This is a genomic window from Pseudomonas sp. NBRC 111138 (assembly GCF_001320835.1).
Taxonomy (GTDB): domain Bacteria; phylum Pseudomonadota; class Gammaproteobacteria; order Pseudomonadales; family Pseudomonadaceae; genus Aquipseudomonas; species Aquipseudomonas paracarnis.
The window spans coordinates 1-92,968 of the sequence record NZ_BCBO01000098.1 but is presented as its reverse complement, the minus strand read 5'-3'; the positions used below and the strand labels follow the sequence as shown (position 1 = coordinate 92,968).

Here is a 92,968-nt window from a genome sequence, read left to right as displayed (position 1 = left end):
GGGCAACCACGGCAAGCTGTACAACGCCCTGCGCAACGCGGGCTTGAGCCAGGATGACGCGGAGTACTACGAAGTGCATATCAGCCTGGTGCCGCCGCGGGCCAAGCGTGAATGGGCGCTGATCTCACGGCGTATTCCGGACCTCGGGTTTCAGAATGCGTTCCTGACGTCTTTGGCCGAGCACTTCCGGCTGGAGCGGGCTTATTACGATGCAGTCTGGGAAGAAGTACAACGCGTGAAGTAGCCCTCCCTGGACAACCCGAGTAACCCGACATGCCAAGTCATATCACTGAATCCCGTATCCACGGGGGCGCTTACTCGTCCCCGGAATTTGCTGCGATCTTCTCTGATGCCAATCAGGTGCAGAAGTGGCTCGATGTTGAAACAGCGCTGGCGGCGACCCAGGCGCAGATGGGCCTCATCCCCCACGAGGCCGCCCGGGAGATTGCCCGGGTAGCCAGCGTGGAACTGCTGGACCTCGACGCGTTGGGGCGCGAAGGCCTGGAAACCGGGCACATCCTGGTGCCGACCCTGCGCGCATTGCAGGGGTTATGCGCCGATGGGCTGGGCGAATACGTGCATTACGGCGTGACCACCCAGGACATCCTCGACACCGGGCTGATCCTGCAAATCCGCGATGCCTGGGGCCTGGTGGTGCAGCGTTTGCGCGGGATCCGTGGGCATCTGCTCACGCTCGCCCTGCGCCATAAGCACACGCCGATGGTCGCCAGGACCCATGGTCAACACGCTTTGCCCACCACGTTTGGCTACAAGGTGGCGGTGTGGGTCGATGAGATTGATCGACACCTTGAACGCTTTGAAGAAGCCTACGCCCGGGTGATGGTCGGCAACCTGACCGGCGCCGTGGGCACCCTGGCCGGGCTTGGCCCGCAGGGTTTGGAAGTGCAGCGCCGTACCCTGGAAAGCCTCGGCCTGTCGGCACCGTTGAGCAGTTGGCACAGCGCCCGCGACCGCATCCTGGAAGCCGCGTGGTTGCTGGTGCAGGCGTCGGCGACGTTGGGCCGTGTCGCCAATGAGATCTACCACCTGCAGCGCACCGAGATCGACGAAGTGCGCGAGGGGCGGCGAGCCGGGCAAGTGGGAAGTAGCACCATGCCCCACAAGCAAAACCCATCGACGGTGGACCTGATCAGCGCGCTGTCGCGGCTGGTGCGCGCGCAGATGGTTGCGCTGACCGACGCCGCTTTCCAGATGCACGAGCGTGACGGCACCACTTGGCGCATCGAATGGGCGGCCTTACCCGAGCTGTTCATTTACGCCGGTGCGTTGCTCGCTCGTATGGAAGGCTTGCTGCAGGCTGGGCTGCAGGTGCGTGAAGCGCGCATGCGCAGCAACCTGGACTTGCTGGGCGGGCTGATCCTGTCGGAGCGCGTGATGCTTGCGCTGGCGCCTCGGTGTGGCAAGCAGACGGCCCATCATCTGGTGCACGACATCGCCCTGCAGGCCCAGGACGCGGGCGTTTGCTTTCGCGATGCGCTGCTTGGCGACCCTCGGCTGCGCGGTTGTTTCAGCGCGCAAACGCTCGACGACTTGCTTGACCCGACAGCCTACACAGGGCTGGCGGCCGAGATGGTCGATCTGGTGGCAACTAAAGCAAGACCTCGCGCTTCAGGCGATGGCGCTGAGGCGGTGATGGCAACCCAAGGCAATACCAGTCAGTCCCTGTACGCTACGGAGGGTATGTGATGGATGCGCAAACATTGGAAGTGACAGCCCGTGCGTCTTGCACCGCACGTTCGGACCACCCGGGCTTTGATCATGACGGCGAGCAATGCCGCCACGAACACAGCCACATCCTCGATTCGAAAACCCACGGTTCGGGTTATGCCGGCCCGCAGAGCCGCAAGATCTTCTGCAGTCATTGTCGCCTGCAACGTTGGCTGGACGTGGAAGCTGCGCTGGCCATGGCCCAGGCCGATGTCAACATCATCCCGCGCGAGGCGGCCCTGGAGATCGAAAAGGCCGCGTTGCTATCGGGCATCAATGTGCGCCAACTGGCCGAGGGCGTGGCTGCCACTGGGCATTCGCTGATGCCATTGCTGAGCGCCCTGCAAAAAAATTGTAGCCCCAGTGCCCGTGAATACGTGCATTACGGCGCTACCACCCAAGACATCCAGGACACCGCCCAATCCCTGGAGATGCGCGATGTGCTTGATGCGATGGATCAGGCCCTGGAGACTTTGCTGGGCAAGTTGTCGACCCTGGCCGATGCGCACCGTGACTCGCTGATGGTCGCCAGGACCCACTCGATTCCCGCTTTGCCGACCACCTTCGGGCTGAAGGTCGCCGGCTGGATCGATGAGCTGTTGCGCCACCGGCAGCGCTTGGCCGAAGCCCGCCAGCGTGTACTGGTGGTGCAACTGTTCGGCGGGGTCGGCACCATGGCGGCGTTCGGCCCGGACGCCATGCCGATGCTGGATCGTTTTGCCCAGCGCTTGTCGCTGCAAGTGCCCCTGACGGGCTGGCATGTGTCCCGTGACCGCGTTGCGGAGTTCGTCAGCACCCTGGCCATGGTCACCGCCTCGTTGGCCCGCGTAGCCGATGAAATCCGTACGCTCAATCGTTGGGAAATCGCTGAAGTGGAAGTGGGCTGGAGCGACCAGCAGATCGGCAGCAGCACCATGCCGCACAAACGCAACCCCGAAGGCTGCGAGCAGGTGGTGGTGTTGGCACGGCTGGCCAAGGCCCAGGTCATGCTCGCGCTGGACGCGATGATTCTTGAGCATGAGCGCGATTACCGCGGTACGCGGTTGGAGTGGTGCGCGGTCGCGGACGTTTCCCACTATGCACTGATGGCGCTCTCGATTCTGACCGAGACCATCGATGGGCTCACCGTGAATGTGCAGAAAATGGAATGCACCGCCCAGGCCTATGGCGATGCCATCTGCACCGAAGCGGTGGTGTTCGAAATGGCGCGCAAGCTGGGCAAGAGCAGCGCCTACCAGATCATCTTCGAAGTGTCCCAGGCCAGCCAGCGCAATCACGTGTCGATCCGCGAGGCAATCGAGGCCGATGCGCGGGTGCTTGCTGTCATGAATGATGGCGCCCTGGCCCGGCTGTTCGAGCCCCGTACTCACTTGGGCATGTCCGAACGCATCGTTGACAACGTGCTGGCCAAACTCGCCGGCCACTGATCCCTTAACAGATTTGCATATTCATCAAGGAGCGACAGATGTCCAACGTTATGGAAGTTGATAAAGCCAAGGTCCAGCAATTTTCGGCGCGCATCATGGAGGATTACGGCAACACGCTGCGCGGCGCCATGCTCTACATCGGCGACCAGCTCGGTTTGTTCAAGGCTTTGGCCGACGGCCAGGCGGTGACCCTGGAAGAGTTGGCGCACAAGACCGGCTACAACGCACGTTACTTGCGCGAATGGCTGGGCAGCATGGCCACCGGCAATTATGTGACCTACGACGCGCAAACCCGCCGTTACCAAATGCCCGCCGAGTTTGTGCCGGTGCTGGCCGATGAAGATTCGCCGTATTTTGCCGGTGGCATTATCCAGCTGAGCGTGCCGTTCGTGAGCATGGCGCCCAAGGTCATCGAGGCCTTCCGCCATGGTGGTGGTTGCGCTGAAGAGGCGTTCCCGCTGGAAACCTGGAAAGGCATGGAGCGCATGACCATGCCCTGGTACAAGCACTACCTGGTCCAGCACTGGATTCCATCCCTGGACGGCGTCGAAGAGAAGCTCAAGACCGGCGGCAGTGTGCTGGATTTCGGCTGTGGTGCGGGCCTGGCGGCGATCACCATGGCCAAGGCCTATCCTGAGGCGCGCATTGTCGGCTGCGACTTCCACCTGCCTTCCATCGAGTTGGCGCGGGCCAACGCCGAGGCGGCTGGTGTGGGTGACCGGGTGCAATTCGAGGTGAACGACTCCGATGCGTTGCGCGGCCAGCAATTCGACTTCGTGACCACCTTTGTGGTGATCCACGATGCCACCGACCCTCAGCAGATGCTCAAGGATTTGCGCGCCGCCACGGCCGAAGACGGTATTTACCTGATGGTGGAGCTCAACCTGTCCGAGGAACTGCACGAGAACATGAACCTGTTCGGGCGCGTCATGTACCCGCAGAGCACCCTCTATTGCATGACCTGTTCGCTGTCCCACGGTGGGGCAGGGCTGGGGGCGTTCATGGGCGAGAAGCGTGCCCGCCAGATGGCTGAGGCAGCCGGGTTCAGCCGCTTTCGTAAAGTGCCTTCGCAGTGGCCACCGATGCCGGCGCTGTTCGAACTCAAGCCTTGATAGGAAGCATCCGCGAGTCGCTTTGCGCAGTAAGGCAATTTAATGGCCCCTTTGTAACAAAATCCTCGCCAAAATCACTTTTATTTTCAGGTGGTTAGGTGAGGATGCAAATGCGCTCTGTGGGAATGATGCTGATTGCCTGCTCCCTGGCCGGCGGCGCGACTGTCGCGCAGGCCAGGGAATTGCGCGAGGGTGACAAGTACATGTGCAGTTGGGGCGCAGGCACGGCCGCCAGGGCCCAGGAGCTAAAGTTATCCGGCGTTTCGCTATACGCGGCCCGGCAGAAGATCCAGACCCTCAAGTTCAGCAAATCGTGGATGCGCATGATGGCCATGGGCATCACCGAGCAGACCTATGACAGCCGCTCAAGGCTCAAGCCCGAGGCGATTCGTCAAAGCTTTTACCAGGATTGCCTGCGCTACAAGGTCGCACGCAAGTAATCCGTAGCCCGCACCAGCCGTGGGGCCTTTACAAATCCACGACAAACCCCATGTGAGTATTTGCATACAATTGCGCACTTCTTGATGGAGGCGGGTATGCAAGTGCTGATTCGAACGGCGACACCTGATGACGTCGACACGCTGTGCGCGATTCGCACCTCGGTGGTGCAAAACCACCTGAGCCTTGAACAGATGGCTGGCCTGGGGATTACCCCGCAGGTATTGAGCGATACGTTGCGCGCAGCACCTTGCGGCTGGATCGCGGAAGTGGACGGCCAGGCGGCGGGGTTTTCCATGGTCGACCTGGATGAAGGTGAAGTGTTCGCAATGTTCGTGCTGCCCTCGCACGAGAAGCTTGGGCTGGGCCGTCAACTGATGGCGGTGGCCGAGGCGGCTCTGTTTGAGCACCACGACACGCTCTACCTGGTGACTGATGGGCGTGATGAAATCCGGGCCAATGGGTTCTATCAGCGCCTGGGCTGGTCCGTCGTGGGCCCGGTCGATGGTGATGACGTTCGTTATGAAAAGAGCAGGGCGCCATAAGGCCATGAATGCCCCAGAGCCTCCATCGTCCAACGGCTTGCGCTACCTCGCGGTGGGTGTGCTGGGCATCGCCGTGCTGCTGGGGTTCTATTTCATTCAACTCAACGCCAAGGTCGACCGCCAGCGCGAAGAGGCGGCTGAACGCCTGACGCTGTGTCGTCATCTGGAGGCCGTGGTGGGCGCCACTGCTTCCAGTCGTGAGGCCCTTCAAGAAACATGCAAGCAGTTAAGTGAACAGTTACTTGAAAGCGCTACGCCCGATTAATAACCATTTTTTATACAGGGATTTACTGTCGTTACTTGCACCAAAAAGTAGCACGACTACTGCCTTCTACCTTAAAAAATATGTGGTTATTGAATGACTTACGACGCTTTCAATCCGACGAAAGGATTAAAATAATCTTGTTACATGTTTTTACAATCGCTACTATAGCCGAGCGTTCACCTCCCACGGTTTATGCATTTTTAAATCCCAAGTTTCCATCAGCTACTTGGGATTTTTTTTGCCCGCGATTTAATCTCGGCCTGTCGTTCATGGCCGGTGACGACCTACTAAAGTGAGGGCTGGCTAACACTTTTGCATTAATTGTCCGGCGGCCGGCAAAACCTTATCTATGCTGCTTGCATCACCTCAATCGGGTAGAACCCAGGGACGGGGGGCTGATCATGATTTCCATCACCGAATTCAACCGCATCATGGCCTCAGGCTTCCTGCCGCTTGCGTGTGAGTGCTGCCTCAATAGTGACGGCTCGCTGCGCATCAGCGTGTTCGAGCCTGCGTCCGGTCGTGTCGACTTGCTGCTGACCCGCGTATCACCCGAAGGCCTGGACAGCATCCGTGCCATCTCCAACCTGATTGGTGAGTTGCGTACCGAGATAAAGGCCGGGCGCCGTGGGTTTGCGGCGGTAGGTTAACGGCCGTCCAGCGCGTCAGAGGCGCCGCAGGAAGGATTTGACGATGTGGCGGGTAGCGTCTGTGGTGTCCAGCTCGTCCACGGCGCTGTAGGCGTACCACTGGCAATCCACAATCTCATTGCACGGCCGTGCCTCGTCGATATTGATCACCGAGGCCTCGAACACATGGTGGACGGTGTCGCGGGCCTTGAGCTCCTGCAGGTACAGCAAGCCGTCCACGTTTAAACCGGTTTCTTCTTCCAGCTCGCGTTCCGCCGCGCCTACCGGACGCTCGTGCGCTTCTACTTTCCCGCCGGGCAATGCCCATTTTGATCTGGCCTTGCGTACGAAGAGGATGTGCCCCTCATGTTCGCAAATGACGGTCGCCCTAATTTTCATCGAGTGTGCCCCCGCGCCGGATGAATGTCATAAAAGTGTAATGCAATTGTCATGCTAAGTGGTTATGGCGCGCCAGGGCCTGTATGTGGATACTGCCCGATTGACGAATACGACCGAGGACATTAGATGAAGACCATACGCTGGGGCATGATCGGCTGTGGCAGTGTCACTGAATTGAAGAGTGGACCGGCTTTCTATAAAGCGCCAGGTTCGGCATTGGTCGCCGTGATGGGGCGGCGTGCCGAGGCGGTGCGCGATTATGCGGCGCGCCATGGCATTGCCCGTTGCTATACCGATGCCCAGGCCTTGATCGATGACCCCGAGGTGGATGCGGTCTACATTGCCACTCCGCCCGACAGTCACCTTGAGTACGCCCTGAGAGTGGCCGCGGCGGGTAAACATTGTTGCGTCGAAAAGCCGATGTCGCTGAATGCTGAACAGAGCGCGTTGATGCAGCGCACATTCGAGCGCGCCGGGCTGCATCTGTTTGTCTCCTACTACCGGCGTTCATTGCCACGCTTTCAGCAAGTGCGCACCTGGCTGCAGGAAGGCCGTATCGGTGAGTTGCGCCACCTGACCTGGACCTTGTGCAAACCCGCTGCTGTAACAGACTCCGACGCCACCAATTGGCGCACCGATCCGGCCATTGCCGGTGGCGGTTACTTTGCCGACCTGGCGAGCCATGGGTTCGACCTGTTCCAGTACCTGGCCGGGGACATCGTCGAGGTCTCAGGCTTTTCGGCGCGACAGGCTGGGCGCTACGCGGCAGAAGATGCCGTGACGGCCTGCTGGACATTTGCCAGCGGTGCATTGGGCATGGGCTGCTGGAATTTTGTGGCGGACCGACGCGAAGACCGGGTCGAACTGATCGGCAGTCGCGGTCGTATTCAGTTTTCGGTGTTCGAGGACCAGCCGCTGCGTCTTGAAGGCGAGACCACCGAGGTGTTGGACGTGCCGTGTCACACCCATATTCAATGGCACCACGTCCTGAACATGAACGCGCATATTCGTGGCGAGGCCGAGCATCCGTCGCTGGGCATCGAAGCGCTGAAGACCGATATCATCTTGGACAAGGTGTTACACCGTTACTCCCAGCATCCCTAGGCGTGGCAATAGCGTAAGGCTTTACTCTTTTAAAGGAATACCGGGATGAAATACTGGATGGTGATGTGGCTGCTGATGGCCACCGCGGCAACGGCGGCGCCACGCAGCCAAGGGCAGGCGGGTGAGTTTGATTTCTATGTGCTATCGCTCTCGTGGTCACCCACGTTTTGCCTCACGCACTCAGGCAACGAGCAATGCTCAGGTAAAGGCTACGGCTTTGTGCTGCATGGTTTGTGGCCGCAATACGCACGGGGAGGGTGGCCGGCGTCCTGTACACCGCAGACGCGCTTGAGCGCGGCAGAAATGGACAAGGGCGCGGCGCTGTTTCCCACCCGCACGCTGCTCAAGCATGAGTGGGCCAAGCATGGTACCTGCAGTGGGCTGGAGCCGTTGGAGTATCTGGAGAAGACCGATGTGGCGCTCGGTGCGGTTGCCATTCCGCAGCAACTGCAGCCGTTCAATACGCCGCCGTCATTGCGGGCCAACGAGATCGAGGCGCTGTTTCGCGAGAGCAACCCACGCATGGGCAACCACGGTATGGCGGTGATCTGCAAGGGCAAGGTGCTGTCGGAAGTGCGGGTGTGCCTGACCAAGGATCTCGCGTTTGCCGGTTGCCCGCGCAGTGTGAAGAGCCAGTGTCGGGGGGGCGATATTCGTATTCCCACCCAGCGCTGAGAGGTGCCCTGGATCCCACTATGAAAGCTGGCTTGTTGGGTCGCCGTATCGCTGCGATCGCGGCGTGCCAGCCGATGGCTATCTACCTGACGCCCCCGCGATCCAACTGTGGGAGCTGGCTTGCCTGCGAAGACGACCTCACAGTCGACACCGTAATACCGAGTACCTATCCATTCCTGCGGTAACGGCTACTTAGGGTTCCGCCCTGACGGCGTCTCACTTTTGAAAAGCCGGAATGCCGGCCCAGACAAAAGTAAGCAAAACGCTCTTGCCCCACCACGTTACCCACGAATTCAAGCCTGCGTTCGGCCAGCGTGGTTTAACGGGGCGCCTGAGATCAAGATCACAAGCAGATCAAGATCAAGAGCGGCTCGCTTCGCATCGTGGTTACCTGTGGGCGGCACATTTGACATCTCTGTCGATTGAACGGCCGCCATCGCAGGCAAGCCAGCTCCCACAGTTTATCGCGGGGGCACTAATCAGATCAGCGTCCGTTTCTGAAGTACCCAGGGGCATTTTCTTCAATACCCTCGTGTCCCTGCGCGGTACCGTGATCTAAACCTCGTTTGGGATCACAAAAGGAACTGCAATGAGCTTGATTCTCTCCATGGCCGCCTTTGCCCTGGCCACGTCCATCACGCCGGGACCGGTGAATGTGGTCGCTTTAAGTTCTGGCGCACGTTTTGGTTTCGTCGCCAGCCAGAAACATGTCTTCGGCGCCGCCGTGGGTTTTACCTTGTTGTTGGTGTTGATCGGCCTGGGGTTGCATGAAGTATTGGTGCGCTGGCCGATCCTGATTCAATTGATCCGCTGGGGCGGCGTGGCGTTCTTGTTGTATATGGCTTGGAAGCTGGCGGTGGATGATGGCCGTCTGGACGCTGACGGTGCGCACTCCGCGCCGTCGATGTTGTATGGCGCGATCATGCAGTGGCTCAACCCGAAAGCCTGGCTGGCGTGTGTGGCAGGCATGGGGTTGTTCGTGGCCGATGGCGATGCGGCGCAGGTATGGTTGTTTGCCGTGCTTTACCTGGTGATCTGCTACCTGTCGGTGGCGTGCTGGGCGTATGCGGGGACGTTTTTGCGCCGCTACTTGAACAACCCCAAAGGTGTGCGCCTGTTCAACCGCTCAATGGCCGCGTTGCTGGTGGCCAGTGTGGGTTATTTGCTGATGGCTTGAGGTTCTCGCGGTATTGCCCCGGCGTGGCCGCGAAGTGTTGTTTGAAGGTGCGCTGGAAGTGCGCCTGGTCGGCAAAGCCCGCGGCCAGGGCGACGTCGGCAATCAGTGCGCCATTGCGCAGTTGGCTGCGGGCGAACTGGATGCGGCGGTTGACCATGAAGGCGTGGGGCGTCAAGCCGTAATACTGCTTGAATGCGCGGATCAGATAAGACGGCGACAGTTCAGCGGCCTGGCAAATGTCTTCGAGTTTCAAGGCCTGTGTGCAGTGGGCGCGGATGTAGTCGGCGGCGCGTTCCAGTTTGTGGTTGACCTCGCGTACCGGCGTCAGTGAAGGATTCAGGCGCTGTTGCACCTCGGTGAAGTAACTCACTAGCGCACTCTGTTTTTGCAGCAGTTCGGCCTGCTCATCCACTAGCGTGCGGTACAGGTCAAGCAAGCCGTGGTACAGCCCGGTGTCGCGAGTATGGGGTGTGTCGAATGGCCGGTAGCCCTGGTCGGTACTGAATCCCAGCTGGTATTGCAGGTCGGTCAGCCACGGCGTGTCCAGGTACAGCATGTGGTAGGACCAGGGCTGGTCATGGATGGGGTTGCACGCATGCACATCGCCTGGGTTCATCAGCACCACGGTGCCGGCGCTGATTTCGAAGGTGCGCGCGCCGTAGTGGTAATAGCTGCAGCCGGTGGTGATCGCACCGATGGAAAAATGCTCATGGGCGTGCCGGGTGTAAGTGACCTTGCGCCCGTCGGCGATGGTGCGCGCTTCGATGAACGGCAGGCGTTCGTCGCGCCAGAAGCGCGGCGTGTCTGCGGGACGGGCGATTGGGCTGAGCGACATGGCGTTATTTCTCCTGCATTTGCACCCGCGTGCCGTCAGGCCGGCACCAAAAAAGCCGCCTTGAGCAACTGCCGGGTATAGGCATGTTGCGGGTCAGCAAAAATAGCCTGGGCATCGCCTTGCTCCACCACCTGGCCTTGCTTGACCACCATCAACTGGTGACTCAGCGCCTTCACCACTGCCAGGTCATGGCTGATAAACAGGTAGGTCAGGTTGTACTTGGCCTGCAAACCACGCAGCAACTCTACCACCTGGCGCTGTACCGTGCGGTCCAGGGCCGAGGTGGGTTCGTCCAGCAGGATCAGGCGCGGCTTGAGCACCAGCGCTCGGGCGATAGCGATGCGTTGGCGCTGGCCGCCGGAAAATTCATGGGGGTAGCGATGCCGGGATTCGGGGTCCAGGCCCACTTCCTTGAGCGCCGCGATAATCGCCGCTTCCTGTTCGGCGGGCGTGCCCATCTTGTGGATACGCAGGCCTTCGCCAACGATCTCGCTGACGCACATGCGCGGGCTCAGGCTGCCGAACGGGTCCTGGAACACGACCTGCATTTCCCGGCGCAACGGGCGCACCTGCTGTTGGCTGAGGCGGTCCAGTTGCTGGCCTTCGAAGCGAATCCCGCCCTGGCTGCCGATCAGGCGCAAAATTGCCAGGCCCAAGGTGGACTTGCCCGAGCCACTTTCGCCAACGATGCCCAGGGTTTGGCCCTGGGGCAGGCTGAAGTTGATGCCGTCCACAGCCTTGACGTAATCGACGGTATTGCGCAAAAAGCCTTTCTTGATCGGAAACCAGACTTTCAGGTCGTCCACTTCCAGCAGCGGAGGGCCGACATCATTGTTGGCTGGCCCACCACTGGGCTCCGCCGCGAGCAATTCCTGGGTGTAGGGATGCTGGGGCGACTGGAACAGTGTCTCGCAATCGGCCTGTTCAACGATGCAACCTTGCTGCATCACACACACACGATGGGCGATGCGCCGTACCAGGTTGAGGTCGTGGCTGATCAGCAGCAGCGCCATGCCCAGCCGCGCCTGCAGCTCCTTGAGCAATTCCAGGATCTTCAACTGCACGGTGACATCCAGCGCCGTGGTCGGCTCGTCGGCAATCAACAACTCCGGCTCGTTGGCCAGAGCCATGGCGATCATCACTCGCTGGCGCTGGCCGCCGGACAGCTCGTGAGGCAACGCCTTGAGGCGTTTGTGTGGCTCGGGGATACCCACCAGCTCCAGCAATTCCAACGTGCGCTGGGTGGCGACCTTGCCGGTCAGGCCCTTGTGCAGGCCGAGCACTTCGTTGATCTGCTTTTCGATGGAATGCAGCGGGTTCAACGAGGTCATCGGCTCCTGGAAGATCATCGCAATGCGGTTGCCGCGTATATGCCGCAGGGTTTTCTCTTTGAGCGTCAGCAGGTCTTGCCCTGAATACTCGATAGTGCCAGACGGATGCCTGGCCAACGGGTAGGGCAGCAGGCGCAGGATCGAATGGGCGGTGACCGATTTGCCTGAACCGCTTTCGCCCACCAGCGCCAGGGTTTCGCCGCGCTTGATGTCGAAACTGACGTGGTTGACCACGCGGTGATGATGCTCGCCGGTGACGAACTCGACACTGAGGTCGCGGATTTCGATCAGATTGTCCGGATTCATCTCATTTCCTCGGGTCGAACGCATCGCGAGCGGACTCGCCGATAAACACCAACAAGCTCAACATGATCGCCAGCACCGCAAAGGCACTCATGCCCAGCCACGGCGCTTGCAAGTTGGATTTGCCCTGCGCCACCAGCTCACCCAGCGACGGCGAACCTGCCGGCAGCCCGAAGCCTAGAAAGTCCAGGGCGGTGAGGGTGCCAATGGCACCGGTGAGAATGAAGGGCAGGAAGGTCATGGTCGAGACCATCGCATTGGGCAGGATGTGACGGAACATGATCGCACCGTTCTGCATGCCCAGCGCCCGCGCCGCGCGCACGTATTCCAGGTTGCGCCCGCGCAGGAACTCGGCGCGCACCACATCCACCAGGCTCATCCAGGAAAACAGCAGCATGATCCCCAGCAGCCACCAGAAGTTGGGTTGCACGAAGCTGGCCAGGATGATCAGCAGGTAAAGCACCGGCAAGCCGGACCAGATCTCCAGGAAACGTTGCCCGGCCAGGTCGACCCAGCCGCCATAAAAGCCCTGCAAGGCGCCGGCAATCACGCCGATGATCGAGCTGAGTATGGTCAGGGTCAGGGCGAAGAGCACCGATACACGAAAGCCGTAGATCACCCGCGCGAGCACATCGCGCCCCTGGTCATCGGTGCCCAGCAGGTTGACCGAGGACGGCGGCGCCGGGGCCGGGACTTTCAGGTCGTAATTGATGCTCTGGTAGCTGAACGGAATCGGCGCCCACAAGGTCCAGGCGTCCTTGGCCTTGAGCAGTTCCTGGATGTACGGGCTCTTGTAGTTGGCTTCCAGCGGGAATTCACCGCCGAAGGTAGTCTCCGGGTAGCGCTTGAGCGCCGGGAAGTACCAGCCGCCGTCGAAGTGCACCGCCAGGGGCTTGTCGTTGGCGATCAACTCGGCGCCCAGGCTCAGCACGAACAGCACCAGGAACAGCCACAGCGACCACCAGCCACGCTTGTTGGCCTTGAACCGCTCGAACCGGCGGCGATTGAGGGGGGACAGGTTCATCTCAATGCTCCCGGCTGGCAAAGTCGATACGTGGATCGACCAGGGTGTAGGTGAGGTCGCCGATCAGTTTCACGATCAGCCCCAGCAGGGTGAAGATAAACAGCGTGCCGAACACCACCGGGTAGTCACGGTTGATCGCCGCTTCAAAGCTCATCAGGCCCAGGCCGTCGAGGGAGAAGATCACCTCCACCAGCAACGAGCCGGTAAAGAAGATGCCAATGAAGGCCGAAGGGAAACCGGCGATCACCAGCAGCATGGCGTTGCGGAACACGTGGCCATACAGCACGCGGCGATTGGTCAGGCCCTTGGCCTTGGCGGTGACCACGTACTGCTTGTTGATCTCGTCGAGAAAGCTGTTCTTGGTCAGCAGGGTCATGGTCGCGAAGTTGCCGATCACCAGGGCGGTGACGGGCAGCGCCAGGTGCCAGAAGTAATCGAGGATCTTGCCGCCCCAACTCAACTCCTCGAAGTTGTTGGAGGTGAGCCCGCGCAAGGGGAACCAGTCGAAATAACTGCCACCGGCAAACACCACGATCAGCAGAATCGCAAACAGGAACGCCGGTATCGCGTAGCCGACGATGATCGCCGAGCTGGTCCACACATCGAAATGGCTGCCGTGGCGCGTGGCCTTGGCGATCCCCAGGGGGATGGACACCAGGTACATGATCAAGGTGCTCCACAACCCGAGGGAAATGGACACCGGCATCTTCTCCTTGATCAGGTCGATGACCTTGGCGTCTCGGAAAAAGCTGTCACCGAAGTCCAGCTGGGCGTAGTTCTTGACCATGATCCACAAGCGTTCCGGCGCCGACTTGTCGAAGCCGTACATCTTTTCGATTTCCTTGATCAGCGCCGGGTCCAGGCCCTGGGCGCCACGGTAGCTGGAACCGGCCACCGCGACTTCGGCGCCGCCGCCAGCAATGCGGCTGGTGGCGCCGTCGAAGCCTTCGAGCTTGGCGATCATCTGCTCCACCGGGCCGCCGGGAGCGGCCTGGATGATGACAAAGTTGATCAACAAGATCCCGAACAGCGTGGGAATGATCAGCAACAGGCGGCGAACAATATAGGCCAGCATTTAATCGCCTCCGCTCGCCGCATCGGCGCGTGTGTCCAGGGGGACGGCAGGTGTGACGTCGGGTTTGCTCCACCAGGTCGCGGTGCCGACGTCGTAGCGTGGCGAGACCTTGGGGTGGCCCAGGTGGTCCCAGTACGCGACGCGAAAGGTCTTGATGTGCCAGTTGGGAATCACGTAGTAACCAAACTGCAGCACACGATCCAGCGCCCTGGCGTGGGCGATCAGGCTTTGCCGCGAACCGGCGTCGATCAGCTCTTCCACCAACTGGTCGACCGCGGGGTCCTTGAGGCCCATGTAGTTGCGGCTGCCGGGCTTGTCGGCGCTGGAGGATTTCCAGAACTCGCGCTGCTCGTTACCCGGCGAGGTGGATTGCGGGAAGCTGCCCACCAGCATGTCGAAGTCGCGCGAGCGCAGGCGGTTGACGAACTGTGAGACGTCCACGCGACGAATCACCAGGTCGATGCCCAGGTCTGCCAGGTTGCGCTTGAACGGAAGCAGGATGCGCTCGAACTCGGTCTGGGCCAGCAAAAACTCTATGGTCACTGGCTTGCCGGTGCTGTCGACCATTTTGTCGTCAACAATCTTCCAGCCCGCTTCCTGCAGCAGTTGGTAGGCCTCGCGTTGCTGGGTGCGGATCATGCCGCTGCCGTCGGTGTGGGACGGTTCGAATGCCTGGGTGAAGACTTCGCCAGGGATCTTGTCGCGCAGCGGCTCGAGAATCGCCAGCTCGTCCGGACCGGGTAGGCCGGTGGCGGCCATTTCCGAGTTTTCGAAATAGCTGCGGGTACGGGTGTAGGCACCGTTGAACAGTTGCTTGTTGCTCCACTCGAAATCCAGCAGAAGGCTGATGGCCTTGCGCACCCGCACGTCCTGGAACATCGGCTTGCGCATGTTGAACACAAAACCCTGCATGCCGGTGGGGTTGCCGTTGGGAATTTCTTCCTTGATCAATCGGCCTTCTTTCACCGCTGGAATGTTGTAGGCATTGGCCCAGTTCTTGGCGCTGAACTCCAGCCAGTAGTCGAACTGCCCGGCCTTCAAGGCTTCCAGGGAGACAGTGCTGTCGCGGTAGTAATCGGTGATGCGGGTATCGAAGTTGTAGAAGCCCTTATTGACCGGCAGGTCCTTGGCCCAATAATCCTTGACCCGCTCGTAGCGAATCATGCGGCCCGGCTTGACCTCGGCCACCTGGTAAGGCCCGCTGCCCAAGGGGATTTCCAGGTTGCCCTTGGAAAAATCCCGGCTGGCCCACCAGTGTTTGGGCAGTACTGGCAACTGCCCAAGGATCAAGGGCAACTCGCGGTTGTTGGTGCGCTTGAACTTGAACAGCACGCGCAACGGGTCTTCGGCCACCACCTCATCGACGTCGGCGTAGTAGTTGCGGTACAGCGGGTTGCCTTCCTTGATCAGGGTCTGGAAGGTAAACACTACGTCTTCGGCGCGTATCGGGTGGCCGTCATGGAAGCGCGCTTCGGGGCGCAGATAGAAGCGCACCCAGCTGTTGTCCGGGGCTTTTTCGATCTTGCCGGCCACCAGGCCGTATTCGGTGATGGGTTCGTCCAGGCTTTGCATGGCCAGGGTGTCGTAGATCAGTGGCAGGTTGTCTGCCGGTACGCCCTTGCTGATATAGGGGTTGAGGCTGTCGAAGCCGCCCATGGCCGATTCGCGGAAGGTGCCGCCCTTGGGGGCGTCGGGGTTTACATAGTCAAAATGCTTGAAGTCGGCGGGGTACTTGGGGGGCTCGTTGTAGAGAGTCAGCGCATGTTGTGGCGCGGCGTGCGCCGCGGTGCACAGCAACAGGCTGGCGAGCAGGGTAGTACGCAAGGACATCATTGGGCTTTCTCCGAAGCTTTCAGCCACCATGCGCTCAGGCCCAGGCTGTAGGGCGGCGTGGTGACGAAGGCGAACCGGTTGCGGTACGCCAGGCGATGATAGTTGAGGTACCAGTTGGGAATGCTGTAGTGCTGCCACAGCAGCACCCGGTCCAGGGCGCGGCCGGCAGCCAGTTGTTCTTCGCGGGTCTGCGCCGCCAGCAGTTGGTCCAGCAGGTGGTCGACCACCGGGTTGGCGATACCGGCGTAATTCTTGCTGCCTTTGATTGCGGCCTGGCTGGAGTGGAAGTACTGCCACTGCTCAAGGCCGGGGCTCAAGGTCTGGTTGAGAGTCATCAGAATCATGTCGAAATCGAATTGATCGAGGCGCTGTTTGTATTGTGCGCGGTCAACGGTACGCAAGCGGGCGTCGATGCCGATGCGGGTCAGATTTTCGACATAGGGTTGCAGGATGCGCTCGAGGTTTGGGTTGACCAGCAGGATTTCCAGGCGCAGCGGTTGCCCGTCCTTATCCAGCAGGCGCTGCCCCGACAGTTTCCAGCCGGCCTCGCTGAGCAGGGCCAGGGCCTGGCGCAGGGTTTCGCGAGGGATGCCGCGACCATCGGTGTGCGGCAGGCTGAACGGTTGGGTAAACAGCGCGGCCGGCAGTTGGTCGCGGTAGGGCGAGAGCATTAACCACTCATGGCCCACGGGCAGGCCGGTGGCCGAGAATTCACTGTTGGGGTAATAGCTCACCGAACGCTTGTAGGCGCTGCTGAACAGCGTGCGGTTGGTCCATTCAAAATCGAACATCAACCCCAGGGCTTCACGCACCTTGGCCTGGCTGAACGCCGGTCGCCGGGTATTCATGAACAGGCCCTGGCTCTGGGTGGGGATCTGATGGGCGATCTGCGCCTTGATCACATCGCCGCGGTTGACCGCCGGGAAGTTGTAACCGGTGGCCCAGTTCTTGGCCTGATGCTCGATATAAATGTCGAATTCACCGGCCTTGAAGGCTTCAAAGGCCACGTCGCTGTCGCGATAGAACTCCACTTCGACCTTGTCGTAGTTATAGAAACCCTGGTTGACCGGCAGGTCTTTGCCCCAGTAATCCTTGACCCGTTCAAACACCAGTTGCCGCCCAGGCGCAACCTTGGTGATGCGGTAGGGCCCACTGCCCAGGGGCGGCTCGAAGGTGGTGGCCTTGAAGTCACGGTTTTTCCAATAGTGCTGGGGCAGCACCGGCAACTCGCCCAGGCGCAGGATCAGCAAGGGGTTGCCGGCGCGCTTGAACACAAAGCGGATACGGTGAGGGTTGAGGATATCGACCCGGGCCACTTCCTGCAGGTTGGTGCGGTACTGCGGGTGGCCTTCGGTCAGCAGGGTGCGATAGGAAAACGCCACGTCATCGGCGGTGATCGGCTTGCCGTCGTGAAAGCGTGCTTCGGGGCGCAGGTTGAACACCACCCAACTGCGGTCTTCGCTGTATTCCACCGATTGGGCAATCAGGCCATAGCTTGAGGTGGGTTCATCGCCCGACGGCGCGTATTGCCCGGTGCCCACCATCAAGGGCTCATTGAGCTCGTTGACGCCGTACTGCAGGAAGTTGGCGGTGGAAACCGGGCTTGAACCTTTGAAGGTGTAGGGGTTGAGCGTATCGAAGGTGCCAAATGCCATCACCCGCAATGTCCCGCCTTTGGGCGCTGCAGGGTTTACCCAATCGTAATGGGTGAATTTGGCCGGGTACTTGAGTGTGCCGAACTGCGCATAACCGTGGCTTTCGGTGATCGTCGCGTTCGCCGCAAAGCTCAAGGCCAGACTTATTAGTAGAAGGAGGGGACGCTTCAAGTCAGAGATCCGATCCAGGCGGCTTGGGCTTTATGATCGGTACAGTAACAGCTTGTTCCGGTTGGAAAAAGGCTGTCGGGAAGGCCATTTTGCGGACTGCAAGCTATTGGACGGTGTGAAGGTCAAATGTGGGAGCTGGCTTGCCTGCGATAGCATCACTGCGGTCTGACTGATAGACCGAGGTGCCTGCATCGCAGGCAAGCCAGCTCCCACACAAGCCAGCTCTCCCCGAGGTATTAGCGCGGCCCGGAAACCACCAGCATCTGCCCTGGTTTCAATGCCTGGCCGGTGCGCGGGTTCCAACGCTTGAGATGTTGCATCTCGACGTTGAAGCGCTTGGCCACCATGTACAGCGAGTCACCTTTCTTGACCTTGTACTGCACCGGTTTTTTCGCCGCGACTTTACGCGTGTCCTGCATCACCAGGGTCTGGCCGACCTTGAGGGCCTGGCCGTTGAGCTTGTTCCAGCGCTGCAGGTCATGCACATCGACCTTGTTGGCCTTGGCGATCAGCGTGAGGTTGTCGCCACTGCGTACCTTGTAGCTGCGGGTACGCCCTGCGACCGCCTTGGTCTCGACTTCGTCGAATACCGGCTTCTTGGGGCGCATGCTCAGCAATTCTTCCGGCTTCATCGTCGAAAGGGTGCTGGTCAGCAGTTGGGCCTTGGAGGTCGGCACCAGCAGATGCTGGGGGCCATCCAGGGTGGTGCGTTGTTTCAAGGCCGGGTTGAGCTGAAACAGTTCGTCTTCGTCGATCTCGGCCAGCGCGGCAACCCGTGACAGGTCCATGCTTTGCTTGACTTCAACGACCTCGAAGTACGGCGTGTTGGCAATCGGGTTCAGGTTGACGCCGTAGGCTTCGGGCGCCAGTACTACCTGGGACAAGGCCAGGAACTTGGGCACATAGTCCTTGGTTTCCTGAGGCAGGGGCAGGTTCCAGTAGTCAGTGGGCAGGCCGAGCTTTTCGTTGCGCTCGATTGCCCGGCTGACCGTGCCTTCGCCGGCGTTATAGGCCGCCAGGGCCAGCAGCCAGTCGCCGTTGAACATGTCATGCAGACGCGTCAGATAGTCCAGGGCGGCGGTGGTGGAGGCCGTGATGTCGCGGCGGCCATCGTAGGCGCGGGTCTGGCGCAGGTTGAAGTAGCGCCCGGTGGAGGGAATGAACTGCCACAAGCCCACCGCATCGCTGCGCGAATAGGCCATTGGGTTGTAGGCACTTTCAATCACTGGCAGCAGCGCCAGCTCCAGGGGCATGTTGCGTTCTTCAAGGCGCTCGACGATGTAATGAATGTAGAGGCTGCCGCGTTCGCCGGCATTCTCCAGAAAGGAGGGGTTACTGGCGAACCACAGGCGCTGTTGCTCGATGCGCGGGTTGACGCCGACACCGTCCTGCAATTGAAAGCCCCGACGCATGCGTTCCCAGACGTCCTGGGGTACTTCGGGGCTGGGCTTCTCTGATAGCCAAATAGGTTTTTGCTTGATCTTGGCAGCAAGATTCGGTTTGGGTTGCACGGTGGATTGTGCAGCGTAATTGGTCGATTGGCAGCCCGCCAGAGTCGCGGAAACGGCCACCGCCACGGCTTGAGCCAGGCGGGTCAATGCGTCTGAAGAAATGGATTTACGAATAGATGACGACATTGGCTGGAAGTAAGTTCCGGGCAAAAATGTCGGGCGATTCTAGAAAGCGCTTTGGTTCCGGTCAACCATTCAGAAATTACGTATCAGATTGCATCTGGTTAGAACTTATCTTTCCAAGCCCTCAAGCTAGCAAACACCTCGGCCCCAGAGCGGTTGTCGCGGCCGTTCCGTTCGTCCGCTTTTTGTTTAACGGATGTTTCAGCGGTGCGCAGAAAAGGGTTAGTACGTTTTTCCAGGGCCAGGTTGGAGGGCAGCGTCATCTGGCCACGGGCGCGAAGTTGGGCGACATTTTCCACCCGTTCGGCGATGTCGGCATTGTGCGGTTCCACGGCTTGGGCAAATTTCAAGTTACTTTGCGTGTATTCGTGGGTGCAGTACACCTGCGTATCGGCGGGCAGGGCGGCCAGGCGTTCCAGAGAGTTGTACATCTGTTCGGGTGTACCTTCGAACAGGCGACCGCAACCGGCGGCGAACAAGGTATCGCCGCACAGCAATACGCCTTGGTGATAAAAGGCGATGTGGCCGAGGGTGTGGCCTGGCACGGCGTACACGTCGAAGTCCCAGCCCAGCACGCGGATATGGTCGTTATCGTGCAAGGCCACATCCCGCGCCGGGATCTTTTCGTTGGCAGGGCCATAAACCTTGGCGCCGGTGGCATTTTTCAGTTGCTCGACACCGCCTACATGATCATGGTGATGATGGGTAACCAGTATGTCGCTGAGGCGCCACTCGGCATTCTGCTTGAGCCAGGCCAGCACTGGCGTGGCATCGCCGGGGTCGACCACGGCGCAGCGCTGGGTCGTAGGGTCTTGTAACAACCAGATGTAGTTGTCGGTAAAGGCGGGTAGGGCACTGATCTGTATCATTCTTCGATTCGCCAAGCTGAACACATTGGTGCATCTTAGAACGTCTAGGCGAGTTGGAGAATGCAATGACTGATAAAGCGTTCGCCCAGGCCGATCCTGAGTGGCTGGCCCTGATCAGCGCGGCCCGCGAATGGTTGTCCGGGCCGATTGGGCAGTTTTTGCTGGAAGAAGAGCGGCGCATGCTCGAAGACGAGCTGGGCCGGTTCTTTGGTGGCTACCTGGTGCATTACGGACCGTCGGCCGACACGCCTCCATCGGCGCCGCAGGTGCAACGCAATGTGCGCCTGGGTGCACCGTTGCCGGGCGTGGAGATCGTCTGCGAGGAACAGGCCTGGCCCTTGAGCGAACACGCCGCCGATGTGGTGGTGTTGCAGCACGGCCTGGATTTCTGCTTGTCACCCCACGGTTTGTTGCGCGAAGCGGCGAGCAGCGTGCGCCCTGGTGGCCATTTGCTGATTGTCGGCATCAACCCCTGGAGCAGTTGGGGCCTGCGCCGTGTGTTCGCCCATGACGGACTGCGCCAGGCGCGTTGCATCGCGCCATCACGGGTGGGCGACTGGCTCAACCTGCTGGGCTTCGCGCTGGAGAAACGCCGCTTCGGGTGCTATCGTCCGCCGCTTGCGACTGCCAAGTGGCAGGGCCGTCTGGCCGGTTGGGAACGCCGGGCAGGAGCCTGGCAGCTGTCGGGTGGCGGCTTCTATTTATTGGTCGCACGCAAGATCGTGGTCGGGCTGCGACCGTTGCAGCAAGTGCGCCGCGAGCCGATCGGCAAGCTCGTGCCGATGCCGTTGGCCAAGGTCAACCGCGAACAAGGCGAACCGTAAAACCTCTTTTTGATTTCAGGCCGAATAACCGATGACCGATAGCGTAGAACTCTTCACCGATGGCGCCTGCAAAGGCAACCCGGGCCCAGGCGGCTGGGGCGCCTTGCTGGTGTGCAAGGGCGTGGAGAAGGAACTGTGGGGCGGCGAAGCCAATACCACCAATAACCGTATGGAATTGATGGGCGCCATTCGCGGCCTCGAAGAACTCAAGCGGCGTTGCAACGTACTGCTGGTGACCGACTCGCAATATGTGATGAAGGGCATCAACGAGTGGATGGTCAACTGGAAAAAACGCGGCTGGAAAACGGCGGCCAAGGAGCCGGTCAAGAACGCCGACCTGTGGCAATTGCTCGATGAACAGTGCAATCGTCACGACATCACCTGGAAATGGGTACGCGGGCACATCGGCCATCCTGGCAACGAGCGCGCCGACCAGTTGGCCAACCGTGGCGTGGATGAAGTGCGCGGCTACAAGCAGAGCTGAATCAGCGACACCGCGGCGGCCGTTCGAGCCGCTGCTTCACCGCCGCCATTGCGTGTGGCGAATCTACCAGCACGGCATTGAGCTTCAGGCAGGCATACTTTGGCCTGATCACAAAGATGCCGTGAGTGTTGTCGCTTATAGAGCCAGGATTGCACGGGCGAGTTGTTCGTCCGTGCATCGCAGGTCCACTCTTGTCTGGCGAATATGCCGCAAGGCTGACTCCAACTGGACACCGCGTATTGCACCTTCGCTTGCGACAAACGATGCGGCATCGGCCTTGGCCGCCAGCACAATCTTGTCGTCCTTGAAGCTGCTGCTGGTGCCGCCCGTGGCACTCATCGACAGGCTCACCAAGGCGTCAGTGGTCATCACGAAACTGGTGGCTTGCGCACCGGCAGCGCTGAACAGGCAGGGGATGAACAGCCATTTCAGGTTGAACATGAGTCAGTGAATTCCGTATCTGGAGGAGGCGCGCAGGTTAGCGACGAGGGACGTAGAAAACCGCAGCAAGTTTGCGAAACCTTGTAAATAACTGTTGGGTGTCCACCGGTGATTGGGTGCCATGGGCGCTTCGTTTACAGAGCGTGCTAATATCCCGCCCCTTGAACTGTACCGAACCGTTGAGAGCTGAACCCTGATGGCCATCCGATCTGTTGTACTCGATACCGAAACCACCGGCATGCCGGTGACCGATGGTCACCGGATCATCGAAATCGGCTGTGTCGAACTGATGGGGCGCCGCCTGACCGGCCGCCACTTCCACGTCTACCTGCAACCGGACCGCGACAGTGACGAGGGCGCGATTGGCGTCCACGGCATCACTGACGAATTCCTCAAGGGCAAGCCGCGCTTCGCCGAAGTGGCCGATGAGTTCTTCGAATTCATCAATGGCGCCCAGTTGATCATCCATAACGCGGCGTTCGACATCGGCTTCATCAACAACGAATTTGCCCTGATGGGGCAGACTGACCGTGCGGACATCTCCCAGCACTGTACGATCCTCGATACCTTGATGATGGCCCGCGAGCGTCACCCGGGCCAGCGCAACAGCCTCGATGCCTTGTGCAAGCGCTATGGCGTCGACAACTCCGGCCGTGAACTCCACGGCGCCTTGCTTGACTCCGAGATCCTGGCCGACGTTTACCTGACCATGACCGGCGGGCAGACCAGCCTGTCCCTGGCCGGTAATGCATCCGATGGCAGCGGTTCGGCGGAAGGGTCGGGCAACCGCCCTTCGGAAATCCGCCGCTTGCCAGCTGATCGCAAGCCGACGCCGATCATCCGTGCCAGCGAGCAGGACCTGGCCGAGCATGCGGCAAGGCTGGAGGCGATTGCCAAGGCAGCCGGTGCGCCGGCGTTGTGGACTCAACTCACTCAGCAATAACCGCTCATGTAGGAGCAGGCTTGCAGCCATGGGTACTTACACAGTTGCATCTGTGGCGAGGGAGCTTGCTCCCGTGACGGCCTGCCAGCCAACACCTATCTACCTGACGCTGCGCGATCAAACTGTGGGAGCTGGCTTGCCTGCGATAGCGGCCTGCCAGCCAACGCCTATCGACCTGACGCCCCGCGATCAAACTGTGGGAGCGGGCTTGCTCGCGAATGCGGCCTGACAGTCAACACGGTTGGATTGGGTGCATCTCCATTCCTGCGGTAACGGCCCCTTAGCGTTCCGCTCTGACAGCGGGTCACTTTGGAAAAACCGGAGTGCCGGCCCAGCCCACCCACAGTTTGATCGCGGGGTGTCAGGTAGGTATGGCCCAGCTGGCAGGCCGTCACGGGAGCAAGCTCCCTCGCCACAGGTTCAACGCCGTACCGACGGTTATGCAGGTACCTCTCGACCACCTGTGAAATCTTCATTCGCCACTTTTGCTTCCAGCTTCTACCCTTGTGCAAAGCCTCCGGAGTAAGAGTGCTCATGTACAAAGACCTGAAGTTCCCTGTTCTGATCGTGCACCGTGACATCAAGGCCGACACCGTTGCCGGTGACCGGGTTCGAGGCATCGCCAGGGAGTTGGAACAAGAGGGCTTCAGTATTTTTTCTGCGGTGGACTACGCCGAGGGGCGGCTGGTGGCCGCTACCCATCACGGTCTGGCCTGCATGCTGATTGCCGCCGAAGGCGCCGGGGAAAACACTCATCTGTTGCAGAACATGGTGGAGTTGATTCGCTTGGCGCGCCTGCGCGCACCCAACCTGCCGATCTTTGCGCTGGGCGAGCAAGTCACCCTGGAAAACGCGCCCGCCGATGCCATGAGCGAGCTCAACCAGCTGCGCGGCATTCTTTATCTGTTCGAAGACACCGTGCCGTTTCTGGCGCGCCAGGTCGCCCGCGCCGCACGCACGTACCTGGATGGCCTGTTGCCGCCGTTCTTCAAGGCGTTGGTGCAACACACCGCCGATTCCAATTATTCCTGGCACACCCCCGGTCATGGCGGTGGCGTGGCCTATCGCAAAAGCCCGGTGGGGCAGGCGTTTCATCAGTTCTTCGGGGAAAACACCCTGCGCTCTGACTTGTCGGTGTCGGTGCCCGAACTGGGCTCGCTGCTCGATCACACCGGGCCTTTGGCCGAAGCCGAGGCACGCGCCGCGCGCAACTTTGGCGCCGACCATACGTTCTTCGTGATCAACGGCACGTCCACCGCCAACAAGATCGTCTGGCATTCCATGGTGGGGCGCGATGACCTGGTGCTGGTAGACCGCAATTGCCACAAGTCGGTGTTGCATTCGATCATCATGACCGGCGCGATCCCGCTGTACCTGTGCCCGGAGCGCAACGAGCTGGGGATCATCGGCCCGATCCCCCTGGGCGAATTCAGCCCTGAGTCGATCCGCGCCAAGATCGACGCCAGCCCCTTGACCCGTGGGCGACCACCGAAAGTGAAATTGGCGGTGGTGACCAACTCCACCTATGACGGCCTGTGTTACAACGCCGAACTGATCAAGCAGCAACTGGGCAACAGTGTCGAGGTGCTGCATTTTGATGAGGCCTGGTATGCCTACGCCGCCTTTCACGAGTTCTTCGCCGGGCGTTATGGCATGGGTACCTCGCGCACGCCGGACAGCCCCTTGGTGTTCACCACCCACAGTACGCATAAGTTGCTGGCGGCATTCAGCCAGGCGTCGATGATCCACGTACAGGACGGCGGCGCACGGCAACTGGACCGTGACCGCTTCAATGAAGCCTTCATGATGCATATCTCCACCTCGCCGCAATACAGCATCATCGCGTCGCTGGATGTGGCCTCGGCAATGATGGAAGGCCCGGCCGGGCGCTCGCTGCTTCAGGAAATGTTCGACGAGGCCTTGAGTTTTCGTCGCGCCCTGGCCAACTTGCGCCAGCATATCGCGGCGGAAGACTGGTGGTTTTCCATCTGGCAGCCACCCTCGGTCGCGGGTATCGACCGGGTCGCCACTGCGGATTGGCTATTGCACCCTGGGGATGAGTGGCATGGCTTTGGCGACGTTGTTGAAGACTACGTGCTGCTGGACCCGATCAAAGTCACACTGGTGATGCCTGGCCTCAACGCCGGTGGGGCATTGAGCGAGTGTGGGATTCCCGCTGCAGTGGTCAGCAAGTTCCTCTGGGAGCGCGGGCTGGTGGTGGAGAAGACTGGGCTGTATTCGTTTCTCGTGCTGTTTTCCATGGGCATTACCAAAGGTAAATGGAGCACCTTGCTCACCGAGCTGCTGGAGTTCAAGCGTAGCTACGATGCCAATGTCAGCCTGGCCACTTGCTTGCCGTCGGTGTATGCCCAAGGCCCGGCACGTTATCAAGGCCTGGGGCTGCGCGACCTTTGCGACCAGTTGCACAGCTGTTACCGTAGCAATGCCACGGCCAGGCACCTCAAGCGTATGTATACGGTATTGCCGCAAATCGCGATGAAACCCGCCGATGCCTACGACCAGTTGGTCAGGGGCGAGGTGGAGGCGGTCTGCATCGATGCCTTGGCAGGACGCATCGCCGCTGTAATGCTTGTGCCTTACCCGCCGGGCATACCACTGATCATGCCCGGCGAACGCTTCACCGAGTCAACACGTTCAATCATCGATTACCTGGCATTTGCCCGCACGTTCGATAGCAGTTTCCCCGGTTTTGTCGCGGATGTGCATGGGCTGCAACACGAAGATGACGGCAGTGGCCGTCGTTATACCGTCGACTGCATCAAGGGTTAAGGAAGTCTATGCAAGCTGTAATGAACCCGAAGTATCCAGGGCTCAGTGTGCGAGTCGCCGACGAAGGTTTTGACGCCTATGTGTGGGGCAATGATTTCAGCTTTGAAGTCAGTGCCTATGGGGTGCCGCAAATGGGCCAGCGCGTCGAACAATGGCCGGTGGAAAAAGTGCTGCCGTACCGCAAGTGCTATGGCATCGACCCGGAAGAATTCGCCAGTTTTCGTGATGCCGCCGACAGCTCGATCTTCATGGCGTACCTGGATGACCGCGCAGTGGGGCATATCGTGGTCAGCACCAACTGGAACGGTTTCGCCCATGTTGACGAGTTGGCCGTGGCGTTACCGGCGCGCCGACATGGCGTGGCCAAGTCGTTGTTGGACGTGGCGCAGTTCTGGGCCCGCAAGAAGAACCTGCCGGGCATGATGCTTGAGACCCAGAACAACAACCTCGGCGCCTGTCGCCTGTATGAGCGTTGTGGCTATGTAATGGGCGGCATCGATCAACTGCGTTATCGCGGGATTGACCCGCAAACCCGCGAGGTCGCGATTTTCTGGTATCGGTTGTTCAAGGCGCAAGTGGAGGCTGTCTGACCCCTGTAGGCGCGAGCTTGCTCGCGAAAAACGCCAAGGCGCCGCGTTGCATAAGGATGAGCGTGTGATCGTTCACGTTCTTCGCGAGCAAGCCCGCTCCTACGGGGACTTGGTGTCGTTGCCAAGCAGGCTTTCGGCTTTCTGGATGACGATTTCCAGCAGCGCATTCAATGCCGGGGAGGGCGCAGCGTCTTTCAAGGTCAACGCATACAGGCTGACCACTATCGGTGGTGACACCGGGCACGCATCAAGCCCGGACTCTCGTGCACCCAAGGCAGTGAACGGGTCGACAATCGCCAGGCCTTCTCCGGCCTCCACCAAGCCGCGCATCATCGGGTAGGTTTGCACCCGCGTCTGCACCACGGGCAGCGGCCGCAGGGCGTGCAGCTTGGCATCCAGCAAGCGGCTGAGCGGGTCATGGCCTTCAAGGCCGATCAACGACTGGCCGGCCAACTCCTGCAGCGCAATGTATTTTTGCTTGGGCTTGAGCCAGCCATGGGGGGCCAGCAACTGCAATTTGCCTTGGGCCAGCACCGTGCTCTGGATCTGTGGATGTTCTGGGTCATGCAGGCTCAGGCCCACATCGGCTTCATGCAACAGCAGGCTGTTGATGATCTCGCCAACTGGCTGGCTCGACAGGTTGCACGGCATGTCCTGGAAGCGTCGACGCAGTGCAGCAATGCTCTGGGGCAACAGTTGGTTGGCCAACGGCGGCGTGCAGAGCGCGCGCAGGGGCGGCGCATGATGGTGTTTCAAGCGGCTGGCAAGGCGTTGCAACGGCTCCAGGGCTTCATACAGAGCAGTGATTTGTGCCTGCAATTCCAGGGTTTCCCGGGTGGGCTGCAAACGCCCGCGCACGCTGGCGAACAGCATGAAGCCCAATTGCTGCTCAGCGTCCTTGAGAGTGGAGTCTACTTCGCCCACGGGGAGTTGCAACCACTCGGCGGCGGTGCCGAGGTGGCCGGTCTGCAAGATGGCCTGAATCACTTCGATATGACGTAAACGCATGGCCGGAGTCTATGTGCAGTGCGCAGGGGATTCAATGGCGCAGGCCTTCGTGCGCAAAAAAGACTGCCGGGGTCGTCCCGGCCTATGGCGCTCAGCCAGGACCCCATTAGAATGGCGGGTCTGATCAGCAACGACCCCTGCCGGTTTCCCGGTACTTAAAATAAAAAACAGGTCTGGTCTCATATGCCTCTACCCTCGACTTTCTTCGGGGTAACGGCCAAGCAACTCGTGGTCCTAGTGACCGTGGGAGGCCTGGCGGCTTACTTCTTCAATCATCAGGATGAACCGACGCCGGACAATCTCGCACTGGAGGCCTTTATTCGCTCCCAGCAACAGGTGGGCGAGCAGGTGGGCGCAGTCGTGGGGATCACCCTGGTCAGGGAGGTGGAGGCTTACCCCGCGTACAATGCGGCAGGTTACAAGCGCTCGATGTTTACCGTGCAAGGGGAGCACGGCCAGGTGCTGGTGACGCTCAAGCAAGACGAGCAGGGCATAGAGGTGACGCAGATCCGCCGCCTATGAACGTCCCCAGCCCAGTCCCCAGGACTGAGCAGGTGAACAAGGCAAGCGCTTACGATGCCAGAGTGGTTTCGGACTCGCGCACGAGAATAGTGCCCGACTGGATCAGTTTGAATTCATCACCTTCCAGCTTTTCTACACGGTCGCCAATGGCCAGCTTGTAGGTCGTGGTGGGCGTCGATCCGGCCAGGTCGCCTTGCGCCGGGTTGGATTCCTGAAACTCATGCACCGAATAAACGCGGCCTTCCGCGTCTCTGGCATGAAACTGTCCAACAAGTACTGCAGCCATCTGTTTAGAACCTCTGGAGATAAACACTCGATTTGCGGTTCTGTAGACCGTCAGGGAGCGGGGTAGTTTACCTATAAGAAAAAAATACTATTCGCTGATATTTTCAGACGCTTCCTACGCAAGTGCTTGCAAGGAAAACGGCGAGGGAATCCGCACAACCCTCTGGTGAACGCGTCGCGAAGCCTCTATAACTACAGGCTCCTTTATTCAGAAGTCGGGAAACCTCAATGAGCAAGGTCTACACGATTGCCGTCCTGGTGGGCAGCTTGAGAAAAGAGTCGATCAACCGCAAGGTCGCCCTGGCCCTGGCCGAACTGGCCCCTGCCAATCTCAAGTTGAACATTGTTGAAATCGGCGACTTGCCGCTCTACAACGAGGACATCGACGGTGCAACACCGCCCGCAGCCTACAGTACTTTCCGCAAACAAGTGAGTTCATCCGACGCGGTGCTGTTCGTCACCCCCGAATACAACCGCTCCGTGCCGGCGGCCTTGAAAAATGCCATTGACGTGGGCTCGCGCCCATACGGGCAGAGCGCCTGGAGTGGCAAGCCGGGGGCGATCATCAGCGTGTCGCCGGGTGCCATTGGCGGCTTTGGCGCCAACCACCATTTGCGCCAGTCCCTGGTGTTCCTGGATGTGTGGTGCATGCAACAGCCGGAAGCCTATCTGGGCGGGGCAGGCAGTGTGTTCGATGAGGCGGGGAAGGTGTCGGACAAGACCAAGCCGTTCCTGCAGGCATTCATCGATGCCTACGGCAAGTGGGTAGAAAAGCAGAAAGGCTGAAATTAGCCCGGCACCTGTAGGAGCGAGCTTGCTCGCGAAAAACTCGACGACAACGCGTTCATTCAGGATGTCAGCGTTACCGTTAGCGATCTTCGCGAGCAAGCTCGCTCCTACAGTAGGGGGTTATCGCAACCAGTTGGTGCGTGCCAGTTCGATAACCTCATCGCCACGCCCGCTCATCACCGCCTTGAGCATGTACAGGCTGAACCCCTTGGCCTGTTCCAGCTTGATGCTCGGCGGCATCACCAGTTCCTGAGTCGCGGTCACCACATCCACCAACACCGGGCCATCGTGGGCCAGGGCTCGGCGCAGTGCCGGCTCCAAGTCTTCGGATTGCTCCACACGTATGCCCAAAATGCCCATGGCATTGGACATGGCCGCGAAGTCCGGGTTTTTCAGCTCGGTGCCGGTGTCCAGGTAACCCGCAGCCTTCATCTCCATCGCGACAAAGCCCAGGGACGAATTGTTGAACACCACGAGTTTGACCGGCAATTGCAGTTGCGCCAGGGAAATGAAATCCCCCATCAACATGGTGAAACCACCGTCCCCGGACATCGAGATCACCTGTCGTCCAGGGAACGCCGCCTGAGCGCCGATAGCCTGAGGCATGGCGTTGGCCATCGAGCCATGGTTGAACGAGCCGATCAGCCGGCGCTTGCCGTTCATCTTCAGATAACGCGCCGCCCACACGGTGGGTGAGCCGACATCGGCGGTAAAGATCGCATCATCATCGGCCAGTTCGCTGAGCAAGCGCGCCACATACTGGGGATGGATTGGCCGGCCGGCCTTGGACGGTTGCGCCAGGTCATCCAGGCCTTGGCGGGCTTTTTCGTAGTGCTTGAGGGAGGTTTCGAGGAAGCTGCGATCGGTCTTGCGGGTCAGGCGCGGCAACAGCGCGTCGATGGTTTCACTGACGTCGGCGGCGATGCCCAGGTCCAGGGTCGCACGGCGCCCCAGGGCTTGGGGGTTGCGGTCCACCTGGATGATCCTGGCGTCGGTCGGGTAGAACTGGCGATAAGGGAAGTCGGTGCCGAGCATGACCAAGGTGTCGCAATCGAGCATGGCGTGGTAGCCGGAGCTGAAACCGATCAGGCCGGTCATGCCGACGTCGAACGGGTTATCCCACTCCACGTGCTCCTTGCCCCGCAATGCGTGCACCACCGGCGCGCCGAGGGCGTCGGCCAGCGCCACCACTTGATCGTGGGCACCGGCACAGCCGCTGCCACACAGCAGGGTGACTTTCTCGCTGCTCTGGAGCATGTCGGTGAGGCGCTGCAAGTCCTGCTCAATCGGCACGGTGCGCGGTGCGTGCAAGGCCGGCCACGGCTTGAGCTTATCTTCCACCTCCAACAGCGACACATCCCCCGGAATCACCACCACCGCCACGCCTCGGTTGAGGATCGCCGAACGCATGGCACGGTGCAGCACCTGAGGCATCTGCTCGGGGTTGCTCACCAGCTCGATAAAGTGGCTGCATTCCTTGAACAGCTCCTGGGGATGGGTTTCCTGAAAGTAATTCAGGCCAACCTCCGAGGACGGAATTTGCGCGGCAATCGCCAGCACCGGCACATGGTTGCGATGGCAATCGAACAAACCATTGATCAAATGCAGGTTACCCGGCCCGCAACTGCCGGCGCACACCGTCAACTCGCCGGTGGCCGCCGCTTCGGCACCGGCAGCGAAGGCGGCGACCTCCTCGTGGCGCACATGCATCCACTCGATGCTGTCCATGCTGCGCAGGGCGTCGGTCAGGCCATTGAGGCTGTCGCCGGTGAGCCCCCAGATACGCTTGATACCCGCTTGTTCCAGGGTGGTCGCCAACTGCTGGGCCAGGTTGATTTTCGCCATGAGGAACTCCAATCGTCAGTGAGGTTGAAAAACTGCTGATCAGTAGGGGACAGTTCAATCACGGCGAATGCTCCGCCATTAATGTGAAGATTGCGTCATGCTCGCGCGATACTGCCGCGTACGCCGCGCGATAAACCACTGGTCACAGGCCAATGCCAGCCAGGGCGCAACGTTGGGGTTGGGCAGACGGCCGCGGCTCAGGCGACGCATCTGGTCGCGCACCACGGCGAGGGTGGCGAGGGCGGCCAGCGGTTTGCGCTTCCATTCCATGGGCCGCAGTTGTGGGTTGAGGTCGCGACCTTCACGCCACTGTTTGATCAGTTGCGGCTCCAGGGTCAGGGCGGTGGCGATGCCGGCCATGGCGATGCCGCTGTCCAATACTTGCTGGACCACCGGCAAGCGGCGAATACCTCCGGTCACCATCAGTGGCATGGTGGCGATGCTCGCCATTTGCGTGGCGAAATCCAAAAAGTAGGCTTCACGGGCCAAGGTGCGGCCGTCCCGCGCTTCACCTTGCATGGCCGGCGCTTCATAGCTGCCGCCGGACAACTCAAGCAAATCGATCGGCAGTGTATTGAGCATTTCCACTACAGCGCGTGCATCGGTCTCATCGAAGCCGCCGCGCTGGAAGTCTGCGGAATTGAGCTTTACCGACACACAAAATGAAGGGCTGACATTGGCCCGCACGGCACGGATGACTTCTAGCAGCAGGCGTGCCCGGTTTTCCAGGGAGCCGCCCCAACGGTCGGTGCGATGGTTGCTCAAGGGCGAGAGGAACTGACTCAACAAATAGCCATGGGCGCCGTGGACCTGCACCCCGGTGAACCCGGCTTGCTCGGCCAGGCGGGCGCTGGTGGCGAAGCGCTTGATGACGTCCTGGATGTCGTCTTCGGTCATGGCCTTGGGTTTGGCGAACATCTTGGAAAAACTGCCCACATCCAGCGCAATAGCCGAGGGTGCCAACGCTTGTTGACCGAGGTTGGCCATGGTCTGGCGGCCCGGATGGCTGAGCTGTACCCAGAAGTGCACACCTTTGGCCCGGGCTACGTCGGCCCATTCACGAAAACTGGCCAGGTGTTGCTCGTTTTCCAGCGCGACACCGCCAGGGCCGGTCATGGCGCGGCGGTCGATCATCACGTTACCGGTCAACAGTAAGCCGGGCTCGCCGTCGGCCCAGGTCTTGTATAGCTGCTTCAATGCTTTGGACGGTGCCTGATGCAGGTCCGCCATATTCTCTTCCATCGCGGCCTTGGCGATGCGGTTGGCGATGACTTGGCCGTTGGGCAGTTGCAGCGATTCGAACGGTGACATGGGTTAACTCCTGAGCAGGGGAGGTCTCAGGCTAAGCTTAAAGTTAACTTTAATGTCAAGCGGCAGTCGATCACACAGGATTGACGGGCGATGGAACTGTAGGAGCGAGCTTGCTCGCGAAGAACGCGAGGGCGCCACTACAGCCAGGCGACCTGCGTTATCGTTCAGGTTTTTCGCGAGCAAGCTCGCTCCTACAGGGACAAGGTGTCAGCGGCGGCGGAACAGTGGCAGGGGTTCATCGGTGGCCGCTTGATAGGTCACCGAGAAATCCTTGAGACTTTCCAGCGCTTCGTACGGGTCTTTGTCCGCGCGCAAGGCGAAGGCATCGAACCCGCAGCGGTGCAGGTAGAACAACTGGTCACGCAGCACGTCGCCAATGGCCCGCAGTTCACCCTTGTAGCCATAACGGTCACGCAGCAGGCGGGCGTTGGAGTAGTTGCGCCCGTCGGTGAAGGCCGGGAAGTTCAGGGCGATGACCTGAAAATGCTGCACGTCATCACCGATTTCTTCGGCTTCCTCATCGGCGTCCAGCCACACGCCCAGGCCGCCATCGCGGGCCTTGAGGGCATGGCCGTGCTCACGCCACAGGGCCAGCGGCACGATCAGGTCGTCGCAGTTGGAGATGCCGTCGAAGCTCGCGTCCTTGGGCAGCAGGTGCCAGGTTTCGTCGACGACTGCGTTGTTCTTAATGATTCGCTGCATAGACACGCTCCTTGAACAGGTCGATGCCGATGCGCTGGTAGGTGTCGATGAAGCGCTCATCTTCGGTACGCTGTTCGATATACACGTCGATCAGCTTGCCGATCACCTCTGGCATGGCTTCCTGGGCGAAGGATGGGCCGAGGATCTTGCCCAGGCTCGCATCGCGGCTGGCGCTGCCACCCAGGGACACTTGGTAGAATTCTTCGCCTTTCTTGTCCACGCCCAGGATGCCGATGTGGCCGACGTGGTGGTGACCACAAGCGTTCATGCAACCGGAGATGTTCAGGTCCAGCTCGCCGATATCGAACAGGTAATCCAGGTCGTCGAAACGGCGTTGGATCGACTCCGCAATCGGGATCGACTTGGCGTTGGCCAGGGAGCAGAAGTCGCCGCCCGGGCAGCAGATGATATCGGTCAGCAGGCCTATGTTCGGCGTAGCAAAGCCGCCTTCGCGCAGTTCGCCCCACAGGGTGAACAGTTGGCTCTGTTCAACGTCCGCGAGAATGATGTTCTGCTCGTGGGAGGTGCGCAGTTGGCCAAAGCTGTAGCGCTCGGCCAGGTCGGCGACCGCGTCCAGTTGCTTGTCGGTGATATCGCCAGGTGCAACGCCGGTGGGCTTGAGCGACAGGGTCACTGCCACGTAGCCCGGCTTCTTGTGCGCCAGGGTATTGCGCGTGCGCCAGCGGGCGAAGCCTGGGTGTTGCTGGTCGAGTGCAGCCAACTCGGCGTCCTGATTGCTCAGGGCCTTGTACTCAGGGTCGACGAAGTGCTTGGCGACGCGGTGCACTTCGGCTTCGGTCAGGGTGGTCTGGCCGCCGCGCAGGTGTTCCATCTCAGCATCGACTTTCTGGGCAAACACCTCAGGGGTCAGCGCCTTGACCAGGATCTTGATCCGGGCCTTGTACTTGTTGTCGCGACGGCCATAGCGGTTGTAGACCCGCAGGATGGCGTCGAGGTAGCTCAACAGGTCCTGCCATGGCAGGAACTCGTTGATGAACGCACCGACCACCGGCGTACGACCAAGGCCGCCACCCACCAGCACACGGAAGCCCAGCTCGCCTGCAGCGTTGTACACCGGCTCCAGGCCGATATCGTGGACTTCGATGGCGGCGCGGTCCGAGGTCGAGCCATTGATGGCGATCTTGAACTTGCGTGGCAGGTAGGCGAACTCAGGGTGGAAGGTAGTCCACTGGCGCACGATTTCGCACCACGGCCGTGGGTCGATCAACTCGTCGGCAGCGACGCCGGCAAATTGGTCGGTGGTCACGTTGCGCAGGCAGTTACCGCTGGTCTGAATGGCGTGCATCTGCACGGTAGCCAGTTCAGCCAGGATATCCGGCACATCTTCCAGGGCCGGCCAGTTGAACTGCACGTTCTGGCGGGTGCTGATATGGGCATAGCCTTTGTCGAAGTCGCGGGCGATCTTGGCCATCATTCGCGTCTGGCGCGACGTCAGTTGGCCATAGGGCACGGCCACCCTCAGCATCGGCGCAAAGCGCTGAACGTAAAGGCCATTTTGCAGGCGCAGAGGGCGGAACTCTTCTTCGCTCAGTTCACCTGCTAAGTAGCGTCGGGTCTGATCACGGAACTGCTTGACGCGGTCCTCGATGATGCGCTGATCGTATTCGTCGTATACGTACATATAGGTCCTGTTCTCGGCAAATCTGCGCGCACGGCCGCGCACTCCCAACGGAGCCGGCGCACGATACCAGTTTGCGTATATGCGCAAAAGTGATGTTTGGGTATATGCACATAACCAAACTGACTAATGAGAACAGTTATCGCGATACCCACATTTGTCATGGGGGCAAGACTGGTCTTTACTGTGGACGAGTCTTAGTGCAGTCACCTATAAAACCGACAAGAGGCGATGCGATGAGTAATTCCACCAAAGCCCGTAAACCTGACAGTACCGTTGATGCCTGGGCCATTTTGTTTCTGATTATTCTCGTGGTCGGCACCGCTGTATTTTGGGTCAGCCACCAGTAATAAAAACGTTGATTGAGCAGCGATTGGTTGTCGAGTAGCCAAGATGATGGCGGTCGATATTCAAGGTTTATCTGAGCGCCTGCATTTGTCAGCGCCGCCAGCGCCGGTGGATTCCGTGCGCTGGCGGTCGTTGGCAAACCGGCGTCCTGTTTATGCGTTCAGTCTGCATCGGCGGCGTTAAACACCGGCCAGGTACAGCACCAGCTTGACGATGCCAAACAGCGTCAACGCAAACACCACCGTGAACGCAACGCCCAGGATCACAAAGTGGCTGGGTTTGCCATGGGTGAAATCGCGGGCGCGATTCTTGCCGCTTTGCACACCGAACGCGGCGGCCGTCACGCTGTGCAGCATCTGCCGGAAGGTCGGTGGTTTGTCATCGATTGGATCGTCCATAAACCCCTCGTCAACAAGGTTCTCATGCAGAGTATAGACAGTCTGTCGAGGCTCATTTGGAAGCCAGTACCTCCAACCCCAGGAATAGCCGCTGATCAAGCGGTGGCTTGATCTCGGCTTTCTCCAGGTTGACCACGGCGCGGTTGTCGGCACGCGCCTGTTCAATCAGTTCCCGGCGCGTATATCGCTGTTCACTCGGGGTTTTAAGGTGACCGAAATCAGGTTGGGAGGGCGCTTGATCGACGGCCGAATAATGAAAATGCGCGTACCACAAAACATTGTCCTTTCCCTTTATACCCGCCCTGATTTTGCTTTTATCGCGTACTGCATACTCGGTGAGAAAGTCACCGGCCTTCAACGGCACGCGGCTCTTCACCAGGTTGATATCGACAAAACCGTGTTTCCACAAGTAATCGACGTGGGAGGCTTTGGGGCGTTGCAACTTGTACCCTTCGCTGCAACGCTCACGTGCCTGTTGCGTTGCCTCGGCCGCCAGGCTGCGGTACTGATCGATCAACGTGCGAGCGCCGGGATCGTTGGCGTGATCGCGCTGGAGTTCTTCGGCAAGGGTTGTGAACTTCGCTGCGTGCTGGGTCAGTATCACATCCCACTCAAGGGGATCGAGGCTTTCCAGTCGGCCCGGGTCGCGTAACTTTCGTTGTTGGAAGGCGATGCTGCTGTCAATGCCGGTGCGCTCGTCCCTGACGGTTTGCGCCTGTGCTTCTATGGTCTTCAGCGAACGCTTGATTGCCGTCGGCGCGGGCGCTGAGGGCCCGACCTCTTCAACCACGTTCCATACACCTTCGCCGGGGTGTTCAAGGTAGGTGGCGAGGGTTTTTCCGGTGAGCGGGTCCTTGATATCGACGAAGTTACCCGGTGTGTCGCGCTGGGCAGGGCGCACTTCACCCACCAGGGTCCTGCGGTCACGGGTCTTGATCACTCTTCGGTTCGGTGCTTTCTGCCGTGTGATGCGCTCGGGCGTTGGCAGTGGCGCGAAGCCTTCTTCCACCAGAATCAAATTGGCCAACTGCGCCTCAAGGCTGGTGCGGGCATAAGCCAGATAGTCCAGAAACGGTTGGCGATGCTCCTCGCGAATGAAGCCGGAATTCATTTCAGCCAGCGACGTGACAGCGTTTTCCAATTGCTCATATCGCTCCAGAACGTCCTTGAGGACGTCGATCTGCTCTCGGGCCGAATAGCCGGTAGTGGTGAGCATTTCCGTATGCGCCATCAAGCTGGTTGCGGTTCTCTTGTCGGTCAGCTCGCGTACGAATGGAAATTCCGTTGGGTTGCGCGAGTCATTCATGCGATTGAACACCAAGTCCATGAACACCAGCAGGGCGTGCTGTTTGATCGCGACCGAGCGGATGTTTTGATCAGAGGGCTTGCCTTGCAAGAGTATCTGGCGCAGGGCCGGGTCTGCCTCTTTGAGTAACGTCTCGATCTTTTCAGCGGGCTCGACCATTTCCGTAAGCGCGGCAAGCTGGCGTTTTTTGGTGATGATGTAGTCGTCGTAGGCGCCGCTGATGTTTTGCGGCAGCTCCCGTGATGCGCGGGCGCTGAGTTCAGCGTCGGTTTCGCCACGATCGGTTTCCAGGGCGTCTGCCATTTTTTGCGACACCGATTCGTAGATGCCTGCCCAGAAGTCAAAATTGCTTTTGCTTGCCCTGTTTCGCTCCCTTACATAAGTGGGGTCAGTCCTGTCGACAGCCATCAGTTCGCTGGTCTTGGCTTCGACTTTTTTCATCAGCGTCATTACCTCGCGGCCGTACTGCTGGAAGTTATCGAGGGCGATATTCCACTGCGTCCTGGCTTGGGCCGCCGCGACGCGCCGTTTCTCATGACGGATAAGAACTTCTGCGTGCAACTTCGGTATGTTCGCGGAACTAGCCAGCAATAACCAATCCTTGCGCAGGCTTTTGCTTTGTTCAACAAGTTGGGCACGGGCTGCGTTCAGAGTGCTTTGTAGCGAAAGCGAAGTGGGTATCAGCGAGAATATTTCGGCATTCAGTGCTTGCAATTCGGCCTTTAATACACCCAGTTTTTCGGCACGTTCCTTCTGCCATTTACTCAAGCGTTCCCGGGGCATTCCGCCCTCCAGCCTGGCGTGAGTGTCCAGGCGCCAGTGCCCCTGGTGGTCGCTTATCAGCTTGAAACCGGGGTGTTGCGGATATTGCGGGTGTACCAGATAGACCTCGTTGAATCCCGGCACCACATTGACCTGGAACAGCAACCCGCCGAGGCTGGCGTGCCAGGTGCCATTTATGCGGTAAAGGCCTTTGAGCGGGCCGCTGCCTTGCGCAGTCGGCAAGGGTTCAGGCCATGGCACATTGATGTCCAGCATCGCCCTCAGTCGTTCGCTTGCGTGTGGGCTTGCCAGCGAGCGAATGAAGTCCAGGGCGGTGTGGCCTGATGCCGGGGGTTCTCCCGGCAATGACACTGCGCCAGAACGTATCACTGGCGCATCCTGTGGTGGCGGCAGGCCTGGTGCACGGCGCCAGGTTTCAAGGCGCAACGCGCTGTCGGTTGCACTCGGTGGCGACAACGGTTTGGCAGAAGGCGATGCGCCATGCAGCAACACCATCGCAGTATTGAGCAGCAGATCAATCAGCGCCAACTCGCGGGTGGTGGGATCGTTGCTGTCCAGGCCCGCCAAGTCCTGCTCCAGGCTGGCAACCAGCACCAGGAACCAGCCGGCCAACATGGCTGGGCCCTGTACCAAGGGCAGCAGCAGTGTATTGAACAACAACCAGGCACCCTCCATCACAATGGCCCATCGGCTTTCGGTGTTGGAGATCGACTCGCGGTCCGCCAGGTCGACCAGTGCCCGTGCGGTGCTGCCAAACAGATGGTTGGGCAGTTGGCCGTTGAGCTGGGACTGGAGCCATTCACCGGCGCCGTCATCGACGGCCAGGGTCGCGGGCGCTGGTTTCTCGGGTCGGTTGAACTCGTCGCCGGGCAAGAAACGGATGATGTGCGGCTCTTTGATGCCGCCGTGTGCATAGATGGGGCGCGCCTTGTCCGACAGCCAGGTCAGCACGCTGTCCTGCAACGCACCCGGTTCGGCGATGGCCTCCAGCAGCGCCTGGCGCGTGGGGTATTCGTTGAGGGACTCGGCGTACAGCGGTCGGTACAGCAAGTGTGGGCCGACCTGGGAGTCGCGAGGCTCAATGATAAACATATTATTCACTTCGTCCGGCGTGGCCCCGGCTTTACGGCACAACGCCAGGGGGCGCAGGACGATTTCCTGATCGTTGACGAGTCTGAGCGAAGGCGTTTCTCCCATGAGCGCCTTGACATACTGATAACCCGTCACGGTCATGCCATGCTGCTGGCGGACCTTGAATTCCAGCGCCTGCATCGGCAGATGAGCCTTCAGTTCGCGAGTAAACAGCAACTCGCGGCGACGCGCCTCGACGGTATCGGACAGCAGCAGATCTTTGAGGGCATTAGGGTAGGTGGTGCCGATATCGACGCGCTGGATCAGGCCGTTGCTGCCCATCAGATAGTCTTCATTCAACCAGCCAGGCAGTGGCGTGGCTGTTGTGGAAGACAGCTTCAACGTACCTTTGGGCTTGCCGGCCAGATTCTTCAGGGCCAGCTCCGTCAGCGACATGCGCACGTGTTCGATGATTCCCGCGCCGCCCGGATAACCTGCCGCTACCGCAAAGTCCAACAGCACCGCATCAGGGTCGAAATCGCCGTGATCGGTTTGCATCTGCTTGCGCAATGCGCTGCGGCTGAATGTGTGGATGTTTTCAATACCCTCGTTGAACGATCGCCCCTGGTTTTTTTGCAGAGCATGCGCCATATCCTGCAAGTGGCGGTGATAGGCGAAACGATCCGCGGGCTCGGCTTGCTTGAGCCATTGCGGCAGTTGCTGGCTCACAGTGCCAAGGCGCTCGGTGTCGGGCAACTTGATGTCGGTAAAATACCTGGCCGGGTTGGTGATCATGTCCAGGCGTTGATCGAGTTCTTTTTCGTCTTGCCCCTGGAACGATAGGGCTGCCAGGTCTTCGAGTTGTTGGTTGAGGATCAGCCCGGCCTGTTGTTCAAACACGTTGGCGGCAGTTTCGTTGCGTTGCCAAGTGAGGCTGTCGAACTGAAACTCGCGTTGCATCCTGCTCCCCCAGGCCTGGCTGAACGCCTCCAGCGAATCAAACGCCTGGATTGCGCCGGCTACGCTGTAGAGCAACACCTGTTTATCGCGTACCAATAACAGGTCCGGGGTCAATACCCGCACCGTCTTGCCGAGGCGGGTGAGTGTGCTCTCGATGAAATATACATAGGTGGCGGGTGAGGAACGGGGCAGGCGCTCACGTTGCGCTGGCCAGGCGGCGACTACCGCCAGCATATCGCGCTGCACGTCGCTCAGCGGTGACTGGCTGGCCGCAGTGGCAATCATCTGACCATTGAGAAACTCTGCAAGCCACTGCCAGCGGCTGTTGCCATGATTGTCGACCTGGCTCCAGTAGTCGGCCAGATCGTGTTGCATGTACAAGTAAAGGGACGCGGGAAATTCGTCAAGAATCTGGGCGACCACCTGCATGTCGAGCGGCTGGCCATCCCCGGTCTTGAGCGCGGCGGGGGGCTGTGTCGTGAGGAAGTGCGGACGCTCGCGTACGGCGCGCAGGTCAAGTAACTGTGGGTTCAGTACATGGGCGACAGCCACCTCCATGAGTGCGGGGTAGGTGTATTCGCCATTGGGCTGAGGGCTGGCCAGTTTGACCGCAAGCCAGTCGAGGTCCAGCGACGGGTAGTGCTCCAGCATCCGGCTGCGCAATGCCTTGAAGACGACGGAATACAGCGCCGGCCGCGTAGCGAAGCGCTCATGCACTGCCTGGGCGGGCAGTTGGCGAAAGGCTGAGTTTGACGAGGGAGTATTGGGTTCGGTCATGATGACATGCGTTTCCTGTATAAAACCGGTTGTGCTGAGCTGCCGGTTCAGCGGACCGAGAATCGGTCCGACACAGGAAATCGCATTGAGTCATCGTAGGTGCGGTAAACGGTTACCGCAGCCAGTAGCAGCGTTACCTCAGTTGTCGTAGCCCAGATTCGGCGCCAGCCAACGCTCCGTCACGCTCAGGTCCTGGCCTTTGCGTGCCGTGTAGCTGGTGACCTGATCCTTGTCGACCTTGCCCACGGCGAAGTACTGCGCCTGTGGGTGGGCAAAATACCAGCCGCTGACCGCTGCCGCCGGGAACATTGCGTAGTGCTCGGTGAGGAACACGCCGCTGCGACCAGCGTGCATTTCGCGGGCTTCGGGGTCGAGCAGTTGGAACAGCTGGGCTTTTTCGGTGTGATCCGGGCACGCCGGGTAGCCGGGGGCAGGGCGTATGCCGCTGTATTGCTCCTTGATCAGCGCCTCGTTGTCCAGTTGCTCGTCCTTGGCGTAGCCCCAGTGTTCTTTACGCACTTGCTGGTGCAGCCATTCGGCGCAGGCTTCGGCCAGGCGGTCGGCGAGGGCCTTGACCATGATCGAGTTGTAGTCATCGCCCGCGTCCTGGTAAGCCTTGGCCACTTCCTCGGCACCGATGCCGGCGGTGGTGATGAACCCACCGATGTAATCGGTCACGCCGCTGTCCTTGGGGGCGACGAAGTCGGCGAGGGAGAAGTTCGGTTTGCCGTCGGTCTTGATGATCTGCTGGCGCAGGTGGTGCAGCCTGGCAATAGGCTGGCCGTCGTCGCCGTAGACTTCCAGGTCGTCATCCTGCACTTGGTTGGTCGGCCAGAAACCGAACACCGCACGGGCGCTGATGAGTTTCTCGTCGATCAACTTCTTGAGCATTTCCCGGGCATCGGCATACAGCGCGGTAGCCGCTTCACCTACCACCTCATCGGTGAGGATGCGCGGGAACTTGCCGGCCAGGTCCCAGGAGATGAAGAACGGCGTCCAGTCGATGTACTCGGCCAGGACGTTGAGGTCGATATTGTCCAGTACCCTGGCGCCGGTAAAGGTTGGCACCACCGGGGTGTAGCTGCTCCAGTCGAACTGCGGCTTCTTGGCGATTGCCGCCGGATAGCTCAGGCGCTCGGTGCGCGCACTGCGGTTGGAGGTGCGCTCACGTACGTCGATGTATTCCAGGCGGGTCTTCTCGACGAAACCGGCCTTCAATTCCTTGGACAGCAACTGAGTGGCCACGCCCACGGCGCGGGAGGCGTCGGTGACGTAGATCACCGCGTCGTTGCTGTACTTGGGCTCGATCTTCACCGCCGTATGCGCCTTGGAGGTGGTGGCGCCACCGATCATCAGCGGCAGGTGGAAATCCTGGCGCTGCATCTCGCGGGCCACATGCACCATTTCATCCAGGGACGGCGTGATCAGGCCGGACAGGCCAATGATGTCGCATTTCTGCTCCTTGGCCACCTGCAGGATCTTCTCCGCCGGCACCATCACGCCCAGGTCGACAATGTCATAGCCGTTGCAACCCAGCACCACGCCGACAATGTTCTTGCCGATGTCATGCACGTCGCCCTTGACCGTGGCCATCAGGATCTTGCCCTTGGCTTCGGGTTTGTCGCCTTTTTCCAGCTCGATGAACGGAATCAAGTGCGCCACCGCCTGCTTCATCACCCGGGCGGATTTCACTACCTGGGGCAGGAACATCTTGCCGGCGCCAAACAGGTCGCCAACGATGTTCATGCCCGACATCAACGGGCCTTCGATCACTTCGATCGGGCGTGCGAACGACAGGCGCGACTCTTCGGTGTCTTCGACGATGTGCGTGGTGATGCCCTTGACCAGCGCATGTTCCAGGCGCTTGTTGACCTCCCAGCCACGCCATTCCTCGGTCTCGGCTTCCTTGACGCTGCCGTCGCCCTTGTACTTGTCGGCAATCGCCAGCAGGGCGTCGGTGCCCTCGGGTGTGCGGTTGAGTACTACGTCTTCGACGGCGTCACGCAGCTCGGCGGGGATCTGGTCGTAGATCTCCAACTGGCCAGCGTTGACGATACCCATGGTCAGGCCCGCACGGATCGCATGCAGCAGGAACACCGAGTGGATCGCTTCGCGCACCGGGTTGTTGCCGCGGAACGAGAACGACACGTTGGACACGCCACCGGAGGTCAGCGCATACGGTAGTTCGTCGCGGATATAGGCACAGGCGTTGATGAAATCGACTGCATAGTTGTTGTGCTCTTCGATACCGGTGGCGACCGCGAAGATGTTCGGGTCGAAGATGATGTCTTCCGGCGGGAAGCCGACTTCATTGACCAGGATGTCGTAGGAGCGTTTGCAGATTTCTTTCTTGCGCGCTTCGGTGTCGGCCTGGCCGGCTTCGTCGAACGCCATCACCACCACCGCTGCGCCGTAGCGCTTGCACAGCTTGGCGTGATGAATGAACTGCTCCACGCCTTCCTTCATGCTGATGGAGTTGACGATGCCCTTGCCCTGGATGCACTTGAGGCCCGCTTCGATCACTTCCCACTTGGAGGAGTCGATCATGATCGGTACGCGGGAGATGTCCGGCTCGCCGGCGATCAGATTGAGGAAGGTCACCATGGCCTTCTTCGAATCCAACATGCCTTCGTCCATGTTGATGTCGATCACCTGGGCGCCGGCTTCCACCTGCTGCAGGGCGACTTCCAGGGCTTCGGTGTAGTTGTCTTCGCGGATCAGGCGGGCGAACTTGGCCGAGCCCGTGATGTTGGTACGTTCGCCGACGTTGACGAACAACGAACTGCGGTCGATGGTGAAAGGCTCCAGGCCCGACAGGCGGCAAGCCTTGGGAATATCCGGGATCGAGCGCGGCGCGTAACCGGCCACAGCCTTGGCGATGGCTTCGATATGCCCAGGCGTGGTGCCGCAGCAACCGCCGACGATGTTCAGGAAGCCGCTTTGGGCGAATTCTTCGATAACCTTGGCGGTTTCTGACGGCAGTTCGTCGTACTCGCCGAATTCGTTGGGCAGACCGGCGTTGGGGTGCGCCGAAACTTGGGTGTTGGCCTTGTTCGACAACTCTTCCAGGTAGGGGCGCAGCTCGCTGGCCCCCAGGGCACAGTTCAAACCGACCGAGATCGGCTTGGCGTGCGCCACGGAGTTCCAGAACGCTTCGGTGGTCTGGCCCGACAGGGTACGGCCGGACGCGTCGGTGATGGTGCCGGAGATCATGATCGGCAGTTCCACGCCCAGTTCCTCGAACACCCCTTGCACGGCGAAAATCGCGGCCTTGGCGTTAAGGGTGTCGAAGATGGTTTCGATCAGGATCAGGTCGGCGCCGCCTTCGATCAGGCCCTTGGTGGCTTCGGTGTAGTTTTCCACCAGCTCATCGAAGGTCACGTTGCGGTAGCCGGGGTTGTTCACATCCGGCGACAGCGAGCAGGTACGGCTGGTCGGGCCCAGTACACCGGCGACAAAACGCGGCTTGGCCGGGTTCTCGTGGGTTTTGGCGTCGGCCACCTTGCGCGCCAGGCGTGCGCCTTCCACGTTCAGTTCATAGGCCAGTTCTTCCATGCCGTAGTCGGCCATGGAGATACGCGTGGCGTTGAAGGTGTTGGTTTCAAGAATGTCGGCGCCGGCGTCCAGGTAGGCTTTTTCAATGCCGCCGATCACGTCCGGGCGGGTCAGCACCAGCAGGTCGTTGTTGCCCTTGACGTCGCTTGGCCAATCGGCGAAGCGTTTGCCACGGTAGTCCTGCTCCTCGAGCTTATAGCTCTGGATCATCGTGCCCATGCCACCGTCCAGGATCAGGATACGTTCCTTGAGGGCTTGGTGAAGGGCTTGCAGGCGAGCGCTACGATCGGGCATGGGACTACTCTGGTCAGGCATTACGGAGGGCGTGAATCATAGCAAACCTGTGCCGATTTGGAGCATGTCCGGGTTGTGCATGAATATCGCTCATGTTGCTGGCGGTCATGGCCCGGTAGAATCACCGCCATTTCACAGACCGCACGCCTTGAATCGGGACCCGATACATGTCACTTCGTTTGATCGTCAGCGCCGTCCTGGCCTTGATAGCCAGTACTGCGCAGGCAGAGGGTCCCGCTTCGGCGATTTCCTATACCCGCGATATCCAACCGATCTTCACCGAGAAATGCGTGGCCTGCCACGCCTGCTACGACTCCGCCTGCCAGCTCAACCTCGGGAGCGCCGAGGGCGCCGCACGCGGGGCAAGCAAAATGCCGGTGTATGACGGCGAGCGCAGCCAGGCCACGCCAACTACGCGGTTGTTTTATGACGCATTCGGTAAGCAGGCGTGGCAGCAGAAGGGCTTCTATTCGGTGCTGGACGCCCAGGGCAGCCAGGCTGCGCTGATGGCGCGCATGCTGGAGCTGGGGCACAACGCGCCGCTGGCGCCCAATGCCAAGCTGCCCGACAACATTGTGCTGGGGCTCAACCGCGAAAATATGTGCGCAACGCCCGGCGAGTTCAATGCCTATGCCGGCGCTCACCCCAAGGAAGGCATGCCGCTGGCGGTCACCGGCCTGACCGATCAGCAGTACCAGACTTTGCAACGCTGGCTGGCCTCCGGCGCGCCGATTGACGAGCAGGGCCTGGCGCCGAGCGCCAGGGAAGCGTTGCAAGTGCAACAGTGGGAAAACCTGTTCAACCAGCCGGGCGCCCGGGAAAGCCTGGTGGCGCGCTGGCTGTTCGAGCATTTGTTCCTGGCGCATATCTATTTCGAGAACGGCGAGCCGGGGCATTATTTCCAGTGGGTGCGTTCGCGTACGCCCAGTGGCCAGCCGATTGACCTGATCGCCACCCGTCGCCCCAACGACGACCCCGGCACCCAGGTGTACTACCGCCTGTGGCCGGTGCAGGGCGTGGTCGTGCATAAAACCCACATCACTTACCCCTTCAGCGCGGCGAAGATGGCGCGGATCAAGGCATTGTTCTACGCCGCCGACTGGCAAGTCACGGCCTTGCCAGGCTACGGCCCCGGCAGCCGCGCCAACCCGTTCGCGACATTCGAAGCCATCCCGGCTAAAGCGCGCTACCAATTCATGCTCGATAACGCTGAGTACTTCGTGCGTACCTTCATTCGCGGGCCGGTGTGCCGTGGGCAGATCGCCACGGACGTGATCCGCGATAACTTCTGGACGCTGTTCCAGGACCCCGACCACGATCTGTACGTCACCGATGCGCGTTATCGCGGCCAGGCCACGCCGTTGCTGGCCATGCCCGGGCAGAATGACGATGTGGGCAGTGTGCTGAGCCTGTGGCTGGCCTATCGCGACAAGCGCAACCAGTACGAAGCCTTGCGCCGTGACAACTATGCAGACCTGCCGGCGCCGAGCTGGTCGACATTGTGGGCGGGCAATGACAATGCCTTGTTGAGCATTTTCCGCCATTTCGACAGCGCCTCGGTGACCAAGGGCCTGATTGGCGAGGTTCCGCAGACGATGTGGCTGTTCGACTACCCACTGCTGGAACGCACCTATTACCAGTTGGCGGTGAATTTCGATGTGTTTGGCAACGTCTCGCACCAGGCCCAGACCCGCCTGTATTTCGACCTGATCCGCAACGGTGCCGAGCAGAACTTCCTGCGCCTGATGCCCGCCGACACCCGCGAAGACTTCATGGACGACTGGTACCAGAACAGCGGCAAGCTCAAGCTGTGGCTGGACTACGAAGCGATTGACGATGACAAGGCCAGTGGTTTGCACCTGAGCGAAAAAGACCCCAAGCGTGACTTCGCCAACCAGTTGCTGACCCGCTACGGCCATTTGAACGCCAGCCCCGACCCGATCAACCGCTGCAGCGGCGCGTTCTGCTCCCGCGACGGCATCGACCCGGCCTTGCAGGATGCCGAACAAGCGCTGAGCCGCCTGACCTCGCGGCCGGCGGCAGGGCTCAAGGTGATCGAGCAATTGCCCGAAGCCACGATGCTGCGCATCGAAACTGCCAGCGGCAAGCGCGAGGTCTACAGCCTGCTGCGCAACCGTGCCCACAGTAACGTGGCGTTCCTGCTGGGAGAGGCGTATCGCTATCAGCCGGGCCTGGACACTGTGACCATTTACCCTGGCGTGCTCAGCAGCTACCCGAACTTCATGTTCAATATACCGGCCCGGCAAGTGCCTGAGTTTGTCGCGCTGATGGAGCAGGCCAAGGACGCCAAGAGCTTCGAGAAAATCGTCGACCGCTGGGGTGTGCGGCGCAGCCATCCGTTGTTCTGGCAGTATTTCCACGACTTGTCGCAGTACATCCGCGAAACCACGCCGGTGGAAGAGGGTGTATTGGACATGAACCGCTATGAGAACCTATAACGAAGTGCATTGATCCGGTCATTTCTCCATGTGGGGCTGAAGCAGTCGGATATTTACCTACAGATTGGAAAGGGGTAGGCCGATGCTGATTTCAGTGCAGTTGTTGCGCGCGTTGGCTGCATGGGTGGTGGTGGGTCACCATGTCATGCAGCTGTTTTTCAACTTCGAGGCCCACAACGCCTTCGAGGACCTGTTGGTCGAAAAGGGCGGCGCCGGGGTGGACGTATTCTTCGTCATCAGTGGCTTGGTGATTTTCCTCGCGAGCGCCGATAAAGCGCTCACGCCCTGGCGCTTCATGCTGATGCGCGTGGCCAGGATTGCTCCGGCGTACTGGTTCTATACCGTGCTTTTGGCTGTGCTGGTCACGGTCATGCCCTGGATGTTTCCAGACGTTCAGCTAGAACTGGGTCATGCGCTCCTGTCGATGCTCTTTATTCCCGCGCAAAACCCGGCGGGCTACGGCGTGTATCCACTGCTGGATGTGGGCTGGACACTGAATTTCGAGATGCTGTTCTACTGCCTGTTTGCTGTTGCGCTGCTGGTGCGTGAAGCCTATAGGCTCTGGGTGGTGGCGGTACTGCTGTATCTGCTGTGCTACGTCATTGGCCCCGCCTTTGACTTGGCCGATGGGTTTTACCGTAATGACATTGCTCTGGAATTTCTCATGGGCATGGCAATCGGCATACTTTACCGCCGCGGTCTGTGCCGAGCCAGGCCTTGGCTGGCGTTGCTGGGTGTCGTCGCGGCATTGGCAGCGATTTACCACGGCGCGGATGTACCCCGAGTATTGGAATGGGGAGTGCCCAGCGCCGTGTTAGTGATCAGTTGTGTGGCGCTGGAGCCTTACTTCCATGGTTCGCGCTTGATAAAACTGCTGGGGGACTGCTCCTACTCGGTCTATCTGCTTCACGTACTGGTGCTGTGTGCTGGGCGCTGGGCCATCGAACACAGGGCAATAGACCCCTACGCAATGATACCGGTGTGCATCGCCGTCATTGCGCTGGGCGCCTTGGCCAGTTATCAAGTGTTGGAGCAGGCTACGCATCGCAGGCTCAAACATTGGTTTGGCATTGATGATGCGTTACCCATAAGGCAAAAGCATTAGGACTGCTGTTTGGCGGCTCAGGGCCTCACGTACTTCCAGTAGGCTTTCCCATAGTCCATCAGCAACTCGGTCCCGGCAGGGATGTCCCGCCAAGCGACTATAAACACCATGTATTTGCCTACGTACAGGGCGCCGACATTTTCGATGCCAACGTCGGGCAGGTTGGGCACCTTGACCGCATTGATCAGGCTCAGCGTATTGCTGTTACCGTGGCCGCTGATAGTCGCGCCATGAGTGTGGGTTTGGAATAAGTACGTGCCGACGGCCGCTTCACCTTTTTCCAGTATCTCGGTATTGAGCGAGGCTTGATTCAAGTGCACCTTGCCGGTGTACGGCCCAATGACATCAAAACGTTTTATATCGGTTCGGGCCACCACCGACAGGCCACGCTCCGGGCCCTCGGCCAGTTTCCTGACCTCCAGCAGTCGATCGAGTCTGCGATGATGGTTGCCTTCTTTAGAGATCCAGTCGCGGATACTCTTGGTTGCAGCCTCTTTGACTTCGACGTGTTGCAGCCCTGTGAACTCGTCAAAAAACTGGTTGGCGTCGGTGATCTCTATGTTTTGCAACGGACCTTCAAGTTCAAGGGTCAAGCTGCGCCTGACGTCGTTGGGGTCTTGCAGAATTGGCGCATTATTGTTGATTTTATGATCAAAAGACGCGGTGATTGAAGTGGATCGGCGCCGCGTGGTTGCGGTGTCGTCCTCCAGGCGCGGACGTTTTGAGCTGCTTGCGGTGGGCGGCGCAGGCCGCTTCCTGGCCACAGGCTCGTCCAGCGGGCTTCTTTGTCCGAACAGCCACCTTTCTCTACCGGCGCGGGTCATGCTGCCATTGTCATTGACGTAGTTGCTCCAGATAACCGGATTGAGGTTGTTCTGCTCGACAAATGCGTGCATGGACACCCTTGAATTGGGGGCGTTGTAGTGCTTGTTCCACTCTTGCAGGTGTTCGGGTTTCAGGTCGTCGAATTGTTCACCCCTGGCGTATTTGGCCAGTACCTTGCCTGCCGCTCTATAGGTGCCATCAAGGTTTACATGCTCGGCAAGGGCCACCGGGTCCAGGTTATGGTCGGCGGCGAAGCCCTCAAGGGTGAGGTTGTTGCGCTCGCGCTGGGACGCCTTGCTCCAGTGCTCCATATGCTCGTAAGTGACGCTGGTGCGGGCGGTTCCCGCGCGGTCTAGCATCTTTAGCCCCCGAGGTGTCAGGGTGTTGCGGCTGTTGACGAACTGCCGAAAGGCGCTGGGGTCCAGGTTGTAAGTGCTGACGAACTTGTCCATGGTTTTTTTCAGGGCGTCTTCACTGGCTTCGGTCCATTTCAACAGCACTGAGGGCGTTACAACGCTTGGCGCATCCGGCGCGCCGCCCGTGAGCTTGATCGGGCCTGAATACCAATGACCGGGTTCCACCGACGACAGCGTGATCGACAAATCCCGGTTGGTCCTCGGATTGACCAGCACGATAGAAAAGCTGTTGTCGGCGCTCGTGGCGGCCTCCTGAATGAACCCATAGGAGTTGTCGCGGATCTGGTACACCGCGATTTTGCCCTTGTCATCGACATTACAGATGAACTTCTGGTTGTAGTCCGCCCGGGAGAAGATACCGCGCGCGTCGGGCTTGAGGCCTCTGATCAACTCTGGGTCAACCGCGTACTGACGGATCAACGGGCTGCTGTTGCTGATGACCGTGATCGGTTCTCTAAAACGCGGCCCGAAGGCTTTGTTGGAGGCGGTATCGATCAAGCGATAATCCGGCGCCTCGAGGCTGCCGACGTTGCGCATCGGGACATTGGCGAAGCCGTCCACGGTAAACAGTTGATCGCCCGCCTGCAGCGGCTTCCAGCTGTCAGGGTCGACCGAGCGCATATGCCTTGCGGCGATCGTCCCATCGCGCAGCTGGGCGATACCCCGTTTTGCCTGGCGCATCAGTTTGTGGCCCAGCTTGAGCAAACCAAAGCGCGCGAGCCTGAGCAGGCTTGGGAGGGCGGCCAGGGGGTTGAGTTCCTGGAGTGTGGCGATCACCAGTTTTCCGGTCAGTTTCGCCAGTTTGGGCAATGCCAGGCGCAGCCCGGTTTTACCCGCCTGGATGAGCAAGCGAGTCGAGCCAGCCACATACCGCCCCACCGGCAGCGCGAAAGCCACGATGTCGATGAACAGGCTGGCGACGCCGGATTTGATGCGCTGAGGATCGCCGGAAGCGATGTCGTCGATGCCGCCCCAGAACGGCACAAATATCTTGCCCCAGAACGCCAAGTCTTCGAGTACCTCAGTGGGGATGTCCACTTCCCGCGTGTCTTTACGGGTTTTTTCCAGCAGGGCCTGTTCGTCGCAGAAAAACAGCTCGCGGGCAATCATGCTCGCCAGGGTTTCACTGCGCGGCGCATACAGCGTGTTGGGCGCGAACGATTGGATACGCGGCCCTGCGTCGATGGCAGGCAGTGTCTCGCCGACTTGTTCAACGATCAACTCGGCTTTTTTGCCTGGTCTGGGCGCTTTGTTCTCGCGGTAGGCCTCGCGATCAAATGGCACGTCGGTGGCCAATCGGTATTTGCACCAGCTCATGGCGTCGCGTAGCTCTACCACTTTGCCGTTCAGCGGTAGGCTTTGCAGGTCTTTACGTCGACGCAGCAGACCGGCGAAGGGGAATACCTCGATGTAAATGGCATGGAAGGGCGAGCGGGGCTTGACGATGCGTAGGATAAAACCTGTCCGGTAACGAATGGCATCGGTCTTGGCTTTGGTTTCATATTCGATGGGCACCTTGTTCAGGGCCTCTCTTAATGAATACACGGTGATCTCGTCCTGATCCACATTCAGAGTCGCGCTGCCCAGATGGGCAAGCAGTGATTGGATTAAGGTCTTATAGGCGTTTCTCGGCACCTGGAGGGCTTCGTGAAAGGCTTTGTCGTACTCCGTGTCCGAGGCAAAGCGCCAACGGCTGGGCAGCTTGAGTTTGAGGTTCTGAACCGCGTTGAACATCTCATATTCATGCTGCTCCAGTGCAGTGACGGCCTGGGTGAGCTCGTCGCGGGAGTGGCCCGACGATCGGTTGGCGATCAGGCCGTTGGCCTGTGCCCATTGCACGGTGGGGGCCAATTTGGCCGCTGCGACCAGTGCCTGTTGTTTGATGTCATCGCCACTGGCGCGAAAGTGTTCCGCCGCCAGGTTGAGCAATTGTTCGAAACTCATGTGGCGCGATGAACCAGGTGCAATCGTTTCGGCCAGCAGAAAGCCGCTTCTGAAATTGACCCAGGTACTGGTTGCAGCGTAGGGCAGGTCATCGGGAATATCGGCCACCCACACTTCACTGGCGACATTGGCCTTGATCACGCACACGGCCAATAGCGCTGCGTCAGTGCTGATCGACAAGTCGTGGTGATAGCGGCTGATCAGGTGTTGGCGGATCGTCCTATAAGATGCCCCCGGCGAGATGAATAACTTCAATTCGTTATCCACCGGCGAGTCGGGGTTGGGGATGATCGTCAGCCACAGCGCGCGCCACAGTAATTTCACCCGTACCGGGTCTGGGCAGATTTCGTCCTGTTGGCTGCCATACCAGTCCAAGGCCTTGGCGATCCGTTCGCCCAGCGCCAGGTTATCGGGGCTATTGAGCAATTGCTCAAGCAGCACGGTGGGGGTGGTGGTGAGCATGTCCTGTTGTGAGGCGGTAAATGTTTCGGGCAATACATGACGGAACAGCGATTGACGTGTTTGTGTTTCGATCTGGCGGATAACCTCTTTGATTTTCTGGTCGGCAGGCGCATCCAGCAAGTGCTGCAAATCGCTGAGGTCGCCTTCGTGTCCGAGTTTTCTCAGAGTGTGGTGTTCCTGCAAGCCAGCGAGAACCGCTTTCCACTGTTCGCGGGTTTTGGGCTGTGCCGGGATGATCGAGTAATACTTGAGCACCAGGTCAAACCGCACCGAGCCATCACTTTTAAGGCCGTTACCCACACGCCGGTTGATATCCAGCAACACGTCGGCGTCGATGTACCAATAGGTGGGTATATGGCGCAGGATCACCGAATGGTCGGCGATGCTGAACGTCTCGGCAGGGTCGGGTATCGGTGCGCGCACGCTGCTGAGCATGGTGGAGAGCAGGTCGTAAAGAAAGTCCCGGCCGAGAATGGAAGCATCTGGTTCGGGCTTTTCCCGCAGGAACTGCTGAAAGTCTTCATCGGCTTCCAGCTTTGCCAAGACACGAAAGGCTTCCTTGCATTCGCGATGCAGTTCGCTGTTGTGCGGCGGGGAGTAGTACACCTCGGCGGCGGATGCCGTCAGCGAGCTTTGTGCCGTCACGAAATCAATCAGATGGTCCAGATGCGCTTGCTGTTCCGGCAAACCCTTGAAATAGAAACTCTGCAACGCGTTATTCATTCAATCCTCACAATCCGTAGTCGAAGAGGATTCACTCTATTGAGCCGGGTTTTGCGGGGGGGCTATATAGGTAGGCACAGGTTTTCGCAGAAATGGCCAGGTGTCACGATGCGTCAGGTCAACAGAGACAAGTCTTTCCCGACAAAAATACTAGGACTTTGTACCTGCGTAATAATTTGGCGTAAACTGCGGGCAAGCCTGTGAGGAGTTTCCATGACTGCCATAACCATTACCGACGCCGCCCACGATTACCTGGCTGACCTGCTGTCCAAGCAGAACACCCCAGGTATCGGCATCCGCGTCTTTATCACCCAGCCCGGCACCCAGTACGCAGAGACCTGCATCGCGTATTGCAAGCCCGGCGAAGAAAAGCCTGAAGACACCGCGCTGGGGCTCAAAAGCTTCACCGCGTATATCGACGCCTTCAGCGAAGCCTTCCTTGACGACGCAGTGGTCGACTACGCCACCGACCGAATGGGTGGCCAGTTGACCATCAAGGCACCCAACGCCAAGGTCCCGAACGTCAACGCCGACAGCCCGGTCAATGAGCGTATCAACTATTACCTGCAAACCGAGATCAACCCGGGGCTGGCCAGTCATGGCGGCCAGGTAAGCCTGATCGACGTGGTGGATGACGGTATCGCCGTGTTGAAGTTCGGCGGTGGTTGCCAGGGCTGCGGCCAGGCGGACGTGACCTTGCGTGAAGGCATCGAGCGTACTTTGCTTGAGCGTATTCCGGAGCTCAAGGGTGTACGTGATGTGACCGACCACACGCAGAAAGAAAACGCCTACTACTGAGTAAGGTGTTCACTGCGAACATAAAAAAACGGCGCCCCGTGAGCGCCGTTTTTTTATGCGCTCTTTGTAGGAGCGAGCTTGCTCGCGAAAAGCGTCAACGATAATGCATGCTTGCTGAATAAGCGCGGCGCCTATGGGGTTTTCGCGAGCAAGCTCGCTCCTACGGGGATTAGGGCGAGCCACCCCACATAATCAGGGTCTGTAAAGGTGGGCATGCCCGGCCCGATACAGCGACGACTCGCCGAAACTGTCGCTGGCCAGCACCCGGCCCACCACAATCAGCGCCGTGCGCCGGAACCCCTTGGCTGTGACCTTGGCGGCAATATCTGTCAGGGTGCCGACAACCCAATCCTGATCCGGCCAGGTCGCTCGGTGCACCACGGCAATTGGGCAATCAGCGCCATAGTGGGGCAGCAGTTCGGCGACGATCTTTTCCAGGTGATTGACCCCCAAGTGAATCGCCATGGTCGTACCATGGCGGGCCAGGCTGTCGAAGCTCTCACCGGGCGGCATGTTGGTTTTGTCGGCGTAGCGGGTCAGGATCACGCTCTGAGCGATGTCCGGCAGAGTCAGCTCGGTTTCCAGCAACGCGGCGCAGGCCGCTACTGCCGTAACCCCGGGAATGATCTGAAAAGGAATACCCACTTCCCGCAAGTGGCGGATCTGCTCGCCAATCGCGCCATACAGGCTCGGGTCGCCCGAGTGCACCCGCGCCACATCCTGGCCTTTGGCATGGGCCGTCTTGATCAACTCCATGATCTGTTCCAGGTGCAGCTCGGCACTGTTGACCACCTGGAGCGCCTGATGACCTTCCAGTACGGCGGCGGGCACCAGCGAGCCGGCGTAGATGATCACCGGGCAACTGCGGATCAGCCGCTGGCCCTTGACGGTGATCAATTCCGGGTCGCCGGGGCCGGCGCCGATAAAGTAGACGGTCATGGAGAAGTCCTGTTCAGAAACGGGTGAGCATGAACACGGCTCATGCTCAAAAGCGGCAATTATCGGGATTTTAGCCCGCGCAGGCTAATGCAATGGTGGCCTGTGCGCTTTTCTGGCGGGTGATCAGCAGGCGCGCGGGGCCGTTGGACAGGTGCTCCGCCAGGGCCAGGGCGGCGCTTTCGGCCACCCCATAACAGCCGGTATGGGCAAACGCCAGCGTTGAGCGATGACTTAGCCGATGCTCATAGCCCGCCAGTTGCTCGGCGCTGAAGCACTGCAAGGGCAGGTTCAACCGCTGGGCCAGCGCCAGCAGCCCAGGTTCATCGCGCTTGCGATCAATGCTTGCCAGCGCAGTTATGCGTGAGCGATCAATGCCTGCCGCGGCCAGGGCTCCGTCCAGCAACGCCAGCAGGCTGTGAACCTCACAGCCACGCTGGCAGCCCAAACCGACAACCAGCATCATGCCGAGTATTGGTCGTCGCCGTTGCGGCGGAACAACCAGGCGCTGATCAGGCCCAGGGCCAGCCAGAAGGCGACGTTGGTCAACTGCGAGGCGATCTTGAACTGCGCTTCGAGCGCCTCCGGGGCCAGCATTGAATGTACCTCAGGTTGCGGAGCGCCGATGACGTGGGGTACGGCAAGGATCGCCAGCCCAAGGCCTTTCAACAGCCAGTTGCGGCCGAACACGATCAGCGCCAGGCCGGCGGCGGTGGAGGCTGCGGTACCGATCCACCAGGTCTGGCGTAGCGTCAGGTCAGCCGCCGCAGTGCCCGGCAGTTCCGGTGGCAGGCCCAGGGTGGGTGCCAGTACAAAGGTCGCGTAGCCGGCCAGGCCCCAGAGCAGGCCTTGGGCGATGCGGGTCGGCGCACGCAGCGTGTAGAGGCCGGCGAGCATCAGTGCAAAGCCTACGGCCACCACCAGGTTGCCTCCAGTGGTGGACAACACACGCTGCCAGCCATCTTCCGGCTCCCAGGCTTGGGCATCGTGGCTGTGGGCAGCAGCGCCAGCGGCGTGCTCGTGCACCACTTCAGCGGCTGGCGGGGCTTTTTCAAAGCTTTCCGCCTGCAGGATCAGCGGTGCCACCCAGAAACTTTGCAGCAGGGTCAGCAGCAAGGCAGCCAAAAGCCCAGTGAACCCTGCGGTTTGCGCAATACGCTTGATCATGTCGGCAGCTCTCAATGGCACGGGAACGCGGCGCTGTGGCGGGTATCGTGGGCGGCGTTGTGCACCGCCTCGATATGCGAGAACCCGGCGAAATACACCAAACACGCGCCGAGTATCGACGCACCGATGGCGGCGGTCAGGCGTTGGCTGAGGGTGGCGGTGCTAGTAGCGGTGTGCGAAGTGCTGCTGATGATCGACATGGCGCGTCCCTTTCAGGTGTCAGGGTGAAACGAGCGCATGAAAACCCCACGCGCCAGGCACGCAGGGTTCTGAACAGCGCCCGCCCACCGCGGGTTTGTTATCTGAATTTTTCGGGCCGGTCTCCGGGCTTGCGAGGGGCGGCTCTTGAAAGAGTCCTCCTGAAAGCATCGCCTTCCCATGCATAAAGCACAGTGGCCGTGACGCTTCGCTCGCTTACCGTTGCGGGGGCAGCACCGGACTGGTCATAGGTCTATGACGCACCGGTTTCCCGTTTCACCCTGTGAAGGGCACCCGAAACAAGGCGTGTAGGAGAGCATGGGCCGGGACGGTAGTCAAATGCTGCAAGCCACTGTAGCCTTGCACCTTCGAGGTTCTTCGGCCCAGGCCGAAGCTAAGAAGGGAACGCGGTTCAAGCCGCGGCTGCCCCCGCAACTGTGAAGGGTTCAGTTGACTGCCACGCCACTGCCGATAGGGCGGGAAGGCGCAGTCAGCGTTGGTCGCAAGACCCGCACACCCCAAGCCAGGAGACCTGCCTCGCAACCGATTTTCCAATTCAACCGGGCGGGGTGATCCGGTGACGAAATCCGCTGCTGCGCGCTGCCGCAGGGCCTGTCGTCCCGTATGCCCGCCCCAAAGGGCATCCGATGAAAACACTGGCCAAACTCCCCGTCACCATCGTTACCGGCTTCCTTGGCTCGGGCAAAACCACGCTGTTGCGCCATATGCTCGACAACGCCCAGGGCCGTCGCATTGCGGTGATCGTCAACGAGTTCGGCGAGCTGGGCATCGACGGTGAAATCCTCAAGCAGTGTTCTATCGGTTGCACCGAAGAAGAGGCCAATGGCCGCGTCTACGAGCTGGCCAACGGTTGCCTGTGCTGCACCGTGCAGGAAGAGTTCTTTCCGGTGATGCGCGAACTGGTCGCCCGTCGCGGTGACCTGGACCATATCCTCATCGAAACCTCGGGCCTGGCCCTGCCCAAGCCGTTGGTGCAAGCCTTCCAGTGGCCGGAAATCCGCAGCGCCTGTACCGTTGACGCGGTGATCACCGTAGTCGACAGCCCAGCCGTGGCCGCCGGTACCTTTGCCGCCTTCCCGGACCAGGTCGACGCCCAGCGCAAACTCGACCCTAACCTGGACCACGAATCACCCTTGCACGAACTGTTCGCCGACCAACTGGCCAGCGCTGACCTGGTGATCCTCAACAAATCCGACCTGATCAGCGCCGAAGACCTGGCCCGCGTGCGCCTGGAAGTCGCCGAAGAACTGCCGCCCGCGGTGAAGATCATCGAAGCCAGCAGCGGTCGTCTGCCCCTGGACGTGCTGATCGGCCTGGGCGCCGGTTCCGAAGAGCATATCGACGGGCGTCACAGCCATCACGACCATCACCACGAGGGTGAAGACGACCACGATCACGATGCCTTTGACTCCATCTCCATCGACTTGCCCCAAGCCGATGAGGCGCTGCTGCTCGACGCCCTGACCCAATTGGTGGTGCAGCACGGCATCCTGCGGGTGAAAGGTTTCGCCGCGATCCCCAACAAACCGATGCGCCTGCTGATCCAGGGTGTGGGCACGCGCTTTGACAAACACTTCGACCGTGCCTGGGGCGCTGACGAAGCACGCACCACGCGCCTGGTGCTGATCGGCCAGGAACTGGACGCCGCTGGCCTCGAAGCGCAATTGCGCGCTGCCCTCAGCGTTTAACCATGCACCTGCTCAGGACCCAACCCGGTGGTTTCGTCGCGGACGACAATATTGCCGACCTTGGCCAGACCCCCGCTGAACTGGTGATCCTGTGCAGCGGCGATTCCAGCCTGGCGCTGCTCGCCGAAGCCGCCCAGCAATTGCCCGAGGATTACCCCAGCCTGCGCCTGGCCAACCCGATGCAGGTGCAGAACCATGCCTCGGTTGACCTGTACGTCGACGAGGTATTGCGCCACGCCAAGGTCATCCTGCTGTCATTGCACGGCGGTATCGGGTATTGGCGCTACGGCATCGAGCGCCTGGTGGAGTTGGCCGAACGTGGCGTCACCCTGATCCTGGTGCCGGGTGACGACCGTCCGGACCCGGAACTCAGCGGCCTGAGCACTGTTGCTGCCGAACACCGCGAGCGTCTGTGGCACTTCCTGCGCCAAGGTGGCCTGGGCAATGCCCTGGATTTTTATCACTGCCTGGCCAGTGTCCACCTGGGCTGCGACTATGCCTGGGCCGAGCCACAAGCGCTGCCGCGCACGGCGATCTATCACCCGCACAACGCCAATGCCCGCCTCAATGACTGGCAGGCCGATTGGCAGCCCGATTGGCCTGTGGCTGCGGTGCTGTTCTACCGCTCCCATTTACAGGCTGCCAATACCGGTTTTATTGATGTGTTCTGCCAGCGCTTACAGGCGGCGGGCCTCAACCCGTTGCCTGTCGCGGTGGCCAGTTTGAAAGAACCCGGCTGCCTCTCGGTGGTCGAGGACCTGTTGGATGACGTGCAAGCCGCGGTAATTCTGAACACCACCGGCTTTGCCCAATCGAGCCCGGAAGCGCCGCATTTGCGCCCGTTTCGCCGCAATATCCCGGTAATCCAGGCGATCTGCGCCCAGGACAACCAACCCGGCTGGCAGGCCAGCGAACAAGGCCTGGGGCCCCGCGACCTGGCGATGCACATTGCCTTGCCGGAGTTGGACGGGCGCATCATCAGCCGGCCGATCAGCTTCAAGGACCTGGCCTGGCGCAGCGAGCGCAGCCAGTCGGACGTGGTGTGCTACCGCGCAGCGCCCGAACGCATGGATTTTGTCGCTGAGCTGGCACGCCGTTGGGTCGAGTTGGCGCGGGTGCCCAATGCCCAGAAAAGGATTGCGTTGATCCTCGCCAACTACCCGACCCGCGACGGTCGCATCGGTAACGGCGTGGGCCTGGACACCCCGGCGGCAGCGCTGAATATCCTGCGCGCCTTGCAAATCGAGGGCTACCCGGTAGCGGAGCGGCTGCCCGACAGCGGCACCGCGCTGATCCAGGAACTGCTCGGCGGCGTCACCAACGATCTCGACAGCCTCGACCTGCGCCCCTGCCATCAAAGCCTGGGCCTTGTGGAATACCAGGCGATGTTTGATCGTTTGCCAGCCTCCAATCGCCAGGCCGTGCTGGCGCGTTGGGGTGCCCCGCAAAACGATCCGATGTGCCGCGATGGCCGCATGATGATCGCCGGCCTGCGCCTGGGCCTGACCTTCGTCGGCATCCAGCCGGCCCGGGGTTACCAGGTAGATGCCAGCGCGGTGTACCACGACCCGGACCTGGTGCCGCCCCATGGCTACCTGGCGTTCTATTTCTGGCTACGCCATACCTACCGCGCCCACGGCGTGATCCATGTGGGCAAGCACGGCAACCTGGAGTGGCTGCCCGGCAAAGGCGTGGGCCTGTCGGAGCACTGCTGGCCGGATGCATTGCTGGGGCCGCTGCCGAATGTCTACCCGTTTATCGTCAACGACCCGGGTGAGGGCGCCCAGGCCAAGCGGCGCACCCAGGCGGTGATCATCGACCACCTGATGCCACCGCTGACCCGCGCCGAAACCTACGGCCCGCTGCGTGACCTTGAGTTATTGGCCGACGAATATTACGAGGCGCAATTGCTCGACCCGCGCCGTGCGCTGGAGCTGCAAAAAGACATCCTCAAGCTGGTGCGCGAAACCCGTATCGACCAGGAGCTTGAACTGGGCAGTGAGGCGGACGCGGCGGTGTGGCTGCCGCGCCTGGATACCTACCTGTGCGACTTGAAGGAATCGCAGATCCGCGATGGCCTGCATATCTTTGGCGAGTCGCCCGAGGGCCGTTTGCGTATCGACACCTTGCTGGCGCTGTTGCGCATTCCCCGTGGCGATGGCCGGGGCCCGCAGTCGAGTCTGCTGCGTGTGTTGGCCAAGGCATTCGACCTGGGGTTTGATCCGCTCGATTGTGCACTGGCCGAGCCCTGGACGGGGCGGCGCCCGTTGGTGTTGCAGAAGATTGACGATCAGCTGTGGCGTACGGCCGGGGATACCCGTGAACGTCTGGAGTTGTACGCGGCGCGCTTGATCGAGCAGGCATTGGAAGGCCCCATCGAACAGTTGGAAGAGCCCGGCTGGCAGGAGGTGAAGTCGGTGATCGAAAGCCTGCGCATTGTCGTCGCGCCACGCCTGGATGCTTGCGGCCCCGCAGAGATGCGCGGCTTGCTCGATGCCTTGAATGGGCGTTTCGTCCCGGCCGGGCCCAGCGGTGCGCCGAGTCGCGGTCGGCTGGATGTGCTGCCTACGGGGCGTAACTTCTTTACCGTGGACGTACGCAACCTGCCAACCACCACGGCGTGGCGTCTCGGATTCCAGTCGGCCAACCTGATTCTTGAGCGGCACCTGCAAGACCATGGCGACCACTTGCGCCAACTCGGCCTGTCGGTATGGGGTACCGCGACCATGCGCACCGGCGGTGACGATATCGCCCAGGCCATGGCACTGATGGGCGTGCGCCCGGTATGGGCCACTGGCAGTCAGCGGGTGGACGATTTCGAGATCCTGCCGATCAGCTTATTGGACCGTCCGCGTGTGGACGTGACCCTGCGCGTGTCCGGGTTCTTCCGCGATGCGTTTGCCAACCTGATCCGCCTGTTCGATGCGGCGGTGCAGGCGGTGGCGGCCCTGGATGAACCCGACGACATGAACCCGCTGGCCGCCAAAGTGCGCAGTGAACGCCAAGCATTGCTTGAGGCGGGCCTGGATGAAGGTGCCGCGGCCAAGCAGGCCGGCTGGCGCATTTTCGGTGCCAAACCGGGTGCCTATGGCGCAGGCGTGCAGGGCGCGATTGACGGGCGCTTGTGGCAGAGCCGCGAGGACTTGGCCGAGGTCTACCTGAACTGGGGTGGCTACGCCTACGGGGGGGTTGACGAAGGCACTGCGGCCCGCGAGCAATTTGCCCAGCGTTTGAGCCAGGTGCAGGCGGTGTTGCAGAACCAGGACAATCGCGAGCACGACTTGCTCGACTCCAACGACTACTACCAATTCCAGGGCGGCATGCTGGCCGCCGTGGAAACCCTGAGCGGCGAAAAGGCCGCCAGCTACCATGGCGACCACAGCCAGCCGGACGTGCCGAAAATCCGCACCTTGAAGGAAGAGCTCAACCGGGTGATCCGTTCCCGTGCGGCCAACCCCAAGTGGATCGAAGGTGTGAAGCGCCATGGCTATAAAGGCGCGTTTGAAATGGCCGCGACTGTGGACAACCTGTTCGCCTTCGACGCTACCACCGCGCTGATTGACGATCACCAATACGCCTTGCTCGCCGATGCCTACCTGTTGGACCCTGACACCCGTGCCTTTGTGCAACAGCACAACCCCGATGCCCTGCGCGACATGACCGAGCGCATGCTCGAAGCCCAGCAACGTGGCTTGTGGCAGGCACCGGGGGCGTACCGCGAAGCCTTGGAAAACCTGTTGCTGGACATAGAAGAAGACAGCTGAGTGCTCGTTCCCGCGCTCCGCTGAGCGTTGATCATTCCCACGCTCCGCGTGGGAATGCAGCCCGTGACGCTCTGCGTCACAAGAACGGACGCCGAGCGTCCAGCGAAGCGTTCGCACGCGGGAGCGTTGGAGCGCGTTATTAAGAGTTGACTATGACTGATATTCCCCATTTTCCGCTGGCCGCCGTGGTCGGCGCCGATGACTTGAAGCTCGCGCTGTGCCTGGCCGCCATCGACCCGAAGATCGGCGGCGTGCTGATCGAAGGGCCACGCGGCATGGCCAAGTCGACCCTGGCCCGTGGGCTGGCAGACCTGCTGGCCAGCGGTCAGTTTGTAACCTTGCCCCTGGGGGCGACCGAAGAGCGCCTGGTCGGCACCCTGGACCTGGACGCAGCACTGGGCGAAGGCCGTGCGCAATTCTCCCCGGGTGTGTTGGCCAAGGCTGACGGCGGCGTGCTGTACGTGGATGAAGTCAACCTGCTGGCCGACCACTTGGTGGATCTGCTGTTGGACGTAGCCGCCAGCGGCACCAACCTGATCGAACGCGACGGGATTTCCCATCGCCATGCGGCGCGCTTTGTACTGATCGGCACCATGAACCCGGAGGAGGGCGAGTTGCGCCCGCAGTTGCTCGACCGCTTCGGCTTCAACGTGGCCTTGAGCGGGCAGACTCTGCCCGCCGAGCGCGGGCAGATCATCCGGCGTCGCCTGGATTTCGACACTGACCCGGCAGCGTTCTGCGCGCAGTGGGCGCCAGCGCAAGCTGCCTTGCGCGAACGCTGCACCCTGGCACGGGCACGGCTAGACAGTATCGCCCTGGATGACCAGGCGTTGGCCCGCATCACCGAGCGCTGCTTTGCCGCTGGGGTCGACGGCCTGCGTGCCGACCTGGTCTGGTTGCGCGGCGCCCGTGCCCATGCGGCTTGGCGTGGCGCCGCTGCTATCGAGCAGGAAGATATCGACGCGGTGGCGGAGTTCGCCTTGCGCCATCGACGTCAGCAGCAAGCGCCGACAGGCGCGCCGCCCCAGCCGAATGACGGGCCGTCGTCCTCACCTTCTGAAACCTCGCCCGGCCAAGGCCAGTGGGGCGATATGCCCGCTCCCGCCTTGCCCACGGGCGCACGCCGCGATGTACCCACCTGGCCAAAAAAGCCCTAGGCATCCGCCCCCGACCTGACGCGGGGGCGGATGCCCGGCCCCAGGCGGGGCGATTGAACACCGGCCGGCAGGGCAAGGCCCGCAGCGCACAGCGCGGGGCGATCAATTGGCCGGGCACGTTGCTGGGTGGGCGGCCGCAATGCCGTGAGGACCTGTTGTTCCACCTGCGCAGCCGGTCGGCTCCTGAACTGTGGTTGGTGATTGTCGATGCCTCGGCGTCCACGCGGCGCCATCGGGCACTGACCGATGCCAAGGGGCTGCTGGCCCAGCTGTTTGACGACGCTTATCGGCAACGGGCGCGCATGGCGTTATTGACGGCCAGCGGGCAATCGCCGAAGTGGCAGGTGCAAGGTTTGAAGGCGGCGAAAGGCTTGTCCGATTGGTTGGAGCAGTTGGGAGCGGGCGGCGGGACGCCGTTGCTGGCTGCGCTGACGGAGGCGGGGCATTGGTTGGCGGCGCGACGCAAGCGCTATCCCGCCGAGCAACAGAAGTTACTGGTGGTGACCGATGGGAGGCTCAAGGCGATTGGTGCGCTGCCGCGATTGGAGTGTCCAGGCATGTTGATTGACATCGAGCGTGGGCCGATCAGGTTGGGGCGGGCTGAGGAATTGGCGGTGGGGTTGCAGTTGGAGTATCAGCACATCGATAAGCTGTAGCGCCTGGGCTATCGCCATCGCAGGCAAGCCAGCTCCCACATGGAATCGGCGCTGCGGTCAATTCTGTAGGAGCGAGCTTGCTCGCTCCTACAAAAGGCAAGCCAGCGGCGCGGTCAAACTGTGGGAGCTGGCTTGCCTGCGATGAGGCCCTCAAACACCCCACACCTATCAGCCTGTCCCCGGCACATTCGGCCAAAGATCAGCCACCAGAAACAACCGCTCGGCTTCCTCCCACTCCTCACCGTTCGGCACCATGCGCACCAGCAACTGCGCCGGGGCCATTGGGTCTAGCTCTGCCAGCCAGTCTTGCATCTGCACCTCACTCCACACTTCATCGGCCGGGTAATGCGCGGGCGCCAGCCAGGCATGGCGGGGCAGGGGTTGCCAGCGGCCCGCCGGGCGGGTGCTGACAAAGTCTGTCCAGTCGCGCTGATGCAACCAGCGCCCACGCAGATGCTGCGGGTGAGCGCCGAGGGGGGAGTGCGCCGCGCCGGGCCAGGGGTAGAGCAGATAGCCGCCGAGCCACAAATGCGCATCGAACGCTTGGATATCCAACGCCGCCAATGCCTCGCGGCTTTCTGCCCGCGCGGAGATTGGCAATTGATGCTCGGCCAGGTGCGCGAGTTTGCGGTCCAGCCGATCATGGCAGCCAGGCCCCAGCCATTGCGTAGCGTCCTGGCCGTTGCCGTCCTGCGGGCCGAGGTAGAGTTTGATCGCCAGTTCCAGGTGGTGCACCCCATCGCGGTCGCGCAGCAGCATGTCCAGTTCGCCCAGCGTGTGCCCGGCACGGCGGATCGGCAGGTTGGCGGCCAGCAACTCCACACCCGGCGCCTGCTGCACCGCAAATTGCCACAAGCGCTCGTAGTACAGGCCCAGGCGCCGGGTACGTGACAGGCTCAGCCACTGCTGCAACGCGCTGCTGTCCTGGTCCAGCTGGCGCAGCCAGGCTTCGAGTTGGTGAGGGGCTTGCACCCAGTCACTGCCCGCCAGCGGATGGCGCTGCGGCCAAGGCGTCTGCGCCAGCATCGGCGGCGCGAGCATCACCCACGCCAGGTCGCGCACCTCGGGGTGGCGCAGTTGGCGGGGCAGGGTGTGCAAGTCGGGGAATGGGGTCATGGTCCGAGCATAGCCTTTTCAGCGTGCAGAAGGTGCCTGAGAACCATTGTCATCAAGGCTTGGCGGCGACAAAGGATTTTGCCTGAGACGGCCTTTCGCCCATAATCGCTCTTTTTGCCTCACCCCAGATCCCGCAGGAGCCCCATGGAGCAATTTCGCAATATCGGCATTATCGGTCGCCTGGGCAGTACCCAGGTGTTGGACACCGTCCGCCGGCTGAAGAAGTTTCTGCTCGAGCGCCACCTGCATGTGATCCTCGAAGACACCATCGCTGAAATCCTCCCCGGCCACGGCCTGCAAACCTCGTCGCGCAAGATGCTCGGCGAGGTTTGCGACATGGTCATCGTGGTCGGTGGCGATGGCAGCCTGCTCGGCGCTGCCCGGGCACTGGCGCGGCATAACGTGCCGGTGCTGGGCATCAACCGTGGCAGCCTGGGCTTTCTGACCGATATACGCCCCGATGAGCTGGAAGTCGAAGTGGCCAAGGTGCTCGACGGCCATTACCTGGTGGAGAACCGCTTCCTGCTGCAGGCCGAAGTGCGCCGCCATGGCGAGGCGATCGGCCAGGGCGATGCCCTCAACGATGTGGTGCTGCACCCGGGCAAATCCACGCGGATGATTGAGTTCGAACTGTATATCGACGGCCAGTTCGTGTGCAGCCAGAAGGCTGACGGCCTGATCGTCGCCACGCCTACCGGCTCAACCGCGTATGCGCTGTCGGCGGGAGGCCCGATCATGCATCCCAAGCTCGATGCCATTGTGATCGTGCCGATGTACCCCCATATGTTGTCCAGTCGGCCAATTGTGGTCGATGGCAACAGTGAGCTGAAAATCGTGGTGTCCAAAGACATGCAAATCTACCCGCAAGTCTCCTGCGACGGGCAGAACCATTTCACCTGCGCCCCCGGTGACACCATCACCGTGAGCAAGAAGGCACAGAAGTTGCGCTTGATCCACCCGCTGGATCACAACTACTACGAAGTGTGCCGTACCAAGTTGGGCTGGGGCAGCCGCTTGGGAGGTGGAGGCGACTGATGCTCGATCCCGCGCGTAGCTACGACCTGATTGGTGACGTGCACGGTTGCGCTCATACCCTTGAGCACTTGCTCGACCAATTGGGTTACCACAAGCAGGGCGGCACTTGGCGCCATCCGTCACGCATGGCTGTGTTCCTGGGCGATATCATCGACCGTGGCCCACGCATCCGTGAGGCGCTGCATATCGTCCACGATATGACCGAGGCCGGCCAGGCGCTGTGCATCATGGGTAACCACGAGTTCAATGCGTTGGGCTGGACCACGCCGGCCCCGCCGGGCAGTGGCAAGCAGTTCGTGCGTGAGCACAACCCGCGCCACGCCCGCTTGATCCAAGAGACCCTGACCCAGTTCGAACACCACCCGGCCGACTGGCACGACTTCCTCGGCTGGTTCTACGACATGCCGCTGTTTGTCGACGCCGGGCGTTTTCGCGTAGTGCACGCGTGCTGGGACGACAGTTTTATCCAGCCGCTGCGCGCCACCTTCCCGGACGGCTGCATCGACCAACACTTCCTGCAAGCCGCCGCCGTACCGGGCAGTTTCGCCTGCAATGCATTCGATCGCCTGTTGCGCGGCACCGATATGCGCCTGCCCGATGGGCTCACCCTGACCGGTGGCGATGGCCTGACGCGGTCGTTCTTTCGCACCAAGTTCTGGGAAGACGACCCCAAGACCTACGGCGACATCGTGTTCCAGCCCGACGCCTTGCCAGAGCCGGTGGCACGCACGCCGTTGTCGTCCACGCAAAAGAATTCCCTGCTGCGCTATGGCGTCGATGAACCGCTGTTGTTCGTCGGCCACTACTGGCGCAGCGGCAAACCGGCGCCGATCCGCCCGAACCTGGCCTGCCTGGACTACAGCGCGGTGCTGTACGGCAAGCTGGTGGCGTATCGGCTGGACCAGGAAACCCAGCTGGATCCGCGTAAATTCGTATGGGTCGACGTTGAGCGACCAGAGGCCATTCCATGAGTACCGTAGCTGTATTGCGCTTGCCCCTGAGCGTTGACCTGGGTGGTTTCGTCAAGTTGCTGCACCGCATGCAGGTGCCGCACCGCGTCAGCGAGGAGGCCGGTGAACAGGTGCTGTGGGTGCCCGAGGCCATCAGCGACGATGTGCGCGTGTTGTATCAACGCTTCCCCGCTGGCGACCCCGACCAGCAACTGGATATTCCCGAGCAGGCGCCGGTTACGCGGCCAGGTTTTGTCCAGCAGGTGCGCCACAGCCCAGTCACCGCACTGGTGCTGTTGGCCAGCCTGATTGTGGGTGCGGTGACCCTGCTGGGTGAAAACCTGCAAGCCATGGCCTGGCTGACCTTCCTGCCGTTCCGGGTGCTGGGCGAGTACATCCAGTTCACACCGTTGGCCGACACGCTGGCCTCGGGGCAGTGGTGGCGCCTGGTCACGCCGATGCTCATCCACTTCGGCATCCTGCATCTGGCCATGAACGGCATGTGGTACTGGGAGCTGGGTCGGCGCATTGAAGCGCGCCAGGGCAGCATCAACCTGCTGGGCCTGACCCTGTTGTTCAGCCTGGTCTCCAACTACGCGCAATACGCCTACGGTGGCCCCGGCTTGTTTGGCGGTTTGTCCGGCGTGTTGTACGGCCTGCTCGGGCACTGCTGGATCTTTCAGTTATTGTCGCCCAACCCGGCCTATCGCCTGCCCCGTGGGGTGCTGGTGATGATGCTGGTGTGGTTGCTGCTCTGCCTGTCGGGGCTGGTCTCGATGATCGGTTTCGGCGAAATCGCCAACGCGGCCCATGTGGGCGGGTTGGTCATCGGTTGCTTGACGGGTTTGCTCGGTGGTTTGTACAACCGTCGCAAAGCGTCTCTTTGATAAGGAAGAGCCTTATGTCCTCTTTTGCTGAAATGATCGAAAACATCACCCCGGACATCTACGAGAGCCTCAAGCTCGCGGTAGAGATCGGCAAATGGTCCGATGGCCGCAAGCTCACCGCCGAGCAGCGCGAATTGTCGTTGCAAGCGATGATCGCCTGGGAGATCCAGAACCTGCCCGAAGAGCAGCGCACCGGCTATATGGGCCCGCAGGAGTGCGCGTCCAAGTCAGAACCGGTGGCGAACATCCTGTTCAAGTCGGATGCGATCCATTGATTGAAATTGGTCGCGGTGCAGTCAGCAAAATGTCGGCGCAACTCGGTGAGCCGACCGTTCAATACGCCTTTCGCCTGGGCGACACCGAGGTGCCGGTCAATCCGTTGATCGGCACCCATGTACGCCTGGAATACCTGGGCGCGATTCATTGCAGCCATTGCGGGCGCAAGACCAAGACCAGCTTCAGCCAGGGCTATTGCTACCCGTGCATGACCAAGCTGGCCCAGTGTGACCTGTGCATCATGAGCCCCGAGCGTTGCCATTACGACGCCGGCACCTGCCGCGATCCCGGCTGGGGCGAGACATTCTGCATGACCGACCACGTGGTGTACCTGGCCAACTCGTCGGGGATCAAGGTCGGCATTACGCGCGCTACACAGTTGCCCACCCGTTGGCTGGACCAGGGCGCCAGCCAGGCGCTGCCGATCATGCGCGTGGCGACGCGCCAGCAATCGGGCTTCGTCGAAGATCTGTTTCGCAGCCAGGTGGCCGACAAGACCAACTGGCGTGCCTTGCTCAAGGGCGATGCGCAAGCGGTGGACCTCAAGCAGGTGCGTGATGAGCTGTTCGCCTCTTGCGCCGAGGGCTTGCTGGGTTTGCAGGAACGCTTTGGCCTGCAAGCCATCCAAACCATTGCCGACATCGAGCCGATTGAAATCCGCTACCCGGTCGAGCAGTATCCGACCAAGATCGTCAGCTTCAACCTGGACAAGAACCCGATTGCCGAAGGCACGCTGCTGGGGATCAAGGGCCAATACCTGATCTTCGATACCGGCGTTATCAATATTCGTAAATACACGGCCTACCAGCTCGCCGTGCATCAGTAGAAGGATCCCAAGCATGCGCACCGAACAACCGAAGATGATTTACCTGAAGGACTATCAGGCGCCGGACTACCTGATCGACGAGACGCACCTGACCTTCGAGTTGTTCGAGGACCACAGCCTGGTCCACGCGCAGCTGGTGATGCGCCGCAATCCCGAGCGTGGCGCCGGTTTGCCACCATTGGTGCTCGACGGCCAGCAACTTGAGCTGTTGAGTGTCAACCTGGCCGACCAGCCGCTCACGGACGCTGACTACCAGCTGACCGACAGCCACCTGACCGTGCAGCCAAAGAGTGAGACCTTCACCCTCGACACTACCGTCAAGATTCATCCGGAAACCAACACTGCCCTGGAAGGTTTGTACAAATCCAGCGGCATGTTCTGCACCCAGTGCGAGGCCGAAGGTTTCCGCAAGATCACCTATTACCTCGACCGCCCGGACGTGATGAGTGTGTTCACCACCACGGTGATCGCCGAGCAGCACAGCTACCCGGTGCTGTTGTCCAACGGCAATCCGATTGCCAGCGGCCCTGGCGAAGACGGCCGGCATTGGGCGACCTGGGAAGATCCGTTCAAGAAGCCGGCGTACCTGTTTGCGCTGGTGGCCGGTGACCTGTGGTGCGTCGAAGACAGCTTCACCACCATGACCAACCGCGAAGTCGCGTTGCGCATCTACGTCGAGCCGGAAAACATCGACAAGTGCCAGCACGCCATGACCAGCCTGAAAAAATCCATGCGCTGGGACGAAGAAACTTATGGTCGCGAGTACGACCTCGACATCTTCATGATCGTGGCGGTCAACGATTTCAACATGGGCGCCATGGAGAACAAGGGCCTTAACATCTTCAACTCCAGTGCCGTGCTGGCCCGCGCCGAAACCGCTACAGACGCCGCTCACCAGCGCGTTGAAGCCATCGTCGCCCACGAATACTTCCATAACTGGTCGGGCAACCGCGTGACCTGCCGCGACTGGTTCCAACTGTCGCTCAAGGAAGGCTTCACCGTGTTCCGTGACTCGGGCTTCTCTGCCGACATGAACTCGGCCACGGTCAAACGCATCCAGGACGTGGCGTACCTGCGTACCCACCAGTTCGCTGAAGATGCCGGCCCCATGGCCCACGCCGTGCGCCCGGACAGCTTTATCGAGATCTCCAACTTCTACACCCTGACCGTGTATGAAAAGGGCTCGGAAGTGGTCGGCATGATCCACACCTTGCTCGGTGCCGAAGGCTTTCGCAAAGGCAGCGACCTGTATTTCGAACGCCATGACGGCCAGGCCGTGACCTGCGACGACTTCATCAAGGCCATGGAAGACGCCAATGGCGCCGACCTCAGCCAGTTCAAGCGCTGGTACAGCCAGGCAGGTACCCCGCGCCTGGCGGTAAGCGAGGCCTACGATGCGGCGGCCAAGACCTACAGCCTGACCTTCCGCCAGAGCTGCCCGCCGACTCCGGACAAGGTCGAGAAACTGCCCTTTGTGATCCCGGTGGAGCTGGGCTTGCTGGACGGGCAGGGCGCCGGCATTGCCTTGCGCCTGGCCGGTGAAGCGACAGCGGGCGACACTTCGCGGGTAGTCTCGGTGACCGAAGCGGAGCAGACGTTTACCTTCGTCGACATCGCTGAAAAACCCTTGCCTTCGTTGCTGCGTGGTTTCTCGGCGCCGGTGAAGCTCAGCTTCCCCTACAGCCGCGATCAACTGATGTTCCTGATGCAGCACGACAGCGACGGTTTCAACCGCTGGGATGCTGGCCAGCAGTTGGCTGTGCAGGTATTGCAGGAACTGATCGGCCAACACCAGGCTGGCCAGCCGCTGAAGCTTGATCAGCGCTTGATCGACGCGCTGCGCACGGTGTTGAGCGATGAAAGCCTGGACCAGGCCATGGTCGCCGAAATGCTCTCGCTGCCGAGCGAAGCCTATCTCACGGAAATCAGCGAAGTGGCGGATGTGGATGCCATCCACGCTGCCCGCGAGTTTGCCCGCAAGCAACTGGCCGACAACCTGTTCGAAGGCTTGTGGCTGCGCTACCAGGCCAACCGCGAGCTGTCCAAGCAAACGCCTTACGTGGCAGAGGCCGAGCACTTCGCCCGCCGTGCGCTGCAGAACATCGCGCTGTCTTACTTGATGCTCAGCGGCAAGCCAGAAGTATTGGCGGCCACCCTGGATCAGTTCGACACCAGCGATAACATGACCGAACGCCTGACGGCGTTGGCGGTGTTGGTGAACTCGCCGTTCGAAGCAGAGAAAGCCCAGGCCTTGGCGGTGTTTGCCGAAAACTTCAAGGACAACCCGCTGGTCATGGACCAATGGTTCAGCGTACAGGCCGGCAGCACCTTGCCGGGCGGGCTGGCACGGGTCAAGGCGTTGATGGAGCACCCGGCGTTCACCATCAAGAACCCCAACAAGGTGCGCGCGCTGGTGGGCGCATTTGCCGGGCAGAACCTGATCAACTTCCATGCGGCGGATGGCTCGGGCTACCGTTTCCTGGCGGACCTGGTGATCCAGCTCAATACGTTGAACCCGCAGATCGCCTCGCGCCAACTGGCGCCGCTGACACGCTGGCGTAAATACGACAGCGCACGGCAGGCGCTGATGAAAGCGGAGCTGGAGCGCATCCTGGGTGCGGGTGAGCTGTCCAGCGATGTGTTTGAGGTGGTCAGCAAGAGCCTGGCGTAAACCTCATTGCTTTATGTAGGAGCGAGCTTGCTCGCGAGGAACTCACAGGCGCCGCGTTCATTCAGGAAGCACGCGTCATCGTTGACGTTTTTCGCGAGCAAGCTCGCTCCTACAGGCGGCAGGATTGATCCCTGGCACTAGGCCGATTCATAGCTGCGGCGCGTGCGCTCTATCTCTTCGACCAACCGGTCAATGCCCGCCAACCGTGCTCGGTTGTCATGATCCCAAGGATGAAAGCCCGGCTTGAAATAATGCAGCCACGGCCGGAACATCCGTGGAAACACCCCCTTGGGCCCATACAAGAACTTCACCATGCGCCACAAGCCCTTCAGCGTGCCGCCCGAAGTGCGGTCGGCAATCAACAGGCGCACGTGAAAATCCAGCACCACCACCCAGAACAGCACGCTGGTGGTCAGCATGGTCCCCGTGCGTAGCAGGTAACGTGCAGGCCCTGGTTTGATCACCCTGTTCCACACATCGAACGCCACGGCTTTGTGTTCGGTTTCTTCCAGGGCGTGCCAGTACCACATCTGCTGGTAACCCTTGAGTGAGTCGCCAAAGCGCGACGGGTCGCTCAGCAGGATTTCGGCGAGCATGGCGGTGTAGTGTTCCAGGGCGATGGTCACCGCCAGGTTGAACGATGGCGGCAGGTGTTTTTTCTGCAGGTCGAGGAAGAACTTCAAGCGTCGGTCAAGGGTGTGCGCCGGCAGGCCGGCCGCTTGCAGCAAGTCGTTATACGCCACGTGTTCACGGCTGTGCATGGCCTCCTGGCCGATAAACCCCTGGATCTCTTTTTTCAGTTCGGCATCGTCGATCTGCCCACGGTAGTGGCGCACGCTGTCCATGAAGAACAGTTCGCCCTGGGGAAACAGCAACGACAGGGCATTGAAGAAATGGCTGACCACAGGCCCTTGTTCGTGCCAGTTCTTGATGCGCTCGGCAGGCAAGGCAAAACGGATATCGCGACGGATCGGCAGCATGGTGCGTGCTCCTGTTCAGAGTCGAGGCTCGTCGTTGGTTTCAAACACTGGTGTGCGCGGCTTGGGCGCCATGCGCTTGCTGGCAAACACCACCAGGGCCTGATAGGCCGCCGGCAGGCAACGGGCGAGCAGATCGAGGAAATAGGCATCGCGGCCAATCAGCACGCGGCGCTTGTTTTTGCGTACGCCTTGCAAGATCACTTTGGCGGCCTGGTCGGCGTCGGTGATGAAGAGTTTTTCGAAATCGGCGCGGGCTTGTTGCTCGCTGTGGATGAGAAAGCCGGTCATGTTCGCGTCGATGCGGCTGCTGCGGCAGATATCGGTACGAATGCCGCCGGGGTGTACACAGGTGGCCGAGACGCCGCAGCGTTGCAGGTCGAGCTCCTGGCGCAAGGCTTCGGTGAAACCGCGCACGGCGAACTTGGTGGCGTTGTAGCCGCTCATGCCGGGCTGGGCGAACAGGCCGAACACGCTGGACGTATTGATGATATGCCCGTCGCCGCTGGCCTTGAGGTACGGCAGGAATGCCTTGGTGCCATGCACCACTCCCCAGAAGTTGATGCCGACGATCCATTCCAGGTCGGTGTAATCCACGCCTTCGACGGTGCTCGACAGCGCCACCCCGGCATTATTGAAGACCAGGTTGACCTGGCCGTGCTCGGCCGCGCAACGCGCCGCCCAATCGAGCATGGCCTGGCGGTCGGACACGTCCAGCACTTGGGTGGTGACAGTGACGGGCGACAAGGTCGAGGTGCGGATCAGCGCCAGGGTCTGTTCCAGGCCCTGGCTGTTTTTGTCTGCCAGCGCCAGGTGGCACCCCTCCCGCGCCAGGGCCAGGGCCAGTGCGCGGCCCATGCCGGAAGCCGCGCCGGTGATCGCCGCGACGCGGCCGTTGAATGACTTCATGACAGGCTGCCTTCTGTGGTGGAGTGGGGCGTTGCAACCGCTCGCGGCAGGGCGGGCGCCGGCGCCTGGCTGACGCTGTAGTCCTTGAGGGCAAAATGCCGGGTGACCTGTTTGAAGCGCCAGGTTGAGCCGGGCCACAGCGTGGTGTTCTTGCCGGTGCGCGGGTCGAGGTACCAGCTCTGGCAGCCGCCGGTGTTCCAGATGGTGCGCTTGAGCTTGTCCTGCAACTGCTGGTTGTAGGCGTGCTCCACGGCGGGCTTGACCTCTACCGTGGTAAGGCGCTGGCGCTGCATGTGTTTCAGGGCGTCGAGGATGTACGCGACCTGGGCCTCGATCATCAGGATCATCGAGTTATGCCCCAGGCCGGTGTTGGGGCCCACGATCAGAAACAGGTTCGGGTAGCCCGGCACGGTGGTGCCTTTGTAGGCATGGGCGCCATCGCGCCAGGCGTCCATCAGGTCGATGCCGTCACGGCCGATGATGCAGCCATGGGGCAACGGGTCGCTGGCCTGGAAACCCGTGCCGAAGATCAGGCAATCGGCGGGGTGCTTGATACCGTCGGCGGTAACCACGCCGTCGGCTTCGATGCGCAGTACGCTGTCGGTGACCACCTCTACATTGCTGCGCGAGAGTGCCGGGTAGTAATCGTTGGAGATCAACACCCGCTTGCAGCCGATGGTGTAGTCCGGCGTCAGGGTTTTGCGCAGGGAAGGGCGGGCCACTTGTTTGCGCAGATGACGCAGGGCGATTTTCTGCACCATTTTCATCAGGCGTGGATGCAGGGCAAAGCCCACCACACGGCCTTCCAGCGCCCAGTAAAGCGTAGCGCGCACCAGCTTTTGGGTGAGTGGTACATGCTTGAACAACCAGCGCTCGGCAGCGGAAATCGGCCGATCAGGCTTGGGCATAATCCACGGCGGTGTGCGCTGGAACAGGTCCAGGTGCGCTACCTGCGGGGCGATCTGCGGCACGAACTGGATAGCGCTGGCACCGGTGCCGATCACCGCCACGCGCTTGCCCTTCAAGGAATACTCGTGATCCCACTGCTGGGAGTGAAAGCGCTTGCCCCTGAAGCTGTCCAACCCTGGGATATCCGGCATTGCCGGGCGTGACAACCCCCCCATGCCCGACACCAGCACCCGTGCGCTGACGTGGCGGCCGTTACTGAAGGTCAGCTGCCAGCGCTGCTGCTGTTCATCAAACACCGCACGTTGCAGGCCCATGCCAAAGCGCAGGTAGGGCGCCAGTTCGAAGCGCCTGGCGCAGTCTTCCAGATAGGCGCGGATCTCGGGTTGCGCCGCGAACTGTCGCGTCCAGTTCGGGTTGGGCGCAAAGGAAAACGAATACACATGGGACTGCACGTCGCAGGCGCAACCTGGGTAGTGGTTGTCGCGCCACGTACCGCCTAGGGTCTCGGCCTGTTCGGCAATAAAGAAGTCGGTGAGCCCGGCTTCCTTGAGTTTGATCGCCATGCACAGGCCCGCGAACCCGGAGCCAATGATGGCGATGTCAATTGAGTCGCTGGGGGCATTCATAGGGCTGCCTCGTCAATAAAACGCTTGGGCATCGGATGTGCTCCTGTTTTTGTTTTGTCTTTTAGATAGAACACCATTGCAAAGGAAAATTGAATTATTTATTTTAAAAAAGATTTTAAATAATCTACCTGAAAAATTCGCCTACGCTAGGACCTTGTTGCGCATGAGCGATTTGTCCGACGGATGAACGTGGTATGCATGAAGTGTAGGTCCAGGGCGTAGACGATGGCTGGGGTCAGATCAATTCCGGTCGGGTCGCCAGCAGCAGGGAAGCAGAGGACCGAGCTATGGCTGTCGAATGGGTTGTCGCTGCGGGTGTGCTGGCGGGCGCCAGTGCTGCGTTATGGGGCTTGAGTGCCTGGATGACGCGGCGCATTGAAGCGACCGTGCCGATCAACGGGCGTTTCGTCGAGGTGGATGGCGAGCGCTTTCATTATGTCGAAGAGGGCAAGGGCCCGCCGCTGGTGATGATTCACGGGCTGATGGGCAGCAGTCGCAACCTGACCTATGCCTTGTCCGGCCAGTTGCGTGAGCATTTTCGGGTCATCAGCCTCGACCGGCCGGGCTCAGGCTATTCCACCCGGCACAGCGGCACGCCGGCAGACTTGCCGGCCCAGGCGCGACAAATCGCGGCCTTCATCAATACGCTGGATCTGGGTAAACCGCTGGTACTGGGGCACTCCCTGGGCGGCGCGATTGCCCTGGCGCTGGCCCTCGACCATCCCCATGCCGTATCCGGGCTGGTGCTGGTTGCGCCCTTGACTCACCCCCAACGCATGCTGCCGCTGGTGTTCCTGTCTCTGGCCGTGCGCCCGGCCTGGCTGCGGCGCTGGGTAGCGCACACCTTGACCCTGCCCATCGGCCTGCTGACCAAAGACTCGGTGGTGAAGGGCGTATTTGCCCCCGATCCTGCGCCGCCGGACTTCGCCACCCGTGGCGGCGGTTTGCTGGGCATGCGACCCGACAATTTCTACGCGGCGTCAACCGAGATCAACCGGGTCAACGACCACCTGCCGGAGATGGTCAAGCGCTACTCACGATTGACCCTGCCCATCGGCCTGATCTACGGGGCGCAGGACAAGGTGCTCGACTTCCAGAAACACGGCCAGACCCTGGCCAGCAAGGTGCCAGGGCTGAAAATGCAGGTGATTGAAGGCCGTGGGCATATGTTGCCGATCACCGCCACCGAGCGCGTGGCGGCGCTGGTGGAGCAGGTGGCCAAGCGGGCTCGACCCGGCGAGAGCGTCCGGCCGATAAACCCACCTGTCGCCCTGGCGAGCCAGTAACAGTGCCACCTGACTGCGGCGCCTGGCGTTGACGCCTGCCCTTGAGTACCTGACCAAACGGCTGAAAAGAGACTGCTCGGTCACGGAAAAAAGGGCTGGAGAAACTAGTTGACGACCTAACGATTCCGCGCTATTTATTTAAAAAAATTATTTCAATGTGTAATTTGAAATTATTTTTGAAATGCCTAAGAGCGAATAAAATAATGAAAAAAACGCCTTTTATCGCATGGTTGATTTCCCGGAGCAGTCAACGCTCCGTATACCTGTCGTCTGTCTCGTTGCCCACCGAATGCGTTCGGAGGCTGCCATGAACCAGACTCTGGCAGCCCCGCATGTCTGGGCCGACGGCAAACGCCACCTGTGGTGGCTCGGCATCATGCCGCTGGCGACGCCCTTGCTCTCCGGCGCCCTTGCCATCACCACAGGCGTGCAACAACTGTGGTGGGTGGGCGTGCTGGTGATCTTCGGCTTGATCCCGCTGATTGACGGCCTGCTCGGCGAAGACGTCAGCAACCCGCCCGAATCTGCGGTCAGCCACCTTGAATCCCAACGCTACTACCGCTGGATCGTCTACACCGGCGTGCTGTTTGTGATTGCCTCGGTGGTCATCACCGGTTGGCTCGCTGCGGGCGGTATAGACTGGATCATCAACGGCGGCCTGTTGCACGCCACGGCCACCCTGGAACCCTCGAACTGGCTGGCCAGGACCGCCGCGTTCATCACCGCCCGCACTGAACTTCACGGTGCAGTCAGCTGGTTGACTTATGTGGGCATGGCCATGTCCACCGGTGCCGCCACCGGTATTGCTATCAATACCGCCCATGAACTAGGGCACAAACCCAAACCCCTGGAAGTGTTCCTGGCCAAGGTCACCCTGGCGCCGACCTTCTACGGCCACTTCTACACCGAACATAACCGTGGCCATCACGTACGGGTCGCCACTCCGGAAGACCCCGCCAGCTCGCGCCTCGGTGAAAGTTTCTGGGCATTCCTGCCGCGTTCGGTGTGGTTCAGCGCTGTGTCGGCCTGGAACCTGGAGCGCGAACGCCTGCGCAAACTCGGCCTGCCGACCTTGCACTGGAAGAACGCCGTGCTCAGCGCCTGGATGTACAGCGTGGTGTTGTGGGGCGCAATGATTGCCTGGCTGGGGGCGGCGGTAATTCCGTTCCTGATTATCCAGGGCATCTACGGGTTCTCGTTGCTGGAAGTGGTGAACTACGTCGAGCATTACGGCCTCAAGCGTCAGAAGTTGCCCAATGGCCGTTATGAACGCTGCTCACCGCGTCACTCGTGGAACAGTAATCGAATTGTCACCAATATCTTTCTGTTCCAGTTGCAGCGGCACTCCGATCACCATGCCAACCCTACGCGTAGTTATCAGTCGCTGCGTCACTTTGATGAATCACCGCAACTTCCGTATGGCTACGCCAGCATGATTGTCTGGGCTTATGTGCCGTACTTGTGGCGGCGTCGCATGGACCATCGTGTACTGAATCACTATGCCGGCGATATCAACCTGACCAATCTTCAGCCGTCAAAGCGTTTGAAGTACCTGGAGAAGTACAGCGGTAGTGCCAAGCCGTTTTGAGATGAAGTAAGCCTTCAGGGTGCACTCGGGATCTGTGTATCGCGCAGGTCCTTGTCGCCCGGCGTTTTGAGTGCAAGAACCTGGTTTGACCCTACAACAATAATTTCAAGGGAAGGACGTACACCATGCAAAGTTCTGCCAAGTTCACCGCCCACATCCTGTTGGCGGCCATGGGCCTGATTGCTTACCACCAGGCCCAGGCTGCGCGTATCGAACCCGCTGGCAGTGCCTTCACCGCCCAAGGGCCTATCAGCTTTTCCAAAGGCAAGCTCATCAGTGCCGACTGCACCATCAAGGTAGCCGGCAAGGTTGCAGCCGATGGTTCATCGGTGAATGTCGACAAAGTCGAGTTCGACGGTGGCCTCAAGTGCAGCCGTGTCGAAGCCATCAACTTGCCTTGGGTGTTAATCGCCAAAGATACAAAAAGCGGCTCCATGTCGAAGATCAGCGTGGACGTGCATGCCTTTGGCCTGGGCGGCAAGTGTGGGCCGTCGACGGCCGACGGAACTTGGGATAACGCCACCGGCAAGTTGGAAGCCGCTGATGTTGCGATTGGCGAAGACTGCAAGATCAAGACGGTGTCGATCAAGATGCCGCCCAACTTCAAAGTTGTCGAATAACACGTTCCGACAGTTGTAGCGGTAAATGCATTGAAATTTGGCTGGAAAGGGAAGTTCTGCAGTTTCACCGTGACCTCTCGATCATGGCCATTACCCCTGGCGAAATGAATCGCCATAACATGTGAGGAAAAACAATGAAAAGCTTGAAAACTCTCGTGTCGCTCTCTGCCTTGGCTGTTTGCATGGGTGCTGCTTCCATGGCCAATGCCTACAGCATCACGCCGGTTAATTCGAACTTTACGGCGCCTGGCACTATTTCGGTGAAGTCACCGTCGTCCTATCAGGCCACCGTTAACTGCACCGCCAACTTTACCGGCAACGTCGACGCCACTGGGGTGGCCAAGATCACCGGGGTGACGGTGAGCGGTAGCGGCCTTTGCGCATTGCCAAAAATCACTGGGTTGCCATGGACATTGACCGCCACCGGCCCAGCGGCAGGTTCGGTCGCCAATGTCGGCTATACCATCGCCTCTTCGGTCCTGTACCCAGCCTCTAACTGTGGCCCATCGACCATCACCGTGGGCTACAGCGGTGGGGTGCTGACGGCGGCCAACCAAGGGCTCAGCGGCAGCTGCACCGTGGTGAGCTTGAGCGTGACCCCAAGCCCAACCTTCACCATCGTGCCTTGATGGCCGGTCGGAACACTGGGTTGATCACCTGCTGAAAGACTGGCGCCTTTTCCAGGCGCCAGTTCAGGCAGTGCCGGGCAGCAAGACGAACGGGCGAGGCCGGTTCACAGGGATAACAAAAAGGAGTGCCGCATGAATAATAAGAAACAACACGTGCAGGTTTTGCTGGGGCTGGCGTTGATGGGAGGGGTAACCGCCTTCATCGCGCCTGCACAGGCTGGCGGTTTTTCAACCCCGACCTACGGCGCACCTGGTTGGGGCAGGGCATTTGCCGGCGGCTCGTTGTTCAAGAACGACCCTAGCTCGGCCTACAACAACCCGGCCGCCATGGCGTTTGTCGAACACAATGTTGCGCAATTCACGGTCGACTATGCGCGCATCAAGATCAAGTATAAGGGCAGTGCCTCGGATTACGCCGGCAACCCGATTTCCAGTACGCCGTTGGACGAGAACGGTTTTCCCGATGGCGCCGCAACCGCTGTCAATAACAACGACGGTGGCCAGGGCGGCTTCACGGCCTGGCTGCCCACCGGCTTCATGGTAATGCCCTTGGGCGACCGGTTTGCCTTCGGTTTGAGCCAAGTGGTACCTCAGGGCATGCGCTCTACCTGGAATGAAGACTCCAAACTGCGCGACTTTGCCGTGGATACCAAAATCGAAACCGTCGGGTTGACGGGCTCGCTGTCGTTTAAAGTCAACGACCAGTTCTCCGTGGGCGGCGGCATGATCGTGCAGCACAGCAAGGGCTTCGTCAGCCAGAACGTCGACCTGTTGTCCGCTGCGGCAGTGTCGGACTCCGAGCTGGGCGGGATCAACTTCCCCTCAGACGTGGGCCATGCGCTGATGCGGGTCAAGGTCGACAATATTTCTACTGGCTGGTTTGCCGGCGTGGTGTGGAAGCCCACCGAGCGCGACACCCTGGGCCTGAATTACCACGCCAAGATCAAAAACAAGATGACGGGTAAGTACAACCTGTACGCCGATCAGTTTTCCTACAACCTTATGACTCAGCCCAGCCCATTCGGGGGCACCGGTACGCTGGTCAACACCGCCTACCCCGGGCTGGAATTGGCCCCCAACGGTGCGCATGCCAAGGTTCAACTGGATATTCCTGCCACCGCGGGCCTGGATTGGGTGCATCAGTTCAACGATCGCCTGACCTTGGGTGCCAGCGTCACGTGGACCGAATGGTCGTCGTTCAAGGACCTGACCCTCGACTCCGGCGATATGCGCATTGTCTCCATTCCCTACAACTACAAAAACACCTGGATGTACTCCCTCGGCGGTGACTACCGTGCGACCGATGAACTGACCTTGCGTGCCGGCGTGGCTATCGACCAGACGCCTACACGTAACTCCACCCGCGATCCACGTATCCCCGATGGCGACCGTACGTTCCTTTCGCTGGGGGCTGGCTACGATGTGAAGGCGGTCAAGGGCTTGAGTCTGGATGTGGCCTATTCCCATCAGTTCGTGCAGAAGGTCAATCTCAAGACCAAAAACATCGACCGACTGGGCGGTGCAAGTCTGGATGGCAAGGCCGAGTCTTCCGGTGATGTGGTCAGTTTGTCAGCGACCTATGCGTTCTGACGGGGCCTGAGGACGATGGCGGAGGGCGGCAAGCGCATCTTGCAGCCTTCCTCCGAGCTGCGTCTTTCTACAGGGCGGTGATCTATGTCGGTGAGGACCGGTTGAGGCATTCAGCCGTGTTTTTTTTGGCTTAATGATTAAATAAAAATTTCAAAACAAAATTTGAATTTGCTCTTTAAAGTTTGTAGTGTGGTTTTCAGCCGCAGTTCATATCGAGTTGCCCACGCGTTTGCCACACCCTGAATCAAGTAGAGGTATCCCCATGCTTATCTGGTTATTGGTGGGTCTCGCCGCCGCGATTACCCTGGCGTATCGACAAGCCGCCGCTACCTTGTGGCTGGGCGCTGGCCTGGTCTGGTTGGTGGTGGGTTACCTGTTCAACGCAGTGGCCGTGCCGGGCATTGCCTTGGCGGCAGTGCTGGTGGTGCTGCCCGCCTTGGTGCTGGCGATCAAACCCCTGCGCCGCAAACTGTTGTCCACCAAGGCTCTGGGCCTGTTTCGCACGATCATGCCGGCGATGTCCGATACCGAGCGTGCGGCTATCGAGTCCGGCACCGTGTGGTGGGATGCCGAGCTGTTCAGCGGCAAGCCCGACTGGCAGCGTCTGCTGCAAGCCGCGCCGGCCAGCCTGAGCGCGGAGGAGCAAGCCTTCCTCGACAACGAAGTCGAAACCCTGTGCGACATCGCCAACGACTGGGAAACCACGCAGGTCTGGCAGGACATGTCCCCCGAAGGCTGGCAGTACACCAAGGATGCCGGGTTCCTCGGCATGATCATTCCCAAGCAGTACGGCGGCAAAGGCTTCTCCCACTACGCCCATTCCCAGGTGGTGATGAAGCTGTCGACACGCTGCTCGGCGGCAGCGATTTCGGTGATGGTCCCCAATTCCCTGGGCCCGGCCGAGCTGCTGCTGCATTACGGCACCGACGCCCAGCGCAACTACTACCTGCCGCGCCTGGCACGCGGTGACGACATTCCGTGTTTCGCCCTGACCAGCCCTTATGCCGGCTCGGATGCAGGCGCGATCCCCGACCTGGGCATTGTCTGCAAAGGCATGCATGAGGGCGAGGAAGTACTGGGTTTCAAAGTGACCTGGGACAAGCGCTACATCACCCTCGGCCCGATTGCCACGGTGCTGGGCCTGGCGTTCCGCGCCGAAGACCCGCAGGGCTTGCTTGGCGCGCCAGGTTCCCTGGGCATTACCTGTGCGTTGATCCCCACCTCCCATCCAGGGGTAAACAGCGGCCGGCGTCACTGGCCGTTGAATGCGGTTTTCCAGAATGGCCCAACCACCGGCAAGGATGTGTTCATTCCCTTGGAATGGGTGATCGGCGGCCGCGAACAAATCGGCAACGGTTGGCGCATGTTGATGGAATGCCTGGCGGCAGGTCGGGCGATTTCCCTACCTTCGGCCAACGTCGGCCTGGGTAAAGTGGCGGTGCGCGGTACCACAGCCTATGCGGCGATGCGCAAGCAATTCGGCCTGCCCATCGGCAAGTTCGAAGGTGTACAGGCGCCGCTGGCGCGCATGGCCGGGCATCTGTATGCCTGTGATGCGGTGCGCAAGGTGTCGGTGGCATCCCTGGACGCCGGCGAGAAACCGTCGGTGATCTCGGCCATTGCCAAGTACCACGTCACAGAGCGGGCGCGCATCATCGTCAACGACGGCATGGACATCGTCGCCGGCAAAGGCATTTGCATGGGCCCCAATAACTTCCTCGCCCGTGCCTACCAGCAAAGTCCCATCGCCATTACGGTGGAGGGCGCGAACATCATGACCCGATGCCTGATCATCTTTGGCCAGGGCTTGATTCGTTGCCATCCCTACGTGTTCCGCGAGATGGAGGCGGCGCACAACCCCGACCGGCGCAAGGCCTTGGAAGACTTCGACAGCGCAATGTTTGGCCATGTGAGTTTTGTCGTGGCCAACACCGTACGCGCAGCGGTGCATGCCCTGACCGGCGGGCGCCTGATCGCGGCGCCGGCCAAGACCGACCCGGCGCTGGCTGCCTACTACCGCCAGGCCAATCGGCTGTCGGTGGTGCTGGCGCTGATCTCGGATATTTCCATGGGCGTGCTGGGCGGTGCCCTCAAGCGCAAGGAAAGTATTACCGGGCGCCTGGGGGATATTTTGTCGCAGCTGTACATCCTGTCTTGCGTGCTCAAGCGCTTCGAGGATGACGGTAGGCCCCAGGCGGACTTGCCGCTGGTGCACTGGGCGGCCCAGGACGCCTTGTTGCGCGCCCACGAAGCCTTGGCCGAAGTGCTCGACAACTACCCTTCAAAACCCGCAGCAGCAGTAGTGCGCACCTTGAGCTTTCCGTTTGGCATCCCGCTGCGCAAACCGTCGGACCGCCTGTTGGCGCAGGTGGCGGAGGTGGTGCAGACCCCTGGCGAGACCCGCGACCGTTTGCTGGCCAACTCCTACATCCCACGTGCGGAAGTCGACAAGCTGGCCTACGGCGAATTGGGTTTCCGTTTGCTGCCCCAAGTGGAGCTGATCGAGGCGCGGCTCAAGCCCGCCATCAAGCAAGGTCTGCTCGGCCCGCTGCCGATTTCTGCCACGGCCTTCACCGATTGGCGCGTGAAGGCGCGGGCGCTGGATTTGATCAGCGACGACGAAGACGCCTTGCTGGCGCGCTATGTGGAATACGCCGACCACGGTATCCAGGTGGACGACTTTCCCCAGGACTTTGGTTTGCTGGAGGCTCTGCAGCAGCGTAAGCAGGCGCTCGAGCCGGTGGCCAAACGGCGCAGCGTCCCGGTCAATTAAGAGAAAACCCGGTCCACAGGTGGGAACTGCTTGCCTTGAATACCAGGCAGAAGGCTTTTTGTAGGAGCGAGCTTGCTCGCGAAGAACTCACAGGCGCCGCGTTGATTCAGGAAGCCAGCGTTATCGTTGACGTTTTTCGCGAGCAAGCTCGCTCCTACAGAGGGCGATCCAGTTCCCCACATTTGACCGGTTTATCAGGCAAGAACTGTGTTGTGAGTGGACTCCTTATGAGTGACAGCTACCTTTCGTTCGTCAATTCTCCCTGGGGCCGGCGTCTGGCCCAGGCGGTCGGCTTGCCGCAACCCTTGCCCCTGCAACGGCATCGCAGCGGCCAGGCCGGCCTGGCTAATCCTGTGATCATCGCCGGGGCAGGGCGCCTGGTGGCCTCGGTGCAGCGCGTGTTCAGCGCCACCGACACCGTCGCCGCGAGCCCGGCGACGCTCAAGGCACCGTCCACGGTCAAGGTGCAAGGCGCGGTGTTCGACGCCAGCGGCGTGACCGACCTGCAACAGTTGGATGAGCTTTACCTGTTCTTTCACAGCAATGCCAAGCGCCTCAGCCAGCATGGCCGAGTAGTGGTGCTCGGCACGGCACCCGAGCATTGCGACGACTTGCCCCAGGCCATCGCCCAACGCGCCCTTGAAGGCTTGGTGCGGTCGCTGGCCAAGGAGCTGCGCCGCGCGATCACCGTGCAACTGCTGTACGTGGCGCCGGGCGCGGAAGACGCGCTGGACAGCAGCCTGGGGTTTTTCCTGTCGCGCCGTTCCGCCTATGTCTCGGGGCAGGTGGTGCGCCTGGAAAAACCGGTCGATGGCCATGCCGCCATCAACTGGGACAAACCCTTTGCCGGCAAACGCGCCCTGGTCACCGGCGCCTCCCGTGGCATCGGCCTGGCGATTGCCCAGGTGCTGGCGCGGGACGGTGCCCATGTGGTGTGTGTGGACGTGCCCCAGGCCCAGGAAGCCTTGCAGCAGGCGGCGACCAGCGTGGGCGGTTCGGCGTTGCCTCTGGATATTACCGCCGCCGACACCGCCTCACTGTTGCAAACCCACGTCAGCCAATACGGCGCCTTTGATGTGGTGGTGCACAACGCCGGGATCACCCGCGACAAGACCATCGCCAAAATGACCGAGGGCGCCTGGCGCAGTGTGCTGGCGGTCAATCTCGAAGCACCGTGGCAGCTCAGTGAGGCCTTGCTCGACAGTCAGGGCTTGAACCCTGGTGGGCGCATTGTGTGCGTGTCGTCGATTTCCGGTATCGCCGGCAACCTGGGGCAGAGCAACTACGCCACGTCCAAGGCCGGTGTGATAGGCCTGGTACAGGGCCTGGCACCGCGTGCGGCAGTCCGGCAGGTCACGGTGAACGCGGTGGCACCCGGCTTTATCGAGACCCAGATGACCGCGAAGATCCCGCTGATGATCCGCGAAGCGGGGCGGCGCATGAATTCGTTGTCCCAGGGCGGGCAACCCATCGACGTGGCCGAGACCATTGCCTGGCTGGCGCATCCGGCGTCGGGCGGCGTCAATGGCCAGGTGGTGCGGGTGTGCGGCCAAAGCCTGTTGGGAGCCTGACCGATGGACTACGTGACGCAGATTATCGACCCACCGCCGTCGCGCACGCAGTTGTTGCTCGACGGCCTGCGCGCCTTGCGCAAACCCAAACTCGACGGTGCGCCGCCATTGCCTGCAGCACGCCTGGTGCGCAGCGCGGTGGAGCTTTCGTCGGCCGGTATCGCCGCTTACGCACGGGCGTGTGGCTTTCGTCGCGAACAGGGCGTGCCATTGTCCTATCCCCATGTGCTGGCGTTCCCTCTGCACCTCATGCTGCTGACCCGGCCGAGCTTCCCGTACCCGGCCAGTGGCATGGTGCACCTGGCCAATCGCATTCATCAGCACCAGCGCCTGCACGAGGGCCAGGCGCTGCGCCTGGAGGTGTATTGCGAGCGCTGGGTGGCCCATCCAAAAGGGCAGGCCTTGAGTATCGCCACCCGTGCCTACAGCCAGGAAACCCTGGTGTGGGAAAGCGACAGTCTGTATTTGCGCCGTGACGTCAGCAATCCGGTGGGTGAACCCTGGAATGACCCTCTGCCGCTACAGGAAGACGGTCTGTTACGCACCCAGCGCTGGGTACTGCCCGCCGACCTGGGGCGACGCTTTGCCAAGGTCTCGGGGGATTTCAATCCCATTCACACGTCGGTCATCGGTGCCAGGCTCTTCGGCTTTCGTCGCGCCATCGCCCATGGCATGTGGACCCTGGGCCGCGCATTGGCAGCGCAACAGCCGCCCGGTGGCCTGGACCAGGCCGAGGCCCATTGCGACTTCAAATTGCCGATCTTCCTGCCCGGCCAGGTAGCCCTGTGGGGCCACCCCGTGAGCGGGCCACGACGCGAGTTCGAAGTGCGCAATTTCGCCGGGGACAAGCCCCATATGCGCGGGCTATTCATTTGGAAAGAGAGCCAGCAATGAGTGACCACAGTTTTACCCCAGCCCCGACCCGCCGCGTGGCGATTATCGGCGGCAACCGTATTCCATTTGCGCGCTCCAACACGGTGTATGCCCACGACAGTAACCAGGACCTGCTGGTCGCCGCCCTGCAAGGATTGGTGGAGCGCTACAACCTGCACGGCCAACGCCTGGGTGAGTTTGCCGCCGGAGCGGTGATCAAGCACTCACGGGATTTCAACCTGGCCCGCGAGGCGCTGTTGTCCACCACGTTGTCTGCGCAAACCCCTGCCTATGATGTGCAACAAGCCTGTGGCACAGGGCTTGAAGCTGCGCTGCTGGTGGCTAATAAAATCGCCCTCGGCCAGATCGAAGTGGGCGTTGCCGGTGGTGCCGACACCACCTCCGACGCGCCCATTGGCATCAACGAATCCTTGCGCCATACCTTGCTTGCGGCCAATCGCGCCAAAAGCCTGGGCGACAAGCTCAAGGCCTTGATGAACGTACGCCCATCGATGCTGTTCAAACCGTTGCTGCCGCGCAATGGCGAGCCGCGCACCGGCCTGTCCATGGGCGAGCACTGCGAAGAAATGGCCAAGCGCTGGCAGATCAAGCGCCTGGCCCAGGACGAGCTGACCCTCACCAGCCACCAGCGCCTGGATGCGGCTTATAAACGCGGCTTCTTCGACGACCTGATCAGCCCCCATCGCGGCTTGGCCCGTGACAACAACCTGCGTGCCGATATCAGCCTGGAAAAGCTCGCCGGCTTGTCGCCGGCCTTCGACCGCCAGAACGGCACGCTCACCGCCGGCAACTCCACGCCCCTGACCGATGGCGCCTCGGTGGTGCTGCTGGCCAGTGAAGAATGGGCCGCCGCCAATGGCTGGCCGGTGTTGGCCTACTTGCGCACCGGCGAAACGGCTGCGGTGAATTTTGTCGACGGCACCGAGGGCCTACTGATGGCGCCGGCTTACGCCGTGCCACGCATGCTTGCGCGGGAAGGCTTGAGGTTTGCCGACTTCGACTTCTTCGAGATCCACGAAGCGTTCGCCGCCCAGGTGTTGTGCACGCTCAAGGCGTGGGAAGACCCGCAGTATTGCCGCGAGCGACTCGGCCTTGACGCCCCCCTGGGCGCCATCGACCGGGCCAAGATGAACGTCAACGGCGGCTCATTGGGCTGCGGCCATCCGTTTGCGGCCACCGGTGGCCGGCAACTGGCGGCGCTGGCCAAGGCCATCCATGAACGCGGTGGCGGTCGCGGCCTGATTTCGATCTGCGCGGCGGGTGGGTTGGGCATCACCGCCATCGTCGAAAAGTAGCGCTATCAAAAACAACAATAAGGACACTGCGATGAACGCTATCAGCCTGGAACACACCGAACGTATTTGGTTGAACACTTACCTGCCCGGCGTGCCAGCGGACATTGACGCCGGGATCGAGGATTACCCGTCGCTGCGCGAAGTGTTCCTGGAGCATCTGGAGAAGTTCCGTGAACGGGTGGCCTACGTCAGCATCGGCACGCAAATGACCTATGCCGATTGGCGCACCCAGGGCATTGCCTTTGCCGCCTGGCTGCAGGACCAGGGCGTGAAGAAGGGCGACCGCGTGGCCCTGATGATGCCCAACTGCTTGCAGTACCCGATCTGCCTGCTGGGCACGATCCTGGCCGGGGCGGTGGTGGTCAACGTCAACCCGTTGTACACCGCCCACGAACTCAAGCACCTGCTCAAGGACAGTGGCGCCGAAACCGTGGTGATCTTCGAAAATTTCGCGCATACCCTGGAAAAAGCCATGGTGGGCAGCAGCGTCAAGCGAGTGGTGGTCGCGGCCATTGGCGACTTGCTGGGCACCTTCAAGGGCGCGGCAATGAACTTCATCCTGCGCAGCGTGCAGAAGCAGGTACCGGCCTTCAGGCTGCCCGGTTCGCTGCGTTTCAACCAGGTGCTCAAACAGGGCAGGGCCATGCACCATTTGCCGGTCAGCCTGCACCGCGATGAACTGGCCTTCCTGCAATACACCGGCGGCACCACCGGCGATGCCAAGGGCGTGATGCTCAGCCATCGCAATATCATTGCCAACCTGCTGCAAGCCAAGGCCTGGGTCGGTGACCAGTTAAACCTGCACAAGCAGGAAACCAACGTGACCTTGCTGCCGCTGTACCACATCTTCTCACTGACGGTGAACTGCCTGATGTTCATGTGCCTGGGCGGGCGCAATATCCTCATCGCCAACCCTCGGGACGTGAAGCGCGTGCAAATGATCCTGCGCAAGGAACGCTTCAATGGCATTGCCGGGGTGAACACGCTGTTCAACGGGTTGCTGGAGAACAAGGAATTTTGTGCACGGGACTTTTCCGACCTGCGCCTGGTGATTGCTGGCGGCATGGCCACCCACACCGCCGTGGCCAAGCGCTGGAAAGAGGTGACCGGGCTGCCGATCATCGAAGGCTACGGGCTGACCGAATGCTCGCCCGTGGTGAGCATCAGCCCTATTGATATTTCCCGCATGCGCGAGATGGAATTCACCGGCAGCATTGGCGTTCCATTGCCCTCTACCTGGGTGCGCTTCGTACGCGAAGACGGCGAACTGGCGGATATCGGCGAGCAGGGCGAGTTGCAAGTACGTGGCCCGCAAGTGATGCAGGGCTACTGGCAACGGCCGAAGGAAACCGCTGAGGTGCTGGATGCCGAGGGCTGGTTGTCCACCGGGGACATCGGCGTGATGGACGCACGCGGGTATATCCGCCTGGTGGACCGCAAGAAGGACATGATCCTGGTCTCGGGCTTCAACGTGTACCCCAATGAAATCGAGGACGTGGTGGCCATGCACCCTGGGGTTGCTGAAGTGGCGGCCATTGGGGTCGAAGACCCAGTGACCGGGGAGAAGGTCAAGATCATCGTCGTGCGCAAGGACCCGACCCTGACCCAGGAGCAGATTCTTGCGCACTGCCGGGAGTACCTGACGGGGTACAAGCTGCCAAAGTATGTGGAGTTTCGCACCACGGAACTGCCCAAGACCACGGTGGGCAAAGTGCTGCGTCGGGCCTTGCGCTGATTGAATGGTTCAGATGACCAAATGTGTGAGCGGGCTTGCTCGCGAATGCGGCGGTTCAGGCACTGAAGGTGCCGACTGACACAGCGTATTCGCGAGCAAGCCCGCTCCCACTTTTTAAACCGTGCCCACTTTTACCCAGCGTTCCTCAAGGGCGGCCACTCGAATCGCCGTCGCCAACCGCTCCACCTCCCACGCCGCTTCAAAGTCCGTCCCCTGATCCCCTTGGCCGGCCAGCGCCATGATCAACTCGTGCACTTCCAACGTCTTCAATTCGTTGTAACCCAACTGATGCCCCGCCGCCGGGCTGAACGCCGCATAGCCGGGCAGGGCGGGGCCAGCCAGCAGGCGCTGGAAGCCGTCCTGGCCGATGCGGTGCAGGCGCAGTTCATTCAAGCGCTCCTGGTCAAACGCCAGCGTGCCTTGGGTGCCGCTGATCTCGAAACTCAGATGGTTCTTGTAACCGTGCTTGAGCCAACTGCTGCTCACCGTGCCGCGTGCACCGTTGGCGAAGCGCAGCAGGGCGTGCACCTGGTCATCCACGGCAATGGCTTTTGAGGTTGGGCTGCCGGCAGTGGCGGGGCGTTGGTTATGCACGGTCTGGGTATCGGCACAGACATGGGTCACGTCGCCCACCAGGTAGCGGGCCATTGACAGCAAATGGCTGCCCAGGTCAGCCAGGGCGCCGCCAGCATGCTCCACTTCGCAGCGCCACGACCAAGGGGAGGCCGGGTCCGCCATGAAGTCTTCGCTGAACTCACCTTGGAAACTGATGATCTGGCCCAGTTCGCCCAGGGCAATCATCTGCCGGGCCAGCACGATCATGGGGTTGTGCTGGTAGTTATAGCCGACACGCGTCACCACCCCGGCGGTATGGGCTGCGCGGCGCATGGCGTCGGCTTGTTCGAGGCTGACGGCCAGGGGTTTCTCGCAATACACGGCTTTGCCGGCCGCAATCGCGGCCATGGCCATGGGGTAATGCAAATGGTTGGGGGTGGTGATGGCCACGACGTCGACCTTTGGGTCGTTGATCAGCGCTTGCCAGTCACCATGGGCCTGGGCAAACCCCCAGGCGCTGGCGCAACGCTGGGCGCGTTCGGTGTCGGCATCGGCCAGGGCGGCCAGCTTGAGCTGCACCGGCAGTTCAAATACCGCCCGGGCGTTGTTGAACGCCAGCGCGTGGGCGCGGCCCATGAAGCCTGTGCCGATCAAGCCGATTCCGAGTTCACGCATCGTCGTGGTCCTTTGGATTATTGTTTTCAGGAAGGCTATTAATGGAATAAAAATTCACTAAATTCAATAGATAGAATAAAAATTCATTTCTTCTGATCGTTCCCACGCTCCGCATGGGAATGCCGGCCGGGGCGCTCTGCGCCCCGCTGTTTGCGCGGTGAGGACGCAGAGCGTCAGAGGATGCATTCCCACGCGGAGCGTGGGAACGATCACGTCGATCACGTGGGGCCATCATTTCAGCTGATATAGCTATATTCAGCACATGGCCAAACGCCGCCAGTTAACAAAAGATAACGTAGCGCCGATTGTCAGACGATTCCAAAGCCCGATAGGATGGCTCCTGCTTCCTCCAGGCGCTCTAGATTGCAGGTTTCAAGGTCCTGGCAGAGAAGACGACCTAACAATAATAAATGGGAGAAAGGTCTATGAGTGAGCCTGTCATGGGTTGGGTTGTTTGCCGCCCACGCGCCGCACGCAGGGTTGCGTTGCTGGCCACAGCGCTCTCGCTGCTTGCTGGCAGCGCATTGTCGCTGCCGGTTCTGGCCGCCAGCGATACCTCCGCCGCCGCAGTCTTTGCAATTGAATCCCCCAAGGCCGCCAAAGGCTTGATGATCGACGTGGTTCACGCGGGCAAGCGCCTGGTGGCGGTCGGTGATCGGGGGCATATCCTTTATTCCGATGACCAGGGCAACACCTGGGCCCAAGCCAAAGTACCCACCCGGCAACTGCTCACGGCGGTGTTTTTCGTTGATGATCAGCACGGTTGGGCCGTCGGCCACGATGCGCAGATTCTTGCCAGTACCGATGGCGGCGCCACGTGGACCCAGCAATATCAAGACCTCAAACGCGAAGCGCCGTTGCTCGATGTGTGGTTCAACGACGCCAACCACGGCCTGGCCGTGGGTGCCTACGGTGCGTTGATCGAAACCACCGACGCCGGCAAAACCTGGAACGATGTGAGCGAGCGTCTCGACAACGAAGACCAGTACCACCTCAACGCCATCGCCCAGGTCAAGGGCGCCGGCCTGTTTATCGTCGGTGAGCAAGGCAGCATGTTTCGCTCCAGCGACGACGGCCAGACCTGGGAAAAACTCGAAGGCCCCTACGAGGGTTCGCTGTTTGGCGTGATCAGCACCGCACAGCCGCAAACCCTGCTGGCGTATGGGTTGCGCGGCAACCTCTACCGCTCCACTGATTTCGGCAGCACTTGGGAACAGGTCCAATTGAACGCAGCGCGTGGCGCGTTGGAGTTTGGCCTGTCGGGGGCGACCTTGCTGGAGGACGGTTCCCTTGTTGTGGTCGGCAACGGCGGCAGCGTGGTGGTCAGCCACGACGACGGCCAGACCTTCAGTGTGTTCAATCGCCCGGACCGTATTTCACTCTCGGCGGTCACGGCGGCCGGCAATGGCAATTTGATCCTCGCGGGGCAGGGTGGCGTGCGGGTTGCCACATCGGCCGGCGCAGAGCTCTCACAATAATAAGAAGGCGGGGATTCAATGAGCAGTCATCACAACGATAAAGCGACCTTTCTTGAACGTCTGATCTTCAACAATCGCCCGGTGGTGATCGTCATCTGCCTGCTGGTGAGCCTCTTCCTGTTCTGGCAGGCGACCTTGATTCGCCCGTCCACCAGTTTTGAAAAGATGATCCCGCTCAAGCACCCCTTCATCGAAAAAATGATGGAGCACCGTAACGATTTGGCCAACCTGGGCAATACCGTGCGTATTTCGGTGGAAGCCAAGGACGGGGACATTTTCACCAAGGAGTACATGGAGACCCTGCGCCAGATCCACGACGAGGTGTTCTACATCTCCGGTGTGGACCGCTCGGGCCTCAAGTCGCTGTGGAGCCCCAGCGTGCGCTGGACCGAGGTGACCGAAGAAGGTTTTGCCGGCGGGGAGGTGATCCCGCAGAGCTACAACGGTTCGCCGCAGAGCCTCGACCAGTTGCGCAATAACGTGCTCAAGTCCGGCCAGGTCGGGCGGCTGGTCGCCAATGACTTCAAGTCGAGCATCGTTGATATCCCGCTGTTGGAGTCCTACCCGGACCCGCAAGACCAGGGCAAGTTGCTGGCCCTGGACTACCGCAAGTTCTCCCATGAACTCGAAGACAAGATCCGCGACAAGTTCGAAACCCAGAACCCCAACGTCAAGATTCATATTGTCGGCTTTGCCAAAAAGGTCGGCGACCTGATCGATGGCCTGGTGATGGTGGTGCTGTTCTTCGGCGTTGCGTTCGTCATCACCCTGATTCTGCTGCTGTGGTTCACCAACTGCCTGCGCAGCACCATTGCGGTGTTGAGCACGACATTGGTGGCGGTGGTCTGGCAACTGGGGTTGATGCACTTCTTCGGTTTCGGACTGGACCCGTATTCGATGCTGGTGCCGTTCCTGATCTTCGCCATCGGCATTTCCCATGGTGTGCAGAAGATCAACGGCATTGCCCTGCAATCCAGCGAGGCAGACAACGCCCTCACCGCCGCGCGGCGCACCTTCCGGCAACTGTTCCTGCCGGGGATGATCGCCATTCTGGCGGATGCGGTGGGCTTCATCACGCTGCTGATCATCGACATCGGCGTGATCCGCGAACTGGCTATCGGCGCGTCCATCGGCGTGGCGGTGATCGTGTTCACTAACCTGATCCTGCTGCCGGTCGCGATTTCCTACGTGGGCATCAGCAAGCGCGCCATCGCCAAGAGCAAGAAAGACGCGAACCGCGAACATAGCTTCTGGCGCCTGCTGTCCAAATTTGCCAGCCCGAAAGTCGCGCCGGTTTCGGTGTTCCTGGCGTTGATCGCCTTTGGTGGCGGCCTCTGGTACAGCCAGAACCTGAAGATTGGCGACCTGGACCAAGGCGCACCGGAACTGCGCCCGGATTCGCGCTACAACAAGGACAACAACTTCATCATCAGCAATTACTCCACCAGCTCCGACGTGCTGGTGGTGATGGTCAAGACCAAGGCCGAAGGCTGCTCGCGCTATGAAGCCATGGCGCCCATCGACCAGTTGATGTGGAAGATGCAGAACACCGAGGGCGTGCAGTCGGCGATCTCGTTGGTGACCGTGTCCAAGCAAATGATCAAGGGCATGAACGAGGGCAACCTGAAATGGGAAACCCTGTCGCGCAACCCGGATGTGCTGAACAACTCCATCGCCCGTGCCGATGGCTTGTACAACAACAATTGCTCCCTGGCGCCGGTGCTGGTGTTCCTCAACGACCACAAGGCCGAAACCCTCGACCGCGCGGTGCATGCGGTGCAGGACTTCGCCAAGGAAAACAACAAGGACGGCCTGGAGTTCATTCTCGCAGCGGGTAATGCCGGGATCGAAGCGGCCACCAACGAGGTGATCAAGGAGTCGGAACTGATCATCCTGATCCTGGTGTACCTGTGCGTGGCGACCATGTGCATGATCACCTTCCGCTCCTGGGCGGCGACCCTGTGCATCGTGTTGCCGCTGGTGCTGACCTCGGTACTGGGTAACGCACTGATGGCGTTCATGGGCATTGGCGTCAAGGTCGCAACCTTGCCGGTGGTAGCCCTGGGTGTGGGGATTGGCGTGGACTACGGCATCTACATCTACAGCCGTCTGGAAAGCTTCCTGCGCGCTGGCTTGCCGTTGCAAGAGGCGTATTACCAGACGTTGAAGTCCACCGGTAAGGCCGTGCTGTTCACCGGCTTGTGCCTGGCCATCGGCGTGTGCACCTGGATCTTCTCGGCCATCAAGTTCCAGGCCGACATGGGTTTGATGTTGACCTTCATGCTGCTGTGGAACATGTTCGGCGCGCTGTGGCTGTTGCCGGCGCTGGCACGATTCCTGATCAAGCCTGAAAAGCTGGCAGGGCAGAAGGGCAACTCGTTGTTCGCGCATTGATCCTGCTCCCAAAAGGCGGGAGCGGGCTTGCCTGCGATAGGCATAGGTATCTACACAACGTTGGCGCAAAGCTGGACCTGTGGCGAGGGAGCTTGCTCCCGTGACGGCCTGACAGCCGAAGCTGATCCAACTGACGCACCGTGCCAAGTGTGGGAGCTGGCTTGCCTGCGAAGACGGCCTGGCAGCCAACTGGGATGTTGGATCAGAGCGCCTACATGTCTGATACCGCAGGAATGGATATTTACCCGGTATAACTGCCTCGGCCGTCAGGCCGCCATCGCAGGCAAGCCAGCTCCCACAGTTTGATCGTGGGGGTGTCAGGTAGGCGGGCGTTGGCTGTCAGGCCGTCACGGGAGCAAGCTCCCTCGCCACAGGTTTAGCGTCGTACCGAAGTTGTAGATACCTATGCTGCGATAGCATCACCGCAGTGTTCAACCTCTAGGTTACAGCCTGGGCTATCATTGCGGCTTTCCCCAAAATGATTACTGCC

At 60.7% G+C, this 92,968-nt stretch carries 72 protein-coding genes, 1 pseudogene and 2 riboswitches; of the genes and pseudogenes, 43 read left to right on the top strand and 30 right to left on the bottom strand.

The window, feature by feature from the left end; all coding sequences use genetic code 11:
- The 8 genes and pseudogenes from APH41_RS19575 to APH41_RS19540 form a co-directional block, all read left to right on the top strand.
- Positions 1-244: pseudogene (locus APH41_RS19575) on the top strand (hypothetical protein); the annotation flags it as partial.
- Positions 245-273: 29 nt separating this feature from the next.
- Positions 274-1,707 carry an adenylosuccinate lyase gene (purB, locus tag APH41_RS19570; RefSeq protein WP_054920866.1) on the top strand — a complete coding sequence of 478 codons (1,434 nt, stop codon included), beginning with the start codon at positions 274-276 and terminating at the stop codon, positions 1,705-1,707.
- Positions 1,707-3,155, top strand: a complete 1,449-nt coding sequence (locus APH41_RS19565; protein WP_054897490.1) for an adenylosuccinate lyase family protein — start codon at positions 1,707-1,709, stop codon at positions 3,153-3,155. Before purB ends, APH41_RS19565 begins: the two co-directional genes overlap by 1 nt.
- 38 nt (positions 3,156-3,193) lie before the next feature.
- Complete coding sequence (locus tag APH41_RS19560; RefSeq protein ID WP_054920863.1) at positions 3,194-4,267, top strand: class I SAM-dependent methyltransferase; 1,074 nt, start codon at positions 3,194-3,196, stop codon at positions 4,265-4,267.
- Positions 4,268-4,377: 110 nt separating this feature from the next.
- Complete coding sequence (locus APH41_RS19555) at positions 4,378-4,707, top strand: hypothetical protein (RefSeq protein ID WP_003191756.1); 330 nt, start codon at positions 4,378-4,380, stop codon at positions 4,705-4,707.
- Positions 4,708-4,803: 96 nt separating this feature from the next.
- Positions 4,804-5,250 carry a GNAT family N-acetyltransferase gene (locus tag APH41_RS19550; RefSeq protein ID WP_034126087.1) on the top strand — a complete coding sequence of 149 codons (447 nt, stop codon included), beginning with the start codon at positions 4,804-4,806 and terminating at the stop codon, positions 5,248-5,250.
- Positions 5,251-5,254: 4 nt separating this feature from the next.
- Positions 5,255-5,515, top strand: coding sequence for a hypothetical protein (locus tag APH41_RS19545; RefSeq protein ID WP_032900704.1), 261 nt, complete (start codon positions 5,255-5,257; stop codon positions 5,513-5,515).
- A 401-nt stretch (positions 5,516-5,916) separates the two neighbouring features.
- On the top strand, positions 5,917-6,165 hold the full coding sequence (locus APH41_RS19540; protein ID WP_003191753.1) for a DUF1652 domain-containing protein: 249 nt from the start codon (positions 5,917-5,919) through the stop codon (positions 6,163-6,165).
- 15 nt (positions 6,166-6,180) lie between these two features.
- On the opposite strand, the gene APH41_RS19535 is transcribed toward APH41_RS19540, so the two are convergent.
- Positions 6,181-6,543, bottom strand: coding sequence for an NUDIX hydrolase (locus APH41_RS19535; RefSeq protein WP_054920861.1), 363 nt, complete (start codon positions 6,541-6,543; stop codon positions 6,181-6,183).
- 126 nt (positions 6,544-6,669) lie between these two features.
- On the opposite strand from APH41_RS19535, the gene APH41_RS19530 reads away from it, so the two are divergent.
- The 3 genes from APH41_RS19530 (at position 6,670) to APH41_RS19520 (ending at position 9,499) form a co-directional block, all read left to right on the top strand.
- Positions 6,670-7,647, top strand: coding sequence for a Gfo/Idh/MocA family protein (locus APH41_RS19530; protein ID WP_054920858.1), 978 nt, complete (start codon positions 6,670-6,672; stop codon positions 7,645-7,647).
- 45 nt (positions 7,648-7,692) lie between these two features.
- Complete coding sequence (locus APH41_RS19525) at positions 7,693-8,322, top strand: ribonuclease T2 (RefSeq protein ID WP_054920856.1); 630 nt, start codon at positions 7,693-7,695, stop codon at positions 8,320-8,322.
- 589 nt (positions 8,323-8,911) lie between these two features.
- On the top strand, positions 8,912-9,499 hold the full coding sequence (locus APH41_RS19520; RefSeq protein ID WP_054920851.1) for a LysE family translocator: 588 nt from the start codon (positions 8,912-8,914) through the stop codon (positions 9,497-9,499).
- Here APH41_RS19520 and APH41_RS19515 read toward each other — a convergent pair.
- The 8 genes from APH41_RS19515 to gloB form a co-directional block, all read right to left on the bottom strand.
- Entirely contained in the window at positions 9,441-10,334 is an 894-nt protein-coding gene (locus tag APH41_RS19515) for an AraC family transcriptional regulator (protein WP_054920849.1), read from the bottom strand. The two genes, APH41_RS19520 and APH41_RS19515, sit on opposite strands and share 59 nt — an antisense overlap.
- A gap of 35 nt (positions 10,335-10,369) precedes the next feature.
- Positions 10,370-11,971, bottom strand: coding sequence for an ABC transporter ATP-binding protein (locus tag APH41_RS19510; RefSeq protein ID WP_014718252.1), 1,602 nt, complete (start codon positions 11,969-11,971; stop codon positions 10,370-10,372).
- Position 11,972: 1 nt separating this feature from the next.
- The gene (locus tag APH41_RS19505; protein ID WP_003190688.1) at positions 11,973-12,992 is read right to left on the bottom strand and encodes an ABC transporter permease; all 1,020 of its coding nucleotides are present in this window, start codon (positions 12,990-12,992) and stop codon (positions 11,973-11,975) included.
- Position 12,993: 1 nt separating this feature from the next.
- On the bottom strand, positions 12,994-14,067 hold the full coding sequence (locus APH41_RS19500) for a microcin C ABC transporter permease YejB (RefSeq protein WP_034126078.1): 1,074 nt from the start codon (positions 14,065-14,067) through the stop codon (positions 12,994-12,996).
- Positions 14,068-15,900, bottom strand: coding sequence for an extracellular solute-binding protein (locus tag APH41_RS19495; RefSeq protein ID WP_054920846.1), 1,833 nt, complete (start codon positions 15,898-15,900; stop codon positions 14,068-14,070). It abuts the gene before it with no gap.
- Entirely contained in the window at positions 15,897-17,726 is a 1,830-nt protein-coding gene (locus APH41_RS19490) for an extracellular solute-binding protein (RefSeq protein WP_054920844.1), read from the bottom strand. Before APH41_RS19490 ends, APH41_RS19495 begins: the two co-directional genes overlap by 4 nt.
- 236 nt (positions 17,727-17,962) lie before the next feature.
- Positions 17,963-19,363, bottom strand: a complete 1,401-nt coding sequence (locus tag APH41_RS19485; RefSeq protein ID WP_020301567.1) for a transglycosylase SLT domain-containing protein — start codon at positions 19,361-19,363, stop codon at positions 17,963-17,965.
- 98 nt (positions 19,364-19,461) lie between these two features.
- On the bottom strand, positions 19,462-20,229 hold the full coding sequence (gene gloB, locus APH41_RS19480) for a hydroxyacylglutathione hydrolase (protein WP_054920841.1): 768 nt from the start codon (positions 20,227-20,229) through the stop codon (positions 19,462-19,464).
- Between the two features lie 65 nt (positions 20,230-20,294).
- On the opposite strand from gloB, the gene APH41_RS19475 reads away from it, so the two are divergent.
- Positions 20,295-21,053 carry a class I SAM-dependent methyltransferase gene (locus APH41_RS19475; protein WP_034126074.1) on the top strand — a complete coding sequence of 253 codons (759 nt, stop codon included), beginning with the start codon at positions 20,295-20,297 and terminating at the stop codon, positions 21,051-21,053.
- Positions 21,054-21,084: 31 nt separating this feature from the next.
- Positions 21,085-21,537, top strand: a complete 453-nt coding sequence (gene rnhA / locus APH41_RS19470) for a ribonuclease HI (protein ID WP_003173571.1) — start codon at positions 21,085-21,087, stop codon at positions 21,535-21,537.
- Positions 21,538-21,672: 135 nt separating this feature from the next.
- Here rnhA and APH41_RS19465 read toward each other — a convergent pair whose 3' ends face one another.
- Positions 21,673-21,978 (bottom strand): DUF2388 domain-containing protein, encoded by a 306-nt coding sequence (locus APH41_RS19465; RefSeq protein WP_054897498.1) that lies wholly within the window; start codon positions 21,976-21,978, stop codon positions 21,673-21,675.
- A 202-nt stretch (positions 21,979-22,180) separates the two neighbouring features.
- Here APH41_RS19465 and dnaQ point away from each other — a divergent pair, with 202 nt between their 5' ends.
- The 3 genes from dnaQ to APH41_RS19450 all read left to right on the top strand — a co-directional run bounded on the left by dnaQ (position 22,181) and on the right by APH41_RS19450 (position 26,301).
- Positions 22,181-22,921 (top strand): DNA polymerase III subunit epsilon, encoded by a 741-nt coding sequence (gene dnaQ, locus APH41_RS19460; RefSeq protein WP_164692278.1) that lies wholly within the window; start codon positions 22,181-22,183, stop codon positions 22,919-22,921.
- Positions 22,922-23,455: 534 nt separating this feature from the next.
- Positions 23,456-25,711, top strand: coding sequence for an Orn/Lys/Arg decarboxylase N-terminal domain-containing protein (locus APH41_RS19455; protein ID WP_054920838.1), 2,256 nt, complete (start codon positions 23,456-23,458; stop codon positions 25,709-25,711).
- A gap of 20 nt (positions 25,712-25,731) precedes the next feature.
- The gene (locus APH41_RS19450) at positions 25,732-26,301 is read left to right on the top strand and encodes a GNAT family N-acetyltransferase (RefSeq protein WP_019820276.1); all 570 of its coding nucleotides are present in this window, start codon (positions 25,732-25,734) and stop codon (positions 26,299-26,301) included.
- A 99-nt stretch (positions 26,302-26,400) separates the two neighbouring features.
- Here the strand turns inward: APH41_RS19450 and APH41_RS19445 are convergent, their stop codons facing one another.
- Positions 26,401-27,309, bottom strand: coding sequence for a LysR substrate-binding domain-containing protein (locus tag APH41_RS19445; protein WP_054920836.1), 909 nt, complete (start codon positions 27,307-27,309; stop codon positions 26,401-26,403).
- Between the two features lie 183 nt (positions 27,310-27,492).
- On the opposite strand from APH41_RS19445, the gene APH41_RS19440 reads away from it, so the two are divergent.
- A complete protein-coding gene (locus tag APH41_RS19440; protein WP_054920834.1) occupies positions 27,493-27,831 on the top strand; it encodes a hypothetical protein in 339 nt (112 codons plus the stop codon).
- Between the two features lie 49 nt (positions 27,832-27,880).
- Here the strand turns inward: APH41_RS19440 and APH41_RS19435 are convergent, their stop codons facing one another.
- Positions 27,881-28,117, bottom strand: coding sequence for a hypothetical protein (locus APH41_RS19435; RefSeq protein WP_032874044.1), 237 nt, complete (start codon positions 28,115-28,117; stop codon positions 27,881-27,883).
- 227 nt (positions 28,118-28,344) lie between these two features.
- On the opposite strand from APH41_RS19435, the gene APH41_RS19430 reads away from it, so the two are divergent.
- On the top strand, positions 28,345-28,902 hold the full coding sequence (locus tag APH41_RS19430) for an NADPH-dependent FMN reductase (protein WP_003190705.1): 558 nt from the start codon (positions 28,345-28,347) through the stop codon (positions 28,900-28,902).
- A gap of 123 nt (positions 28,903-29,025) precedes the next feature.
- Here APH41_RS19430 and poxB read toward each other — a convergent pair whose 3' ends face one another.
- The 8 genes from poxB to metH form a co-directional block, all read right to left on the bottom strand.
- A complete protein-coding gene (gene poxB, locus APH41_RS19425; protein WP_054897504.1) occupies positions 29,026-30,750 on the bottom strand; it encodes a ubiquinone-dependent pyruvate dehydrogenase in 1,725 nt (574 codons plus the stop codon).
- 78 nt (positions 30,751-30,828) lie between these two features.
- Positions 30,829-32,061 carry an NADH:flavin oxidoreductase/NADH oxidase family protein gene (locus APH41_RS19420; RefSeq protein ID WP_054920832.1) on the bottom strand — a complete coding sequence of 411 codons (1,233 nt, stop codon included), beginning with the start codon at positions 32,059-32,061 and terminating at the stop codon, positions 30,829-30,831.
- A gap of 207 nt (positions 32,062-32,268) precedes the next feature.
- Complete coding sequence (locus APH41_RS19415; RefSeq protein WP_003190711.1) at positions 32,269-32,763, bottom strand: DUF934 domain-containing protein; 495 nt, start codon at positions 32,761-32,763, stop codon at positions 32,269-32,271.
- On the bottom strand, positions 32,747-34,405 hold the full coding sequence (locus APH41_RS19410; RefSeq protein WP_003190712.1) for a nitrite/sulfite reductase: 1,659 nt from the start codon (positions 34,403-34,405) through the stop codon (positions 32,747-32,749). Before APH41_RS19410 ends, APH41_RS19415 begins: the two co-directional genes overlap by 17 nt.
- Positions 34,406-34,583: 178 nt before the next feature.
- Entirely contained in the window at positions 34,584-34,889 is a 306-nt protein-coding gene (locus APH41_RS29095; RefSeq protein ID WP_162557049.1) for a hypothetical protein, read from the bottom strand.
- Between the two features lie 40 nt (positions 34,890-34,929).
- Positions 34,930-35,148, bottom strand: a complete 219-nt coding sequence (locus APH41_RS19405) for a DUF2970 domain-containing protein (protein WP_034126066.1) — start codon at positions 35,146-35,148, stop codon at positions 34,930-34,932.
- A gap of 52 nt (positions 35,149-35,200) precedes the next feature.
- A complete protein-coding gene (locus APH41_RS19400; RefSeq protein WP_054920830.1) occupies positions 35,201-40,045 on the bottom strand; it encodes a dermonecrotic toxin domain-containing protein in 4,845 nt (1,614 codons plus the stop codon).
- A 138-nt stretch (positions 40,046-40,183) separates the two neighbouring features.
- A complete protein-coding gene (gene metH, locus APH41_RS19395) occupies positions 40,184-43,894 on the bottom strand; it encodes a methionine synthase (protein WP_054920827.1) in 3,711 nt (1,236 codons plus the stop codon).
- A gap of 167 nt (positions 43,895-44,061) precedes the next feature.
- On the opposite strand from metH, the gene APH41_RS19390 reads away from it, so the two are divergent.
- Both APH41_RS19390 and APH41_RS19385 read left to right on the top strand, forming a co-directional pair.
- Positions 44,062-46,353: a fatty acid cis/trans isomerase gene (locus tag APH41_RS19390; protein ID WP_054920825.1), complete on the top strand. Its 2,292-nt coding sequence runs from the start codon at positions 44,062-44,064 to the stop codon at positions 46,351-46,353.
- 82 nt (positions 46,354-46,435) lie between these two features.
- Complete coding sequence (locus tag APH41_RS19385) at positions 46,436-47,458, top strand: acyltransferase (protein WP_054897511.1); 1,023 nt, start codon at positions 46,436-46,438, stop codon at positions 47,456-47,458.
- A gap of 17 nt (positions 47,459-47,475) precedes the next feature.
- Here APH41_RS19385 and APH41_RS29700 read toward each other — a convergent pair whose 3' ends face one another.
- A complete protein-coding gene (locus tag APH41_RS29700; protein WP_371262631.1) occupies positions 47,476-48,282 on the bottom strand; it encodes an SET domain-containing protein in 807 nt (268 codons plus the stop codon).
- Positions 48,283-52,041: 3,759 nt separating this feature from the next.
- Between APH41_RS29700 and nfuA the strand changes: the two genes are divergently transcribed.
- Positions 52,042-52,626 (top strand): Fe-S biogenesis protein NfuA, encoded by a 585-nt coding sequence (nfuA, locus tag APH41_RS19375; protein ID WP_003190728.1) that lies wholly within the window; start codon positions 52,042-52,044, stop codon positions 52,624-52,626.
- Positions 52,627-52,818: 192 nt separating this feature from the next.
- Here the strand turns inward: nfuA and cobM are convergent, their stop codons facing one another.
- From cobM to APH41_RS19355, 4 genes are all read right to left on the bottom strand, one after another.
- The gene (gene cobM, locus APH41_RS19370) at positions 52,819-53,565 is read right to left on the bottom strand and encodes a precorrin-4 C(11)-methyltransferase (protein ID WP_054920823.1); all 747 of its coding nucleotides are present in this window, start codon (positions 53,563-53,565) and stop codon (positions 52,819-52,821) included.
- A gap of 70 nt (positions 53,566-53,635) precedes the next feature.
- The gene (locus tag APH41_RS19365) at positions 53,636-54,028 is read right to left on the bottom strand and encodes a cobalamin biosynthesis protein (protein ID WP_054897514.1); all 393 of its coding nucleotides are present in this window, start codon (positions 54,026-54,028) and stop codon (positions 53,636-53,638) included.
- The gene (locus APH41_RS19360; RefSeq protein WP_054897515.1) at positions 54,025-54,729 is read right to left on the bottom strand and encodes a CbtA family protein; all 705 of its coding nucleotides are present in this window, start codon (positions 54,727-54,729) and stop codon (positions 54,025-54,027) included. Before APH41_RS19360 ends, APH41_RS19365 begins: the two co-directional genes overlap by 4 nt.
- A gap of 11 nt (positions 54,730-54,740) precedes the next feature.
- On the bottom strand, positions 54,741-54,929 hold the full coding sequence (locus tag APH41_RS19355; protein WP_003190735.1) for a CbtB-domain containing protein: 189 nt from the start codon (positions 54,927-54,929) through the stop codon (positions 54,741-54,743).
- A gap of 96 nt (positions 54,930-55,025) precedes the next feature.
- Positions 55,026-55,240, bottom strand: a riboswitch (cobalamin riboswitch).
- 41 nt (positions 55,241-55,281) lie between these two features.
- Positions 55,282-55,482: riboswitch (cobalamin riboswitch) on the top strand.
- Positions 55,483-55,574: 92 nt separating this feature from the next.
- Between APH41_RS19355 and cobW the strand changes: the two genes are divergently transcribed.
- The 4 genes from cobW to APH41_RS19335 all read left to right on the top strand — a co-directional run bounded on the left by cobW (position 55,575) and on the right by APH41_RS19335 (position 62,213).
- Positions 55,575-56,636 (top strand): cobalamin biosynthesis protein CobW, encoded by a 1,062-nt coding sequence (gene cobW / locus APH41_RS19350; RefSeq protein ID WP_054920821.1) that lies wholly within the window; start codon positions 55,575-55,577, stop codon positions 56,634-56,636.
- A 2-nt stretch (positions 56,637-56,638) separates the two neighbouring features.
- Complete coding sequence (cobN, locus tag APH41_RS19345; RefSeq protein WP_054920820.1) at positions 56,639-60,400, top strand: cobaltochelatase subunit CobN; 3,762 nt, start codon at positions 56,639-56,641, stop codon at positions 60,398-60,400.
- A 152-nt stretch (positions 60,401-60,552) separates the two neighbouring features.
- Positions 60,553-61,557, top strand: a complete 1,005-nt coding sequence (locus APH41_RS19340; RefSeq protein WP_054920818.1) for an ATP-binding protein — start codon at positions 60,553-60,555, stop codon at positions 61,555-61,557.
- 53 nt (positions 61,558-61,610) lie between these two features.
- Complete coding sequence (locus APH41_RS19335) at positions 61,611-62,213, top strand: VWA domain-containing protein (protein WP_054897518.1); 603 nt, start codon at positions 61,611-61,613, stop codon at positions 62,211-62,213.
- A gap of 168 nt (positions 62,214-62,381) precedes the next feature.
- Here APH41_RS19335 and APH41_RS19330 read toward each other — a convergent pair whose 3' ends face one another.
- Complete coding sequence (locus APH41_RS19330; protein WP_054920815.1) at positions 62,382-63,329, bottom strand: DUF1853 family protein; 948 nt, start codon at positions 63,327-63,329, stop codon at positions 62,382-62,384.
- A gap of 144 nt (positions 63,330-63,473) precedes the next feature.
- Here APH41_RS19330 and APH41_RS19325 point away from each other — a divergent pair, with 144 nt between their 5' ends.
- From APH41_RS19325 to pepN, 6 genes are read left to right on the top strand one after another with little or no spacing between them, the layout of a single operon-like run.
- Positions 63,474-64,364, top strand: a complete 891-nt coding sequence (locus tag APH41_RS19325; RefSeq protein WP_003217892.1) for an NAD(+) kinase — start codon at positions 63,474-63,476, stop codon at positions 64,362-64,364.
- A complete protein-coding gene (locus APH41_RS19320) occupies positions 64,361-65,335 on the top strand; it encodes a metallophosphoesterase (RefSeq protein WP_161793215.1) in 975 nt (324 codons plus the stop codon). The genes APH41_RS19325 and APH41_RS19320 overlap by 4 nt, the downstream gene beginning before the upstream one ends.
- Positions 65,332-66,201, top strand: coding sequence for a rhomboid family intramembrane serine protease (locus APH41_RS19315; RefSeq protein ID WP_054920812.1), 870 nt, complete (start codon positions 65,332-65,334; stop codon positions 66,199-66,201). Before APH41_RS19320 ends, APH41_RS19315 begins: the two co-directional genes overlap by 4 nt.
- 14 nt (positions 66,202-66,215) lie before the next feature.
- Positions 66,216-66,476 carry a YeaC family protein gene (locus tag APH41_RS19310; protein WP_005788688.1) on the top strand — a complete coding sequence of 87 codons (261 nt, stop codon included), beginning with the start codon at positions 66,216-66,218 and terminating at the stop codon, positions 66,474-66,476.
- The gene (locus tag APH41_RS19305; protein WP_054920810.1) at positions 66,473-67,303 is read left to right on the top strand and encodes a DUF2797 domain-containing protein; all 831 of its coding nucleotides are present in this window, start codon (positions 66,473-66,475) and stop codon (positions 67,301-67,303) included. Before APH41_RS19310 ends, APH41_RS19305 begins: the two co-directional genes overlap by 4 nt.
- A gap of 13 nt (positions 67,304-67,316) precedes the next feature.
- Positions 67,317-69,974: an aminopeptidase N gene (pepN, locus tag APH41_RS19300; protein ID WP_054920807.1), complete on the top strand. Its 2,658-nt coding sequence runs from the start codon at positions 67,317-67,319 to the stop codon at positions 69,972-69,974.
- A gap of 137 nt (positions 69,975-70,111) precedes the next feature.
- Here pepN and APH41_RS19295 read toward each other — a convergent pair whose 3' ends face one another.
- The 3 genes from APH41_RS19295 to APH41_RS19285 are packed head-to-tail and all read right to left on the bottom strand — an operon-like array spanning position 70,112 to position 73,395.
- On the bottom strand, positions 70,112-70,954 hold the full coding sequence (locus APH41_RS19295; protein ID WP_034126050.1) for a metal-dependent hydrolase: 843 nt from the start codon (positions 70,952-70,954) through the stop codon (positions 70,112-70,114).
- Positions 70,955-70,969: 15 nt separating this feature from the next.
- Complete coding sequence (locus APH41_RS19290; RefSeq protein ID WP_054920805.1) at positions 70,970-71,860, bottom strand: SDR family oxidoreductase; 891 nt, start codon at positions 71,858-71,860, stop codon at positions 70,970-70,972.
- A complete protein-coding gene (locus tag APH41_RS19285; RefSeq protein ID WP_054920803.1) occupies positions 71,857-73,395 on the bottom strand; it encodes an NAD(P)/FAD-dependent oxidoreductase in 1,539 nt (512 codons plus the stop codon). Before APH41_RS19285 ends, APH41_RS19290 begins: the two co-directional genes overlap by 4 nt.
- Positions 73,396-73,682: 287 nt before the next feature.
- Here APH41_RS19285 and APH41_RS19280 point away from each other — a divergent pair, with 287 nt between their 5' ends.
- The 10 genes from APH41_RS19280 (at position 73,683) to APH41_RS19235 (ending at position 87,376) form a co-directional block, all read left to right on the top strand.
- On the top strand, positions 73,683-74,681 hold the full coding sequence (locus tag APH41_RS19280; protein ID WP_054920802.1) for an alpha/beta fold hydrolase: 999 nt from the start codon (positions 73,683-73,685) through the stop codon (positions 74,679-74,681).
- A gap of 307 nt (positions 74,682-74,988) precedes the next feature.
- Positions 74,989-76,269 carry an alkane 1-monooxygenase gene (locus tag APH41_RS19275; RefSeq protein ID WP_054920800.1) on the top strand — a complete coding sequence of 427 codons (1,281 nt, stop codon included), beginning with the start codon at positions 74,989-74,991 and terminating at the stop codon, positions 76,267-76,269.
- 125 nt (positions 76,270-76,394) lie between these two features.
- Entirely contained in the window at positions 76,395-76,889 is a 495-nt protein-coding gene (gene praA / locus APH41_RS19270; protein ID WP_014718292.1) for an alkane oxidation protein activator PraA, read from the top strand.
- A 134-nt stretch (positions 76,890-77,023) separates the two neighbouring features.
- Positions 77,024-77,518 (top strand): alkane oxidation protein activator PraB, encoded by a 495-nt coding sequence (praB, locus tag APH41_RS19265; protein WP_003190764.1) that lies wholly within the window; start codon positions 77,024-77,026, stop codon positions 77,516-77,518.
- Positions 77,519-77,650: 132 nt separating this feature from the next.
- Entirely contained in the window at positions 77,651-79,108 is a 1,458-nt protein-coding gene (locus APH41_RS19260; RefSeq protein WP_003190765.1) for an outer membrane protein transport protein, read from the top strand.
- Positions 79,109-79,370: 262 nt separating this feature from the next.
- On the top strand, positions 79,371-81,881 hold the full coding sequence (locus APH41_RS19255; protein ID WP_054920797.1) for an acyl-CoA dehydrogenase: 2,511 nt from the start codon (positions 79,371-79,373) through the stop codon (positions 81,879-81,881).
- A 227-nt stretch (positions 81,882-82,108) separates the two neighbouring features.
- Positions 82,109-83,452, top strand: coding sequence for a 3-oxoacyl-ACP reductase (locus APH41_RS19250; protein ID WP_054920795.1), 1,344 nt, complete (start codon positions 82,109-82,111; stop codon positions 83,450-83,452).
- Positions 83,453-83,455: 3 nt separating this feature from the next.
- Complete coding sequence (locus APH41_RS19245) at positions 83,456-84,346, top strand: MaoC/PaaZ C-terminal domain-containing protein (RefSeq protein WP_054920793.1); 891 nt, start codon at positions 83,456-83,458, stop codon at positions 84,344-84,346.
- A complete protein-coding gene (locus tag APH41_RS19240) occupies positions 84,343-85,641 on the top strand; it encodes an acetyl-CoA C-acetyltransferase (RefSeq protein ID WP_054920792.1) in 1,299 nt (432 codons plus the stop codon). The genes APH41_RS19245 and APH41_RS19240 overlap by 4 nt, the downstream gene beginning before the upstream one ends.
- A gap of 31 nt (positions 85,642-85,672) precedes the next feature.
- A complete protein-coding gene (locus tag APH41_RS19235) occupies positions 85,673-87,376 on the top strand; it encodes an AMP-binding protein (RefSeq protein ID WP_054920791.1) in 1,704 nt (567 codons plus the stop codon).
- Positions 87,377-87,490: 114 nt separating this feature from the next.
- Here APH41_RS19235 and APH41_RS19230 read toward each other — a convergent pair whose 3' ends face one another.
- Positions 87,491-88,606, bottom strand: coding sequence for a Gfo/Idh/MocA family protein (locus APH41_RS19230; RefSeq protein WP_054920790.1), 1,116 nt, complete (start codon positions 88,604-88,606; stop codon positions 87,491-87,493).
- 440 nt (positions 88,607-89,046) lie between these two features.
- Between APH41_RS19230 and APH41_RS19225 the strand changes: the two genes are divergently transcribed.
- Both APH41_RS19225 and APH41_RS19220 read left to right on the top strand, forming a co-directional pair.
- Positions 89,047-90,084 (top strand): YCF48-related protein, encoded by a 1,038-nt coding sequence (locus APH41_RS19225; RefSeq protein WP_082430472.1) that lies wholly within the window; start codon positions 89,047-89,049, stop codon positions 90,082-90,084.
- An 18-nt stretch (positions 90,085-90,102) separates the two neighbouring features.
- Positions 90,103-92,478, top strand: coding sequence for an RND family transporter (locus APH41_RS19220; protein WP_054920786.1), 2,376 nt, complete (start codon positions 90,103-90,105; stop codon positions 92,476-92,478).
- Positions 92,479-92,968: the final 490 nt, after the last annotated feature.

What these genes read in the sequence shown, in the direction of transcription:
- APH41_RS19410 (WP_003190712.1), bottom strand. Translation starts at nt 34,405, where the DNA reads ATGTACGTATACGACGAATACGATCAGCGCATCATCGAGGACCGCGTC.
- APH41_RS19260 (WP_003190765.1), top strand. Translation starts at nt 77,651, where the DNA reads ATGAATAATAAGAAACAACACGTGCAGGTTTTGCTGGGGCTGGCGTTG.
- APH41_RS19250 (WP_054920795.1), top strand. Translation starts at nt 82,109, where the DNA reads ATGAGTGACAGCTACCTTTCGTTCGTCAATTCTCCCTGGGGCCGGCGT.
- APH41_RS19330 (WP_054920815.1), bottom strand. Translation starts at nt 63,329, where the DNA reads ATGACCCCATTCCCCGACTTGCACACCCTGCCCCGCCAACTGCGCCAC.
- cobM (WP_054920823.1), bottom strand. Translation starts at nt 53,565, where the DNA reads ATGACCGTCTACTTTATCGGCGCCGGCCCCGGCGACCCGGAATTGATC.
- APH41_RS19555 (WP_003191756.1), top strand. Translation starts at nt 4,378, where the DNA reads ATGCGCTCTGTGGGAATGATGCTGATTGCCTGCTCCCTGGCCGGCGGC.
- APH41_RS19235 (WP_054920791.1), top strand. Translation starts at nt 85,673, where the DNA reads ATGAACGCTATCAGCCTGGAACACACCGAACGTATTTGGTTGAACACT.
- cobW (WP_054920821.1), top strand. Translation starts at nt 55,575, where the DNA reads ATGAAAACACTGGCCAAACTCCCCGTCACCATCGTTACCGGCTTCCTT.
- APH41_RS19485 (WP_020301567.1), bottom strand. Translation starts at nt 19,363, where the DNA reads ATGTCGTCATCTATTCGTAAATCCATTTCTTCAGACGCATTGACCCGC.
- APH41_RS19525 (WP_054920856.1), top strand. Translation starts at nt 7,693, where the DNA reads ATGAAATACTGGATGGTGATGTGGCTGCTGATGGCCACCGCGGCAACG.
- APH41_RS19565 (WP_054897490.1), top strand. Translation starts at nt 1,707, where the DNA reads ATGGATGCGCAAACATTGGAAGTGACAGCCCGTGCGTCTTGCACCGCA.
- APH41_RS19295 (WP_034126050.1), bottom strand. Translation starts at nt 70,954, where the DNA reads ATGCTGCCGATCCGTCGCGATATCCGTTTTGCCTTGCCTGCCGAGCGC.
- APH41_RS29700 (WP_371262631.1), bottom strand. Translation starts at nt 48,282, where the DNA reads ATGACCCGCGCCGGTAGAGAAAGGTGGCTGTTCGGACAAAGAAGCCCG.
- APH41_RS19430 (WP_003190705.1), top strand. Translation starts at nt 28,345, where the DNA reads ATGAGCAAGGTCTACACGATTGCCGTCCTGGTGGGCAGCTTGAGAAAA.
- APH41_RS19355 (WP_003190735.1), bottom strand. Translation starts at nt 54,929, where the DNA reads ATGTCGATCATCAGCAGCACTTCGCACACCGCTACTAGCACCGCCACC.
- APH41_RS19285 (WP_054920803.1), bottom strand. Translation starts at nt 73,395, where the DNA reads ATGAATGCCCCCAGCGACTCAATTGACATCGCCATCATTGGCTCCGGG.
- APH41_RS19400 (WP_054920830.1), bottom strand. Translation starts at nt 40,045, where the DNA reads ATGACCGAACCCAATACTCCCTCGTCAAACTCAGCCTTTCGCCAACTG.
- APH41_RS19550 (WP_034126087.1), top strand. Translation starts at nt 4,804, where the DNA reads ATGCAAGTGCTGATTCGAACGGCGACACCTGATGACGTCGACACGCTG.
- APH41_RS19435 (WP_032874044.1), bottom strand. Translation starts at nt 28,117, where the DNA reads ATGGCTGCAGTACTTGTTGGACAGTTTCATGCCAGAGACGCGGAAGGC.
- APH41_RS19315 (WP_054920812.1), top strand. Translation starts at nt 65,332, where the DNA reads ATGAGTACCGTAGCTGTATTGCGCTTGCCCCTGAGCGTTGACCTGGGT.
- APH41_RS19290 (WP_054920805.1), bottom strand. Translation starts at nt 71,860, where the DNA reads ATGAAGTCATTCAACGGCCGCGTCGCGGCGATCACCGGCGCGGCTTCC.
- APH41_RS19420 (WP_054920832.1), bottom strand. Translation starts at nt 32,061, where the DNA reads ATGTCACCGTTCGAATCGCTGCAACTGCCCAACGGCCAAGTCATCGCC.
- gloB (WP_054920841.1), bottom strand. Translation starts at nt 20,229, where the DNA reads ATGATACAGATCAGTGCCCTACCCGCCTTTACCGACAACTACATCTGG.
- APH41_RS19545 (WP_032900704.1), top strand. Translation starts at nt 5,255, where the DNA reads ATGAATGCCCCAGAGCCTCCATCGTCCAACGGCTTGCGCTACCTCGCG.
- APH41_RS19540 (WP_003191753.1), top strand. Translation starts at nt 5,917, where the DNA reads ATGATTTCCATCACCGAATTCAACCGCATCATGGCCTCAGGCTTCCTG.
- APH41_RS19510 (WP_014718252.1), bottom strand. Translation starts at nt 11,971, where the DNA reads ATGAATCCGGACAATCTGATCGAAATCCGCGACCTCAGTGTCGAGTTC.
- pepN (WP_054920807.1), top strand. Translation starts at nt 67,317, where the DNA reads ATGCGCACCGAACAACCGAAGATGATTTACCTGAAGGACTATCAGGCG.
- APH41_RS19225 (WP_082430472.1), top strand. Translation starts at nt 89,047, where the DNA reads ATGGGTTGGGTTGTTTGCCGCCCACGCGCCGCACGCAGGGTTGCGTTG.
- rnhA (WP_003173571.1), top strand. Translation starts at nt 21,085, where the DNA reads ATGACCGATAGCGTAGAACTCTTCACCGATGGCGCCTGCAAAGGCAAC.
- APH41_RS19275 (WP_054920800.1), top strand. Translation starts at nt 74,989, where the DNA reads ATGAACCAGACTCTGGCAGCCCCGCATGTCTGGGCCGACGGCAAACGC.
- APH41_RS19495 (WP_054920846.1), bottom strand. Translation starts at nt 15,900, where the DNA reads ATGATGTCCTTGCGTACTACCCTGCTCGCCAGCCTGTTGCTGTGCACC.
- APH41_RS19445 (WP_054920836.1), bottom strand. Translation starts at nt 27,309, where the DNA reads ATGCGTTTACGTCATATCGAAGTGATTCAGGCCATCTTGCAGACCGGC.
- APH41_RS19530 (WP_054920858.1), top strand. Translation starts at nt 6,670, where the DNA reads ATGAAGACCATACGCTGGGGCATGATCGGCTGTGGCAGTGTCACTGAA.
- APH41_RS19520 (WP_054920851.1), top strand. Translation starts at nt 8,912, where the DNA reads ATGAGCTTGATTCTCTCCATGGCCGCCTTTGCCCTGGCCACGTCCATC.
- APH41_RS19230 (WP_054920790.1), bottom strand. Translation starts at nt 88,606, where the DNA reads ATGCGTGAACTCGGAATCGGCTTGATCGGCACAGGCTTCATGGGCCGC.
- APH41_RS19255 (WP_054920797.1), top strand. Translation starts at nt 79,371, where the DNA reads ATGCTTATCTGGTTATTGGTGGGTCTCGCCGCCGCGATTACCCTGGCG.
- APH41_RS19475 (WP_034126074.1), top strand. Translation starts at nt 20,295, where the DNA reads ATGACTGATAAAGCGTTCGCCCAGGCCGATCCTGAGTGGCTGGCCCTG.
- APH41_RS19385 (WP_054897511.1), top strand. Translation starts at nt 46,436, where the DNA reads ATGCTGATTTCAGTGCAGTTGTTGCGCGCGTTGGCTGCATGGGTGGTG.
- APH41_RS19220 (WP_054920786.1), top strand. Translation starts at nt 90,103, where the DNA reads ATGAGCAGTCATCACAACGATAAAGCGACCTTTCTTGAACGTCTGATC.
- metH (WP_054920827.1), bottom strand. Translation starts at nt 43,894, where the DNA reads ATGCCCGATCGTAGCGCTCGCCTGCAAGCCCTTCACCAAGCCCTCAAG.
- APH41_RS19390 (WP_054920825.1), top strand. Translation starts at nt 44,062, where the DNA reads ATGTCACTTCGTTTGATCGTCAGCGCCGTCCTGGCCTTGATAGCCAGT.
- cobN (WP_054920820.1), top strand. Translation starts at nt 56,639, where the DNA reads ATGCACCTGCTCAGGACCCAACCCGGTGGTTTCGTCGCGGACGACAAT.
- APH41_RS19340 (WP_054920818.1), top strand. Translation starts at nt 60,553, where the DNA reads ATGACTGATATTCCCCATTTTCCGCTGGCCGCCGTGGTCGGCGCCGAT.
- APH41_RS19245 (WP_054920793.1), top strand. Translation starts at nt 83,456, where the DNA reads ATGGACTACGTGACGCAGATTATCGACCCACCGCCGTCGCGCACGCAG.
- nfuA (WP_003190728.1), top strand. Translation starts at nt 52,042, where the DNA reads ATGACTGCCATAACCATTACCGACGCCGCCCACGATTACCTGGCTGAC.
- APH41_RS19240 (WP_054920792.1), top strand. Translation starts at nt 84,343, where the DNA reads ATGAGTGACCACAGTTTTACCCCAGCCCCGACCCGCCGCGTGGCGATT.
- APH41_RS19280 (WP_054920802.1), top strand. Translation starts at nt 73,683, where the DNA reads ATGGCTGTCGAATGGGTTGTCGCTGCGGGTGTGCTGGCGGGCGCCAGT.
- APH41_RS19515 (WP_054920849.1), bottom strand. Translation starts at nt 10,334, where the DNA reads ATGTCGCTCAGCCCAATCGCCCGTCCCGCAGACACGCCGCGCTTCTGG.
- praA (WP_014718292.1), top strand. Translation starts at nt 76,395, where the DNA reads ATGCAAAGTTCTGCCAAGTTCACCGCCCACATCCTGTTGGCGGCCATG.
- purB (WP_054920866.1), top strand. Translation starts at nt 274, where the DNA reads ATGCCAAGTCATATCACTGAATCCCGTATCCACGGGGGCGCTTACTCG.
- APH41_RS19360 (WP_054897515.1), bottom strand. Translation starts at nt 54,729, where the DNA reads ATGATCAAGCGTATTGCGCAAACCGCAGGGTTCACTGGGCTTTTGGCT.
- APH41_RS19450 (WP_019820276.1), top strand. Translation starts at nt 25,732, where the DNA reads ATGAACCCGAAGTATCCAGGGCTCAGTGTGCGAGTCGCCGACGAAGGT.
- praB (WP_003190764.1), top strand. Translation starts at nt 77,024, where the DNA reads ATGAAAAGCTTGAAAACTCTCGTGTCGCTCTCTGCCTTGGCTGTTTGC.
- APH41_RS19535 (WP_054920861.1), bottom strand. Translation starts at nt 6,543, where the DNA reads ATGAAAATTAGGGCGACCGTCATTTGCGAACATGAGGGGCACATCCTC.
- APH41_RS19365 (WP_054897514.1), bottom strand. Translation starts at nt 54,028, where the DNA reads ATGATGCTGGTTGTCGGTTTGGGCTGCCAGCGTGGCTGTGAGGTTCAC.
- APH41_RS19415 (WP_003190711.1), bottom strand. Translation starts at nt 32,763, where the DNA reads ATGCAGCGAATCATTAAGAACAACGCAGTCGTCGACGAAACCTGGCAC.
- APH41_RS19310 (WP_005788688.1), top strand. Translation starts at nt 66,216, where the DNA reads ATGTCCTCTTTTGCTGAAATGATCGAAAACATCACCCCGGACATCTAC.
- poxB (WP_054897504.1), bottom strand. Translation starts at nt 30,750, where the DNA reads ATGGCGAAAATCAACCTGGCCCAGCAGTTGGCGACCACCCTGGAACAA.
- APH41_RS19465 (WP_054897498.1), bottom strand. Translation starts at nt 21,978, where the DNA reads ATGTTCAACCTGAAATGGCTGTTCATCCCCTGCCTGTTCAGCGCTGCC.
- APH41_RS19505 (WP_003190688.1), bottom strand. Translation starts at nt 12,992, where the DNA reads ATGAACCTGTCCCCCCTCAATCGCCGCCGGTTCGAGCGGTTCAAGGCC.
- APH41_RS19500 (WP_034126078.1), bottom strand. Translation starts at nt 14,067, where the DNA reads ATGCTGGCCTATATTGTTCGCCGCCTGTTGCTGATCATTCCCACGCTG.
- APH41_RS19560 (WP_054920863.1), top strand. Translation starts at nt 3,194, where the DNA reads ATGTCCAACGTTATGGAAGTTGATAAAGCCAAGGTCCAGCAATTTTCG.
- APH41_RS19405 (WP_034126066.1), bottom strand. Translation starts at nt 35,148, where the DNA reads ATGGACGATCCAATCGATGACAAACCACCGACCTTCCGGCAGATGCTG.
- APH41_RS19440 (WP_054920834.1), top strand. Translation starts at nt 27,493, where the DNA reads ATGCCTCTACCCTCGACTTTCTTCGGGGTAACGGCCAAGCAACTCGTG.
- APH41_RS19325 (WP_003217892.1), top strand. Translation starts at nt 63,474, where the DNA reads ATGGAGCAATTTCGCAATATCGGCATTATCGGTCGCCTGGGCAGTACC.
- APH41_RS19455 (WP_054920838.1), top strand. Translation starts at nt 23,456, where the DNA reads ATGTACAAAGACCTGAAGTTCCCTGTTCTGATCGTGCACCGTGACATC.